Consider the following 113,254-nt stretch of genomic DNA (forward strand, 5'->3'; position numbering starts at 1 on the left):
CGGACGCAGCAATTCGGTGCCGGGCACGTCGGGTTCGGGGATGCCGTAGCGATTGGTCGACAGCGGCGCGCCTGGCTTCCAGGGCGCGAAACGCAGGGTGTCGTCGGCGTGCAGCACGGGCAGGCAGTACCGCACGGCGCGCGGCAGGCGCAGCTGCCAGGCGTGCAGCGCAATCTCGCCGTCCATCGCCCAGTAGCCGGCCACCGAGCCGGCCTGCGGCGCAAACGGCAGCGACAGCAGGCGCGCGGCAAGCGCGTCGGCTGCGGCAATGCGCGTCGTGGCGGGCAGGGTGCGTCGACGCGCGCGCATCTCGCGGCGCAGCGCGCCGCGGTCATCGTTCATGGGTGGGATCCGCGCAAGAGCATGCGCGCTATTGTGACCGCCGCTGCCGGGTCACTGGAAGCGGCGCCGCGACGGAGTCCGTGGCGGCGCGCGACCGGAATGAATACGTCCTCCGCCATGCCGATGCCTGCGAAACGACCTTGAACCCGGGGTTCAAGTGGGAGCGTTCGGTTTCCATCGGGCTTCCCGCTGCAAGGCGGACCTGCACTCCCGGATTCCTCGCGCCCCCGTGGTCGTAATTAAGGGACAAGGCGAATGTTGCGCATGCCGTCGATCACAGCAGAGGACGCAGACGCAGTATAGCCCGAGGGAAAAAGCTGCCAAGTCCGTTCGTCGGCAGGTGGGTCTCGCGGTTCATTTCGCGCATGCACAACGACGCAAGTGCATCCCGCGCTCAGCGCGCGTCGATCAGGTCGTCGAGCTTGCGCTGCAGGCCTTCGAGCAGCTCGGCCATCTCGCGGTCGCGCTGCGCGTTGTCCTCGTGGATCTGGTGCAGCTCATGCGCCAGGTTCAGCGCCGCGAGCACCGCGACGCGGTCGACCCCGGCCATGCGGTTGTTGCCGCGCACCTCGCGCATGCGCTCGTCCAGCACCTTTGCCGCGGCCACCAGGCTCTCGCGGCCGTCGGGCGGCACCCCCACCGTGTACTCGCGGTCGAGCAGGCGGACGTTGACCGCTTCGCTGGCGCCGCTCATGCGCGCGCGCTCACGTGTGCTGCTCCAGTGACTTGAGCCGGGCGATCATCGCCTCCACGCGCGAGCGTGCCTGCTCGTTCTTGGCCAGCAGCTGGGAGCGCTCGCCGGCGATCTGCTCGTGCTGCTGGCGCAGCGAACGGTTCTCCTCGGACAGCTTCTGCGCACGATCGACCAGCGCGTCGATGCGCGCGGTCAGGGCGCGAAGCTGGGCGATCACGTCCGGGCGGTCCATGGCCCGCACGATAGCAGGCCGCGCGGGACGGTCAAGGCGTGGCCAGCGAGGTCGTGGCGACCTGCGTCCGGACCGGGCGCCAGTTGCGGATGAAGGCCAGGCAGGCATGTGCTTCCAGCGGCGGCGACAGCCAGTAGCCCTGGATCTCGTTGCAGCGCTGGTCGCGCAGGAAGCGGACCTGGGCATCGGTTTCCACGCCCTCGGCCACCACGTTCAGGCCCAGCGAATGGGCCATGGTGATGACGGTGCTGGTGATCGCGGCGTCTTCCGGGTCGTGGGTGAGATCGCCGATGAAAGCCTTGTCGATCTTGATCGTGGTGATCGGCAGGCGCTTGAGGTAGGCCAGCGAAGAATAGCCGGTGCCGAAATCATCGATCGCCAGCGACACGCCGAGTTCGCGGAACGACTGCAGCTTGGCCGCGGCGTGTTCGGCGTTGGCCATCAGCACGCTCTCGGTCAGCTCCAGCTCCAGCGCGCTGGGTGGCAGGCCGATGTCGGCCAGCACCGCGCTCACCACCTCGGGAAAGTCGCCGCGCAGCAGCTGCAAGACCGAGACGTTGACCGAGACGGTCAGTTCGGTCAGGCCGTGCTGGCGCCAGCGCTGCAGGGTCAGGCAGGCCTCGCGCAGCACCCACTCGCCGATTTCCAGGATCAGGCCGCTTTCCTCGGCCATCGGGATGAAATCGCTGGGCGGAATGTCGCCGTGCTCGTCGCTGTGCCAGCGCAGCAGCGCCTCGACGCCGGTGATCCGATCCTCCGCCAGCGCCAGCTGCGGCTGGAACACCAGGCGCAGTTCGCTGCGGTCGAGCACCTTGCGCAAGGCACCGGAAATGGTTGCGCGCTGGCGCACCACCACGTCCATGGCGTCGTCGTAGCGCATGAAGGTGCGGCGGCCGGCGGCCTTGGCCTGGTACATGGCGGTGTCGGCCTGCTTGAGCAGCTCGGTCGGCACGTGCGCGTGGTCGGGGTAGAGGCTGATGCCGATCGAGGGCGAGATCGCGATTTCGCGGCGGTCCTCGAGCAGCAGCGGCGCCTCGAAGGCGGTGATGATCTCGCGCGCCACGTGGTCGGCCTCTTCAGGCGAAGCCAGGTTTTCCAGCACCACGGTGAACTCGTCGCCGCCCAGGCGCGCGACGGTGTGGTGCATGCCCACGGTCTGCTGCAGGCGCGCCGCGGCCGCGCGCAGGATGCGGTCGCCGGCGGCGTGGCCGAGCGAATCGTTGACATCCTTGAACCGGTCCAGGTCCAGGAACAGCACCGCGATGCGGTTGTCTTCGCGGTGCGCGCGCACGATCGCGCGCGACAGCCGCTCCGACAGCAGCGAGCGGTTGGGCAGGTTGGTAAGCGTGTCGAAATTGGCCAGGTAGCGCAGCTCCTGCTCGGCGCGCTTCTGCTGGGTGATGTCGTTGAGCACGATCACGTACAGGATCAGCTGGCCGTTCTTGTCGTAGACCGTGCTCGACTCGATATGGCACAGGAACTCCTCGCCGTCCTTGCGGCGCTGCCAGATCTCGCCGTTCCAGCGGCCCTTGCGGCGGATCTGTTCGCGGATGTGCTGATAGAACGCGCCGTCGTGCTGGAGGCTGTCGAGGATCCTGGAGTTGCGCCCGGTCACGTCCCCCTCGTCGTAGCCGGTCATGCGCAGGAAGGCCGGGTTGACCGAGACGAAGTCGAAGTTGCGGTCGACCACCACCACCGCCTCGTTCATGCTGCGCAGCACTTCGCTGGAAATGCGCAGCTCGCGCTCGGCGGCGCGGGTGCCGGTGATGTTCAGCGCGGTGCCGGCGATGCGCAGGATCCTGCCCTGGGCGTCACGCGCCACCACCCGCCCGCGCGCGCGCATCCACACCCAATCCCCTTCGCGCTGGACGCGCAGCTCGGCCAGGAAGCTCTCGTCCTCGCCGGCGAGGTAGGCGGCGATGCGCTGGCGCGCCATCGGCAGGTCGTCGGGATGGATGATGTCGCTGATGTCGACGATGTCCTCGCCGATCCGGCCGTCGGGGTCCTCGTGCGAGTCCAGGGCCAGGCGGTTGATCTTGCCGCTGGCCACGTCGTAGTCCCAGTAGCGCTCGCCGGTGGCCCACAGTGCGAGCTTGAGGCGCTCCTCGCGGTCGCGCAGGCGTGCAAGGTGGGATCGCTCGCTCTGGCGGCGGCGCAGGGTGATGACCACCAGCGCGACCAGCAGCACCGCCACGGCGACGGCCGCGACGATGAGCTGGAGGTCCCCCGGATTGGTCGTCACGCGGCGAACCCCTGCGCGATGCGTTCATGAATGTGCCCGAGTGTAGGCGCCAGCGCAGGCCGGCAACAAGCGCACGCGGGCGCGCCGCCGCTGCGCGCAGCGACATGCAGCAGCGCCGTCGACGTTCTAGACTTGTCCGCCCGCGTCCGGAAATCGCCCGTGCCTCCAGCATTGCCGTCCCTGCAGGAAGTTGAAACCGCAAGCCGCGAGCGCGAGTTGGGCGCCAGCGCGAGCGAGCTGCACGGCGGCCTGTGCGGCTGGCTGGCCGGCGGCGGCAGCGACGGCCCGGATTGGCTGGCGCGGGTGCTGGTCGATGCCGACATCGATCCGGTAGCGCCTGGCGAGGCCTTCGACCGCCTGCGCGAGGCCAGCGTGTCGCAGCTGGAGGACCGCGAATTCGGCTTCGAGCTGCTGCTGCCGGACGTGGAGGCGACGCTGTACGAGCGCAGCGGCGCGCTGTTCGACTGGTGCCGGGGCTTCGTCGGCGCCTTCGGGCTGGCCGCCGGTGCAGCGCCGCCGCTGTCCGACGAGGGCCAGGAGGCGCTGGCCGACCTCGTCCGCCTGGCGGGGGCGGCGCCGGAAGAAGGCGGTGACGAGGAGGATGAGGACGCCCTGGCTGAGATCGAGGAGTACGTCCGCGTCGCGGTGCTGCTGTTGCACGGCGATTGCGCGCTGGGTCCGCGCCACCGCGGGCGACTGAACTAGGGCGCTGCATGAAGATGATGCCTGTTGCCTGTCTTGTTCGTGGCCCGCGGATGTCTGCTGCGGCGATGCGGTGCCTGCCCCGGACACGGCGGGACACGATCGGGGCGGCGCCGTGATGCGCCCGGTCAGCGGAATCTCCGCCCAGGGCTATGCCCGGCGCCGCCGGCAGCTGATGCGGATGGCTGGCGATGACGCCATCCTGGTGCTGCCGGCCGCGCCCGAGCGCATCCGCAGCCGCGACACCCTGTATCCCTATCGGCAGGATTCCGACTTGTGGTACCTGGCCGGCTTCCCCGAACCCGAGGCGGTGCTGGTGATGGTGCCGGGGCGCCGCCACGGCGAGACGCTCCTGTTCTGCCGCGAGCGCGACCCGGAGCGTGAAGGCTGGGACGGCCCGCGCGCCGGGCCCGAGGGCGCGGTCGAGGCCTACGGCATGGATGATTCCTATCCGATCGACGACCTCGACGAGATCCTGCCCGGGCTGCTCGAGGGCCGCACCCGCGTCTACTACCACTTCGGCCGCGACACCGAGTTCGACCTCAAACTGATCGGCTGGCTCAACCGCGTGCGCGCGCAGGTGCGCCTGGGCGCGCAGCCGCCGCACGAGTTCCTCGAGCTGGGCCACCTGCTCGACGAGATGCGCCTGTTCAAGTCACGCGACGAGCTCAAGCTGATGCGCCGCGCGGCGAAGATCAGCGTGCGCGCACACGAAGCGGCGATGCGCGCCGCCGCGCCCGGCATCCACGAGTACGAACTGCAGGCCGAACTCGAGCGCGAGTTCCGTCGTGCCGGTGCGCAGCCTGCCTATGGCAGCATCGTCGGCGCGGGCCTGAACGCCTGCGTGCTGCATTACCACGCCAATTGCGCGCAGGCGCAGGATGGCGAACTGGTGCTGATCGACGCGGGTGCCGAGTACCGCGGCTATGCCGCCGACATCACCCGCACCTTCCCGGTCAATGGCCGCTTCAGCGCCGCGCAGCGGGCGCTGCACGACCTGGTCGACGCCGCCTACGCCGCGGCGCTGGCGCAGGCGCGGCCAGGCGTTCCCTACGAGGCCGGCCACAACGCCGCCGTGGAAACGCTGACCGAAGGGCTGCTGCGCCTCGGCCTGCTCAAGGGCAAGCTCGAGAAGAACGTCGCCGACGGCAACTACCGGCGCTACTACCGGCACAAGACCGGGCACTGGCTGGGCCTGGACGTGCATGACGTGGGCGATTACCGCATCGACGGGCAGTCGCGCCTGCTCGAACCGGGCATGGTGTTCACCATCGAACCGGGCCTCTACATCCCCGCCGACGACACCAGCGTGGCAGCGAAGTGGCGGGGCATCGGCATCCGCACGGAGGACGATGTGGCGATCACCAAGGATGGCCACGAGGTGCTGACCGGAGGCCTCGCACGCAGTGCGGACGAGATCGAGGCGTTCATGGCGGCGCGCTGAGCGCGCACATCAACCTGGCGACTGCGCCTCCCGCCTTGCTCCCTCCCCGCCTGCGGGGGAGGGCCGGGGTGGGGACCACCGCCGCGACGGCCTTCCCGAAGGCTTCCAGCCCGTGTCTCAGCCTTCCAGTAGCGCCCTCAGCGCCCCGTAATCCGCGGGCATCGCCTCCGCGTGCGCCGGCTTCGCCAGGCACTCGGCCAGCGCGGGCGGCGGTTCGACCACGTGTCCCACCAGCGGCTCGACGATGCTCTCGAACTTGGCCGGATGCGCGGTCGCCACGACCGCCCAGGGACGCGTGTCGCCCGACGCGCGCAGGTCCTGCAGCAGCCTGAGCGCGGTGGCGGTATGCGGACAGGCGACGATGCCGTGGCGCGCCGGCGCCTCGCGGACCACCGCGCGGATCGTCGCGTCATCCACCGGCTCCGCGACGAAGGCCGCGCGCAGCGCGTCGTCGCCTGCGTGCCAGTGGCGCAGCCGCTCGAAGTTGCTCGGCGCGCCGACGTCCATGGCGTTGGCGAGCGTGGCGCGGGTGGGCTGTGCGGCATAGGCGGCGCCGGCGAAATAGCGCGGCAGGGTGTCGTTGGCATTGCAGGCCAGGCGGATCTCGCCGACCGGCGCGCCCATCGATCGCGCGAGGAAGGCCGCGCTCGCATTGCCGAGGTTCCCGGTCGGGACGATGAAGTTCAGCGGCTGTCCGTGCCCGGCGTGGAAGTGCGACGCGGCGTGCGCGTAGTACGCCGCCTGCGGCAGCAGACGGCCGAGGCTGATGCTGTTGGCCGAGCCCAGCGCAACGCGCGCGCGCAGCGCCTCGTCCGACAGCGCCTGCTTGGCCAGCCGCTGGCAGTCGTCGAAGCTGCCGTCGACGCGGTAGGCGGCGACGTTGTCGCCCCAGCAGCCCAGCCCGTGCGCCTGCCGCGGCGACACCTTGCCGTCGGGATACAGGATCACGACCCGGAAACCGGGCCGCCGATGGAACGCCGCCGCCACCGCGGCGCCGGTGTCGCCCGAGGTCGCGACCAGGATCGTCGTGGGCGGTGCATCGGGGGCGCGCAGGCCCTCGAGCGCGCGCGCCAGGAAACGCGCGGCGTAGTCCTTGAAGGCGGCCGTGGGCCCGTGGAACAGCTCCAGCACGTGGTCGCCGGGACCGGCCAGCGGCCGCAGCGGCGCATCGAACGAGAACGCGTCGCTGCAGATCGCCTCGAGCCGCCCGCGCAGCGCCGAGTCGGCGAAGAACGGTGCCAGGGTGCGCAAGGCCGTTGCCGGCAGGGTCGGCAAGGGCGCGGAAAAATCCACCGACGGAATGGATTCAGGCACGTACAGGCCGCCGTCGGGCGCAAGGCCGGCGACCAGGGCGGCATCGATGGAGGTGGGCGCAACCTGCCCGCGGGTGCTGATGAACTGCATGGGACTCTCGGGGAAGCGGTGGCGGTGAAAGGGTGTGGCTTCGCCGGGATGACGATGTTTTGTCGGGATGGCGGTGTTTCGCGGGGATGACGGTGTTTTGCCGGGATGACGGTGTGTGCGGCTAGCTGGCGATGATCTCGGCACGCGGCGCATCGACCGGCGTGACGTAGGCGCGCGCATCGAATCCCGCGTCGACAAAGCCCTGGCGCATGGCCGGCGCCGCGTTGGCGGCGGCCGCCTGCGAATCGAACCAGGCGAACACGCTGGGACCGCCGCCGGAAATGCTGGCACCCAGTGCGCCGTGCCGGAGCGCGGCGGACTTGACCGCGTCGAACCCCGGGATCAGCGGCGCGCGCCTCGGCTCTACCAGCACATCGTGCAGGCCGTCGCGGATCAGCCCGGCGTCGCCGCGCTGCAGACCCAGCAGAAATTGGGCCAAGTGGGCGGTCTGCTCGACCAGCGCGTGCAGCGGATACGGTTCGGCCAGCGCCGCGCGCGAGCGGCGCGTCTCCAGCACCTGGTCGGGATGGACCACGACCGCATGCAGCCAGGCCGGCACCTCCAGCCGCAGCGCGCGGCTCGCGGTGGCCAGCGCCACGCCGCCCAGCAGCATCGGCGCGACGTTGTCGCCGTGGCGGCTGCCGCTGGAGATCGCCTCGCCTTCCAGCGCAAATCCGTACAGCGCCTCGCGCGGCAGTGGCGCGTCGAGCAGCGCGTTCGCGGCGACCAGGGCTGCCACGCACGATGCCGCCGAGCCGCCAAGCCCGGAGCCGAGCGGGATGCCCTTGTGCAGCGACAGGGCGAAGCCGAACGGCAGCGCCAGCGCTTCACGCAGCGCGATCAGTGCGCCACCGGCGGTATTGTGCGCGGCCTCCAGCGGCAGCTTCTCGATGCCCGCGATGTCGCCTTCGATGGCCTCGATGCGCACCACCGGCTCGTCGATGCGGCGCACCGTGGCCATGTCGCGCGGGCCGTCGATGGCATGGCCGAGCAGGTCAAAGCCGACGCCGATGTTGCCGACGCTGGCCGGTGCGAACGCACGAACGGATGCACTCATGCCTGCACGCCGACGCCGCTGTTGAGGGAGTGCGCGATCGCCAGCACGTCGCCGAACACGCCGGCCGCCGTCACCTGCGGTCCCGCGCCCGGCCCCTGCACGACCAGCGGGTTGCTGGCGTAGCGCTCGGTGGTGAACTGCACCAGGTTGTCGGTCAGCCGCGTGTGGCAGCAGGCGTGCGAGGCGGGCAGGGCGACCACGCCGACGCGCGCGCCGCCTTCGCTGGACAGATGGGCGATGTGGCGCAGCGACTCGCCCTGCGCCTGCGCCGCTTCGAGTCTCTGCTGCATCGGCGCATCGAGTTCCTCGAGCCTGGCGAGGAACTCGTCGCGCGGCACGCCACGCAGGGCCTCAGGCACCAGGCTTTCGATCTGCACGTCGTCCAGCGACAGCTCGCGACCCGACTCGCGCGCCAGGATCACCAGCTTGCGCGCCACGTCCAGGCCCGACAGGTCGTCGCGCGGATCGGGTTCGGTGTAGCCAAGCTCGCGCGCCTCGCGCACCAACGCCGAGAACGGGCGGCTGCCGTCGAAGCTGTTGAACAGCCACGCCAGCGTGCCCGAGAGCATGCCGTCGATGGCGAGCACGGTGTCGCCGGTGTCGAGCAGGTTGCGCAGGGTGCTGATCACGGGCAGGCCGGCGCCGACCGTCGCCTCGTACATGAAGCGGCTGCCGCCGCGCCGCGCCTCGCCAATCGCCACATAGCGCTCCCAGTTGCCGCTGCCGGCGTGCTTGCTGGGAGTGACGATGTGGATGCCGGCGGCGAGCCATTCGGGATAGTGCTGCGCGATCGCATCGCTGCCGCTGCAGTCCACGATCAGCGCATGCGGGATGTGCTCGGCGCGGATGTGCGCGGCGAAGGCGCAGGCATCGAAGGCCTGCGTGGTCATCCCGGTCAGGCGCGTGGTTGCCTCGTCGGGATGGATGGCGAAGTGGTCGAGCGCCATGTAGCCGCTGTTGGCGATGCCGCGCAGGCGCAGGTCGACCTGCGAGGTGGCGCGCAGCCGCGGCAGCACCGCCGACATCTGCGACAGCAGCGCGCGTCCGACCTGGCCGGGGCCGATCAGGCCCACCGACACCGTTTGCGGCGACAGCCAGAACGCCGAATGCGTGGCACGCAGCGCGCGCGTGGCATCGGCATCGGCGATCGCCACCGAGATGTTGCGCTCGCTGGCGCCCTGCGCGATCGCGCGGATGTTGACGCGAGCTTGCGCCAGCGCCGAGAACAGGCGCGCGGCCACGCCGGGGATGCCGACCATGCCGTCGCCGACCGCGGCCAGGATCGCGATGCTGCGGGTCAGGTGCACCGTCTGCGTCTGGGTGTCGGCGATGGCGTCGGCGAATGCCGCCTCGACCGCGGCGCGGGCGCGCTCGACCTGGCTGTCGCGGACCACGCAGCAGATCGAATGCTCGGACGATCCCTGCGAGATCATCACCACCGACACGCCGGCGCGATGCAGCGCGGCGAAGAGTTTTTCCGCGGTGCCGGGCACGCCGACCATGCCGTTGCCGGCCAGCTCCAGCACCGCCATGTCGCGGACGATGGTCAGGCCCTTGACCGGCGACAGCGCTGCGTCGCCTGCCGGATTCTCGGCAAGGATCCAGGTGCCCGGCGCGCCGGGGTTGAGCGTGTTGCGGATGCACAGCGGGATGCTGCGCGACTGCACCGGCGCCATGGTCTGCGGATGCAGCACCTTGGCGCCGAAGTAGGCCAGTTCGCAGGCTTCGGCGTAGGACATCGTCGGCAACACGATCGCGTCGGGGACCAGGCGCGGATCGGCCGACAGCACGCCGTCCACGTCGGTCCAGATCAGCAGTTCGCTGGCGTCGAACAGGTTGGCGAAGATCGCGGCGGAATAGTCGCTGCCGTTGCGGCCGAGGGTGGTGCACTGGCCGGCGGCGTTGCAGGCGATGAAGCCGGTGACGACCACGCGCTGCGGCAGGTTGCGCGCGCGCCAGTCGGCGAAGCGTTCGCGCGAGGCCTCCCAGTCCACGCCCACGCCCATGTCGCCCGGATGCACGACCAGCACGTCGCGCGCGTCGAGGCGCTGCCAGCCGCCGGATTCGCCGCCAAGCGCCGCCTGCACCAGTCGCGACGACACCAGTTCGCCAAGCCCGTGCACCTGGGCGATGACCGGCGCGGTGTCGCCGGTCGTCGAGGCGAGGGCAAGCAGGTCGTCGCGCAGGCCGTCGAAGTCGCGCGCAACCGCATCGCGCAGCCCGTGGCGACCGTCGGGATCGAGTTCGTCGGCGGTGGACAGGTGGCGTTCGCGCAGCGCCGACCAGTCGCCGCTCCAGTCCTGCCCGGAGGCGGCCTGCGTGGCCATCGCCACCAGCGCATTGGTGGTGCCCGCCATCGCCGAGACCACGACCACGCGGACATCCGCGCCGTCGTCGAGCAGCGGTGGCAGGGCCGTGATGCGCGCGGCATCGGCCACGCTGCTGCCGCCGAACTTGTGGACGCGCGTGGTGGACGCGGGCTGCAGCGCCGAAAGCACGGACGAGGCGGCGGAGGCGACGGCGTCACCGAGGGTTTGTGATGCGGACGACATGCTCTGGAAGCTCCGGTTGGGCTCCGCGTCCGGTCGAGGTGGAGGCCGTGCGGCCCGCACCCGGATCGGGTGCGGAGCGGCGTGGTCGATCAATCCTGCACGCGCGTCCGCACCCCGGCCCGAATGGTGCCGGTGGTGGTAATGACCGTCGCAATCGCAACCGCCTGCGCGCAGGGCGCAGCGTTGCGGGGCGTGACGATGGTGTGGACGTGCGACATGGCCGCCATGAATACCGGACGATGATGCAGCGCGTCAAGGCGCAGTTTGATTGCATCGGGAACCATCAAGCTGGGCGAGAAGACGGTGCCGCGTGTGGAGGGCAGATTCCGTTTCGGCAACCGCCATCGGCTGCTGTTCAATTATTTCCGCTACGCCGAGGATCGCGGCTACGCCCTGGGCGAGGACATCGACCTGGGCGATACCACCATCGCGGCCGGCACCACCGCGTCCCTCGATACCGAGTTCGACCTGGGCGGCGCGGTCTACGATTTCGCGGTGGTCGAAAGCCCGACCACCAGCATCGGCCTGCAGATCGGCGTGCAACGCGCACGCCTGGCCGCGGAACTGCGTGCCGACAGCGACGGCGAACGCTACACCGCGCGCGAGTCCGAGAGCGGCACCGCGCCCGTGGTCGGCGTGCGGCTGGGCTTCAATACCCAGGACCAGCGCTGGCGCTTCGTCGTCCAGGGCCAGTACCTGGACGCGGACTGGGGCGATTTCGACGACTACGAGGGCGACCTGAGCCGCGCCAATGCGCTGGTCGAATATGGCTTCACCGACAACTTCGGCCTGTACGCCGGCTACGACTGGTTCAAGCTCAACCTGCGCCAGCAAGGTGCCGACGGCTCCATCGGGATCGACCAGCGCTTCCGCGGACCGATGGCCGGCGCGACCCTGGCGTTCTGAGGTTCGGCGATCGCCACGGCTGGCGCCCGCGCGGCGCCCGCGGTCTAATGGCCACGAAGCGGGGGTATCCGCGGGCGCCTGGCGCCCGGTGGATTGAGACAGTCCCTTCGAACCTGATCCGGTTGATACCGGCGTAGGGAAGCTTCGCGGCGACGTCCCATGCGGGGCGTCCGCGTCTTCGCTTCGTTCCGTGCCGCGAATTCCTCGCGGCCGCCCAAGGACGACGCCGATGAACGCCATTCCCGAAACCGCTTCGCTGGTCCAGCAGGCCGGAGACCTCTCCGCATCCGTCACCCGGCCGATCCCGGGTTCGCGCAAGGTCTTCGTCCACGCTGCGAACCCGGACGTGCGCGTTCCCATGCGCGAGATCGCGCAGACGCGCACGCCGAGCCTGTTCGGTGGCGAGGACAATCCGCCGATCACGGTCTACGACACCTCCGGCCCGTACACCGATCCGGAGGCCCGCATCGACCTGTCCGCCGGGTTGTCACCGCTGCGCGCGCGCTGGATCGAGGCACGTGGGGATACGTCGCTGCTGCCGGCGCCGAGTTCGGACTTCGGACGTGCCCGCGGGGAAGGCGCGAAGCTGGACGCGGTGCGCTTTCCCAACCGCGTGCTGCCCAGGCGCGCCAGGCCCGGCGCCAACGTCACCCAGATGCACTACGCCCGCCGCGGCATCGTCACCGCGGAGATGGAGTTCGTGGCGATCCGCGAGAACCAGCGCCTCGAAGCGGTGCGCGACGCGGGCCTGCTTGCCCAGCACGCGGGGCAGTCGTTCGGCGCCAGCATCCCGGCCACCGTCACCCCGGAGTTCGTACGCGATGAGATCGCCCGTGGCCGCGCGATCCTGCCCTGCAACATCAACCATCCCGAAAGCGAGCCGATGATCATCGGCCGCAACTTCCTGACCAAGATCAACGCCAACATCGGCAACTCGGCCGTGTCCTCCGGCATTGCCGAAGAAGTGGAAAAGCTGGTCTGGGCGATCCGCTGGGGCGCGGACAACGTGATGGACCTGTCCACCGGCAAGCACATCCACGAGACCCGCGAGTGGATCATCCGCAATTCGCCCGTCCCCATCGGTACGGTGCCGATCTACCAGGCGCTGGAGAAGGTCGACGGCCGCGCCGAGGAGCTGACCTGGGAGATCTTCCGCGACACGCTCATCGAACAGGCCGAGCAGGGCGTGGACTACTTCACCATCCACGCCGGCGTGCTGCTGCGCTACGTGCCGCTGACCGCCAAGCGCGTGACCGGCATCGTCAGCCGCGGCGGCTCGATCATGGCCAAGTGGTGCCTGGCCCACCATCGCGAGAGCTTCCTCTACGAGCACTTCGAGGACATCTGCGAGATCATGAAGGCCTACGACGTGGCCTTCTCGCTGGGCGACGGCCTGCGTCCGGGCTGCATCGCCGATGCCAACGACGCGGCCCAGTTCGGCGAGCTGGAGACGCTGGGCGAGCTGACGAAGATCGCCTGGAAGCACGACGTGCAGACCATGATCGAAGGCCCCGGCCACGTGCCGATGCAGCTGATCAAGGAGAACATGGACAAGCAGCTGGCCGAGTGCGGCGAGGCGCCTTTCTACACACTGGGGCCGCTGACCACCGACATCGCGCCCGGCTACGACCACATCACCAGCGCGATCGGTGCAGCCATGATCGGCTGGTACGGCTGCGCGATGCTCTGCTACGTCACGCCCAAGGAGCACCTGGGGCTGCCCAATCGCCAGGACGTGCGCGACGGCATCATGGCCTACCGGATCGCGGCGCATGCCGCCGACCTGGCCAAGGGCCACCCCGGCGCGCAGCTGCGCGACAACGCGCTGTCGAAGGCACGCTTCGAGTTCCGCTGGGAGGACCAGTTCCACCTGGGGCTGGATCCGGAGAAGGCGAAGGAGTTCCACGACGAGACCCTGCCCAAGGACGCGCACAAGCTGGCCCACTTCTGCTCGATGTGCGGCCCGCACTTCTGCTCGATGAAGATCACCCAGGACGTACGCGACTACGCGGCCGCGGAAGGCCTGGCGGCCACGCAGGCGCTGGAGGTCGGCATGGCGGCCAAGTCGGCGGAGTTCCGCGAACAGGGCGCGGAGGTATACGGGCCCGGCTGACGGCGGTGCAGCGCACGACCCGGCCGCAGGACTGATCCAGCCGCTTGCACTACGGCCCGCCTCCCGAATGGGAGACGACCCGAAAAAAAGGCGCCGGGACCGGCGCCTCAAACAGCTATCGGAGAGAGAGTCGCCCCGGTCGAGTGGCCGGGCTGGTGATGCAAGCCTGGCGCATCGCGGGTCATGGCGATGTGCACGCCATCGGTTGGCCACGAAGGCCGGGGTATGCCCGCGCCGATTTGTTCACTCGGCGTAGCAGGAGGCATGCTAGCGTCAGCCGGACCAACAGGAGGCCTTGCCCATGAGTACCTTTCGCGTTGCTGCACGCGTGCTGGGGCTGGCCGCCCTGGTCCTGCTTGCCGCCTGCGCCACTGGCCCGCGCATCACGACCGAGGCCGATCCGGAAGCCGATTTCAGCCGCTACCGCACCTTCGGCTTCTATTCGCCGCTGGCGATCGAACCGCATGGCTACAGCTCCGCCGCAACCGAGCGCATGAAGGACGCGGCGCGCGCGCAGATGGAGTCGCTTGGCTACGTGTTCACGACCGAGCGGCCGGACCTGTGGCTGAACATCAACGCCCACACCCAGCAGCGCACCGACGTGACCTCGATGCCCACGGTCGATTACGCCTACTACTACAGCTATCGCGCCCGCGGCTATTACGTAGTGCCCTACTGGCGCGACCGCACCGACGTGCATCGCTACACCGAGGGCACGCTCAACGTGGACCTGATCGACGTCGAGCGCAACCGGCTGGTGTGGGAAGGCATCGCGGTCGGCCGCGTCGGCCGGACCAAGGATCCGGCCGCACGGGCCGCGCGCATCGACAGCACGATGGCGGAGATCTTCGCGCAGTATCCGTATCGCGCCGGCTTGGTGCCCGCGCCGAGGTGATCGACCCGAGGTTCCGCCCTTGCCCGTGATTCCACGGGCAGGGCGGGGTCAGCGGCTGCGGTTGAGCCGCGCCTGGCGCTCGTAGGCGGTTGCGTCGATGAGATCGACCGAGTGCACGTCGCAGCTACGGTTGGCCGCATGCACCGAGGAGCCTGTGGGGCACAGGAGGTTGGCCTGCCCGTTGGTCTGCACCTGCACCTTCGAGCTTCGCGCCATCGCCTGGCAGCTGCCGTTGAAAGCAACGCGGTAGTGCTCGTCGCCATCCTTGAGCAGCAGTTGCTTGGCTTCGGCGCCGCGCGTGCCTTGGTGGGCGCTGGACAGTGAAACGCAGTCCGGGAGCGTTCCGGCCTCTTTTGCCGCTGCGGGAAGCACGGAGCAGACGGCCAGGATGGTGCCGAACGTGATTGCGATGGTCTTCATGGCGTGGCCTCTTGGGGTGGGGAACACCTGCAGGCTAGGCCGCCGCTGGCCAGCGCGAATCTGCAGGAAGTGCCCGTGACCAGCGGCAGAGGTTGCGGCCGGAAGCTGCAAACGTTGCGTGCTAGCAGCGCAAATCCGCTGCATCGGGATCCGTACCCGCAGGAGAAGTGTTGCCCCTGAAACCTGCTTGCCGCGCAGGCGCAGGCCCCACCAATGACACATGCAGTGCGCCGTGTGCGGTGACAGTCTGCAATTCCTGTTCCCACGGGCCGCGCCGCGAACGCATGCGCCGTCAGGTCACCACTTTTACTCGTCCCGATGTGCCGGCGCCGACCGGCGCGGTCGGCGACGCATGATCCGCCCGTCCGCCTTGCGGTTGCGCGTGCTGGACTGCGAGGTCGACACGATCCGGCGCGTGGTGACACGCACCGATGGCGGCGAGGGGCGCAGGCTCACCCACAAGGCGCTGCAGGTGCTGGTGGTGCTGGTGGAACGGCAGGGCGGCGTCGTCACCCGCGATGCCATGTTCGAACAGGTCTGGCCAGACACGATGCCGACCGACGATGTGCTGACCCAGGCCATCACCCAGTTGCGCAAGGCGTTTGGCGACGACCGCGACGCGCCGCGCTACATCGAGACCATCTCCAAGACCGGCTACCGCCTGCTGGCGCCTGCGCAGTGGCTGGACTGTGAGGTCAGCGCGGATCCCGGCGATGCGGCAGGGCAGGCGCCGACCCTGCCAGCCCATGACGCGACCCTGGCGCCCGACCCGGGTCCGTCCGGACCATCGCCCTCCGACCGAGCGCTTCCCGCGCAAGCCTCGCCGCGGCGGCGGTACAGGCTGGCTGCATCCGCGCTCGTCGCCGGCTTCGTGCTGTTGCTGTCTGGCGTCGCCATGGCGCTGTGGGCGCTGTCCACGGGCGACCCTGCGGCCGCAGTGCCGGCGGAGGACGTGCATCCGGTGCTTGAGCTCGGCTACCGCGCGATCACCTCCACCCCGGGCCAGGAGCGCCTGCCCGCGCTGTCGCCGGACGGCACGACTGTCGCGTTCGCCCAGGCCGGCGCCCAGGGCGGCAGCGCACTCATGCTGCAGCCCGTGGCGCAGTCCCCGGCCCGCGCGCTCACCCTGCCAGCGTCTGGAGAGGCCGACACCATGCCGGTGTGGTCGCGCGACGGCACGCGCATCGCCTTCGTGCGCGTATCGCCCGGCGCGTGCCGGTTCATGCTGGTGGCCGCCAGCGGCGGCGCGCCGCGCGAAGCCGGGCCATGCCTGCATGGCAGCTGGTCGCAGTTCGACTGGACGCCGGACGGCCGCGGCCTGGTGATGGGTGGTCCGCGCGCGGCCGGCGAGGCCAGTGCGCCGCTGCAGCAGCTCGACTTCGCAAGCGGGCAATGGCGGGCACTGGCGTATGCGATCGGCGATGGCGATGTCGACCAGCTGCCGCGCTACTCGCCCGACGGGCGCTGGCTGGTGTTCCGTCGCAACGTGTCGCTGGCCGACCTGTGGATCATGCCGGCCGAGGGCGGCACGCCGCGCCCGCTGACGCAACTGCGCGGCGACATCCGCGGCTGGGACTGGCTGCCCGATGGCAGCGGCCTGGTGCTCAGCCACGTGGCCGGCGACGCCGCGCTGTGGCTGCTGCGCCTGTCCGACGCCGCCATGCTGCCGCTGTCGCGGTTGCCGATGGGCAATGCGGTGCATCCGGACATCGCCGCGGATGCCTGGTCGATGGTGTTCGAGATCGACCAGTCGCGCAGCGGCCTGTTCCGCGCGCGCATCGATGGCCATGGCGATCCGGCGCCCGAGCCGGTGTTCGCGTCCAGCGGGGTGGACATGCTGCCGGCGCTTTCGCCCGACGGCCAGACGCTGGCCTTCCTGTCGGATCGCTCGATGTCGGTGCAGCTGTGGCTGGGCGATGTCGACCAGCCCGCCACGCTGCGCGCGGTCGAGGGCCTGCAGCCGCTGCCGCGGCATCCGCCGGTGTGGTCGGACGATGGCCGCCGCCTGCTGGTGCTGGGCCGCACCGCCGACGGCGATCGCCTGTTCGAGGTGGAAGCGGCCACCGGTCGCGTGCAGCTGCTGCCGGTGCCGGCGGCGCGTCCGGTGTTTGCCGCGTATGTCGACCAGCCGGGCCGGCTGCTGGTGGGCGTGGACGGTGGCCAGGGCCGCGTACGCCTGGTGTTGTACGCGCGCCACGGCTGGCGCGAACTGGCCGGCGAGGACGACGTTGGTCTCGCCCGCTACGACGCCGGCACCGGCGCAGTACTGTTCACCCGCCCATCGACACCCGGCCTGTGGCGCGCGGATGCATCGCTGCGCGGCAGTGCCCGGATCGCCGACACCCTGCCCGAACCACAGCATTACCGGCACTGGGGCATGCACGGCGGTCGCGCATATTCGATCGGCCCCGACAGCGACTGCGCCACGCCCTGGCGGCCGCTGCTGCCGGGTGTCGGCGATGCCGGACGAGGCAGCTGCATCTCGCGCGACGGCATCGCGGTCGGTGGATCGCCCGCGGTGGATGCGCAAGGAGGCAGGGTGTACCTGGGCCTGCCGATGTCGCAGAACATCGACATCGGCTGGGCCGAGCTGCCGCAGGGCGTGGACGCAGCGGCGCTCGGGACGCCCGGACCCGCCGCAGCCGTGGCGGAAGTCATGGGGCGCAGGGCACGGAGCATGACTTTCGGATGCGCCGCGGCGCAATGTCGGCACGATTTCGTGCTGGTTTCCTGAGTTTCGGATCCGCTCGCGTCAAACAGGTGGCTGGATTCCGCACAGGAGACAGCCATGCAGATGCAGACGATCTGGAGCGATCGCGGCGGCGCACATGCCGCAGGCGGACAGTTGCCAGGCGATGATCTTCCCGTATTGATGATGGCCAGCCGCGGCGGCAGCCTCGCCATCGCGGACGCCGCGGCCAGCGCCTGGATGGTGCTGCGCGGCAGCGCCGGGATCGACTGCCGCGAAGGCCGCTTCGTGCTCTCGCGCGGCCAGTGGATCGTGCTCGAGCGCGACTCGCGGCCGCTGCTGCACACGGCGGTCGATGGGCTGGTTGTCGGCGTTGCGCTGTCGCCACGGATGCAGGCTATGGCTGCGGTGGAAGGCGGGCTGTTCCCGGGCCTGGGCACGATGGCCGCGGGCGCCCGCCACGCCGCGTTGCGCCTGTGGCGCCGCTGCGCGCAGTTCATGCGCAACAGGACCGGACAACACGAGGTCGAGCGCCTGCGGATCGAGCCGCTGCTGCGCCTGCTGGCCTCGCAGCAGACGGGCTTCCGCGAACTGGTCGACCGCTGCCCGGGCCGCTCGCTGCGGCGCCGGCGGCAGGTGTTCGCGCGCATGCAGCGCGCCTGGCTGTACATGGCCGGCAACCTCGACCGTCCGGTACGGATTCCCGAACTCGCCGGGCTGGGCAGCGTCTCGGTCTGGTACTTCACCAAGACCTTCCAGACGCTCTACGGCGAAGGGCCCCAGGCTGCATCGACCCGACTGCGCCTGGTGCACGCGGCGCGGCTGCTGCGCGGCACGCGGCTGTCCGTGGGCGAAGCGGGTGCGGCCTGCGGTTTCGAGAACAACTGCAGCTTCTCGCGTGCCTTCCGCGCGCGCTTCGGCATGCCGCCCTCGCGCTACCGGCTGCACGGAGCCGGGACGCCACACGCGGCAAACCGGGCCGGCATGTGGGGCCAAGCGACGCAGGCATGGGGTCCGTAACGTCGTCGATGCGTTTAACGCACACATAACGAGATCCGGAGAAACCACATGACATCCCCGTTCCGATCGCGCGGCCGCAGGCTCGCGGCGCTGCCGATCGCCATTGCCTGTGCGCTGCCCGCGCTTCCCGCCATCGCCCAGGACGCCGCCCCCGCCGAAGCGCAGACCCTGGACCGCATCCAGGTCACCGGCTCGCGCATCCGCCGTGCCGACATCGAGGGCGCGGTGCCGCTGACCGTGATCGATCGCGCCGCGATCGACGCCAGCGGCGACGTGTCCGTGGCCGACGTGCTGCGCGACACCACCTTCTCGTCGTTCGGCAACTTCCGCCCGCGCTCTGGCAGCACCGCTCAGGCCACCGCCGACATCGACCTGCGCGGCATCGGCTCCGATCGCACCCTGGTGCTGGTTGACGGGCGTCGCGTGCCGTATGCGCCGTCGACGGGCACCAACGCCGACCTCAACACCATCCCGCTGGCGGCGGTGGAGCGCATCGAGATCCTGTCCGACGGCGCGTCGGCGCTGTATGGCTCGGACGCCATCGGTGGGGTGGTCAACATCATCCTGCGCAAGGATTACGACGGCGCCGAGTTCCGCTACGGCGTCGGCACCCCGGCCGTGCGCGGCGGCGATACCGAAGAGGCCTCGCTGGTGTTCGGCACCTCGTCCGACCGCGGCAGCCTGCTGTTCGGCGCTTCGGCCAATTCACGCGACATGGTCTACACCCGCGACCAGATCGGTGGCGACGTGCGCGGCGGCTCGTTCTACGGCAACAACTTCTACTTCGAAAGCGCGACCGACCCGGGCGAGGAGGGCGAGTTCGGCGGTGCGCTGCCGGGCTATGCCTGCGACGACCCCAACTTCTGGCGCAACGGCGAGAACTGCGTGTTCGACTTCAACGCAGTGGCCGCCAACGAAGCCTCGGTGAAGAACAAGTCGCTGTTCGCGCGAGGCAGCTGGCAGATCAACGAGGACTGGTCGATCCACGCCTCGGGCAGCTACAGCGGGACCGACAGCTTTGGCCGCTATGCGCCCACGCCGGGCGCGCTGTACGTGCCGGAAGGCTCGCCCAACGATCCGCTGCTTGGCGACGGCCTGGGCGCATTCGTGTACCACCGCTACGCGGCGGCCGGCAACCGGGACACCTTCGTCGACAACAACGTCGTCGACATCAACGTGGGCTTCAACTGGCAGGCCACCGAGAAGCTCTACGTCGACCTCGGCATGCGTCGCAGCAAGGCCAGGTTCAAGGAGCTCGGACGCGGCTTCATCGTCACCCCGCTGGCCGAGGCCGCTGTCGCAAACGGTTCCTACAACCTGTTCGATCCGTTCGGCAACTCCGAGGAAGTGATCAAGGGCTTCACCGCCACCACCTCGCGCGACGGCGTCTTCGACATCGAGGAGCTGTACGCCAACGCCACGCTCGACCTGTTCGAGCTGGGCGGCGGCACCTCGGTGGTGGCGTTTGGCGCGGAATACCGGCAGGAAGATTACGCCGACATCTTCGACTCGCTGTCGGAGGCGGGGGTGATCGCCGGTTCTTCGGGCAATTCGGCGGCAGGCTCGCGCGAGATCTACGCGGCCTACGCCGAATGGCTGTTCCCGATCGTGGACAGCTTCGACGTCACCGTGGCCGCGCGCTACGACCGTTACAGCGACTACGGAAGCGACGTCTCGCCCAAGGTGTCGCTGCGCTGGCAGCCGCTGGACAACCTGACCCTGCGTGCCTCGGCCGGCCAGGGCTTCCGCGCGCCGCCGCTGCCCTACGTGCACGGCAAGCGCGCGTTCTCGGCCGAGCAGGTGGGCGACTTCCGCACCTGCGTGGTGCTCGGCTACAGCCCGGCCGACTGCGGCGGCGACGCCAACGGCGACAACATCGCCGACGGGCCGCAGAGCGACGACGTGAGCTACCAGGTCGACACCTGGTCCAGCGGCAACCTCGACCTGGAATCGGAGACCTCGCGCCAGTCCAGCGTCGGCCTGGCCTGGGACGCGGCCAGCTGGCTCAACCTGACCCTGGACTACTACCGGATCGAGGTCGAGGACCGCATCCGCCAGATCGAATTCCAGGAGCTGGTCAACTTCGACAACGCCGGCGTCGCGCTGCCCACCGGCACCTCGGTCGTGCGGCGCTCGAACGGCTCGATCAGCGAGGTCAACACCGCCTATGCCAACGAGGGCGACCTGGAAACGAGCGGCCTCGACCTCAACCTGCGCACCCGCTACACGCTGGGCGACGCCGGCCGGCTGGAGAACTGGCTGCAGGTGGCGAAGGTCATCGACTTCACCATCACCGACGGCGACACGGTCAAGGACCGCCTGGGCTGGATCTCCGCGCCCGACCTGCGCGCCACCCTGCGCAACAGCTGGACGCTGGGCGAGCTGACCGCGAACTGGAACATCAACTACATCGACTCGCAGGAAAACCCCGCCAGCACGCCCGCGTTCGGCTTCATCGGCGGGGGGCCGAACTCGCGCCTGGGCAGCTACACCACCCATGACCTGTCGGTGACCTACCGCGCACCGTGGGAGGGCAGCATCACCGTCGGTGTCAACAACGCCGGCGACCGCTATCCCGCGCTGATGGAGGTTCGCGGACGTCCCTGGAACTTCGAGCTCTACGACGCCTACGGCCGGACCCTGTACTTCCGTTACGCGCAGACGTTCTGAACCCTGGGCGCGGTCCGGTGGCGGGACGGGCTTTTGCCACGGATTTCGCGGGTGAACGCGGATCGGGCAGGGTGACTGGTACAAGCCTGAACGGTTGGGTCAGGGATGCCCCGCGGCAAATCGTTGATTTGCAACTCGCGTTCTGCCGCGACGGGGCGGTTCACCGCCCCGTCGCGGAGCCCGGGCGAAACTCGGGGTCCCGTTCCAGCAATGCAACGCTAGGGAACTTTCCGAGGCCTTAGCAGTCATATCTGCCGACTGCTAAACTGCCCCCCATGAACATGCCCATGTCCCAAGCGCTCGTTGCCAACAACCTGCCGGTTACCGCGTTCAACGGTCTGACTCCGCTCGGTTCGCTGGAAGCCTACATCGGCGCGGTCCACCAGATCGCCGTCCTGTCGACCGAGGATGAGCAGGCGCTCGCGCGCCGCTACCGGGACGACGAGGACCTGGATGCCGCCCGTGAGCTGGTGCACTCGCATCTGCGCTTCGTGGTGCACGTCGCGCGTGGCTACAGCGGCTACGGCCTGCAGCTGGCCGACCTGATCCAGGAAGGCAACATCGGCCTGATGAAGGCGGTGAAGCGCTTCGATCCGGACGTCGGCGTGCGCCTGGTGAGCTTCGCGGTGCACTGGATCCGCGCCGAGATGCACGAGTTCATCCTCAAGAACTGGCGCATCGTCAAGGTCGCCACGACCAAGGCGCAGCGCAAGCTGTTCTTCAACCTGCGCAAGAGCAAGACCCGCCTGGGCTGGCTCAATGCCGCCGAGGTCAGGGCGGTTGCCAAGGACCTGAACGTGTCCGAGCGCGAAGTGCTGGAGATGGAGTCGCGACTGTCGGGCCGCGACATCGGCTTCGATGCGCCGTCCGACGAGGACGACGAGCGCGCACCGCCGGCGCCTGCGGCCTACCTGGTCGCGCGCGAAGAGGATCCGGCCCAGGCCTACGAGCGCAGCAGCAGCCGGGACAACAAGCTCGGCCTGCTGCGCGAAGGCATGGCCCGCCTGGATGCGCGCTCGCGCGACATCATCATGCGTCGCTGGCTAGATGACGAGAGCAAGGTCACGCTGCAGGAACTGGCCGACGAATACGGCGTCTCCGCCGAGCGCATCCGCCAGGTCGAGGCCAACGCGTTGAAGAAGATGAAGACGCTGTTCGCGGCCTGAGCCGCGGCGGTGGCCCACAGGAAAGCCCGGCTCCGGCCGGGCTTTTTCGTGGCCGCTCAGTTGACCTGGCCGCCCTTGCCGAACGTGGCCGGACGCTCAGGCGTTGCTGCACCCGATCCGGCGGCTCACCACTTGAACAGCACCAGGCTGATCGCCAGCGCGCCCATGCCGGTCACCAGGCCGTACACCGTCTCGTGGCCCTTGGCGTAGCGCTTGGCCGCCGGCAGCAGCTCGTCCAGCGCCAGGAACACCATGACCCCGGCGATCACCCCGAACACCGCCCCGAACACCGCGTCCGACAGGTACTGGCGCAACAGCACGTAGCCGATGATCGCGCCGATCGGCTCGGCCAGCCCTGAGAGCAGGCAGGCGAAGAAGGCGTAGGCCTTGTTGTTGGTCGCGAAATACACCGGCACCGCGATGGCGATGCCCTCCGGGATGTTGTGGATCGCGATCGCAAAGGCCAGTGGCATGCCCACGCGGGGATCCTCGAGCGTGGCGAAGAACGTCGCCAACCCTTCGGGAAAATTGTGCGCGGTGATCGCGATGGCGGTCAGCAGGCCGACGCGCTTGATGTAATCGCGGTTGTGCTCGCGGAAATAGGGATCATCGACCTCGAGCCGCTCGTGCGGATTGGGTATCAGGCGATCGATCGTCACGATCAGCAGCACGCCGGCCAGGAATGACAGCGTGCCCCAGGTGAATCCGAGCTTCTCGCCGAACTGTGCGGTGAACGACACGATCGACTTGGCGAGGATCTCGCCGAGCGACACGTACACCATCGCACCGCCGGCAAAGGCCAGGCCGAACGCGAGCAGGCGTGCGTTGGGTGTTTTCGAGGCGAAGACCAGCAGGCCGCCGAAGCCGGTTGCAAGGCCCGCCACGGTCGTGACCGCGAGCGCGACCAGCACGTTCTGCATCGGGACGTCGATCATGCGTGGACTGCTCTGGGAGACGCGCCATCCTAGCCCAGCGGCGCGTGATGCGGCGGCCACGCGATGGGCCTGGTCGATCGTTACTCTGTATCGCTTCGATCATCGCCGCCGAGGATGATCCGCGCCGCACGCTGGTAGGTCCAGTACGCCACCGACCAGTTGAGCAGCACCACCGAGCGGTTGCGGAAACCGACCAGGAAGAACAGGTGCGCGAGCAGCCAGAACCACCAGGCCAGGATGCCGGAGAAGCGCACCGCGCCCAGGTCGACGACCGCGGCCATGCGGCCGATGGTCGCGAGGTTGCCGGCGTCGCGATAGCGGAACGGCACGGACTGCCCGTGCTGCAGCCGGGCACGGATCATCTTCGCCACGTGCCGGCCCATCTGCTTGGCGGCCGGCGCCACGCCCGGCACCGGCCTGCCGTCGGCGCGCTCGAGGCTGGCCAGGTCGCCGGCAGCGAAGATGTCGGGGTGACCGGGAATGGAGAGGTCGGGCTCGACATGGACCCTGCCGGCGCGATCCAGCGGCACGCCGAGGCATCGGGCAAGCGGCGAGGCCGCAACACCGGCGGCCCACACCACCGTCCTGGCCGGCACGAACCGGCCGCCGACGCGATAGCCCTCGGCCGTGATCTCCTCCACGGGATCGCCGGTGAGCACTTCCACGCCGAGCCGCTCGAGCTGTTCGCGTGCACGCTGCGAAAGATCTTCGGGGAAGGACGACAGCACGCGTGGCCCGGCTTCGACCAGGCGCACCCGCGCGCGCGCAGGGTCGATGTTGCGGAACTCGCCCTGCAGGGTGTGGCGTGCGATCTCGGCCAGGGTGCCGGCCAGCTCGACGCCGGTCGGGCCGCCGCCGACGATGGCGAAACTCAACCAGGCGTCGCGCTCCGCGGGATCGGTCGCCGATTCGGCGCGTTCGAAGGCCAGCAGCAGCTTGCGGCGCAGGTCGAGCGCGTCGTCGAGCGTCTTCAGCCCGGGCGCGTGCTCGGCCCAGTGGTCGTTGCCGAAATAGGCATGGGTGGCGCCGCTGGCGAGCAGCAGGTAGTCGAAACCGATGTCGCTGCCGTCGGCCAGGCCGACGCGCTTGCCATCGGCATCCACGCCCACCACGGTGGCCATGCGCACGACCACGTTCTTCTGCCGGCGCAGGATCTGGCGCAGCGGCGCGGCGATGTCCGGCGCCGACAGGCCGGCGGTGGCGACCTGGTAGAGCAGCGGCTGGAACAGGTGATGGTTGCCGCGATCGACCAGGGTGATGCAGACCGGCGCGGCCTTGAGTGCGCGCGCGGCCCACAGCCCGGCAAAACCGCCGCCGACGATGACCACATGGGGCAGCGTCGGGGTCATGCGTCGCGGCCGAGGAGCTGCGTCAGCCGATCTTCGCCGCCAGCTGCGCTTCGAGCTTGCGCTGGTCGGCGGCGAAGTTGCGGATGCCTTCGGCCAGCTTCATGGTCGCCATCGGGTCCTCGTTGTGCTGCCAGCGGAACGACCCCTCGTCGAGCGCTGCGGGCGGTTGGCCGCGGTCGCCCGCATCGACCAGGGCGCGCTCCACCGTGGCATCGGATTCCTCCAGCGCCGCCAGCAGGTCGGGTGAGATCGTCAGCCGGTCGCAGCCGGCCAGCGCCAGCACCTGCCCGGTGTTGCGGAAGCTCGCGCCCATCACCACCGTGTCGTAGCCGTGCTGCTTGTAGTACTGCCAGATGCCGGTGACCGACTGCACGCCCGGGTCGTCCTGCGGCGTGGCCGGCTTGTCCATGCCGTTGGCCACGTGCCAGTCGAGGATGCGGCCGACGAAGGGCGAGATCAGGAACACGCCGGCCTCGGCGCAGGCCACGGCCTGGGCGAACGAGAACAGCAGGGTCAGGTTGCAGTGGATGCCTTCGCGCTCGAGCCGCTCGGCGGCGCGGATGCCTTCCCAGGTCGAGGCCATCTTGATCAGCAGGCGATCGCGGCCGATGCCGGCCTGGTCGTACAGCTCCACCAGGCGATGCGCCTTGGCCACGGTGGCCTCGGTATCGAAGCTCAGGCGCGCGTCGACCTCGGTGGACACGCGCCCGGGGATCAGCTTGAGGATCTCGCCGCCGATCGCGACCGACAGCCGGTCGCCCGCGTCGGCCACCCTGGCCTCGCCGCTGCCGCTGGCGGCGGACACGGCCTGCTCCAGGTGCGATGCGTAGGCCGGCAGCGAGGCGGCCTTGAACAGCAGCGACGGATTGGTGGTCGCGTCCATCGGCTTGAAGCGGGCGATGGCTTCGATGTCGCCGGTGTCGGCGACGACGGTGGACAGGGAGCGGAGCTGTTCGAGCTGGGTCGGCATGTCGGATCGGCGCCTGGCGATGCGGGGAAGCGCATATTGTCGCGCATCCCCCGTGGCCTTGCCGTGTTGGTTGCAGCCCGTACGATCGCAGCGGGCCCGCGCTACCCTGAGGCCTGCAATCGCAGGAAGACACGCACATGGCCGAAAGTGAAAAACGCATCGCCCTGCTGATCGACGCAGACAACGCACCCGCATCGAAGATCGACGCGATCCTCAACGAGGTCGCGCGCCACGGCGTGGTCAACGTGCGCCGCGCCTACGGCAACTGGAAGAGCCAGAGTCTGGCGGGCTGGGAAAAGGTGCTGCACGAGTACGCGATCCGGCCGATCCAGCAGTTCGCCTACTCGCCCGGCAAGAACGCCTCGGACATGGCGATGGTGATCGACGCGATGGACCTGATGTTCGCGCGCACCCTGGACGGGTTCGCGGTGGTGTCCAGCGACGCCGACTTCACCCCGCTGGTGATGCGCCTGCGCAACGACGGCTACGCGGTCTACGGCTTCGGCCAGAAGCAGACGCCGCTGCCGTTCGTGAAGGCCTGCTCGACCTTCCTGTACCTGGAGAAGCTGGGCGACGACGGCGACGTGGCGGATGACCAAGTGCGGCCGCAGACTTCGGGCGAACTCAAGGGCGACGCAGGCCTGGCGCACCAGTTGCGCGGCGCGGTGGCAGCCGTCGCCGACGACGAAGGCTGGGCACACCTGGGCGGGGTAGGCAGCCATCTGAACAACCAGGGCTCGTTCGATCCGCGCAACTACGGCTACCGCAGCCTGAGCGCACTGATCGAGGCGGTGGACCTGTTCGAAGTGCGCAGGGAAGGCCAGAAGGTGCTGGTGCGCGAACGGCCACACGCCGACGCGCGACGTCGCCGCCGGCCTGGCAAGGCAGCGCCGGCCAAGGCTGCTCCGGGTGCGACCGGCGCTCAGTAGAGATCGATCGGGTCCACGTCCAGCGACCAGCGCACCTTGCGCGCCTCGGGAAGCGCATGGATCGCGGGAATGGCGCCGTGCAGCGCGGCATGCAGGCCGCGTCGCGACGACGCCACCAGCAGCAGCTGGGCGCGATGCATGCCCGCGCGCTTGGGCATGGGTGCCGGCATCGGCCCGCTGAGCGAGAGCGGCTCGGCCTGAATCCCGTGCGGCTCGGTGGAGCCGGCGCGCCTGCCCCGCGCGGGAGATGCGGGCTCCAGCAGCCGTCGCGCGGCCTGCAGGAACGCCAGCGGCGGCTCGGCGTGCTTGGACTCGGCGCGCAGCAGCGCCAGGTGCGCGTACGGCGGGAATCCGGCGTCCTCGCGCTGGGCCATCTCGTCGCCGGCAAAGGCCGGGTAGCCGCCGGCGATCAGCACCGCCAGCAGCGGATGGCCGGGATGGTGGGTCTGCAGCAGCACCTCGCCGGCACGGCGCGCGCGGCCGGCGCGCCCGGCCACCTGGATCAGCAGCTGGGCCAGCTTCTCGTGCGCGCGGAAGTCAGCCGAGAACAGGCCCTCGTCGACGCCGACCACGCACACCAGGCTCAGGTCCGGCAGGTCGTGGCCCTTGGCCAGCATCTGCGTGCCGATGAGGATGCCGGGGCGGTCGCCGAGTTCGCCCAGCAGTTGCTCCAGCGCGTCGCGACGCTGGGTGCTGCCGCGATCGATGCGCAGCACAGGCACGTCGGCGAACTTCGCCGCCAGCACTTCCTCGATGCGCTCGGTGCCCGCGCCCTGCGGCTGCAGCCCCAGGCTGGCGCAGTCCGGGCAGGCAGGTGGCGACGGCCTGCGGTGGCCGCAGTGGTGGCACTGCAGGCGCCGGCCATGCGCGTGCACGGTCATCGGCCGGCCCTGGTCGGCGGTGCCGCAGCGCGGGCACTGCGCGCTCCAGCCGCAGTCGTGGCACAGCAGCACCGGCGCGTAGCCGCGACGGTTGCGGAACACCAGCACCTGCCCGCCGCCGTCCAGCGCGGCACGGATCGCGTCGAGCATCTGCGTCGACAGGCCGGCCTCGAGCGCGCGCTTGCGCACGTCGACCACGCGTACCGCCGGCGGCTGTGCGTCGCCCGCACGCCGCGACAGGCGCAGGTAGCCGTAGCGGCCGGCGCCGGCGTTGTGCAGCGTCTCCAGCGAGGGGGTGGCGCTGCCCAGCAGCACCGGCACGCCCAGCGCCTTGCCGCGCACCAGGGCGAAGTCGCGGGCGTGGTATCGGATCCCGTCCTGCTGCTTGTAGCTGCCGTCGTGCTCCTCGTCGATCACGATCAGGCCGGCGTCGGGCAGCGGCGTGAATACGGCCGAGCGGGTGCCGACGATCACCCGCGCCTCGCCGCGCCAGGCGGCGGCCCAGGTGCGTGCGCGCTCGCCGTCGTTGAGGCCCGAGTGAGTGGCGTGCACGGGCACGCCCAGGCGGGCGCGGAAGCGCCCCAGCAGCTGCGGGGTCAGCCCGATCTCCGGCACCAGCACCAGCGCCTGGCGGCCCCGCGCAAGACAGTCGGCGATGGCGTGCAGGTAGACCTCGGTCTTGCCGCTGCCGGTGACGCCGTCGAGCAGCATCGGAGCGAAGCCGGACGCGTCGTGCAGCGCATCGATCGCCGTGCGCTGCTCGTCATTGGGGGTCGGACCCGGCTGTGGAGCGGGTGCGAGCTGGGAGGCGGGCACGGCGACGCGCTCGGCATGGCCGCGCCGGGCGAGCGCACGGGCCGCGCTGCGCCACTCGTCGATCGAATCGGCCAGCGCGTCTTCGCCGCGGGCGCTCTCGCGCAACAGTTCGGCCAGCCGCCTCGGCCGGCTGCCTGCGCGCAGGCCGGGCAGGGCGGTGAGGCCGGACTCGGTCAGGCGCCAGGCCCAGGCGTGGGTGTCGGGCAGCGGCTCGCCGCGGCGCAGCGACGCCGGCAGGGCGGTGGCCAGGATCTCGCCCAACGGGGCGTGGGTGTAGCGGCTGAGCCAGTGCAGCGATTCGAGCAGTTCGCCGTGCAGCAGCGGGGCCTCGTCGAGCAGGCCATGCACCGGGCGCAGGCGACCTTCCGGCGCCGGCGCGGCCACTCCGACGCCGGCGATCACGCCGACCAGTTCGCGCGGACCGAAAGGCACGCGCACGCGGCGGCCGATGTCGTGCGCGGCGGGGGCGTGGCCTGGGGGGGCGGCATAGTCGAACAGCCGCAGCGGCGGCAGCGGCAGGGCGACCTGGAACACGGGCGTGAGGGCGTCGGGCACCGCCGAAGTCTAGCGACTGCGTGCGCCTTCCCGCGGCGCGGGATACAAGCCCCGACTTGCGGGCCCAAGTTGTCCCCGGGTGGACGTACATCGTGCAAGTCGATGGCAGGGAAGGGATTTTCCCTTATCCACAATTTGTGTGGATAAGTCTGTGCACGAAGCCCTTTGCAGGCTCGTTTTGGCCGCGCCATCTACGTGAAGAGCTGCCTTGGCCAAAAAATCGCCAGTCCAATATTCACCATGAAAAACAATGGTTTGTCCGTGAAACAAAGCCTTCACATGGACCAAGGCGCTTCACGGCATGGCCGATGTGACATTTTGGCGACGCATGTGCACAACGTGTTGCGCCGCAACCTGAGCGGGATCAGCGAATGAGACTGCCGTCAAGTCCAGGGCCGGCGCGGCGCGGCGCCGTATGATGGCGCGCATCGGGCCGCCCCCGGGCCCGGAAACCGGTCTTCCGTCCTTGAATGATCCCGTCGCGGCGCGTGCCGCCCTGACCGCTTTCCTGCGCGGCGTCGAACGTCGCGGCGTGGTGTTCGCGCAATGGCAGGGCGGGGACGCCGCCGCCGGCGATGCCGCCCTTGCCGCCACCCTGCGTGCCTTTGCGGGGGGCGCGCAGGCGATGCCCTTCGCCGAGTGGCCGCGCCGGTTCTGGGCGATGCTGCTGGCTGCGCCGCAACTGCGTGGCACCACGCCCGCAGCCGGCGACGTGCCGGTCGTGGTGGCGAGCCTGGGAAGCGGCCCGCGCGCCGCCCTGCTGCTGCGGGTGGTGGCCGGCCTGGCCGAATCCGAGGCGGCGGCGGTGCTCGGCATCGCTGGCCCCACCTACCGGCTTGCGCTGCAGCGTGCGCTGCCCCGTGGCCAGGACGGCAGCGCCGATCCCGGTGCCTGGCGTGAGCTGTCGCAGGCAGCGCAACTGGCGGTGCGTGCGGTGCCGGCGGAGCGGCTGGAGACGATCGCGATGCTGCGCGACGGGGTGCGTCCCCGACCGGTGCGCGCGATCACGCCGCCCCAGCCCGGCCGGCCGGGCTGGCTCTGGCCGGCGACCGTGGCGGTCGTGGCGTTGACCGCCGGCGCGCTGGCAGCTACCTGGTGGGGTCCGTGGATTGCCGGTGCGGAGCCAGACGGCGATGCGCGCATCCGTATTGAAACCCTGCCGCCAGCGGCGGCGCCGGCCGCGCGCTTCGACCCGGCCAGTGCGCTGGCCAGCCATCGCGACCTCGACCTGCTTGTCGCGCAGGTGAGCGGCGCCTTCGCCGACGATGCCGATCCGGCATTCGACGCCTGGCTGGTGGACGCGTTGTCGCAGGAAGGTGCCACCCTGGCACCGCCCGAAACCACCGCGGTCGATGCCGATGCCGCATCGCAGGAGCAGGTGGATGCGCCGCAGTAGGCCACGCCGGTCGGCGGCCGCCGCGCTGGCGCTGCTGCTGGCCGCGGCCAGTGCGGGCGCGCAGCCCGCTGGAGATGCCGCGGCGCGGCTGGCCGCGCTCACGACCGAGCAGCGGCAGGCGCTGCAGCGGCGCGTCGAGGCCTGGGAGGCGCTTCCCGAGCCGATGCGTCGCGAGCGTCGCGAGGCGTGGCTGGCCTGGCGCGTCCTGCCCGACGGCGAACGCCAGCGCATGCGCGCCGCCCGCGAGGCCTGGCTGGCGCTGCCGGTCGCCGAGCAGCAGGCGTTGCGTGCGCGCTTCGACGCGCTGGATGCGGGCATCGCCCGCGGCTGGCTGCTGGGCCCGGTGCTTGGCGCGGACTGGTCGCGGCTGCACGCGCTGTTCGCGCAGGTGCCGCCGGAGGGCCGCGATGCGCTGCTGCAGGCACTGCATGCACTGCCGGCGCAGGCGCGCGACGACCTTGCGGTGCTGGCCCAGCGCACGCCGCCGCAGGAGAGGGAGGCATTGAGGGCGGAATTGCTGGCGCAGCCGCAGGCGCAGCGTGCGCAGTGGCTGCGACGTCGCGTCGACCCCTGACGGGGCGACGCACGGCAGGACGGCGTGTCCCCCGCGCTGCGCGGTGCGGCTTCAGCCGCTCAACGGCCGCAGGATCCTCCGCGACGCGCGCACGCGGTCGCCGAACAGTTCCGCGCTTTCGGCGCGCATCCTCGCGGCGTGGTCGCGAAGGTAGGCGTCCAGCGCGGCGCCATCGCGCAGGCGGTAGTGCATGCACAGCAGCAGATGACCGGCATCGGGCGGCTGTTCCACCACCTCGAATGCATCGGCTGCCTCGAACCCCGGCAGCGCCAGGATGCGCTGCAAGTGGCCGGGCAGCCAGGCCAGGAGCGCCTCGGCGCTCCCGCGTTCGACCCGCAGGCTCACTTCGTAGAGCAGCATCGCGTCCTCCTGCCTACATCCAGACCAGGCTGGTGATCGTGGTGAATACTGCGCCAAAACTCAGCAACACCGAATAGCACAGGCCGATCGCGCCAAACTTGAGCAGGGTCATCGGCCAGCCCTGCGCGTACACGCGTTTTTGCATCAACAGCAGGTACACCGGCATCCAGATCCAGATGGCGGCCTCGACCAGGTCGAACGCGATCTGCAGCCCGACGTTGCGTGGCGCCAACCAGTGCTCCAGGCCCATCGCCAGGAACATCAGCAGCAGCGCCAGGCACACGAAGGCATGGCTGTGCAGCGCCACAATCAGGTGCTCCATGTACAGGCGCCGCCTGAACACGTAGGCGATCTTGAGCATCAGCGCGAACAGCGGCAGCAGCACGAACAGGGTCGAGGGAATCGCGCCGAGCACGGCGTCCTTGAACAGGTCCGGATCCTCCTGCAGGCGCGGGATGTTCTTCTGCAGGCGCCCGATCTGCTGGTTGATCCAGTCGTTGGCGAAGCCGGGCAGGGAGGCGATGTGGACCGGGTTGGTCTCCGCATCCCAGGGCTCGCTGCCGCTGAACTGCAGCCGGTTCAGGCGCGGCACCGGCGGCGGACCATTGGTCTGCTCGGCATGGCGGAAGGCGGCGATGCGCTCCTCCGCCTGGGCGCGGATCGCCGCTTCGCTGGCGGTCATGGCGGCCGCGGCCGTGCGCTGGCCCACGCGAGCGCCGACGCCGTCGCCGGCTTCGGCTGCATCGGCCCCGGCTTCGAGTTCGGCGCGCGAGGTGGCGATCCTGGACAGCGCCCGGTCGCGCGCCTGTTCGACCTGGGCGATGTCGAGCGCGGTCTCGATGCCGTTGTCACCGCCCAGCTGCACCGGGTTCTCGTTGCCGAAGCTGAGGGTGAGCTTGCCGATGAAGAAGGTCAGCACCGCGAGGAAGAAGAACAGGCGGAACGGGCTGACGTAGCGGATGCGGCGCCCGGCGAAGTATTCCAGGGTGAGATGGCCCGGACGCGCGAGCAGCGGCCCCAGCGTGCGCGGTGTGCGCGAGTCCCAGTCGAACACGCTGTCGAGCACGTCCCCCACCAGGCTCGAGAAGTGGCGCACCAGGCCCTTCACCGGCTGCCCGCATGCATGGCAGTGTTCGCCCAGCAGCGCGGCGCCGCAGTTGGCGCAATCGGACTGGGCGGCGTCGGGTACGGCGATCGCCGCCGGCTGCTCGTGCGATGTACTCATCGGCGTCGTGGCTCCCGTGCTTCGGCGTGTCGAACGCGTCCTTCCGAAACCCGCGCGGCAGGTGGGAAATCCGTCGCGCCAGCTCGTGCCGGCGCCCCGGGACCCCGCGCCTGCCGCCCGGGACGGCGGGGCCGGCACCATGCGGTCGCCATGAATGGCGGCCACTGGCATCGGCGGGTAAGATACCGGCCGCCGCCGACCCGGCGCCAGCGCAGCGATAGTGGATCGCTGCCGGCCGCAGTCGCGCCCTCCCAGACCCCCATGCCTCCGCCCGCCCCGCCGGCGCGCTTCCGCGGTGAAGTGCGCACCACCGCCGTGCTTGCCGCGCCGCTGGTCGCGGGCCATCTGGCCACCGGCCTGATCGGCTTCGTCGACAACGTCATTGCCGGCCGCCACGGCACCAATACGCTGGCCGGCGTGGCGGTCGGGACGGCGCTGTTCTGGCTGCCGATGCTGGTGCCCATGGGCACGCTGATGGCGCTGCCGCCGTCGGTGTCGCAGCTCGATGGCGCCGGCCGCCAGGCGGAGGTCGGGCCGCTGTTCCGGCAGGCGCTGTGGCTGTCGCTGATGCTGGGGCTGCTGCTGTTCGCCTGCCTCAGCCTGTCGGTGCATGCGCTTGAGCCGATGGGCATCGCGGCCGAGGTTCGGCCCACGGCGACCGCCTTCCTGCACGGCATCCGCTGGGGCATTCCCGCGCTCACGCTCTACTTCTGCATGCGCTACCTGTGCGACGGCATGCACTGGACGTTGCCGACCATGGTCTTCGGCTTCGGCGGGCTGCTGGTGCTGCTGCCGCTGGGCTATGCGATGGCCTTCGGCGCGTTCGGCTTCGCGGAGATGGGCGCGGGCGGCCTGGGCCTGGCCTCGGCGACGATGATGTGGCTGCAGGTGGCCGGCTTCCTGGTCTACCTGGCGCGGGCGCGCAGGTTCGAGGCGCTGCGGCTGTTCGAGCGCTTCGACCCGCCGCGCTGGCGCGAGATCTCCGGTCTGCTGCGCACCGGCCTGCCGATCGGCGTGACCGTGGCGATGGAGGGCGGCCTGTTCGTCGCCACCGCGCTGCTGATCGGGCGCCTTGGTGAGCTCGAGGTTGCCGCGCACCAGATCGCGATCAACGTCGCCTCGCTGTGTTTCATGATTCCCTTCGGCCTGGCCGAAGCGACCACGGTGCGCGTGGGCCACGCGGTGGGCGCAGGCCGCGGGTCGGCGGGCGTGCGGCGCGCGGCCTACGCCGGCATCGTGCTGGTGCTGGCCACCCAGGCGGCGTCTGCAACGGTGCTGCTGGGCTGGCACGATGCGATCGCCGCGATCTACACGCGCGACCTGGCGGTGGCGTCGCTGGCCGGGACGCTGCTGCTGTACGCCGCCGCTTTCCAGTTTCCCGACGGCGTGCAGGTGCTGTCGGCCGGCGCCCTGCGCGGGCTCAAGGACACGCGCGTGCCGATGTTCATCGCCGCCATCGCGTACTGGGGCGTGGGCATGCCGCTGGGAGCCGGGCTGGGCCTCGGGCTGGGCTGGGGGCCGAAAGGCATGTGGCTGGGCCTGATCGCCGGCCTGCTGGTCGCCTCGGTGCTGATGGCATGGCGCTTCATGCGCAGCAGCAGGCCCGCCGCCCTGCCAACCGGCCTGGTGACCAAAGACGCATGAAAACCCGGCACTCGCCGGGTACCCTGAGCATCCGCAACAGCGAGCATCTGCCCAAATGAGTCAAGCCTCTTCGCGCGGCCCCGTCGCGCGCGCCATCGTCGGCGTCTGGGACGGGATGAACTTCGTCCGCCGGCTGATCCTCAACCTGCTGTTCTTCTTCCTGCTGCTGCTGGTGCTGGTGGCCATCGTCGGCAGTGGCAGGGGCGTGGCGCCGCTGGACAAGCGCACCACCCTGGTCTTCGCGCCCGAGGCGCAGCTGGTGGAGCAGTACACCACCGATGCGATGAGCCGCTCGCTGCAGGCCAGCTTCGGCCAGGGGCCGGGGGAAGTGCAGTTGCGCGACGTGCTCAAGGTGCTGGAGGCCGCGCGCACCGACGACAACATCGAGCGCGTGCTGCTGCGCGTGGACCGCATGGGCTTCTCGGGGTTTGCCGCGATCCGCGAGGTCGGCGCCGCGATCCAGGCCCTGCGCGACTCGGGCAAGCAGGTCATCGCCTTCGGCGAGCGCTTCAGCCAGGGGCAATACCTGCTGGCCGCGCATGCCGACGAGGTCTATCTCGATCCACAGGGCGAGGTGCTGCTGCTGGGCCTGAGCGGCTACCGCCAGTTCTATCGCGAAGGGCTGCAGGACAAGCTCGGCATCGACATGCACCTGTTCAAGGTGGGCGAGTACAAGTCGGCTGCCGAACCCTTCATCCGCGACGACGCCTCGCCCGAGGCCAAGGAAGCGGACCTGTTCTGGCGCGGCGACGTCTGGCAGCGCTACCTGGCCGATGTCGCGCGCCTGCGCGGCACCACCGCCGCGACGCTCGCGGCCAGCATCGACACCCTGCCCGAGGGCATCGCCGCGGCCAATGGCGACACCGCGCAGTACGCGCTGCAGCAGAAGCTGGTCGACGGGCTGAAGACGCAGGAGCAGGTCGAGAACCTGCTGGCCGAGCGCGGCGAGGTCGACGAGGATGCCGACGGCGGTTTCCGCCAGGCCGGTTTCCTCGACTACCTGCGCCACGCCGAGGGCCCGCCGCGTCCGGCCGATTCGCGGCCGCAGGTGGCGGTGGTGGTGGCCGAGGGCGAGATCGTCGACGGCCGCCAGCCGCCGGGCAGGATCGGCGGCGAGTCGACTGCGGAGCTGCTGCGCGAGGCGCGCGACGACGACGACGTCAAGGCGGTGGTGCTGCGGGTGAACTCGCCGGGCGGTTCGGCCTACGCCTCGGAAGTGATCCGCCGCGAGATCCTCGGCCTGAAGGCGGCGGACAAGCCGGTGGTGGTGTCGTTCGGTGATGTCGCCGCGTCCGGCGGCTACTGGATCAGCATGGACGCCGAGCGGATCTATGCCGACCCGTCGACGATCACCGGTTCGATCGGCATCTTCGGCCTGGTGCCCACCTTTCCGCGCGCGCTGGAGAAGATCGGCGTGCACACCGATGGCGTGGCGACCACGCGCATGGCGGGCGCTTTCGACCTGAGCCGGCCGCTGTCGCCCGAAGTGGGGCAGGTGATCCAGTCCTACATCGACAAGGGCTACCGCGATTTCATCACCCGCGCGGCGCAGGGTCGCAAGCGTACGCCCGAGCAGATCGACGAGGTCGCGCGTGGCCGTGTCTGGACCGGCGACCAGGCGCGCGAGCGTGGGCTGGTAGATGAGTTCGGCGGCATCCAGGCGGCGGTGGCCGACGCCGCCGCGCGCGCGAAGCTGGGTGAAACCGGGACATGGCGCGTGCGCTATGTCGAGCGCGCGGCGACGCCGTTCGAGAAGTGGTTCACCGGCTTTGTGCAGGGTCGCATCGGCCAGGCCTGGCTCAAGGATTCGGAGTTCGCGCAGACGCTGCTGTCGCGCGCCGTGCCGCAGGCCGAGCGCGACCTGCGCGTGCTGGAGCAGGTGCTGCAGACCCGCGACGGCGCGCCGGTCTCGGTGCTGGCGCACTGCTTCTGCGGGATCTGACGGCAACGGCGCATCGCGATTGCCTTTCCGCAGGGCTGGCGATTGCGCCAGGTGTCATGCCTCCATGAGTGGGCGGTCAAGCCTCTTGGAGATCCGTCGCTGCGCTCGAGATGACATCGGGATTGATGTCTGACGCGGCGGATTGTCATTTCGACCGCAGGGAGAAATCTCCGGGGCGCCCGAACGCAGATCCCCCGGTGCTCCCGGCATGACAGTGCGCAGCCGGCATGCCGGCGTTGCTGTCCGACCGCTGGGGATCTCTGCGGGCGCCGCATCGCGCCCGCCATTGCGGCATCCTCAGCGCTTCACGTCCAGGCGCTCGCCGCGCACCAGCGCCATCACGTCCTCCGCATCGACGAGGTTGAAATCGCCTGGTACCGCATGCTTCAGGCAGCCGGCGGCATGGCCGAAGCGCAGGCTGTCCAGGTCGTCCCAGCCCGACGCCAGGCCATGCAGCACGCCGGCGGCGAATGCGTCGCCACCGCCGATGCGGTCGACGATGCCGTGCAGCTCGCGCGGCTCGACCTGGTGCAGCGCGCCGTCGCGCGTGGCCATCAGCGCACCCAGCGCGTGCTGTTCGACGCTGGCCTGGGCACGGGTGGTGCACGCCAACCGCTGCAGGCGCGGGAACGCCTCGAAGGCACGGCTTGCGGCACGCGCGAAGCGCTGCGCGTGCGGGACCTCGCCGTCGCCGTCCTGCGCGCCCAGCACCACGTCGATGTCGCGATGATCGGCAAAGGCGATGTCCGCCGCCTCCAGCAGCGGGCGCAGGATGCGCGCCGGCTCGCCATCCCAGGCGGCCCACAGCTTGGGGCGGAAGTTGCCGTCGAACGACACGCGTACGCCCAGGTCCACCGCGGCGCGCACTGCTGCGGTGGCGGCGGTCGCAGTCGCGGCGCCCAGTGCCGGGGTCACGCCCGACACGTGCAGCCAGCCGGCGCCGCGCAGCAGCGCAGGCCAGTCGTAGTCGCCAGCCGGGGCCAGCGCAAACGCCGAGCCGGCGCGGTCGTACAGCACCTCGCTGGGCCGGTGCCCGGCGCCGGTCGCCAGGAAGTACAGCCCCATGCGCCCTTCCGCCAGGCGCACGGCGCGGGTGTCGACGCCGTGGCGGCGCAGGTCCCCCAGCGCCGCCTGCCCCAGCGCGTTGTCGGCGACAGTGCCCAGCATGGCGACTTCGTGGCCGAAGCGGGCCAGCGAGACCCCGACGTTGGCCTCCGCGCCGCCAATCCGCACCTCGAGCCGGGGCGACTGCAGCAGCAGCTCCCGCCCGGGCGCCGCCAGGCGCAGCAACAGTTCACCGAAACACGCGATACGACCGCCCATGGGGCCTCCTGTCAGGAATTCTGCATCTTGGGACACGCCGGCCCGGAGCGATTTTTTGCACCGCAGCATGCTTGCCGGGAAAGGTTTTGTTAGGGTTTTGGCCAGCGGTGTCATTTGGCCCGCCGGGGCATGGTCATCGCACCATACAACTGTCAGCCGTCGCAACGCGCACGTCTGACCTCACGGGAGGGGAATTATGCAAGCTGCTTCGAAGAGAAAAAAGACACCGGTTACCTTGCTAGCGGTTTCAATCGGTCTCGCACTCCAGGTGCAGGTGATGACGGCGGTGGCGCAGGAGGCGCAGGAGGCCGCGCCCGCGGCGCAGACTGATCCGCAGACCCTGGACACGATGGTGGTGACCGGATACCGCGCCAGCCTCGAGCGTGCGATCGACATCAAGCGCGGTGAGGCGGGCATGGTCGACTCGATCGTCGCAGAAGACATTGCCGACTTCCCCGACCTCAACCTCGCCGAATCGCTGCAGCGCATTCCCGGCGTATCGATCACCCGCGAGGGCGGCGAGGGCCGCAACATCTCCGTCCGCGGGCTGGGCCCACAGTTCACCCGGGTGCGCATCAACGGCATCGAAGGACTCGCCACCGGTGGCGGCACCGACACCTCCGGCGGCGTGAACCGCGCGCGCAATTTCGACTTCAACACCTTCGCGTCCGACCTGTTCACCCAGCTGGTGGTGCGCAAGACTTCGGCGGCGGAGATCGAGGAAGGCTCGCTTGGCGCGACGGTCGACCTGCGCACCGCGCGTCCGTTCGACTACGACGGCTTCACCATGGCCGTCGGCGGGCAGATGGGCTACAACACGCTGGCCGAAGAATACGATCCGCGCGGCACCTTCCTGGTCAGCAACACCTTCGCCGACGGCCACGCCGGTGCATTGCTGTCGATCGCCTACACCGACCGCACCGTGGTCGAGGAAGGCTCCGACTCCGTGCGCTGGTGGACAGCGCAGAACAGCACGACCAACTTCTTCGACCAGAGCTCGCCGTTCCAGGCGGCGCTGGATCCGAACGTCTACCACCCGCGCATTCCGCGCTACAACCTCTACCGCCACGAGCAGGAGCGCCTGGGCATCACCGGCGCGCTGCAGTTCAAGCTCGGCGATCGCACCGAGCTGGTGTTCGACGGCCTGTACGCGCGCTTCGACGCCAACCGCTGGCAGGACAACATCAACGCGGTGTCGTTCAGTCGCACCAACGCGTCGGGCAAGCAGGAAACCAGCGTCCGCGACGGCGCGGTCGACGGTCGCGGCAACCTGGTCTACGGCGTGTTCGACAACGTCGACATCCGCTCGGAAGGCCGCTACGACGAGCAGTCAACCGAGTTCACCCAGCTCACCGCGGCGCTCGAACACGGCTTCAGCGACAGCGTGCAGATGAACCTGCTGCTGGGCATGTCGCAGTCCGAGTACGACAACCCGATCCAGACCACCGTCATCGCCGACAAGTTCAACGTCCAGGGCTACAGCTGGGACTACCGTGGCAATGACCGCTTGCCGGCCTTCAGCTACGGCGACCTCGATCCGACCGACCCCACCGGCTGGACCCTGGCCGAGATCCGCCTGCGCCCGCAGTACGTTGAAAATACCTTCGACACCGCGACGATGGACCTGTCGTGGGCGGCGTCGCCCTACTTCACCCTCAAGGGTGGCGTGAACTGGAAGAGCTACGAGTACAAGAGCCGTGAATGGGGCCGCGGCACGCCGGGCAGCGGTCGTGTCGAGACCGTGGGCGGAATCAGCATCGACGATGCCGCGCTGGCCTCCATGATGCGCGAATTCAACATCCGCGCTGGCAACGCCGGCCGCGCGGTCGTGCCGGACGTGCACGCCTTCGCCGAAATGATGGGCATCCACAACAACACCGGACCCTACGCGGTCCACACGGACCTGACCAACACCATCGCCAACAACCGCGCGATCCAGGAGGAGAGCCTGGGCTTCTTCCTGCAGGGCGACTTCAACTTCGACATCGGCGCGATCCCGGTGCGCGGCAACGTCGGCGTGCGGCGGGTCGAAACCGAACTGACCAGCAACGGCTGGGTCGACATCAACACGCCCGGGCAGGTGGTGCACACGTACACCGACACCCTGCCGTCGTTCAACCTGGTCGCCGAGCTGGCCCCCGACCTGCTGCTGCGTGTGGCCGGTGCCGAGGTCATGACGCGTCCCAACCTCGGCTTCCTCGGCATCGGCACCAGCTTCAGCGTTGCCGGCGGCGCGCGTACGGTGACCACCGGCAACCCGCGTGTCGAGCCGTTCCGCGCCAAGACCTTCGACCTGGGGCTGGAGTGGTACTTCGGCGATGGCGCCCTGGTCTCGGTCGGCGCGTTCTACAAGGACATCGACAGCTACATCCAGACCTCGCGCGAGAGCCGTCCGTTCCACACCTCCGGACTGCCTGCGTCGCTGCTGCTGCCCGAATGGGGCGTGACGCCGGATGACGAGTTCGTCTTCCAGCAGCCACTCAACACCCCCGGCGGCGACCTGACCGGCGTCGAGATCGGCTACCAGCAGCCCTTCACCTTCCTGCCGGGGATCTGGAGCGACTTCGGCGTGCAGCTCAACTACACCTACGTCGAATCGGATATCCAGTACCTGTCCTCGTCCGGTGCGCCCAGTGCCACGGGGCCGATGGTCGGCCTGTCGAACAACGCCTGGAACGCGACGCTGTACTACGACAACACGAAGTTCTCGGCACGCGTGTCGGCGGCCCATCGCGACGAGTACATGAACCAGGTCCCGGGTCGCGAGGGCACGGACATGGAAGGCACGGCGGCGACGACCACCATCGATGCCTCGCTGTCGTACAACTTCAACGACAACTTCTCGATCTCGCTCGAGGGCCTGAACCTGACCGACGAGTGGTCGGACATGTGGCTCGACAGCGAGCGCAACATGCCGATCGCCTACACCCACACCGGCCGCCAGTACATGGTGGGGTTCCGCTACAAGTTCTGATGCACCTGCCGGTCCCGCTGCGGCGGGACCGGCGCAGGTGCGCTTCCACCGCGCTGGTGTCGCGATGGCAGAACCACGATTCGCCAAGCTCTTGCCCGACTGTAGGAGCGGCTTCAGCCGCGATCGCGGTCCCCCGCAGCCCTGCAGCCGGATGCATCCATCGCGGCTGAAGCCGCTCCTACAGTGGACGGGACGTGGCCGTGCATCGGCCGACGCACGAGAGTTCAACGCCGGCTGGACCCCCACCCGGCACGCGTGCCCTCAGAACGTCCCGCGCTGGATGAAGGGCGCGCGCTGGTAGAGCCGGCGTTCGCCGCCGCGCGGGTCGTCCTGCATGCGTGGCGACGCGCCAAACACCATCGTTTCGCGGCGATCGAGCGACCAGGGCGACCAGTCGCCGGTTGCGCCCGTCCGCGGATCGCCGCTGCGGGCGAAGGCGAGCAGGGAACCCGCCATGGCGTCCGCGACCCGTTGCGCCTGCGCCGAGGTGCCTGTCTTCGAGCCCGGCTGCGCGATGTTGTCGAACACCAGCGGGATGTCGAGCGTGTGGAAGGCGCGCAGGCGCTCGCCTTCCTCCCCGGGCGGGTGCCAGTCGAGCTGGTAGGCCCAGGTATTGCCGCGGCCGTTACGTGTGCGCGCTTCGAGCTCCTCGATCGCGCCACGCCATGAGCGGCCCGCGGTGGTCGCGGCGAAGAAGATCTCCGATGGTGTGTAGCGTGGATACAGGCGGCGGTACTCCGCGATGACGACGTCCGGGTCGATGTCCACGTACTGTTGGCTGCGCAGCTTGGCGGGCAGGGTGGCCCAGTCAAGGGCGAAGTTCGCCGGATCTTTGCCGAGGAAGGCGCGCGTCTCGTCGCGGGTGTTGCCGATGACCATCGGGATCGATGCCGATTGCGCGGGCGCGTCCGGCCAGAACGGATGGCGCGGCAGCGCCGCGCCGTCCATCACCGGGCCCAGGTACAGCGCGGTGTCCTCGACCCGCGAGGGATCGCGCGTGGCCTGCGCCTGCAGCAGCGCCTCCATGGGTACCGTGGCCAGCGAGCGGGCATCGCCGTGCGCGATGCCCAGCGCGTCGAGCAGGATGCGTGCACGCGCGTCGGCCGCGCGCGGCCCGGCGGCGGTAACCTGCTGGCCGCTCATCGTCCAAGCGCGATGGAACAGGCCGCGTGCCGCCGGCATCGCCATCAGCGTGGCGATCTTCGCGCCTCCGCCGGACTGGCCGAATACGGTGATGTTGTCCGCATCGCCGCCGAACTCCGCCGCATGCGCGCGCACCCACTGCAGTGCGTGCACCAGGTCGAGCTGGCCGGCATTGCCGGACGCGGCGTAGTCCGGTCCCAGCAGGTCCTTCAGGTGCAGGTAGCCGAAGGCGTTGAGCCGATGATTGAGCGTGACCACCACCACGTCGCCGCGCCGGCACAGCCGCGTGCCGTCGTACAGCGGATCGCTGCCCGATCCGGTGCTGAAGCCGCCCCCGTGGATGTAAACCAGCACTGGACGCCGCGCGCCGTCACGCAGCGCCGGGCTCCACAGGTTGAGGAACAGGCAGTCCTCGCTGCCCGGGCCGTCGCCGCCGCGCTGCGGGGCCGAGGCGCCGAACATGGACGCGTCGCGCACGCCGCGCCACGCCGCCTCGCGCGCTGGCGGCAGGAAGCGGCGCGGGCCGGTGTCGGCGCCATAGCGCAGCCCGCGGAACACGTGCAGGCCGCCTTCGTGCGTGCCCGCCACGCGGCCACCGCGTACGCGCGCGTGGCTGGCCGCAGGCGAGGGCGCGGCGAACAGCGCTGGCGGCGCGAGCGCAGCCGCGGCGGCCCCGGTCGCCTGCTGCAGGAACCGCCGCCGTGCATGCTGCATGGCGTCCCCTCAGCGCAGCGGTTCGCCGCGCGCGTAGCCGGCGAGCGGCTCCATGGTGTCGAGGTTCCACTTGGATTCGACGAAGGGACGCCGCGTTTCCGCGTATTGCGGATAGCCGCCCACCTGATCCTGGCTGTCGATGATCGCGCCGCGACCCTCGACCACGTCGGCAACGATGCGCCGGTCGATCGGGTCGCGGTTCCAGGGCGTGGCGCCCGCCTTCTCGATCACCGAATCCTGCACCTGTGCAGAGGGCAGCAGGCGCACGCCGAACGGCAGCGCCGGCGCGCTGCGCAGCCGGTTCACCTTGACCGGCGCGGTGGTGTAGCGGCCGACCTCGGGAATGGTCGCCTCGCCGATCACGTCCACGGCGAGGTTGTCCTCGAGGAACAGGTCGACGTCGCCCGAACCGCCGATCATGAACAGCGCCAGCTTGCGCGTGTCCGGACCGGCGCGCAGCACGTTTCCGCGCAGGACCATGGTGCCGGTCGCGTAGTCGTGGCCGAGCCACTCTTCGGCGATCAGGTTGTAGTGCGCGGCGCGCGCGCCGGGGTTGTAGATCAGGTTGTTGAGCACCTGCCCGGACACGCCGCCCTTGAACAGCGGGTTGCGCTCGTAGTTGTGCGCGTACAGGTTGCCGGTGATCAGGATGTCCTGCACGTGGTCGTGGACCAGGCTGCCCTTGGAATGCTCGCCCTTGCCGTGGCTGGAGTAGGCCAGGCCCTCGGCGATGAGGTTGTTGCTGAAGGTGATGCGGCGCGAGGTGCCCTTGCGGAAATCCTCGAGCGTGCGGCCGCCCTCGATGAAGCGCGTGCCGGAGGACGACAGGCCCTCGTCGGTGCCCCAGGTCAGCGAGCAGTGGTCGACGATCACGTTCTCGGCGCCGACGGTGGAGATCGCGTCGAAGTCCACGCCGCTGCGCAGCGGCTTTCCGGCATCGCCCGGCCGCACGCGGATGTGGCGAACGATCACGTCATGGGTGGCGATGTCGATGCCGCCGCGGATCAGGGTGATGCCCGGTGCCGGCGCGGTCTGGCCGGCGATGGTGAGATAGGGCTCGGTGATGCGCAGCGTCTGCACGTCCAGGTCGATCACGCCGCCGACTTCGAACACGACGATGCGGGGGCCACTGGCCTCCACCGCAGCGCGCAGCGAGCCCGGCCCGTCGGTGGCAAGCGTGGTCACCCGCAGGATCTGGCCGCCGCGGCCGCCCGGGGTATGCGCGGCCCAGCCCTGCGCACTGGGGAAGGCCAGCGGCCCCTGTTCGGGGGTCGCGGCAACCGCGGACAGGGTGGCGGGCAGCAAGCAGGCGAGGACGGTCAACCAGGCGGAAAATCGGCGGATCAGAGGCATTCTGGTGGCTCCATGACGTTCGGATTCGGGCGGCCGGGGCAGAAATGTCCACCGGTTTGCCGCACTGCACATTGAAGATGACACCGGTTTACCTTACAAGGACGACCGGCCTGCGGCGATCTGCACCGCAACATCATTCGGAGGGGGCTTGAGCAGCGATATCGAGACAACCAATCAATTGGTGGCCATCGCCGAGGCATTCGTCGATGCACGCCTGCGTGGCGCCAGTGTTCCCGGCTTCCCCGGCGCCATCCCCGAGGATCTTGTGGCGGCCTACCGCGTCCAGGACCTGGCGATCGCGCGCTGGCCGGACCGGGTGGTCGGCTGGAAAGTCGGCTACATCGCGCCCGAGCGGCGCGACGGATCCGGCGACGAGCGACTGCTCGGGCCGATCTACGCGCGCCAGCTCTCGGCCCGGGCCGAGGATGCGGCGGTGCCGGTGTTCGTTGGCGGCTTCGGCGCGATCGAGGCCGAGTACGTGCTGCGCCTGGAAGCCGACGCGCCACCGGACGTCGTCGACTGGACGCCCGCCGCCACCGCCGCCGTTGCCGCCACGCTGCATGTCGGCCTGGAAATCGCGAGCAGCCCGCTGGCCACGGTCAACCAGCTCGGGCCGCGGGTGGTGGTGTCGGATTTCGGCAACAACAACGGCCTGGTGATGGGTGCGGAGATCGCCGGCTGGCGTTCGATTCCGGAGTCCGAGCTCACCGCGACAAGCTGGATCGACGGCGAATGCGTCGGTCGCGGCGGCGCCACGACCCTGCCCGGCGGGCTGCTGGCCGCGTATGCGTTCGCGCTGTCGCGCTCGGCCCGGCGCGGCCGGCCGCTCAGGGCGGGCGACCTGATCGCGACCGGCAACGCCACCGGCATCCACGACGTGCGCGTGGGCCAGCAGGTGCGCGTGGACTTCGGCGCGTACGGACAGATCAGCGGGCAGGTGGTGGCCGCCGCGCCGCGGGCAGACGCGCCGTGAGGCGCCGGCAACTGCTCGCCGCGGGCGCCGGCGTCGCCGCGCTGGCCGGACTCGGCCTGCCGGCATGGGCCAGCCCGCCGCGCGGCGGGCTGCTCACCGCCACCGACGTGCACGTGAGCGACTACCCGACCGTGCTGGCCATGCGCTGGATCGGGGAGACGCTTGAACGCGAGACCGGCGGCCGGCTGCGCATCCGCCTCTATCACTCCGGCCAGCTCGGCCGCGAGGCCGAGGCCATCGGCATGGCCCGCTTCGGCGCGATCGATTTCGCCCGCGTCTACAGCGGCGCGCTCAACAACGCCTTCCCGCTGACGCGCGCGCTGTGCCTGCCCTATGTGTTCGATTCGGTCGCGCACATGCGCCGGGCGATGGATGGCGACGTCGGCCAGACCGTGCTCGACGGATTCGGCGAGCGCGGGCTGGTAGGGCTCGCCATCTATGACTCGGGCGCGCGCTGCTTCTACAACGCGCGCCAGCCGATCCACCGGCCCGAGGACCTGGCCGGCATGAAGATCCGCGTGCCGGTGTCGGACATCTTCATCCGCATGCTGCGCCTGTTCGGGGCCAACGCCACGCCGCTGTCGCTGGGCGAGGTGTACTCGGGCATGGAGACGCACATGATCGACGGCGCGGAAAACAACATCCGCAGCTTCCATTCCAGCCGCCACTTCGAGGCCGCGCGCTACTGGTCGCAGAGCGAGCATTCCTACGCGCCGGACGTGCTGCTGCTCTCGCGCCATACCTGGGACGCGCTCAGCCCGACCGACCGCGAACTGCTGCGCGAGACCGCGCGCCAGTCGGTCACGGTGATGCGCGAGGCCTGGGATGCGTCCGAGGCCAGCGCCCGCGAACAGATACTCGCCGCCGGCGTCGAGGCCAACGACGTCGACGTGGAGGCTTTCCGCCGCGCCGCCGCACCGCTGCTCGCCGAATACCGCAAGGATCCGCGGATCGACGCGCTGCACGCGCGCATCCGCGCCACCGCATGAGGACACCGATGACTGCAGCTCCCGACAACGACCTGCCCGAGACCGACGACAGCGGGCTTCCCGAACAGGATTCGCCGCGCGGTCCGCTCGACCGCCTCAGCGACCTGTCCATCGGCATCGCCGCCGTCTCGCTGGCCGGCCTGGTGCTGGTGCAGGGCTGGCAGGTGATCGCCCGCTACGTGCTCAACAACTCGCCGAGCTGGACCGAGCCGGTGACGCTGCTGCTGCTCAGCACCGCGATGAGCCTGGGCGCGGCTGCGGGCGTGCACACGCAGCGGCACTTCAGCTTCAGCCTGCTGGCCGAGGCGATGCGGCCCGGCGTGCGCCGGGTGGTGGACGCCTGCAACATCCTGGTGGTGGTCGGCATCGGCGCGGTGCTGGCCGGCTGGGGCGGAGTGCTGCTGTTTGATGGCCTCGACGTGCGCCTGGCCGGCGCACCGATGCCGCAGAGCATCAACTTCCTGCCGCTTTCGCTGGGCGGCGCGCTGATGTGCGTGTTCGCACTGGCGCGGCTGCCCAAGCTGCTGCGCAGCGGCGGGGAGGGCTGAGCCATGGGCATCGCAATCCTGTTCTTCGTCTTCATCGCGCTGCTGGTGATGGGCGTGCCGGTGGCGTTCGCGCTGGCCGCGGGCTCGTTGGCGGCGCTGCTTTACCTCGACCTGCCGGCGGTGGTGCTGGTGCAGCAGGTGGGTGCCGGCATCGGCACCGCTTCGTTGATCGCGATCCCGCTCTTCATCTTCGCCGGCGAGATCATGATGCGCGGCGGGATTTCGGAGCGCCTGATTGCGCTCGCCGCCGGCCTGGTCGGCCGCGTGCGCGGCGGCCTGGGGCAGGTGTCGGTGCTGTCGTCGCTGTTCTTCGGCGGCGTGTCGGGCTCGGCAATCGCCGACGTCTCGGCAGTCGGCGGCACGATGATCCCGCAGATGATCAAGCGCGGCTACGACCGCGACTTCGCCGTCAACGTCAGCATCACCGCTGCGCTGGTGGCGCTGCTGGTGCCGCCCTCGCACAACCTGATCCTGTATTCGGCCGCGGCCGGCGGCGGCATCTCGATCGCCGACCTGTTCGCCGGCGGCATCGTGCCGGCGCTGCTGATGACCGCGGTGCTGATGCTCACCGGCTACATCGTTGCGCGCCGCCGCGGTTACGGCACCGAACCCTTCCCGGGCAAGCGCGCGGTGCTGCTGCGATTTGTGTCGGCACTGCCCGGGCTGGGCCTGGTCGCGCTGATCTTCATCGGCATCCGTGCCGGCGTGTTCACCGCGGTCGAGAGCGCGGCGGTGGCGGTGGTGTACGCGCTGCTGGTGACGGTGGTGCTGTACCGGCAGCTGCCGTGGCGCGTGTTCGTCCAGACCATCGTGCATGCCTCGCGCACCACCGGCGTGATCCTGTTCGTGATCGCATGCGCAGCCGCGTTCGGCTGGCTGCTGGCCTACCTGCAGGTGCCGGTGACGGCGGTCGAGGCGCTGCAGTCCATCGCCGACAGCAAGTACACGGCGCTGCTGCTGATCGTGCTGATCCTGCTGCTGCTGGGCACCTTCATGGACCTGGCGCCGATGATCCTCATCTGCACGCCGATCTTCCTGCCGGTGGCCAAGGCCTACGGCGTCCACCCGGTGCACTTCGGCATGGTCCTGGTGCTGACCGGCGGCCTGGGCCTGGTGACGCCGCCGGTGGGCTCGGTGCTGTTCGTCGGCACCGCGATCGGCAAGATCACCATTGCCGAGAGCCTGCGCTCGATCTGGCCGTTCTGGCTGGCCGGGCTGGGGGTGCTGCTGGCGGTGGTGCTGTTCCCGCAGATGTCGCTGTGGCTGCCGGCGCTGCTGCGTTCCTGACTGGACAGCGGCAGGGCGCCGGCTGAGCGGCGCGCCCGTGCCCCGGGGGCGCTCCGCAATTCCGGCCGCCCCGCGCTAGACTGCTTGGACACCGGTATCAGGCCGGGCAGGACCCGTATGTCGCGCAATCCCAAGGAAGACAAAGCCTGGCTGGCACCGGGCAAGGCCGCCACCATCAACGACATCGCCCGGCTGGCCGGGGTGTCGAAGAAGACCGTGTCGCGCATCATCAACCGCTCGCCGCTGGTGCGCGCCGATACGCGCGAGAAGGTCGAGGCGCTGATGCGCGAGGTCAGCTACGTGCCCGACCCGATGGCGCGGGGGCTGGCGTTCCGGCGCTCGTTCCTGATCGGGATGATCTACGACAACCCGACCGCGCAGTACATCGTCGACATCCAGTACGGCGCGCTCGATGCGCTGCGCGACTCGGGTTTCGAGCTGGTGGTGCATCCCTGCGACAGCCGCAGCCCGGATTACGTGACCGGGGTGCGACGCTTCGTGCAGCTGCAGAAACTGCACGGCGTGATGCTGGTGCCGCGCGTGTCGGAAGACCAGGCGCTGTGCGACATGCTCAACGAAATCGGCTGCCGCTACGCGCGCATCGCCGCGGTGTCGCTGGACGGCCCGGAGAAGATGGTGGTCACCCACGACCGCGACGGCGCGGCCGAGGTGGCGGACTACCTGCAGAGCCTGGGCCATCGCGACATGGCGATGATCACCGGTCCGGTCGCCTACCGCTCGGCGATCGAGCGCACCGAAGGGTTCGTCGGCGCGCTGCAGCGCCGCGGCATCGAGCTGCCCAAGGCGCGGCTGGTGGAAGCCGGCTACACCTTCGAGTCCGGCCTGGCCGCTGCCGAAAAGCTGCTTGGCGCGAAGAAGCGCCCGACCGCGATCTTCTGCGGCAATGACGAGATGGCCGCGGGCGTCTACCGGGTCGCGCTGCGCACCGGCATCCAGATCCCGCAGCAGCTGTCGGTGGTGGGCTACGACGACAGCCCGCTGGCCTCGCGGCTGTGGCCGCCGCTGACTTCGGTGCGCCGCGACACGCGCGATACCGGCCGCATGGCCGCGGCGATGCTGCTGCAGAGCGAACCCGGCGCGCGTCCGCTCTCGAGCGTGCGCCCGCACCTGGTGATCCGCGACTCCTGCCAGCCGCCGGCGTAGCGGCCAGCGCCCGCCCTCTGCGGCCTATCGGCAGGTAGCCGCTTGCCCGGGCCAAGGCTGTAGCGACTGTCATTTCGACCGGGACTGTCATTTCGACCGAAGGGAGAAGAGCATTTCAACGGCGAAGCCGGTCAATCCCGCGCCAGCCGCGCATGCCTGCGCGGCGCCGGCCAAGCCCGTGGGCGCGCGCATGCATGCAGGCAAACCCCAGGCAGCGAACTGGCGGTCAAGGCACGCGCGATGCGGGCCGGATGCCAACGGAAACGCCAGAACAGACCGTGCCGCAGTGCGGTATGACACCGGTTACCAGAATGGGTAGACTCATCCCCGTTCGATTCACCTGGCCGGCCACGCCGGCCTCCGCACCACGGAGCCCTGCCATGTTCAGCAAGACCTATCACGCCACCCATCCCGACATGATGGATGGCGCCAGCAACGACCAACTGCGCGACCGCTACCTGGTCGGCGACCTGTTCGTCGCGGACACGGTGCAGCTCAATTATTCGCACAACGAGCGCTTCGTGATCGGCGGTGCCGCGCCGGTATCGAAGGCGGTCGAGCTGCCGCGCCAGACCGAGCCCGAGTCCGCCAAGGGCCACCCCTTCCTCGAGCGCCGCGAGCTGGGCGTGATCAACGTCGGCGCCGGTGCGGGCAAGGTCACCGTCGACGGCACCGAGTACGCGCTCGGCCCGAAGGACGGGCTGTACGTGGCGATGGGCAGCACCGATGTGTCGTTCGCTTCCGACGATGCAGCAAACCCCGCCAAGTTCTACCTCACCTCGACGCCCGCGCATGCGCGCTTCGAGACCAAGGCGCTGTCGATCAAGGACGCCGTCGCACTCGACCGCGGCGCGCTGGAAACCAGCAACGAACGCACCATCTACCAGTACATCGTGCCCGCCACCTGCCAATCCTCGCAGCTGCTGCTGGGCCTGACCGTGCTCAAGTCCGGCAGCGTCTGGAACACCATGCCGCCGCACCTGCACGACCGCCGCAGCGAGATCTATTTCTACTTCGACCTCGGCGAGAACGACCGCGTCTACCACTTCATGGGTGAGCCCGATGCGCAGCGCCACATCGTGATGGGCAACGACGAGGCGGTGATCTCGCCGCCGTGGTCGATCCACATGGGTTCGGGCACGTCCAACTACGCCTTCATCTGGGCAATGGGCGGCGAAAACCTCGACTACACCGACATGCACGTGCTGGACATCTGCCAGCTCAAGTAAGACGACCCAGGAGGCTACAACGTGGCAGGCAATCCCTTCAGTCTGGAAGGCAAGGTCGCGCTGGTCACCGGCGCCAACACCGGTCTCGGCCAGGGCATCGCCCTGGCGCTGGCCGAAGCGGGCGCCGACATCGCCGGCGCCGGCATCGTGGAAGCGACCGAAACCGGTGAAAAGGTGCGCGCACTCGGGCGTCGCTTCCTCAACCTCGACGCCAACCTGATCTCGATCGAGCCGGTGGAGCGGCTGGTGCAGGAAACCATCGCCCAGCTCGGCGGGCTCGACATCCTGGTCAACAACGCGGGCCTGATCCGCCGCGCCGACGCGGTGGACTTCAGCGAGAAGGACTGGGACGACGTGATGAACGTCAACATCAAGTCGGCGTTCTTCATGTCGCAGGCGGCGGGGCGCCACTTCATCGCCCAGGGCAGCGGCAAGATCATCAACATCGCCTCGATGCTGTCGTTCCAGGGCGGAATCCGCGTGCCCTCGTACACCGCGTCCAAGAGCGGCATCGCCGGCATCACCCGGCTGCTGGCCAACGAGTGGGGCGCGAAGGGCGTGAACATCAACGCGATCGCGCCGGGCTACATGGCCACCGACAACACCGCGCAGCTGCGCGCGGATGCCGATCGAAACAGGGCCATCCTCGACCGCATCCCCGCCGCGCGCTGGGGCGAGCCGTCCGACCTCGGCGGCACGGCGGTGTTCCTGGCCAGCCGCGCCTCGGACTATGTCAACGGCGCGGTGATCCCCGTGGACGGCGGCTGGCTGGCGCGCTGAGTGTTGTCCGGAACGGGCGGAGGGATCGACGTCCTCCCCGATGTGGCCATCCGCCCGTTCCACTTTTTCTTTCCTGCCGCGTGTACGGCACGCCGCCGTTCGTTCCGACGTCCGCTGATGCATTGAACGTCGGCGCAGCCTTCAAGGGGCCGTGATGCTGCCTGACCTGAAAGCCCTGGCTGCGTGCGGCGTCCTGTGCTTCGCAGGTCTCGCCAGCGCCCACGCCGCGCCGCCGCGGGTGTTCATCGCCGGCGACTCCACCGCCAGCGCCTACCCGCCCGAACGCGCGCCGCGCGAAGGCTGGGGCATGCAGTTGCACCACTACCTGGCCGATGGCGTGGAGGTGCGCAACCACGCGCAGAGCGGGCGCAGTGCGCGCAGCTTCATCGAGCAGGGCTGGCTCGACGCGATCGCCGCCGAGCTCGGCGAAGGCGACGTGCTGCTGATCCAGTTCGGACACAACGACGCCAAACTCGAGGACCCGACACGCTACAGCGAGCCGCTGGTCGAGTACCCGCGCTGGCTGATGCGCCATGTCGAGCTGGCCCGCGACCGTGGCGCCACGCCGGTGCTGGTCACGCCGGTGGCGCGCCGCAAGTTCGACGGCAACCAGTTGCTCGACACGCACGGACCGTATCCGCAGGCGGTGCGCGAGCTGGCCCGGCGCGAACACGTCGCGCTGGTCGACCTCAATGCCCTGAGCATGGACTGGCTGCGAGACGCCGGTGACGCGGGATCGAAGCCCTACTTCATGCACGTGCCGGCGCAGAAGCAGGCCGACGACACCCATTTCAGCGCCGCCGGCGCGCGGCTCGTGGCCTGCCTGGTCGCCGCCGGATGGCGCGCGGCTGATGCCCGTGCGCCCGTGCGCGAGGTGACGCCGGCGGACTGCCGCCGCGTTGAAGCGCCCGCATCTGCGCAGGTGTCACCCTCGGTCGTGGTCAACGAGCGCGACATCGCCTCGCAGCAGCCCGGACCCCACGAAGGCGAGGGGACGACCACCGCGTATCCCTTCTTCGCCAATGCGACCGGCTTCGACCTGGTGTTCCGCAAGCGCGCCCTGCATGCCGGCGCGACCATCGGCGCACACGTCAACGACAAGGACGAGATCTACTACGTACTCTCGGGCCGCGGCGAACTGACGCTCAACGGCGCGACGCGCGAAGTCGCGACGGGCGATGCCATCCTCACCCGCAACGGCGACAGCCACGCGCTGCGCCAGCTGGGCGACGATGACCTGGTGATCTTCATCGTCTTCGACGAGGCCTCGCGCAGCCCCTGAGCGCCCTCGCCGCACCACAGGTCAGGGCGCGGCGCGGCGAGCCACTGCCGCAACCACGGTCCCACCGCCCGAGCATGCGCGTACCGGCAGGTCGCTGCGTGCCTGCCTGGCGCGAAACCTCAGCCCTTGCCTGCATCCCGCGACGCAGCCGCCTGTGGTGCTGGCGGCGTCTCATCAGTCGGGTCGGGCGGTGGCGCGCAGGCTGCGCACCCGAGCAGCGCGGCAAGCATGGCCAGTCGGCGGATGGCGAGCATGGCGGCCTCCTGTGTGTATCCCGGCGCTATGCTACGCCGGTCACATCAAGGGGAATGCACATGGATCCGCATCGCTGGCGCCTGGATGGGCAGCTTGCGCTGGTGACCGGCGGCAGCGCCGGCATCGGTCGCGCGATCGCGCGCGAACTGCTGGGCTTCGGCGCGACCGTGCTGATCGTCGCGCGCAACGGCGATGCGCTGGAGGCCGCGCGCGACGAACTGGCCGAGGAGCGTCCCGACGGCGACATCCGCGCCTTCATCGGCGACGTCGTCGACGAGGAACAGCGGCGCGAGGTGCTGGACTGGGTCGAGGACCAGGGCGATGGCCTCAACATCCTGGTCAACAACGCCGGTGGCAACCTCACCCGCGCCGCCAACGACTACACCGAGGACCAGTGGCGCGAGATCTTCGAGGTCAACGTGTTCAGCGCCTTCGAACTCTCGCGCTACGCGCATCCGCTGCTCACCCGGCACGCGGTCTCGTCCATCGTCAACGTGGGCAGTGTGTCGGGGCTGACCCATGTGCGCAGCGGCGCGCCCTACGGCATGAGCAAGGCGGCGATGCACCAGATGACGCGCAACCTCGCGGTCGAATGGGCCGAGGACGGTGTGCGCGTGAACGCGGTGGCGCCGTGGTACATCCGCACGCGCCGCACCTCCGACAAGCTGTCCGATCCCGACTACCTGGACGAGGTGCTGCTGCGCACGCCGATGGGACGCATAGGCGAGCCCGAGGAGGTGGCCGCCGCGGTCGCGTTCCTGTGCCTGCCAGCGGCCGCCTACATCACCGGTGAATGCATCGCCGTGGACGGGGGCTTCCTGCGGCATGGGTTCTGACATCGCGCCTGCGGGCGCAACGCGCAGCGATGCACCCTGGCTGGTGCGCTCGACCTCGCCGCTGCACTGCGTGCTGGCCTTTGCCGCCGGTGCGGTGCTGCAGACCACGATGGGCCTGCCGGTGCCGCAGGGCGCGCTGCGCGATGGGCTGGAAGTGGCGGGCACGTTGCTGGCCAATGGCGGGCTGCTGCTGGTGCTGTGGAGCTTCGCGCTGTTCGCACGCCGACGCACCACGATCATGCCGGGCGGCGCGCCCAGCGGCCTGGTGCGGGCCGGTCCGTTCCGGCGCACGCGCAACCCGGTCTACATCGGCCTGCTGGCCAGCTATGTCGGCCTGGCGCTGATGTACGACCTGCACTGGGCGCTGGCGACGTTGCCGCTGCCGCTGTGGGTCCTGAGACGCGCGATCATTCCATGGGAAGAGGCGGCGCTGCATTCGCGGTTCGGCCGCGACTACCTCGACTACCGTGAGGCGGTGCCGCGCTGGCTGTAGCGCGCGTCGTGGCGTGGAAGGGCCGAGCCCCGCAGATCAGGGCGGCAGGGCGCAGCTGGAATCGGTGAGGATGCGGGTGACCCGCGCGAAGTCTTCCTGCAGGCGCGGCTTGTCCTGCCCGCGGGCGTGACGCCAGGAGGACTCGATCTCGCGCTGGCGGCGCTTCCACGCGCCGCACTCGGCCTTCTGGCCGACGCGGGCGCACACGTCGTAGCGGTTCTCGCAGGCCTCGCCCACGCCGCCGGTGTCCAGGCGCACGCAGCGCGGGCCGGGCGAGTGATCCTCGCTGACGTAGCTGTCGTTGTCCCAGCTCTCGCACTGGTAGATCGGTGGAGGAGGCAGGCGGGCGTCCTCGGCAATCCGCGCGGGGCGCGGCAGGTCGGGGCGCGGTGGCCCGGTGATCGGCTCGTCCTGCGGCCCGGCAACCTGCTCGAAGTCCGACAGCGGCGGGGGCGCCCAGGCCGGCGGCTCCTCGGCGACCACGAGGGCGGCGGGCGGCGGCGCGGGACGGGTCGGCAGGGCTTCGACCTTGCGGATCTCCTGCGTGCTCCCGGCCGGGCAGGGCGTGCCGTTCTGGATCGTGACTTCACCGGCGGCGGCGGTGCAGCGGTAGATGGTGCTGGCGTCCTGAGCGGGCGCGATCGACGCGCACAGCAGCAGGACCGCGACCAGGCAGGCGGACCGGCGCATCAGTGGTACGCGCAGTCGGCGGCGAGCCGTGCGTTGATGCCGCGTTCCTCGACGCGCAGCGTGTCGCGCTCGCGCTCCTGGGCGTTGAAGAAGCGCTGCCGGATCTGCCCGCGACGATCGACCAGGCGCGAGCACACCTCGCCCTGGGGCAGGGCATGGCAGGTGTCGCGCACCCAGGTACCCGCCCCGCCGAAGCCGCCGTAGCCGCCGTCGCCGGGACGGTGCGGGTGCCCGGGCCGGCCCGGACGTGGGTTGCCGGGAGGAGGTGGATCGGGCCTGGGCGTCGGCGCGCCCACCCGACCGCCAAGCGGCCGATTGGCGTAGTAGTCGCCCAATGCACTGCTGCCGGCGCGGGGCGTCGGGTCGCCCGGACGCCAGTCGCTGCGGTATCCCAGCGTCCACAGCGGCACCCAGCGCGGATTGCCTTCGCCGGTTTCGCTGGTATAGCGCTCACCGTCGGGGGTCACGCATTCGTACATCGGCTGCGGCGTGCGGGCGGTCACTGCCAGCGCTGGCGGAGGTGGCGGTGGCGCAGTCCTCGGCGACGCCCGGTTCAGCGGCTCGCCATCGGTGGGCCGCTGCATCTCCAGCGTCTGCCCGGTGCTGCCGTCGGCGCAGGGCACGTCGCCCAGGGTCACGTGGCCGCGAGTGTCGACGCAGCGGTGGACCATGACCGGATCGGCCCCGCGGGCGGGTCCCGCAACTGCGAACAGCACGCACAGCAGACAGCAGGACAGGAGCGGGCGCATGCGGCCATCTTGCAGCTGCGTGGCGGCCCGTGCAAACGCGGCGCCGGTGCGTGCGTCAGCGGCGATTCAATCCGCCGCTCAGGCCGCGTCGAGCGCGGCGGCGGGCTGTGCCTGGCTGCGCAGCAGGCCTGCGATGGCCGCCGCAGCGTCGCGGCCTTCCTTCACCGCGGTCACCACCAGGTCGGCGCCGCGCACGCAGTCGCCGCCCGCGAACAGGCGCGGATGCGAGGTCTGGTAGGGCAGGCGGTCGTCGCCGCCGACGATGAGGCGGCCGTTCTCGCGCGCCTTCACCCCCAGCGACGCCAGCCATTCCGGCGGCCGCGGCGAGAAACCGAAGGCGATGATCACCACGTCCGCGTCCAGCAGCGACTCGCTGCCGGCAATGGCGACCGCATTGCGGCGGCCATTGGCATCGGGCTCGCCCAGCCGGGTCTCGACCACGCGCACGCCGTCGAGGCGCTGGCCGTCCGCGCTCTCGACCGCCAGCGGCTGGCGATTGAACAGGAAGCGCACGCCTTCCTCGCGCGCGTTGGCCACCTCGCGCGCCGAGCCGGGCATGTTGGCCTCGTCGCGGCGGTAGGCGCAGGTGACGCTGGCCGCGCCCAGGCGGATCGCCGAACGCACGCAATCCATGCCGGTGTCGCCGCCGCCAAGCACGACCACGCGCTTGCCGGACAGATCGGGCAGCGCCAGGCTGTCCTCCCAGCCGGCGATCGGCCGGCCCTGCGGCTCGCGGCCGGTGACGATGCGCCCGTGCTGCACCAGGAACGGCAGCGCCGGCAGCACGCCGGGCAGGTCCTGTCCGGGCAGGCCGCCGTCGGTATAGCGGTAGGCGCCCAGGCCGAGGAACACCGCGTCGTACTCCGACAGCAGCGTGCCGATGGCCACGTCGCGGCCCACCTCCACGCCCAGCCTGAAGCGCACGCCCATCTCCTCCAGCACGTCGCGGCGCGTGGCGATCACCGACTTGTCGAGCTTGAAGCTGGGGATGCCGAACTGCATCAGCCCGCCGATCTGCTCATAGCGGTCGAACACGGTCGCGGCGATGCCGGCGCGCGCGAGCCGGTCGGCGCAGGCCAGGCCGGCGGGACCCGCGCCGATCACCGCCACGCGATTGCCGGTGGCGACCACCTTGGACAGGTCCGGTCGCCAGCCCTGCTCGAAGGCGGTGTCGACGATGTACTTCTCGACCGCGCCGATCGTCACCGCGCCGAAGCCGGCGTTGAGGGTGCACGCGCCTTCGCACAGCCGGTCCTGCGGGCACACGCGTCCGCACATCTCGGGCAGCGGATTGGTCTCGTGGCACAGCGCGGCCGCCTCCAGGATGCGGCCTTCCTCCACCAGCGCCAGCCAGTTGGGGATGTAGTTGTGCACCGGGCACTTGACCTCGCAGTACGGGTTGCCGCAGTCCAGGCAGCGGCCGGCCTGGTGCACCGCCTCGGCCTGGCCGAAGCGGCCGTAGAGTTCGTTCCAGTCGCCGTCGGTGCGCAGTTGCAGCGGCACCTTGCGCGGCATGTCGCGCGGAACATCAAGGAACTGGAAAACCTGCTTCTTGCTCATGGTGGGGCCGTGATTCGTGGATTCGTGACGGGTGGTCGGAAACAGCGCGTGCGAAACCGCCGCACGCGGGAGGCGTGCCGGCGACGTGCCGGGTCGCCATGCCCTTGCTGGTTCCAAACACCCACAACGAATCACGAATCACGATTTCCATCACGCCGCCCTGCGCAACTCGTGCGCCAGCGCCTCGAGGCTTGCTGCCTTGGGCTTGACCAGCCAGAACTTGCCGACGAAGTCGCGGAACTCGTCGAGGATGCGCGCGCTCCAGGCGCTGCCGGTGAGGCTTGCATGCTCCTGCACCAGCTCGGTCAGGTGCTGGCGGTAGTTGTCGAAGCTCTCGGGCGAGATGCGCACGATGTCGATCAGCTCATGGTTGTAGCGGTCGACGAAATCGCGGTCCAGGTCGAGCACATAGGCCAGGCCGCCGGTGAGGCCGGCGCCGAAGTTCAGGCCGGTGCGGCCCAGCACGACCACCGTGCCGCCGGTCATGTACTCGCAGCAGTGGTCGCCCGCGCCCTCGACCACCGCCACCGCGCCGGAGTTGCGCACCGCGAAGCGTTCGCCGGCGCGTCCGGCCGCGTACAGCTCGCCGCCGGTGGCACCGTACAGGCAGGTGTTGCCCAGGATCGGCGTATGCCGAGACTCGAATGCGCTGCCACGCGGCGGCGAGAGCACGATGCGGCCGCCGGCCATGCCCTTGCCGACGTAGTCGTTGGCTTCGCCCTCCAGCTGCAGGCGCAGGCCGCCGGCGTTGAACGCGCCGAAGCTCTGTCCGGCACTGCCGGTCAGGCGCAGCGTGAGCGGACGCGCCGCCATGCCGGCGTTGCCATGGTGGCGTGCGATCAGCCCCGACAGGCGCGTGCCGATGCTGCGGTCGGTGTTGCGGATGGTGTCGACGTGTTCGCCGCCCTCGGCGCGCTCGATCACGCCCGACAGCGCCGCGTCCAGGCGCGCGGCCAGTCCGTCCGGCGGCGCCTGCAGTGCGGGCGCGCCGCAGTACGCGGCCGGCTGCGCGGCATCGCGCGCCAGCATCCGCGACAGGTCGATGTCGACGTCCTCGCGCGTATGCCGCAGGTGCTGCTCGAGCAGGTCGGTGCGACCGACGATCTCGTCCAGCGAACGCGCGCCCAGCGCCGCCAGCAGTTCGCGCACGTCCTGGGCGACGTTGCGGAAGAAGTTCTCGACGCGCTCCGGCAGGCCCGTGAAGTGGGCCGAGCGCAGGCGCTCGTCCTGGGTGGCGATGCCGGTGGCACAGTTGTTGAGGTGGCAGATGCGCAGGTACTTGCAGCCCAGCGCGATCATCGGCGCGGTGCCGAAGCCGAAGCTGTCGGCGCCCAGCATCGCCGCCTTGACCACGTCCAGCCCGGTCTTGAGTCCGCCGTCGGTCTGCAGCAGCACGCGCTCACGCAGCTCGTTGGCCTGCAGCGCCTGGCGCGCCTCCGACAGGCCCAGCTCCCAGGGCGCGCCGGCATAGCGGATCGAACCGAGCGGGCTGGCACCGGTGCCGCCGTCGTGGCCGGAGATGGTGATCAGGTCGGCGCCGGCCTTGACCACGCCCGCCGCGATGGTGCCCACGCCGGCGTGCGAGACCAGCTTCACCGAGATCAGCGCGGTCGGATTGACCTGGCGCAGGTCGAAGATCAGCTGCGCCAGATCCTCGATCGAATAGATGTCGTGGTGCGGCGGCGGCGAGATCAGGCCGATGCCGGGCCGCGCATAGCGCAGCCGCGCGATCAGCGGATTGACCTTGCTGCCCGGCAGCTGTCCGCCTTCGCCGGGCTTGGCGCCCTGCGCGACCTTGATCTGCAGCACCTCGGCGTTGATCAGGTATTCGGGCGTGACGCCGAAGCGACCGGAGGCGATCTGCTTGATCTTGCTGCGCTTGTCCGTGCCGTGGCGGGCGGGATCCTCGCCGCCCTCGCCGGAGTTGCTGCGCCCGCCGAGCCGGTTCATGGCGATCGCCAGCGCCTCGTGCGCCTCGGGCGACAGCGCGCCCAGGCTCATCGCCGCGGAGTCGAAGCGCTTCAGGATCGAGGCGATGGATTCAACCTCGTCCAGCGGCACCGGCGTGCCCAGCGCGCGCGGGCGCAGCAGGTCGCGCAGCGCCGCGGGCGGGCGCTTGTCGACGTGGTCGGCGTAGGCCTTCCAGTCCTCGCGGGTGCCGGTGAGCACCGCGCGCTGCAGGGTCTGGACTACGTCGGGGTTGTACTGGTGGTACTCGCCGCCATGCACGTAGCGCATCAGGCCGCCCGGCTCGGGCAGCGCGTTGTCGTCCCAGCCGTGCTGCGCGAGCGCCCATGCGTCGGCTTCCAGCCGGGCGAAGCCGGCGCCGCTGATGCGCGAGGGCGTGCCTTCGAAACACAGCGCCACGACCGCCTCATCCAGACCGACGATCTCGAACAGCTGCGCGCCGCGGTAGCTGGCGATGCTGCCGATGCCCATCTTCGACAGGATCTTGAGCAGGCCCTTCTTGATGCCGCGGCGGTAGCTGCGGCCGAACTGGGTCGGCTCGTTGCTGGTCTTGCCGCCAAGCAGGCCGCGGCGCGCGAGGGCGGCCAGGGTCTGGTAGGCGAGATAGGGATAGACCGCGGTCGCGCCGAACCCGATCAGGCAGGCGAAGTGGTGCGGGTCGCGCGCGGTGCCGGTTTCGACGATCAGGTTGGTGTCGCAGCGCAGTCCCTGCCGCACCAGGTGCAGGTGCACTGCGCCGGTGGCCAGCAGCGCGTGCACCGCCGCATGGCCATGGCGCGGACGGCGATCGCTGAGGATCAGCAGTTCCACGCCCGCGCGCACCGCGGCCTCGGCCTCGGCGCAGATCCGCGCGAGCGCCGCGCGCAGGCCGCTGCGCCGGTCGAAGTACAGATCGACATAGCGATGCCGCGACTCGAACCGCGGCAGCGCCAGCAGCTGGTGCAGCTTGCGCTGCGACAGCACCGGCGAGTTGAGCATGACGTGGTCGACGTTCCCGGCCTGGTCGAGGAACAGGTTGCCCTCGCGCCCGATCTGGGTGGCGAGCGTCATCACGCAGGCCTCGCGCAGCGGATCGATCGGTGGATTGGTGACCTGGGCGAAAGCCTGGCGGAAGCAGTCGTACAGCGGCCGCACGCGCTGGCTGATCGCCGCCATCGGCACGTCGTCGCCCATCGAGCCGATGCCCTCCTGCTCGGTCTCGGCCAGCGGCCGCAGCACCGCCTCCTGCTCCTCGCGCGAAAGCTGGAACAACTTCTGGAACGCCAGCAGCATCTCCGGCGTGAACGGTGCATCGGTCAGCGCCGGATCGATCAGCTCGGTGTGCAGCCAGCTCATCCCGCGCTTGAGCCACTGCTTGTAGGGCGCGCGCGTGCGGTTGAGGTCGTCGATCGCATCGCTGTCGAGCAGGCGGCCGGCTTCGAGGTCGACCGCGATCATCTCGCCGGGACCGAGCTTGCCCTTGGCCTGCACCTGCTCGGGCGGCAGGTCCCACACGCCAGCTTCGGAGGCGATCAGGAACACACCATCGCGCGAGAGCGTCCAGCGCGCAGGTCGCAGGCCGTTGCGGTCGAGCGTGCAGGCGGCGAAGCGGCCGTCGCACATCACCACGCCGGCGGGGCCGTCCCAGGGTTCGGAATTGATCGAGTAGTACTCGTAGAACGCGGACAGGTCGGCGTCCTTGTACTCCAGCGACTGCGTCGCCGGCGGAATCAGGATGCGCATCGCCTGCGGCAGGTCCATGCCGCCGAGCAGCAGCCATTCGAGCATGTTGTCGAGCGACTGCGAGTCCGAGCCGTGCAGGGTCACGGTCGATTCGAATTCCGACACGTCCAGCAGCGGCGAGCGCCATACGTGCTTGCGCGCCTGCGCCCAGCGCCGGTTGCCCTCGATGCTGTTGATCTCGCCGTTGTGGGCGAGCCTGCGGAAGGGATGCGCCAGCGGCCAACGCGGCAGGGTGTTGGTGGAAAAGCGCTGGTGGAACACGACTGCGCGCGCGGCCAGTTGCGGGTGCGACAGGTCCGGGAACAACTGGCGCAGGTGGCTGGGCAGGACCATGCCCTTGTAGCCGAGCAGCCGCGGCGACAGCCCGACCACGTAGAAATCGGGCTGCGCCGCCAGCGCTTCCTCGCTGCGCCGGCGCGCGAGGTACAGCGCGCGTTCGAGTTTGGCGGTGTCGGGTTCGTCGGTCTCGACGAAGACCTGCTCGATGCGCGGCACGGTGGCGCGCGCCAGCTTGCCGCAGGCGGCCAGGTCGATCGGCACCTCGCGCCAGCCGGCCACGCGCACGCCTTCGCGCTGCAGCTGCGCGGCCAGCGTGTCGCGGCATTGCGCGGCGTCGCCATCGTCGTGCGGCAGGAACACCATGCCGGCGGCAACGGCCCCCTCGTGCAGCGGAAAACCGGATTCGCGCGCCAGCGTGCGGACGAAGGATTCCGCGCCGTGGATCAGCACGCCGCAGCCATCGCCCGACAGGCCGTCGGCGGCCACGCCGCCGCGGTGCGCCATGCGCGACAGCGCTTCGAGCGCGATGTCGACGATGGCGCGCTCGGGCTCGCCCTGGATCTTCGCGATCAGGCCGAAACCACAGCTGTCGTGTTCGCTTGCGGGGTCGTGGAGGCCCCGATCCGGGTGTGCCCGCATCGTCATGTCGTCGTGGTGGTGGTCGGGTGGCGTGGGCATCGGAGCCGGGGACCCAGGGCGCGATTACCCGACGGCGCTTCCACGAGACCCGAATAAAACACAATTTGTGCGACGCGGCAATTGCCCCGGTTCGAACTGGTTTCCGATGCAACGGGGCGCTGAAAAAAACCCTTGTTTTTCAGCGGATCACGCGACCGCTGCGGGCGTCCCGGATCGGGGTGGCCTGCGCCAGCCCTGAGGTTTCTCCGGCAACAATCACCTCCACTCCGGCGCGGACATCCGCCGCGAGTTCTTCGTGCGTGCGCGGTGCGGGCAGGCCGCCGATGTTGGCGCTGGTCGACACCAGCGCGCCGCCGTATCCGCTGCACAGCGCGGCGACGACCGGATGCGCGCTCACGCGCACGGCGACGCCCTGGTGGGCGCCGGTGATCCAGCGCGGCACGCGCGCGGTGACCGGCACGATCCAGGTATGCGGGCCAGGCCAGGAGGCAATGACCTCGTCGCGCGTGGCAGGCTCCAGGCGGTCCCAGTCGACAAGGTCATCGAACTGCGCGGTCGATGCGGCGACCAGGATCAGGCCCTTGTCCACCGACCGCTGCTTGAGCGCCAGCAGGCGCAGCACCGCCGCCTCGTCGAAGGGATCGCAGCCCAGGCCCCACACGCCCTCGGTGGGATAGGCGATCAGGCCGCTGCCACGCAGGGCGGCGACGGCTTCGGCGATCCGGGGCGAGGCAGGCATGGCGCCAGCTTAGGGACTGGCGCGGTGGATGTCAGTGGGCGGCGCGACGGCCCCGCAGGCGGGGGGCGTGATGCAACGGTCGCGGCTGAAGCCGCTCCTGCAGAAAAGCGCGACGCACGGCACTCCCGTAGGAGCGGCTTCAGCCGCGATTGCCGTCCCCCAACGCGCCTAGAACGGCGCGTCCTCGCTCTTCTTGATCACGCGCTTGCGGCCCGGCTCGAACTTCGCCGCCGTGATCAGCGGCCGCGCTGGCTCGAATTCGCTCGACAGCGGGTGCAAGGCCTTCGCCGCCTTCTTTGTCGTCGCCTTCTTCGCGGTCTTCTTCGCAGCGCTCTTGGCGGGCGCCTTCCTGGCCGGCACCTTCTTCGCGGCCGCCTTCTTGGCGACCGCCTTCTTGGCCCCGAAGCCGCGCCGCGCAGGCTTGCCGGTTTCCTCGAGCAACCGGACCACTTCCTCCAGCGTGAGCGAGGCCGGCTCACGATCCTTCGGGATCTTGCCGTTGAGGCGGCCGTCGCTGATGTAGGGGCCGAAGCGGCCGTTGAGCACCTGGATGTCGCTGCCGTCGAACTGCTTGATCACGCGGTTGCGCGCGATCTCTTCCTTCTCGTCGATCAGGAACACCGCGCGCGCCAGGTCGATCTTGTAGGGGTCGTCTTCCTTGGTCAGCGAGGCGTAGACGCTGCCGCGCTTGGCGAAGGGGCCGAAGCGGCCGATACCCACGCTCACGTCCTCGTCCTTGTTCTGGCCCAGCACGCGCGGCAGCTGGAACAGCTCCAGCGCTTCCTCAAGGCTGATCGAATAGATGCTCTGACCCGGCCGCAACGAGGCGAAACGCGGTTTGTCCTCGTCCTCGACCTTGCCGATCTGCACCAGCGGGCCGAACTTGCCGATGCGCGCGCTCAGCTGGCGCCCGCTCGCCGGGTCTTCGCCCAGCACGCGGATGCTGCCCGAATCGGCCTTGTCCAGCGTGGCCTTCTTGTCGTCCACCTGCTCCTTGAACGGGCCCCAGAAGCGCTCCATCAGCGGCACCCACGCCTCCTCGCCGCGGCTGACCGCATCGAGCTCGTCCTCGAGGTTGGCGGTGAAGTCGTAGTCGACGTACTTGGCGAAGTGGTTGCTCAGGAACTTGCTGACCGCGCGGCCCACGTCGGTGGGCTTGAACGCGCGCCCTTCCAGCAGCGCGTACTGCTTGCCGGTGAGGGTCTGGATGATCGAGGCGTAGGTGGAGGGACGGCCGATGCCGTACTCCTCCAGCGTCTTGACCAGCGAGGCCTCGGTGAAGCGCGGCGGCGGCTGGGTGAAGTGCTGGTCGGTGTGGACGCGGTCGAGCGGGATGCGGTCGCCGAGCTTCATCGCCGGCAGCTTGCGGCCCTCGTCCTCGTCTTCCTTGCCCTTGCTGTCCTTGCCTTCCTCGTACACGGCCAGGAAGCCGGACACGACCACGGTGGTGCCTGACGCGCGGAAGCCATGCTCGGCGCCGGCGGCGAGGTCGATGGTCACGGTATTGAGCGTGGCCGGGATCATCTGCGAGGCGACCGCGCGCTTCCACACCAGTTCGTAGAGGCGACGCTCGTCGTCGCTGAGGAAGTGCCCTACCTGCGAAGGCGTGCGCAGCGCCGAGGTCGGACGCACCGCCTCATGCGCTTCCTGCGCGTTCTTGGACTTGGTCTGGTAGACGTTGGGCTTGTCCGGCACCGAGGCCGTGCCGAAGTCGCGCGCGATCACGTCGCGGATCTCGCCCAGCGCATCCTGCGACAGGTTCACCGAGTCGGTACGCATGTAGCTGATCAGGCCAACCGTGCCTTCCTCGCCGATCGCCACGCCCTCGTACAGCTTCTGCGCCACCTGCATGGTCCGGCGCGTGGTGAAGCCGAGCTTGCGCGCCGCCTCCTGCTGCAGGGTCGAGGTGGTGAACGGCGGCGACGGCCGGCGCTTGCGCTCCTTGCTGGCCACGTCGGTGACGTGCAGCGCCCCATGCGCGGCAGTGGCGATGCGGCTGCGCGCGTCCTCGGCGGTCTCGCCGTCGGTGATGGTGAACTGTTCGAACTTCTGGCCGTCGAGCTTGATCAGCCTGGCGCTGAAGGCCTGGGAGGGATGCGCGCACTCGGCCTCGATGGTCCAGTACTCGCGCGCCTTGAACGCCTCGATTTCCTCCTCGCGCTCGACGATCATGCGCAGCGCCGGCGACTGCACGCGCCCAGCCGACAAGCCGGCCTTGATCTTGCGCCACAGCACCGGCGAGAGGTTGAAGCCGACCAGGTAGTCGAGCGCGCGCCGCGCCTGCTGGGCGTCGACCAGCTCGGCGGCGATGGGGCGCGGCTGGCTCATCGCTTCCTTGATCGCGCGCGGCGTGATCTCGGTGAACACCACGCGCTGCAGGGCCTTGCCCTCGAGCAGGCCGCGTTCGCGCAGGATCTCGGCGATGTGCCAGCTGATCGCCTCGCCCTCGCGGTCCGGGTCGGTCGCCAGCCAGATGCCCTCGACGCCGCGCGCCGCCTTGGCGATCGCCTCGACGTGCTTCTCGTTGCGCTCGATCAGCTCGTAGCGCATGCGGAAGCCGTCGTCGGGGTCGACCGCGCCCTCCTTGGGCACCAGGTCGCGGACGTGGCCGTACGAGGCAAGGACCTGGAAGTCCTTGCCGAGGTACTTGTTGATCGTCTTGGCCTTGGCCGGCGATTCGACGATGAGCAGGTGCTTGGGCATTTTGGGGGAGGTTCCGGGCGGGCCTGTCGGCCGCGCCAAAATCGGGGATTCGAAGAACACGACGCCCGGGAGGTCCCGGGCGCAAGAAACTGCGCCATCCTGAGGACGGCGCTATTTATAGTGGAATCACGGCGCGCATGGTGGTGTCAAGCCACCCATCCGGCCGCGACCCCTGCCGCTCAGCCGGTCATGGCCGGAATTGCGATCGCGGCCACGATCCCGAGCAGGCCCAAGCCGAGCAGGCCAGCGCCGATCGCGATGACCACCCAGGTCACCACGCCCAGCTCCCGGCGCTGCAGGTCGGGGCGGTCGGTGAAGGCCCATTTGTCCACCACCAGGGTGTCGCAGACCATGTCGTGCAGCGCCTGGCGGCGCTGGCTCAGGCCGGTGGTCAAGGCGGAGACCAGGCCACCGATGCCCAAGCTGAACACGACGGTGCCCAGGTACGCCGCGTAACGGGCAAACGCGCGCAGGAAGCTGATCCGCTCGCCGTTGCCGCGACAGACCTTGATCCCGACCGCCATCTTGCCCAGCGAGGCCTGGCCGGTCGACGAATGCATCCAGGCGAAATAGAACAGCGGGATCAGAAGGCCGACGCCGTAGGAGAGCAGCAGCAGCCCCAGCGAGCTGCCGGCCCCGAACAGTTCCCCGCCCGCCAGGCCGGCCGCGCCGGCCGCCAACAGCAACGGGATCTGGATCGCCCACGACGCTACGGCGGTGACGAAGCCGTCGATCACCATCGCCGCGAAGCGCTTCAGGAAGCCGGCATGGACCACTTCGCCGCCAGCCACCACGCTCGTGCCGGCGGTGACCGTGGCGACTGGCGGGGCGTAAGGCGAAACCGGTTCTGCCGGCGCCGCCGGATGGGCCGGTGCGCTCGGGACCACGCTTGCGCCTGCGCTGACCGGGCCCGCGCCCAGCGGGAGCGGCGGCGCGCCGCCCTCGGCCCGGGCGAGCTCGGCGGCGAAGTCGCGCATCGGCCGCCAGTCGCTCATTCCCTCGCGCCAGACCAGCGTTTCCCAGCCCAGCTGGCCCTGCAGGCGCAGGCGCACCAGGCTGGTGTCGTCGACCGGGCCCTGGCTGGCATGCTCGGCGTCGGCGTAATACCACTTGGACATCGTGTTTTCCCCTGTTTATGTGTGGATCGGCGCCGCTCCCCGGCGGCGCCCGCCTCAGCCGCGGCAATCGGCGGGCAGGTATTTGTCTTCAGCGTCGGAGCTGCAGCGCCAGGCGCCGCTGGCGTCCAGTTCGAGCCACAGGTGCTTGCCGTGGATAGCGCCGCCCTTGTCGTCGCGCAGCCGGATCTCCAGCGCGCAGCCGACGCCGGTGCGACCGAAGCCGACGCCGTCGTGGGCGCTGCCGGCTGCGCCTGCGGCGCGGAATCCGAGGTCGGCATCGATCGGGCAGCGGCCATTGCGCGCCGCGAACTCGGCCACCTGCGCCTTGAGCGGAGCGGTTTCGGCCAGCGCCGCAGCGGCCACCGAGCGCGCAAGGTAGTCGTTGTAGGCCGGCAGCGCGATCGCGGCCATGATCGCGACCAGCGGGATCGCAAGCCCGCCCGCGACGAGCAGCGCGATCAGGCAGCCGCTCATGCCCTTGCGTGGCGGCGGGGGTGGGGCGTGCGGACGGCTGGGCGGCAGCGGCGGTGGGCCGGCACCCGGGGTGGTTTGGTTCATCAAGGGCTTCGGTGGTGCGTCAGTGCACCGGCTCGGGCTCGTCGGCGAACATCTGGGTTTCCATCCAGGCGTACGCCGCTTCCATGCCGGGCTGGTTGAACAGCACCATCAGCACCACCCACTTGAGGTCGTCCAGGTCCAGCTCGTCCTGGTCGAGCGCCATCGCGCGGTCCAGCACCAGTTCGCGCTGGCCGGCGTCGAGCACGCCGTGCTGCTCCAGGAACAGCAGGAAGCCGCGGCAGTCGACGTCGAGCTTGTCCAGCTCCGGGCCGAAATAGACCCGGACCGGGCCGTCCGCGCGCAGCACGCCGGCGTCGGGCCGCTGCTGGGCGAGCGCGTCGAGCCAGTCGAAGGCCTTGCTGATCTCCGCCGGACTGAAGCCGGCCTCGAGCAGGCCGGCCTGGAGGGAGTCGCGGTCGCGGATGAGATCCGCGTCCTCGCTGAAATAGTGTTCGAACAGATAGAGCAGGACGTCCAGGATGCTTTCTTTCATTTCCCCCCGGCCTGCGCCTGTAGGCGCGATATGTCAGGACTTTCGGGAATACCGGCCGTGCGCCTGCACAACACGGCCATCCAGCTCCATGAGCAGGAGCATGGACGACACTTCCGCGGTCGTCAATCCAGTGCGCTCCAGCAGTTCGTCCATAGGGCTTGGGTCATGGCACAGAGCCGACCACAAGCGCTGGTAGTCCGGATCCTCCGGCGCGGCACTCCCCGCGGACCCGTGCACGGCGTCCGCGGACACAGTGATGGGGGCCTGCAGGCGCTTGCGCAAGGCGTCGGCCAGCGATGCGGCCACCGCTACGAGTGCAGCGTTCACTTCGGCCGGGGTTTCGACCAGGACCGCGCCGTCACGCAGCAGCCGGTGGCAGCCGCGGGCCATCGGGTTGCGGATCGACCCGGGCAGGGCAAAGACCTCGCGCCCGGCCTCGGCGGCCAGGCGCGCGGTGATCAAGGCACCGGAGCGATGCGCGGCCTCGACCACCAGGGTGCCCAGGGACAGCCCGGCGATGATCCGGTTGCGGGCCGGGAAGTGCTCGCTGCGCGCCCCGGTGCCGGGCGGATGCTCGCTGACCACCGCGCCGCACGTCGCGATGGCCCGGTGCAGGCCGGCATTGGATCGCGGGTAGGGCACGTCGATGCCGCTGCCGAGCACCGCCACGGTGATGCCGTCGGCCTCCAGCGCAGCCTCGTGGGCGGCGGTGTCGATGCCGGCGGCGAGGCCGCTGCAGACCGCAAGGCCCGCGCGGACGAAGGCGCGGGAGAATTCGCGGGCGTGGTCGCGGCCACCGGCGGTCGGGGCGCGGGTGCCGACCACGGCAATCGCCGGGTGCCAGAGCAGGTCGGCGTCGCCAGCCACGAACAGGGCCAACGGCGGGCTGGAGATGCGGCGGAGCAGGGCGGGATAGTCGGGGTCGTGCCAGCCGATCAGGTGGTGGCGTGGGCCGGCCAGCCACTCGCACTGCCGGGGCGGGGGCGTGTGCCCGCTGTCCAGCGCGCGCACCTGCGCCTCGTCGAGTCCGGCCTCGCGCCAGGCGCGTGGGCCCGCGGCCAGCGCGGCGGCGGGCGTTGTGAATCGTTCCAGCAGCAGGCGGCGTGGCGCGCTGGCGCCGCCACACTCGATCAGGCGCAGCAGGGCAAGGTCGTCGGGCGTCATGGCGGCAGCGTGCCGCACAGACGACGACGGCGCCCGAAGGCGCCGTCGCTGGACTCTGTCAGAAAACCCCGCGCCGTGTCAGTAGGGCGCGTCGGGATGCTTGAGGTGGTAGCCGATGCGGGTGGGCTTGATGCTGTCCATCACCAGCGCGTAGCTGACCTTGTCATAGGTGCGGAACACCATCGCATGGCCGGCGAACTCGTCGGGCAGCCGCACCTTGTTCTCGAAGAACACGGTGTCTGCGTCGCGATCGGGCCCCTTTTCGACCCGGTCCACGGTATTGGTGCCTTCGCGCCAGAGCGAGAACACCGTGCCGTTGTCCACGCCCTCGCGGGCGCCAATCGACAGCACCACCACATCGCGCGGACCGCCGTGGGTCAGCGTGTCGGCCACCGCCAGCACGCGGGCGCGGCCGTACTCGAGCTGCTGCGCCGGTGCGTGCGGGAAGAACTGCAGGTCGTAGGGCTGGGCGTCGATCGCGATCAGGCGGTCGCCAACGCGCACTTCGCGCCCGGTTTCGTCCAGCAGCAGGGTGCTCGCCTGGATGCCACCGACCTCGCCACGCGTGATCGTGCCCACGTTGACCCGCTGCAGCTCGTAGCCAAGCAGTTCCTGGCCCTTGTCGGGCGTGACCACGTTGGTCCAGTACTGCTGGAAGTCGGCGATGCGCTTGCCGCGGAAGTCCAGGTCGTCCTTGTGGAACAGGTCGCAGCACAGGCCACTGCGGTCCAGGTGCGTATAGCGCACGGTCGGACGCACCACCGCGTAACGCTGGCCGGCGCTGGCGCCGGGCAGGCCGCGGATGTAGGCGACCTCGCCCTGGGTGACGCGCATGCGGTCTTCTTCGAGGCCCACCACGTAGGGCAGGTGCTCGAACTCGTCGACCACGCGCAGGTCCTTCAGGAAGGCCTCCACGTCCGACAGCGGGATCGCGTTGATCGGCTGCGCCGTCGCTTCGCGCGGCCCCTCGCTGGCGGTCACGCGGTTGAGGTAGGCCAGGCTGACCACGTCACCCGGATAGATCAGGTGCGGGTTGTGGATCTGCGGGTTGGCCTGCCAGATTTCCGGCCACAGCCAAGGCTTCTGCAGGAACTTGCCCGCGATGTCCCACAGCGTATCCCCACGCTGCACGACATAGGTATCGGGATGATCGCCACGCATGGTCTGCGCAGCCGCGTAGGTGGCCACCGTCATCAATGCGACCACGCACGTCGTGCGGAGCCCCTGAGAAAGGCGCTTAAGCATACGGGCCATCTAGTTGCTCCCCTTGAAGATTTCCCCGTGCAGCAGCCGCACTATAACGTACAAGTGGCGGCCGGTTGCAAGCCGCCGGGCGCTACAATGGCCAGCCGTTCCACGCGGTTGTGACCGCCGCCACCTTTCCGCCATGGCCCTGCTCCCGATCCTCGAATATCCCCACCCCCGCCTGCGGACCGTGGCCAGGCCGGTTGATGCCGGCCATCTGCAAGATCCTGTCTTCCAGCGCCTGCTCGACGACATGTTCCAGACCATGTACGAGGCGCCGGGCATCGGCCTGGCCGCGACCCAGGTCGACACGCACCAGCGCTTCATGGTGATCGATGTCACCGAAGGGCATGAGCAGCCGCTGGTCTTCATCAATCCGACCATCCGCGAACGCTCCGACGAGTTGCGCGCGCACCAGGAAGGCTGCCTGTCGATCCCGGGCATCTACGCCGACGTGACCCGCGCCGACGGCATCGTGGTCGACGCGCTGGACCGCCACGGCAAGCCGTTCGAACTGCGCGTGGACGGGCTGCTCGCGACCTGCGTGCAGCACGAGATCGACCATCTCGACGGCAAGCTGTTCATCGACTACCTCTCGCCGCTCAAGCGCGACCGCGCGATCAAGAAGCTCGACAAGCTGCGCAAGGGTCGCGACTAGGGCCACGCCGCCATGCGCATCGTCTTCGCCGGTACTCCCGACTTCGCCGTTGCCTCGCTGCGCGTGGCCGCCGCGCGCGGCGAGGTGGTGGCCGTCTATACCCAGCCCGACCGGCCCGCCGGGCGCGGGCGCGGGCTGGCGGCCTCGCCGGTCAAGCAGGAGGCGCAGCGCCTCGGACTGCCGGTGCTGCAGCCGCAGACGCTGCGCACGGTGGAGGCGCGCAAGGCGCTGCGCGCGCTGAAGCCGGACCTGATGGTCGTGGTCGCCTACGGCCTGCTGCTGCCGCCGAAGGTGCTGGCCATCCCGACCTTCGGCTGCTGGAACGTGCACGCTTCGCTGCTGCCGCGCTGGCGCGGCGCCGCGCCGATCCAGCGCGCGATCGAGGCCGGCGATGCCGAGACCGGCGTGTGCCTGATGCAGATGGAGCAGGGCCTGGACACCGGTCCGGTGCTGCTGTCGCAGACCACGCCGATCGCAGAATACGAGACCGGGGGGCAGCTGCATGGGCGCCTGGCCGATCTCGGCGCCCAGGTGCTGCGGGACGGCCTGGCGCTGCTGCGCGCAGGCGTGCGTCCGGCGCCGCGGCCGCAGCCGGAGGAAGGTGCCACCTACGCGCACAAGCTGGAGAAGGCCGAGGCGCGGCTGGACTGGCGACTGCCGGCCGAGGCGCTGGCGCGCAAGGTGCGCGCCTACGTGCCGTGGCCGGTGGCCGAGGGCGACGTTGCCGGCGAGGTGCTCCGCATCCACGGCGCGGTCGCGCTGCCGCTGGCACATCGGGCCGCGCCAGGAACGGTGCTGGTGGCCGCCCGCGACGGCATCGATATCGCCTGCGGCGAAGGCGCCCTGCGGATCCGCTCCCTGCAGCGGGCCGGCGGCAAGGTCGTGACCGCCGCCGACTACCTCAACGCACGGCGTGACCTGCTGCGTGTGGGATGAGTCGACGCCAGCTCCAGTCGTGCGGCACACAATGGGCACGTAACGGCAGCGCAGGACGATGACCATGAATTCCAGAACCGGCGCCGCAGCGCGCGTGGCGGCAGCCAGCGTGCTCGATGCGGTGCTGCAGGGCCGCTCGCTGAAGACCGAACTGGCGGCCGCGTTGCCGAAGATCGCCGATCCGCGCGATCGTGCGTTGATCGAGGCGATCTGCTTTGCCGCGCTGCGCAACCGCCCGCGCTACGAGGCCGCGCTGCAGGCATGGATGCCAAGGCCGCTGGGGCAGCGGGACGCGCCACTGCGCGCGCTGCTGTACGTCGGCTTCGCCCAGCTCGATCCGCTGCAGCTGCCCGCCCACGCCGCGCTGGCCGCGACGGTCGACGCGGTCCGCGTGGCGGGGCGCAGCCACCAGGCCGGCCTGGTCAATGCGCTGCTGCGCCGGGCGCAGCGCGATGGGCTGCCTGCCGGCGACATGGAAGTGGCTTGGCCCGGGTGGCTGCGCGAGCGCATCCGCAGCGACTGGCCGCAGGATGCCGAGGCCATCTTCAGCGCCAGCGCCGTGCCGGCGCCGACCTGGCTGCGCGTCAATCGCGGCCGCGGCAGCGTCGAGGACTATGCCGCGCGCCTCGCCCAGGCCGGCATCGCGCATGCGCTGGTCGACGGACTTGCGGATGCGATCCGCATCGACGCGCCGGTATCGCCGACCACGCTTCCGGGGTTTGCCGGGGGCGACGTGTCGGTGCAGGACGCCGCCGCGCAGCGCGTGGCCGATGCGCTGTCGCCGGCGCCTGGTGCGCGCGTGCTGGATGCCTGCGCCGCACCCGGAGGCAAGTCCGCGCACCTGCTCGAGCGCGACCCCAGCCTGCAGCTGACCGCCATCGACATCGACGAGCGTCGCCTGCGCCGGGTGCGCGAGACCCTGGATCGCCTGGGCCTCGGCACCAGCGCGCGCCTGGTCGCGGCCGACGCCATCGACACCGCCGCCTGGTGGGACGGCGTGCCCTTCGAGGCGATCCTGCTCGATGCCCCGTGCTCGGGCACCGGCATCGTGCGCCGCCAGCCCGACGTGCTGCTGCACCGCCGCGCATCCGACCTGGCCGCGCTTACCGGCCTGCAGGCACGCCTGCTCGATGCGCTGTGGCCGCTGCTCGCGCCCGGCGGCCGCCTGCTCTACACCACCTGCTCGATCCTCAAGTCCGAGAACGACGACCAGGTTGCCGCCATGCTCGAGCGCACGCCGGACGCGCGCGCCGAGGTGCTGGACGCATCCCTGGGACGTGACCAGGGGCCGGGCCGTCAGCGTTTGACCGGCGAGCAGGGCATGGACGGCTTCTACTACGCCAGCCTGCTGCGCGACGGCCCATGACCGCCGCGCGGTGCAGCACCTGTCGGATCGCCGGCACGCGCCACTAGAATGGCCCGACTGACCAGAGGCCGCAGCATGACCGGATGCCGCAAGTGCGTGCGGGAGGTCCGCAAGGACGTTCCGGGACAGGTGTGCCCCGCGTGTGACCGCCACGGGCGTTTGGCCGGGACTGTGTTGCAACCGCACTGGAGTTCCGCGGGCGGATGCTCCGCCTGGCCGGTGCCTGGAGGTGGCCGGTGACGGCCGCCACAGCGAAGCCGCGTGTCCTCCATTTCGTCACCGGGGGCTTTTCGAGTGGTTCGATCCAGGTGGCGATCCAGCTGGTCAACGCCGAGCGCGATGGCGGGCGGGTCGAGCCGCTGCTGGTCCTGCGGCGCAAGTCCCGGACAGATCCGGCGCGCGTGGCCGAGCTGGAGGCGGCAGGCACGCCGGTGCGGGTGGTGGCCGGCTGGTCACATGTCGCCACGGTGCTCGCGCTGGTACGGCTGTGCCGGGAGTTCAGGCCCGACGTGCTGGTCGCGCACGGGTTCAGCGAGCACCTGTGGGGGCGCTATGCCGGGCTGATCGCGAAGGTGCCGCATTTGGTCCATGTCGAACACAACACGCGCGAGCGCTATACCCGCTGGCGCCGTGCGCAGATGCGCTGGCTGGCGGCGCGCACCGCGCGCATCGTCGGCTGTTCGGAAGGGGTGCGTGAGGTGCTGCTCGGGATGGGTATGCCGCCGGAGCGCACGATCGCCATTCCCAACGGGATCCGCCTCGAGCCGTTCCAGGTGTCCACGCCCGTGCCTCCGTCGCAGCGCGTTGCGGGCATCGTCATGGCGTCGCGGCTGTCGCGGCAGAAGGACCACGCCACCCTGCTGCGCGCGGTCGCGGTGCTGAAGGAGCGGGGCCTGACGCCGCCGGTGCTGATCGCGGGGCACGGCAAGCCGCGCTACCGGCGACCGCTGGAAAAGCTGTGCAGCTCGCTCGGCCTGGATGGGCAGGTGCGGTTCCTCGGCCTGTGCCGGAACGTGCCCGAGCTGCTGCTGGGCCACCGCATCTCGGTGCTCGCCACCCACTACGAGGGCATGCCGCTGGCGCTGATCGAAGGCATGGCGGCGGGCTGCGTCGCGATCGGGAGCGCGGTGCCCGGCGTGCGTGAACTGCTGCACCACGACGTCGACGGCCTGCTGGTGCCGGAATCAGATCCGGTCGCGCTCGCCGACGCGCTCGCGAACGCGCTGCAGGACGACGCCCTGGCCGACCGGCTCGGCGCGGCCGGGCGCGAGGCGGCCATGTCGAGGCACTCGCGCGAACTGATGAACGAGCGCTACGAGGACCTGTTCTTCGAGCTGGTGGCAACAGCGCCCGGCGCCTGACGCGCGTCCGCAATCAGCGCAGCGCCTGCGCGACCTCTTCCACGCTGGCCCATCGCCCTGCGTAGGGAAACAGCGTCACCTGCGGACCCACCGGCGCCCAGGCCGCCGTCGACGGTGGCCCGTGGATGCTCACCAGGCGCGCGCCGACGCCGGCGGCGATATGCCCGGGACCGGTGTCGTTGGAAACCGCCGCATGCGACAGCGCCAGCAGCGCGGAATAGATGCCCAGGTCGACGCCGGGGAACAGGATTGCGCCGGGGGTACGCGCGCGCGCTGCATCTTCCTCACCCGGCCCGGGACAGACCACCACCGTGCGGCCCCGTTCCAGCAAATGGCGGGTGATGTCGGCGAAGCCGGGCCAGACCTTGCGGTCGGCGCGATCGTCGCTGCCGCTGAACGGGCACAGCACCACGTAGGAACCGGTCGCAATGCCCGCCTGGGCCAGCAGTGCGCTGGCGGCTGCGGTCTGGCCGGCGCTCGGAACCAGGTCGAGGTTGGACGGAAACGGCAGGTCTTCGCGCAGGAATGCGTTGACGATCCGCCAGTACTCCTCGCCCATATGCAGCCCCCGGGGCCGCGGGTAGGCCTCGTGCAGGAACAGCTGCCTGCCGTCGTAGGCATAGCCCACTGGCCGGAAGCCGGCGAGCCGGGTCTCGACCGCCGAGGAAATGGAGCGCGTGAACAGCAGCGCGCCCGGCCTGCTTCCAGGCTCGTGCGCGCGCATTGCGCGGGACACCTGCCGCAGCTGCCCGATCGCAAGCCGGTGCCGTTCGTCGCGAACCGTCACCGGCAACGCCAGGCCCTCCAGCAGCGCGGGCGCCCAGCGCTTGCCGTACAGATGCACCGAATATCCAGCCAGGCTGAGGCGACGGATCGCCGGCACCGACAGCACCACTTCACCCACCCAGTTGCACAGGCGGACGAGCAGCGGGCCTCGGGTACCTGGAGCCGGTGGGGCTGGAGTGTCGGACATCAGTGGTTCCAGGTTGCGGAGAGGGTCACGGTGCAAGGAAGCCTGCGGCGTGCGGCCGGCACGGGCCGCGATGGTGCATCACCGTCGCGCGGCCTGTCACCAGCGCAGCGGCCGCAGCGCCACTTCGCGCGCAAGCCGGTCATGCAGCGCGCGCGCATCGTCCAGCGGCAGCCAGCGCATCCGCAGCGGTGGCGCCATTGGGCTGGCGCCGGCGGTATCGAGCCACAGCGAGGCCATGCCGAAGCGGCGGTCGAGCGGCGACTGGCGCAGCTGCAGCGCCTGCAGCTTGTCGATCTCGGCAAAGCGCCAGTGGCGCGACCACCAGCCCTCGCGGACGGCCACCAGGCGCGCGTCGACGTGATAGCCGGCGAAGCGCGCGTGGCGCGTGGCCAGCAGCCAGCCCCACGGCAGCCACAGCAGGCCGAGCAGGCCCCAGGCGCCCAGGTACCAGCACAGGCCGGCGCTGAGCAGAAGGCCGAATACCGCATCACCCAGCAGCAGCCGCAGCCACGCGTGCCGATGCAGCGGGCGCCAGCCTTGCGGTGGCCAGGCGAGACCGTCGAGCAGATGGCGCAGCAGCGCGTCGCAGGCCTCCGGCGTGGCAATGGGGGCAAGCTCCGGCGCATCGCGCGCCTGGCCCTCACCGCTGCCGGTCTGCGCACCGGCGGTATCGATCGACAGCGAGCGCCGCGCGAACAGGCGGTGCAGGATTCCTTCGCGCAGCGTCCAGGCCTGGATGCGGCGTCGCGACACGCTGCTGCGCACGCGCGACAGCAGCCCGCGCTCGACGGTCAGGCGACGTCCGTGCTCGCGCAGTTCGAAGCCGTGGTAGCGCACGATCGCCAGCAGCACCGAGAACAGCCGCACCAGCGCCAGCGCCAGCAGCAGCACGCCCGTCGCCGCCAGCGCGGTCGAGGTCCAGCCGCCATTGATGTGCTCGGCGTAACCGGACAGCTCGCTGCGGGCAAGGTTGAAACCCTGCTTGAAGGCGTTCTCGGGCAGCGCCTGCCAGGCCAGGGCGAACGCGGCGCCCACCACCACCATGCCGCGATTGGAGATCAGCCCCAGCCGCACGATTTCCGACAGCGGCAGCGCCAGCAGGGTGTGTCCGCGCTCCGGCATCGCCGCCGTGTCCACAAGCCCCGGCGTGTCTTCGGCGTCCCGTGCGCGGTGCCGGAGCAGTCGCTCCAGCGCCAGCGCGTCGTCCAGCTGCAGCACCCGCATCTGCGCCTCGGGTTTGGTGCCGCCGGCCGATTCGAGCTTCACCTCGGCCACGTCGAACAGCCGGTGCAGCAGCGTCTGGCGCAGTTCGACGTTGTGGATGCGCGAGAACGGCACCTGGCGCAGGCTGCGCTCGAGCAGGCCGCTGCGGATCACCAGGCTGTCGCCCTCGATGCGGTAGCGATAGGTGAAATAGCGCCAGACCGACAGCAGCGCCAGCACCACCACGGCGACGCCCGCGGCGATCAGCTGGTAGCCCTCGTCGCGGCGACCGCCGAACACGACCAGCACCAGCAGCGGCACCAGGAACTGGCGCAGCGAGCCAAGCAGAACGAACAGCCAGGACCAGGGATGCAGGCGCCGGTCCACGGACGGGGCCTGTGGTGCCGGCTCAGGCGTCGTCGTCGTCATGCTCGATCCAGCGCGCCAGGTGGTCGCGTAGCCGCTCGGCGTCCTGCGCATCCAGCCCGGCGGTCGCCACCGAGTTGTTGCGGCTGCCGGCGGTGTGGATCACCAGGGTCGACAGCTTGAAGTGCCGCTCGATCGGCCCGTGCTGGATGTCCAGGTGCTGCACGCGCGACCTCGGCACGAAGGTCTCCTGGCGCCACAGCCGCCCGCGGCGCAGGGCATAACCGTCGCCATCCAGCCGCCAGCGCGTGCAGGCGTGGCGGCGCAGGCCCATCCAGGCGCCCAGCGCCGGCAGCACGACCAGTAGCGCGAGCGCGAGCGGCAGCCCGATGGACGATTCGAGCAACAGGCCGATGGGGACGAGGAGGGCCAGGGCGACTACGCCGTTGCCGAACACGTTGCCGGCCACGAACAGCCAGCGCGCGCGCGGCGGCAGCGGCTGCCAGTCGTCCGTGGCGGCGATCGGCTCCGGATCCGGCGGTGGAGAGGGCTCGCTCATCCGCGCTCCAGGTCGGCGTACGGATTGGACACGTGGCTGCCGGGCGGCTGCGCCTTGAAGCGTTTGTAGGTCCACTGGTACTGGGCCGGGTCGCGCCGCGCGATGCGCTCGACGTCGGCATTGAGCGCGGCGGTCGCGACCTGGGCGTCATTCGAATCGATGCCCGGCGAGGCCGCCATGATCCGCAGTGCGTGTCCAGGCCCCGGTCCGATGCGTTCGCACCAGGCGAACAGCACCGTCGCGCCGCTGCGCGCGGCGAGCCGGCCGAGCAGGGTCATGGTCGAGGCCTGCACGCCGAAGAACGGTGCGAACGCGCCATCGCCGCCCTTGGGCTGCTGGTCGGGCAGGATGCCGACCACGCCGCCGGCCTGCAGCCGCTTGTAGAGCTGGCGCACGCCGGCGCCTTCGGCCCGTACCTGGGTGATGCGCCCGGCGTCGGCATCGGCGCGCACCCGGCGCAGGAAGGCCTCGCCGATCGCGGACTCCGGCGGCTTGTAGAGGATCGCCAGCGGCGTCTTCGCCGCCAGCCACTGGTTGAGCAGCTCCCAGTTGCCGAAATGGGGCGCGGCCACGATCAGGCCGCGGCCGGCGGCCAAGGCCTCGTCGAACAGCGCCTCGCCATGGACCTCGTGGATCAGGCCCAGGCTCTCGGCGTGCGGGCGGGTCCACAGCCGCAGCGTCTGCAGGGTCTGCAGGCCGGTCGAGCGCAGGATGCGGCCGCGCCAGTCGGCACGCTCGAGCGGCAGCATCTCCGGATAGGCCAGTTCCAGGTTGCGCAGCGCGACCACGCTCTCGCGCGCGCCGGTACGCAGCCACACCCAGGCCAGCGCGTCGCCCATGCGCCGCAGCGCCGGCCACGGCAGCCGTCCGATCGCCGCGGCAAGCGCATACAGGAGGCGGGCAAGGAGGTCGGTCACGCGGCCAGTGTAGCGAGGGCGGGCAGTGGACCGCCGCCCGGTCCCAGGTTTGTCATCCCGAGCGCAGCGAGGGATCTGCTTCCGGCCTTGGACGAACCGCGGAGCCCTCAGCTGCGCCCGCAATGACAAACCATTAGGCTTTGGCGGACTTGGCACCCGTTCCACGCCCCGCGGCTCTTGGCCCCGTCGTCCAATCAGCCGTTCCCGGGCGCTCCGCGGTCTCTGACGCCACTCTCCGCTTCCAATTCCCGCCTCCCCAGACCATGCTCTCCCTCATCCAGCGCGTCAGCCAGGCCAGTGTCAGCGTCGACGGTGAGACGCTCGGCCGGATCGGGCCCGGCCTGGTCGCGCTGGTGGGCGTGGAGCCGGGCGACGGCGCGGGCCAGGTCGCCAGGATGGTCGACCGGCTGCTGGGCTACCGCGTATTTGCCGACGCCGAGGGGCGGATGAACCGTTCCCTGTCCGACACCGGCGGCGGGCTGCTGCTGGTCAGCCAGTTCACCCTGGCGGCCGACACGCGCTCGGGGATGCGCCCCGGATTCAGCACCGCGGCAGCGCCGGCCGAGGCCCGGCAGGTGTTTGACCAACTGCTGGCTGAATGCCGCGCCCGCCACCCCGGCGCCGTGGAAACCGGTCGATTCGGAGCGCACATGGTGGTGGACCTGGCCAATGACGGGCCGGTGACCTTTCTGCTGAAAGCCTGATCCGGGCCCGCCCGCCGAGGGCGCGGCTTGCCCGGTTGAGGAGGCCGCTGCCCAGCGCGCTGCATGCGCAGGCGCTCCTCCGGGTCCCGCGATGCCGTTTCCAGACCCTGGCGCTGGAAACCTGCCGATCCGCCCCCATCTGTTGTCGGGTCCGGCCGGTGGAGGCCGGGTCCAGGCCGTCCGCGCAGGATCCGAGCGGGCTGCAATGGTATAATTACGGGTTCACTTTTCCCCCCGGGTGCGCGCCTCATGGCGAATGAACGTCCAGCCGAACAGTCCGCCATCAAGCTCCTGATTTCCAAGGGGCTCGAGCAGGGCTATCTGACCTACGCCGAAGTCAACGATCACCTGCCCGACGATCTCGTCGATCCGGAGAAGATCGAGGACATCATCGGCATGATCAACGGCATGGGCATCGAGGTGCACGAAGTTGCGCCCGACGTCGAATCGCTGCTGCTCACCGGCGACTCCACCGGCAACCGCGAAGTCGATGACACCGCGGCCGAGGAAGCGGCGGCCACGCTGACCGCGCTCGATGCCGAGGGCGGCCGCACCACCGACCCGGTGCGCATGTACATGCGCGAGATGGGCACGGTCGAGCTGCTGACCCGCGAAGGCGAGATCGCCATCGCCAAGCGCATCGAGGAAGGCCTGAACCAGATGCTGGCCTCGCTGGCCAGCTTCCCGTGGTCGGTGCAGCTGCTGCTCGAGGACTTCGAGCTGCACAAGGCCGGCAAGAAGCGGCTGGCCGAACTCGTGGTCGGCTTCAACGATCAGGAAGAGCCCGTGGCGGAGCCGCCCGCTCCCGCTCCGGCGCCCGCCCCTGCTGCCGCCGCCGCTGCCGCCGGCACCGCCGCAGATGGCGCAGAGGCGGAGGAGGAAGAGGAGGCCGCCGAGGAGGCCGAGGAGGCCGGCCCGACCGGTCCGGATCCGGCCGAGGTCGCGCGCCGCATGGAGGCGCTCGCCGCGCTGTATACCAAGTTCCAGAAGACCTACGCCAAGAGCGGCGCCGAGGCCAAGCCCGCGCTGAAGCTTCGCGAGGAAATGGCCGAGATCTTCACCAGCCTCAAGCTGCCGCTGCCGCTGACCGACACCCTGGTCCGCAAGCTGCGCGAGGTGGTCGGCCAGATCAAGGACCACGAGCGCCGCATCCTCGACCTGTCCACGCGCGTGGCCAGGATGCCGCGCAGGGATTTCATCCGCGCATGGGATGGCAACCAGACCAACCTGGGCTGGGTCGATGACGTGCTCAAGCGCAAGCAGAAGTGGTCGAGCGGCATGCGCGAGGTCAAGGACCAGATCATCGCCGAACAGGAAGCCACCCTCGCGGTCGAGAAGGCGATGATGGTCACGCTGGCCGACCTGCGCGAGATCAACCGTGCGATGGCCTATGGCGAAGCCAAGGCGCGCAAGGCCAAGAAGGAAATGGTCGAGGCCAACCTGCGCCTGGTGATCTCCATCGCCAAGAAGTACACCAACCGCGGCCTGCAGTTCCTCGACCTCATCCAGGAAGGCAACATCGGCCTGATGAAGGCGGTGGACAAGTTCGAGTACCGCCGTGGCTACAAGTTCTCGACCTACGCCACCTGGTGGATCCGCCAGGCGATCACCCGCTCGATCGCCGACCAGGCGCGCACCATCCGCATCCCGGTGCACATGATCGAGACGATCAACAAGCTCAACCGCATTTCCCGCCAGATGCTCCAGCAGTACGGCCGCGAGGCCACGCCAGAGGAGCTGGCCAAGGAAATGGAGATGCCCGAGGACAAGATCCGCAAGGTGATGAAGATCGCCAAGGAGCCGATCTCCATGGAGACCCCGATCGGCGACGACGAGGACTCGCACCTGGGCGACTTCATCGAGGACACGAACGTCGAGTCCCCGGTGGAGGCCACGACCAACATCAACCTGTCCGAGACCGTGCGCGACGTGCTCGCCGGGCTGACCCCGCGTGAGGCCAAGGTGCTGCGCATGCGCTTTGGCATCGACATGAACACCGATCACACGCTGGAAGAAGTCGGCAAGCAGTTCGACGTCACCCGCGAGCGCATCCGCCAGATCGAGGCCAAGGCGCTGCGCAAGCTGCGCCATCCCAGCCGCTCCGAGCAACTGCGCTCGTTCCTCGATATCGACTGAGGCGCGGCACCGGCCTGCAGGTCCGCCGCTGGCGGTCCTGGGCCCCATCGATCGCCCCGGCGTGCCTTGCGCGCCGGGGCGATTGTCGTCTGGGTCGGCGAAACCTGAACGGCGCTGCGGCGGCGCGCCGGGCTTCGCGCGATGCCGACATGGCCATCGGCAAAGTGCCTCCCGACGGCGCACCTAGCGCCGGAAACAGGAGACCTTTCGATGAATACCGCCAAGACCCTTCTTGCGCTTGCTCTTGCCGCCGGCCTGGGCGCCTGTTCCAACGCCGACCAGGCCCAGAACTCCGCCCAGGAAGCCGCCAACTCGGCGACCGAAGCGCAGCAGGCCGCCCAGAACGCAGCCAGCACCGGCGACACGGCTGCGGCGCAGTCTGCCCAGGCCGCCGCTGATGCGGCCGACGCCGCAGCGGACGCGACCTCCCAGATCGCCGGCCAGGTTGGCGGCGCGGGTGACGACATGACCCGTCGCGACGACCTCGCCGATGCCGCCGAGAAGGCCGCTGACGCTGCCGAGCAGGCGCAGGACGCCGCTGAGGAAGCCAACGCCGCGGCCGACGGCCGCAACAACACCGACGGCCAGTAAGCCGTCACCCCGACGACCGGGCGGCTTGCGCCGCCCGGCTCGTGTCGCGCAGCCGTGGCCGGACTCGTCGACTGGCCCCGGTTGCGCGATTTTTGTTTGCAGGTTGGCGACCGGCACTGGCGCGATGGCTGGCATCCCATCCGGCACCAGGTGATCCACTCCCCCACCGGACCCCGATCCCCGACCCGACTCCGCCAACTGCCGGCTCCGGACGGTGTCCGCATCCCTGATGTCGGCTTCAACCCGCGCCGGCGCAGCCCGCCGGCCCTCAGCAGCAACTGCAGGCCCCGCGGTGCGGTGATAATGGGCGTCGCGCGGGCCTATAGCTCAACGGTCAGAGCAGGGGACTCATAATCCCTTGGTTCCAGGTTCGAGTCCTGGTGGGCCCACCAAATACTCATCCAGCTAAGTCCGCTCCCGTCCGGGACGCCCGATTAGTAGGCCAATTAAAGCCGGATTCTCGTCCAGAGGCGTCCGTCTGAATCCGCTTGCATCCGGTGAAAAAGTGAGTCAGGCTGTGTGTCAGGCAGCGGTGTGGACTGCTTCTGACTCGCAACCGGGCGACTCACATGCTCACGGATACGAAGATTCGAGCGCTTAAGCCTCAGGCCGCCGGCTACCGCGTCGCGGATTCGAATGGGCTGTGCATCGAAGTCCGGCCGACCGGTGCGAAGGTCTGGCGCTATCGGTATCGCTTCGAGGGCCGCCCCAGCATCATCACCCTTGGGGACTACCCTGCCATGACGCTCATGCAGGCGAGGGCCGAACGGGAGAAGCAACGCCAGTACCTAAAGGGCGGGGCCAACCCGGCCCACGTTGCCCAGAGCGAGAAGGCGGTCCGCTCTGAGCGCGTCGCCAACACCTTTGGTGCGATTGGCCTGGAGCATCTGGCCAAACGTTCCCGGGAGGGTTTGGGAGCGGCCTCCGTGGCTCGTGAGCGGCGCCACATCGAGAAGGACCTCGCCCCGCTGGCCAACCTTCCCATTTCCGAGGTCTCGGCCCCCGTTCTTCTGGCCGCCCTCCGCAAGCTGGAGGCCCGAGGCATCGCCGAGACGGCTCACCGCGCCCGTTCGCTGGCTGGGCGGATCTTCCGTTACGCGATCGCTACCGGTCGCGCTGACCGGAACCCCGCTGCCGACCTGGCGGGGGCGCTGGAACGTCCGCAAACCAAGCATTTCGCCAGCGTGACAGATCCCAAGGACATTGCCCGGGTCCTGCGCGCGCTGTGGGCCTACCAGGGAGCTCCGGCCACGCAGGCGGCTCTCAAGCTCGCTCCGTTGACCTTCGCGCGTCCTGGGGAGCTGCGGGCCGCTAAGTGGGCCGACATCGACCTTGAGGCGCAGGAGTGGCGCTACATCGCGACCAAGACTGGGACGCCCCACATCGTGCCGCTGGCGGACCAAGTGTCGGAGGTCCTGCGAGACCTGCACCCGATTACCTGCCGCAGCCCCTACGTCTTCCCCAGCGTGCGCAGCGCTTCGCGCCCGATGAGCGAGAACACCGTGAATGCCGCCCTGCGGAACCTGGGGTTCGACAACACGACCCTCGTGGGCCACGGCTTCCGCGCAATGGCCCGGACGGTTCTGGACGAGGTGCTCGGCTTCCGTCCGGACTACATCGAACACCAGCTCGCTCACGCCGTCCGCGACCCGAACGGTCGAGCCTACAACCGCACCGCGCACTTGGTAGAGCGTCGCAAGATGATGCAAGCCTGGGCCGACTATCTGGATGGGCTCAGGACTGACTCGAACGTCGTTGGCCTCCGTGCCCGCGATGCCGCCTGAGGAGGGCGTTGCGTCTACGGAATCGAAAAGAATCGGGCTCAGCCCGTAAAGCGGCCGAACCGGGAGTTGGCGCTCCCGGCCGGCCTACCACAACCGTCTGTAAGGAGACGATCATGGATACGAATACTCTAGCGATCTGGCAGGGCAGCGGCTCGTACATTGCCGACCCCTCGACCACCCCGCGCAACATGCTGGACGATGCCGGCTGCTTCATGGAGACCGCAGAAGCGCTCATCTCCACAATCATTGACGGATTAGAGGACGAAGGGGGGACACTGGCCGCGAACCCTCGGCAGGTCGCCACGGCGCTCCACGGCATCCGCTACCTCCTCCAGATCGGCCACAACATGAGCGGCGCCGCACATTCTCAGATGAATCGGGACCGCAAGGCAGCGCTTGGACGCGCGATCGGCCCGGTCCTCGCGGAGGCATGCGGGCTGGAGCCAGCAGACAGGTACGTCGTCGAGCGCTTTCTGCAGGCTGGTCGCACGGCTGGTCTGGTGCTCGACGCCGACAGCGTAAAGACAACTGACGACGAGACCCTGCGGGGCATGTGGGGTGCGGCATGACTGGCCTGGGCGAGCGATCCCGCGTCGTGTGAACGATCTAGTGGCACGATCGAGTCTTCACACAGTCCGGCGGGGCGGGCACTACCGCCTTGCCCCTGCCACAAGTGACATTTGAAAGGGTCCTGAGATGACGAGTCTCGACATCAAAGAAGTACTAGGAAGCTTTGACGTGCGTGCGTACAACGCAACGAAGACGTGGGGCATGTGCGAGTGGGAATTCGCACTAAGCCGGCGTCGTGTGCTCTTTCGGGACCCGGACTGGTACCGCGCGAAGTTTGACGTCGGAGCGCTGGTGAAAGGATTGCTCGATTCAGCGCTGCTACCCTCCGCACTTCGCGAGGATGGTCCCTACGATCCGGCCGTCATTGACTTGGGAATCTACGCAGCTTGGGGGTTCAAGGAGATCATAGAATCAAAGCCGAACCTTGCTGCCGCGTGCAAAGCGGAAGGTGAGGGCGAGCCGTCCTTTCATAGCGAGCACAAAGAAGGAAGCGACGATTGGTTTCGCGATCTTGTCGAGCAGACTAAAGAGCCCCGGCAGAACAGCATGTTGTTCGAGAGCTTCAACAGGCTCCTGGTCGAGGGGCCGTTCGAGTCGGACACCGCGTACGTGCAAGTGATGCTGAGTGCGCCAGATGAGCTGATTGTCGAAGACTTTCGCAAATGGCTATCTTCGATTCGAGAAGACCGGTCGTTCGAGCACTCGCCGGTCAAAAGGTTCACTGAGACCGAAGTCAGACGGTGGTCTACCAACCAAGTCTTGCCATTTCTTGACCTGCGGCTAGCAGCCTGGGCGACTGGCACCGACATGCCCTATCACACCTTGGGGGAAATCCTGTTCCCGGGAATGGACGTGGACGTTGCGGAAAGGACGCGGAAGGTTACTGCGCCGTTGGCAGAAGAACTTATGACGTGGGAGTTGGGGGAGGCGCTTGCGGCTGCCGCGAACGCAGAGCGTCGAGCCGGAAAGAAGTAGGGCCGGCTTGGTGCGGATCTGCTGATGGTGCTGGAGGTTGAGCGTGACAAAAGTGGCTCCCATTGACGTTGCAGGCCTTGCGAAAGCTGCGCTGCGGGAATTCTCTATCAGCCGGTACTCGCAAGTCGCGTCACTCACGTTTCGCGATTGGTGGCCGCTTGTGGAGTTGCGTCGAGAGATTCTGGAGTGCTTATCGCAAGGCCTGTGGCTGAGTCCTGTAGAGTGCGCCGCCATCATTCGGCGCGTTTCCGAGGGCCCTTTGGTGACAATGGGTGAAGGACTCCGTGCGGGATCTCCGGCCGTCGCCGAGGCGACACTCGAAGATCTGCGCAGATCGAGCGTACTCGCCGAAGCATATCTGAACGAACAATCTCTTGCCCTCACTGTCACCGCCGAACTCTCCACTCGCAAGAGCTACTTGGAGATGAAGTTTGTAGATGCGGGAGCGCTCTCTGGCGCGGACGAGGAGGAATACTTCACGGTTTGCAGTGAAGTCAGGCGTCTAGAAGATTTGTCAGCAACGCCTTTCAGCGCGGCCTTGGCAGATGCTATCGCAGCCCACGGAGACAAAGAAGGTGTCTCGCCGCGCTGGCTCCTGAGCTTAGACACATCGGCTCCGGACCAAATCCTAGTCAACGACTTTCGCGCCTGGCTCAAGGCGCATCGTCAAGCTGTCGGAAGGCAAGAGGGGCTGTCGGCCGCCGATCTGCGGAAGTGGGCCCAGCATCGAGTGCTGCCCTACATTGATCTCCGCCTTCTAACCCAGCTCGCAGGCGATGCGGACATCGCCACGAATGCATGGATGGGAAACCGTCTCTTTTCTGACCTAGCCGATGTGGACGTTGCAGAGAAGGTCCGGAAGACAACGGCGCCAATAGCCGAATGGCTCTTGGGTGATGGTCAACCTGTCCTCCTTGCTAGGGCCCGCGCGGAAGTCCTTGAGCTGACCGGAAACAAATGATCGGCGTTTCTTTCCGGTACGTTTTCGGGCATTGAGATGTCCCTCGTTCGCTGATATCGGTTCTTAGAACCTGCACCCACCGCCGCTCAGCGGCCTCACGGTGCAGTCGATGGATACGAGTGGACACAGGGAGTTCAGGCCCTTCATTCCGGAATGCAGCAAGGTCGGCATCGGTCGATCCAAGGCCTACGAGCTGGCCAACGCTGGGCTGCTTGAGACGGTCAACATCGGCCGTCGGCGCTTCATCTACCTAGACAGCCTTTACACCCTGCCACAGCGGCTTGCGAAGTCGCACCAGGGGGGCGCCCATGTCTAGGCCCTGTACAAACCTCGCACCAGCATGGCCGATTCCCGCGAACCTTCCCCGCGTCCGGGACGTGATTCTCCACTGGCAAAGCCGCCTCTTGGTCTGGCCGGCAAAGGGCGTGGTCTACGGCCGCCTAGGTCGCCCTGTCGGGGCGGTCTGCGCGGACGGCTATGTTCGGCTGGGAGGCCGTCCGGATGGCCTCCTGTACGCGCATCGGCTCATCTGGGAGGTGGTCCACGGTCCTATTCCCGCCCGCCTCGTCATCGACCATCTCAACGGGCAGAGGGCGGACAACCGAATCCGCAACCTGGACGCGGTGACACCTTCCGAAAACATGCGACGTGCCATCGCTAGCGGTGCCGTGCCCGTCGGCGCAGAGCGCACTGACGCGAAGCTCAACGACGACCTTGTGTGCGAGATCCGCGCAAGTGATCTGCCATCGCGGGTATGGGCGCAGCGCTTGGGCATGGCGCCCCGGACGATCCGCCAAGCACGAGGGGGCACGACTTGGCGGCATGTTGTCTGTCGGGGTGGGCGGTCATTGCCGTCGCGTCGGCGTGGGGGCAGTGCATGACATTTGCGACCGACTACCTTCGGGGCCTACGTGGCCCTACCGCGCAGCAGCAGGCTGCGGCCTTGGCCGACATGGGTGCGGGTCTGCAGGCGCAGCTTGAGACGCTTGCCCGCGATCCCGCACCGTGGGCATGCGAGCAAATGGCCGTGAACCTGGAGGGCGCCAGTCGGGCCGTCCTACGTTTGCGCGAGAGCCTGTTGAACGAGCAGCCGCCAGAAGCAGCCTGACGCCGGGGGGCGATCTAGTGGAACTCAACCTCGCGATGGCCGGGCAGTTTCTTGCTGCGCTGTCGCCAGATGCCGCGTACACGTTCCAGACCTTTGCCGAGGGTAAGGGCCGGTCCGGGCTGTCCCGCATCCTTCATGGAACGCTTGCCTCAAGGGGGCGGCAGCTGGCTGCCCTGAACGACAAGGGCGCTGGCGTCTTCGTCATGGTCAACCGCGGCGACGGCAATGGGCGGCGTGCCGATAATGTGGTCGGCTGCCGCGCACTGTTCCTCGACCTAGACGGCGCGCCGCTTGAACCGGTGATGGAGGCGCCCGTCCCGCCTCGGATCGTCGTGGAGTCCTCTCCAGGTAAGTGGCACGCCTACTGGCCCGTGGCGGATCTTCCGCCCGAGCAGTTCACGGCGGCTCAAAAGGCGCTGGCGCTGCGCTTCGAAGGCGATCCAAAGGTGCACGACCGCCCGCGTGTCATGCGGCTGCCAGGCTTCGTGCATCGAAAGGGCGCCCCGTTCCTGACTCGCCTACACACGTGCCAGCTGGCTCCGGTCACGTGGCAGGAAATGGCGGATGCCTTTGCATTTTCCGATCGGCTGAGGTTGCCAGCCACCATTGCGGCGGGCGAGCGCAACGCCACGCTGTTCAAGCTGGCCCGCTCCGGCGCGGCCAAGGGCGTTCCCGAGGCGGAGCAGCTAGCCAAGCTACGGACGGTCAACGCTGAGCGGTGCGCCGACCCCCTGGACGATGCAGAGCTGCGGCAGATCGTCGCCAGCGGCTACAGGACGGCATCCCAGGGCGCGATGAGCATTCCCCTCGCCGTGATCGACAGCGAAGCCTACAAGGCTCTGGACGACGCTTCGCGGACCCTTCTGCTGCTGTCCTACCGGCGAGCCGACAAGTTCAACGCGTTCACGCTGCCGCATAAGGAGATGCGCGAGTGGTTCCCGCGCAAAGACACGTTCAACGCTGTCCGCAAGCGTCTGGTGAAGTCGGGCCTTTTGAACCTGACACAGGCGCCAGAGAAGAGGATGCCGCGCCAAGGCCGTGGCCCGAAGGCTGGCTTCTACCGCCTGTCAATAGGCCCGTTTTGTGTGGCCTATTCGGATGCGCAATTAGGCCCGCTTAGTGTTGCCCCTGAAGCTTTTCAGGTAAGCACCGTAGAAGCCCCTGAAAGGGAGAGGCTCCGAACGACGCGGAATCTGGAGCCCGAACGAGCGGCGCGAGCGTCTAATCACAATGGGGCCGCGTCTTGAGCCGCCGCGAGCCGGACGGGTCAGCCTGCCGGACGGGTATCGGAGCCCGAAACCGTTTGGGAACCGTTAGCAAACCCACAAATACCCAGCCGGTTTCGTCGGCAGCGGATGCGGTCGCAATGCAGACGCCTTGCGGACCGATGCTCGCGGCATGCTCCGAGCATCAGCTAGCACTTGATAGCACTGCGCTAGCGCCCACCGCAGTCGCTGCGGGGGTGGTGCATCCGCTGCGGGGGTACATTCATGGCTGCCGGTAACGCTCGCGCCGTTACTGGCGGGGCATCGGGCGTGGACTTCGATCCTCGCGTAGATCGAGTCGTGCAGCTGCTGGCTGGCGCCTTCGGCTACGGAGCCGTGCTGGTCACGGGCGGGTACACCATGGGCAAGGAGCGGCCCTGGAACCCTACGCACCCGGAGACGGGCGACGGTGACGACTCGAACCCTGCCGCCAACCCCGGTCTGCTGATTTGCCGGCCAAGTGAGGTGCTGGAGACGGCAGGTAAAGCGATCAGTCCAAAGTCACCCGAATACGCCCGCTGGCTGGCCAAGCTCAAGCCCGCCGACCGCGAAGCCGTGGTGACTTGGAACGCCCAGACCGATATCCGGATCCGGGGTCGGGGCCAGCCGTACCGCTTCGGGGAGTTCCAGCACTGGAAGCGGACACAGGGCGTCATGGTCTTCCCGCGGACCAAGCCGCGGCATTGCGTGCTACTTGCCATGACTGTCGCGTCGCTGGACGGTCCGCTGAGTCCGTGGCTGCACATGGTCGCTGCTGGCCAACACGAGCAATGGGCCAAGGTACGCCCCTACGCGGTCGCCTGCGGTCATCCGGGCTGGGCGGCTGACGAGGCCGCCTACCGTCTCTGCGTGCGCCGTGAGCCTATCCGGGAGCGGGCCAAGGCGCGGGGCGTCCGCGCGGCCACCTACGCGCCAGCAGTGGACCGGGCGGAAACGCGTCTTCGGGAGTGGCTGGAGCGTGCTTGCCTGCGTGTGCTGGCCGTCTACGAGTCCGGCAGCGAGTCTTTCAACTTCGGCGACCCCAGCGCGCTGCGGGCTGAGACGTGGTGGCACCCCGAACGGAACCCCGCCCAGAGCGCCGGGAATCCGAAACGACGACGGGAGGGCGTAAGGAGTAGGCAATCGCCCCCCGGCTTTCGTGCCTCGCGTGCCGCCCCGCGTCGTAGGGCGGCGTCTATTCACTTGGATCATTCGCCAACCGGTTGAGTCACACCGCCGGAGTTATTCGACGCCTCAGCGCGCGCGCGTATGAGTTTGGTCTGCCAGACAGGGAGGAGGAGCGGATGCAGGGGTACATGTCACAGGACCGGGAACGCCTCTCCAAGCTGCAGCGGGACCGGCGCAGCTCAATGCGGCGCATCGACTACATGCCCGGATCTAGCGCTCAAGCTATCTTCGAGGCCGCCCAAGAGCGGATGCGACCGGGCACGCAGGCGGCGACCAATAGCGCGGTTCTGGACGCGATCCTTGAAGGGTGGGCCGAGCTGACCGGAATAAAGTACAGCGAAGTACAGCGCCCTATGACTTTGGTACGGGCGGCGCGGTTACCCCGCCTCATGAGTCTGGGGACAGCGCGACTCCAGCGCGTGCGTTGTGGGGCCAAACGGCACCGGGACGGAAAGCCTTGTCGCGCCATGTCAGAACCGGGCAAGAAGCGCTGCCGGTTCCATGGTGGCAAGAGCACAGGGCCGAGGACGCCTGAGGGCAAGGCCAAGTGCGCCGCAAACCTGCCGAGCAGACGAGCAGGCTGAGTTTCGCGACCAGTACGCGCGTGCGCGCGAGGCGCTTGATAGGAAATCAAGCTCAATCAAGTGGGCCGAGGGCCTAGAAGCAGGGATGCGAAGACATGACGGACGAGGACATTCCGGCCGGCAACCCAGATGCTGGAGGGGGGCTTGGCGAAGAGCCACCGGCCGACAGGCTTATCGACTGGATGGACCTTCGAGCCAGACAGGAAGCTGCCTTCGCCGTCCTGGACGGGGTGCTACTGAGATGGTGGGTTTCGCACGAGGACGGGTGTCCTGCCAGCGAGGGCGGGTCGTGCTGTTGTGATTTGGTGGTGTGGTTTTCGATGGCCGATAGGGTTCTAGGCGTCGATTCATCTCTGGCCGTTTACGAATTCCTCGTCCACTGACGACGAGGGAATGGAGAAGGAAATGGAGTTCTACAGGAACACCGCCAAGGACGGCGGCTATCGCAAAGATGGGATGTCCGCGGCGGCGGCACAGGCTAGCGCCCCCAGCACGGCACCGCAGAACGAGCCACGCTACGAGCTTGCCGACCTGGAGCGTGCATTGCGCGCTGCCCATGCTGCGGGCAACGTGGATCATGCCCGGCAACTGGCGCAGGCATACGTACGTGAGCGTGATGTGCGCGCGGGCCAGGGGCCGCAAGCTTGGCAGGGCGACACAATCGTAGGGGGCGGTCCGACGTCCGAGCCGTCGCGCGCCAACCCGGTGATGGCGCCTGCAGCGCCCAAGTACACCGAGCAGCAGCTCATCGGCGCGCTGCGCAAAGCTGACGCTGCAGGTGACACTCCTGCTGCAAGGGCAATCGCGCGGCGTATCCAATCGATGCGGCTGGGACATGCCGGGAGCCTCCAGCAGTCTCCCGCTGAGCCCAATACTGGTGGTGACTGGCAGCACCACCAGACAGCGACCTCGGCTAGCGCCGCAGGCGTCGGGTTTGAAGGGGGCACACCGCCGCTGGAGCCAGTCGAGTCCGACGGCCTAGGCCTCGAGCTGGACATCGTGGGTGGCACTCCGGGCGCTGCGGTGTCTCAGCAGGAGCTGCAGACCCTCCGGGCCCGAGGAGCACAGCGAAGCCCGCCCATCGCGGCCGAGACTCAAGTCCGCCCTTCGCTCTTCCGCATGGACTCCGACTTCCGCGAGCGTGCTGGCGTCGGCGTGCCGTCGATGTTGGTCGCAGCGGCGAAAGACATGTTCGGCTCGCGGCAAGGGGCGGCGGAGTACTTGGCCGGCAAGATCAACGAGGATGGAGGACTGTCGTCGCTCATCACGGGTGGCGCCGAAGTGGTGCAGGACGAACGTGGCGACCCAATGCTGCGTTTGCCGGACGGCACTGCGTACCGACTCAATGACCCTGGTCTCGACACGACCGATGTCGGCAACGTCGCCGGCAATGTGGCTGCCCTGTGGACCCCTGCGGCTTGGGCAGCTCGGCTCGGTAAGGCGCGCAACTTGGGCCTCGGCACACGTGCCGCTCTGCAGGGCTCCGTAGCAGGCACGTCGGACGCAGCGCTTCAGGCTGGGGCAAATGGCGGGGACGTGGACGTCGGGCGGACCGCGTTGTCCGCCGTGGGCGGCGCGGGCGGTGAAGCCCTCGGAACAGCCATCGGGGCTGGCACGAGCCGGCTTGCGGCGCTGGCAAGGCAATCCTCGGGGTCGAACACCCGAGAGGCGCAGGGCATGCTGGCGCGATTGGGGATCCAGCAGACTGCGCCTGGCAGGCTCGCGAGCTTGGCTGGTGGCGTCGAGGAGGTGCGAGCGGGCGCAGATCCCAATGCCATCTTGGGCAAGGAGCTGTTTGGCTTCCAGTACACGCAGGGGCAGCGAATGGCTGACCCGGTCCGACGCTTTGACCAACTGAGCCGGGAGGAAGTGCTGCGGCAATCGCCGGGCGCCGGGGGCGTCTTCAGCCGCGTCAGTGATGCCAATCGAGCGCGCTTGGGTGAGGCGGTGGAGACGATGGGCCAAGGCATGGGCGGGCAGCCTGGCGCCAATCCTGGGGCACTGGCGCAGTCTGCGGCTGGTCGGCTGCAGTCTCAGGCCGGCGAGCTGGGGGAGCGGGTCAGCGCGGCTTACGGCAAGGCAGGTGAGGGCGGTCGGGCTGCTGTGGCGCTCGATTCGGTGGCGACCGTGCCGGACAGGATGCAGAGAGCGGTGGCGGACTTTGCGCCGACGCCCGAACTCACTCCGGCCACGGCGCGGACCCTCGCGCAGATCCGGCAGGCAGTGGCGGGGGCGCAAACGGAAGGGGTGAAGGGCGTCACCGTAAAGGCCATCGAGACGCAGCGGCGCATCCTCAACAACAACGTCGGGGCCGCCGCCAATCCGACAGATCGCGCGGCCATGATGACGCTCAAGCGAGAGTTCGATTCCTGGCTGGATGAGGCAGTCGAGGGCGCGCTGGTTTCCGGGGACTCAGGAGCCCTCCAGGCGCTGAAGGACGCCCGCAGGCTGCGCTTCGAATACGGCCGACGGTTCGAGGGCAAGACGGATGCGGACCGCTTCATCGGTGGACTGCTGGACGGCAGCAAAACGCCAGAGGAGCTGTTGAACGTGGCCTTGGGAGCTGGGCAGGTCAGCAAGGCTGGTGGCGCGCGCTTCATCGAGAGGCTTGCGCAGGCGGCGGACAATGATCCCCAGGTGATCGGGGCACTGCGAGCCGCCCACTTCCAGCGTCTGACCGGGGGGCCGAACGGAGAGCCTCTCGGCATGGGCAAGATTGTTCGGAACGTCCAGGCGACCGAGTACAGCAACGCTAGCATCCTAAAGGCGCTGTACTCGCAGGCCGAGTGGGCCGAGGTAAGGCGCCTGGCGGCGGCCATGGAACCGCTCGTCGCCAAGGGCGATTTCGCCCGCAGCTCGGGCACCGCAGAGCGCATGGGCCGGGCAATGTTCCAACGGTTGGCCGGCGGCCTGCCCATCATCAGGGACATCGTGTCGGCGGTCGCCGACACCCGGGCGCTGTATCAGGCCAATCAGGTGCTCAACCGCCCGCTACGCCTGCCCCCTCACGCCCCCCCGGGGATGCAGGCGGCGGGGACGGCCATCTTCCAGGAGGCGGGCCGCTAGAGGCGGGGGATGTCGTCTCCGTCCTTGAGGAAGGCGCGGGCGGTCCAGAAGCCGAGGTAGAAGCCAAGGGCGAGGCCGGCGAGTACGCCGGCCCACCACCAGCCGAACAGGAGCAGGGGAGCAAGGAGGACAAGGAAGATGGCCCAGCTCAGGACGTGGCGCTCGCACAGCCAGATGAGGGCCCTACGCCAGCGGGAAAGGTGGATCAAGGACTCGTATTCAGCCATGGCTCCATCGTACACGCGCAGTGGGCGCGGCCCCGCTGGGCTGGGCGGGCAACCCGAGCCGGAGACACGCGTCGTGTGGAGGTCCACTTGCACTAGTGATTGCGCCATTCTTTAGGCGCATGAAGGACTCCTAACCCCGCTCCGGCGGGGTTCTTGTTAGGGGGCGGTGCTATCTCCGAACTCCGCGAATGGATCTTCTGCGAGCCGCTCCAAACGCTTAACCCGCAAGGAAAGATCGCGCATATCGTCCCTACTGAACTCCGCTTTTGCATCCATTGAGTCGGCCAATTCAACGATTGCCTGCCTGATTCCATTGATCGAACGATCACATTGACGTGCCATTTCCTGAGCCTTGGACCCCGTATACCAGGCGTAGTACGCGAAAGCAGCTACGAGTCCAACTTGCAGAGGCAACGACAGCTTGAAATCGGGGAACAAGGCGTTTGTCGCAATCCATATGCCGCCAAAGACGGCGACCACTACGACTAGGCAACCAAGCTCATACATTACGGAGAGCGCGAACAGCGCTCCGATGCCGACGAACCCGAATACCACCCAGTTTGGCTGCTGCCATTCGAGTGCTAGCACAACCCAAGCAGTGCCCGCGATCATCGCCAGCCCTGCTGGATATCTCCAGTACCACGGCCACTCCCACAAGATCGACAGCGTACCGTCAACGTCCCTCGTTACACCCCACGCGCCCCTAATCCCCATGCTCCCTCCTAGCTCGCCGGCAGACAGTCCGCCCGGCTACTTCCTGTTTCGGCTGCGCGATCGGCGTGGTTCCACGCCAACCAGATGTTCCTGATCAGCCTCTTCTCCATGTACCTCGCAGCGCGGTTGTGAGCGTGCGCTGCTGTCGCGACCCGCGTCAGTTCGTAGGCCTTGCGCGCGTCGTAGCCAAGCCGATAAGACCCCGCCTGACGCAGCACCGCACCCGTGTGCCGGTCTCGGCGCTCAGACTGCGCACGGAAGAGCGAGCTGCCAACCTGCCAAACTATTGCCCGGCGCGATGGACTGAATCCGTGTGCTATCGCAGCCGCCCCTTGCACACGCCGCTGGCGTTCGCCATTGATGACTGCGAGACCGAGTCGCTTCCACAGCTTGCTGTGCGAACTGTAGTTGCTGAGGTCGCCAGTCTCCCCAATGATGGACGCCAACCCCTGAGCCCCTAGGCCTCTGGTAGCGGCGACTCTCGGCCATATGGGCAACATGCGAACGTCCAAGTCCATCTCGCGTTCGAGGCGCTTGCGTGCCGTAGTCAAAGCCTCGCGTGCGAGAAGGAGTGGCGCGGCCGACGCATGGAATTTCCAAGCGAGCGGATGCATGCCATCCCTCCCGATTGAGGCATAAAGCGAGCGAGCCTGATCCTTGTCGCCGTTGGTGAATCGTCGGCAGATGGATTTCACTTGCAGTGTCAGGCGTACTTCCGCGTTTTGTAGATCCTGTCTTTGCCGGTGGCGCTCTTGGATGCGCATGCATATGGCGCGCCGCTGGCCCACCAGCTTTTCATCAATGGGCACGGAATGTGGTGGCGAGGTTGGCACGAGGCTGGTGGCCTTTGTAGGGCAGGGGACGAGTGGCCAACCTCACCATAGGAGGGGTGCGAGTCCGAAAGGGAGTGATTGGCCGAATTGGCACCCTCGCGCTGGCCGGGCCCGCGCGGCCGAATCTAGCAGAGAACCTGAGCCCTTAGTCAGCCGTCGCTCGATCCAAGAGCGCTCTTAGATCGCGGTCGTCCAGAATGTGCCCGACAACCTTGGCACGCGGCACCAAGGGGGCAATCGCCTCGAGCCATTTCCCTCTTCGCTGCAGCGCGCGCGCCCTGCTTAGATACCAGTTCGCGGCAGCCTCCACGTCGTGCCGGAAGGCGTCCCTAAGTAACGTCCCACTGGGCAAACGGAAATCGAGCAGGGAGTCCGCCAGCGCATGCAGGCGCGCCGATGTATCAGGGATGGTTTGGACCGCCGGCTCATCTGTCAGGCCGCGCGCCAGCTCTAGGCGCTTCTTCACTGCCTTCCAGCACGCGTCGGCCAGATACGGCTGGACGAGCGCAGCCAGCATGCTCGTATGGCCCCTGATCCGATCTTCCAGCAGCAGGGCAGCCGCCACAGGGTCGCCGCTCGCGTCTCGGACGCAGGAGGAGACAAGTCCTTCCAAGGTAAGGCGGGGGCTGGGTGCTCGGTCGGCTACGCTTTCTGGCCTGACGGGCGGAAACTGCGGCGTCGCGAGGATGGCGCGCATGAATCAGCCCCGTGCCGAAGGAGCTTCAATCTACCCCGATCTAGGCCCGACGAGGAAAGGACACGCTCTATCGGGGGCAGTGCACCCCCGGTGATCCTAGGAATGAAGCGGGCTCCAGCAGGTCGGTTGACCAAAAGCTGACCGTTCAGAAACAAAGTGGCCAGTTGCCCCTCGTCCCTGCGGAGGCTTGGACCGCTGTAGAGGGGCGACGGGCGTTCATCCGGCCGCTGTAAAGGAGTTGACATTCGCCAGTGTCTCTTATAGGATACACCCATGCCAAGGGTCGTTTCGACAACGGAGTTCGACACTTGGGTGGAAGGATTGCCCGTGGCAGGGAAAGCCAGAGTTTTGGCACGCATCACTAACATGCGGCGTGGAAACTTCGGAGACTGTGAACCGGTAGGTTCTGGTGTTTCGGAGTCAAGAATCCACCATGGGCCTGGCTACCGACTCTACTTTGTGGTTAAGGGCGAAGAGCTCACTGTTCTGCTTGGAGGCGGTGACAAGTCGACGCAACAGAGCGATATCGCTCTGGCCAAGGAACGGGCCCAAACTGTCTGTGAATGAGGTGATTTATGACAACTGCAGAATTTGACATTGTGCGCCACCTCGACAGTCCGGAGATGATTGCCGCTTACCTTGATGCATGTATGGAAGAGGGTGGCCAAGAGCTGTTTTTGGAGGCACTTGGGTTTGCGATGAAGGCGGTTGGAATGGGCAAGGTTGCCGCGGATGCAGGTGTGGGAAGGACGAGCGCCTATAAGGCCTTCTCTAGTGAAGGGAATCCCGAGCTGAGGACCGTCGATCGCGTTCTCCATACAATGGGAATGAGGTTGGCAGTTGTGCCCGAAGCTGCCGAGGCTGCGTGACTGTCGAGGCACTGCCCATAAGCCCCGCCTTGCGCGGGGCTTTTCATATTGTTCCAAATTGGAGCATCGCTAGGTTGGATAGCGCCAAGCGGTAGGGCCTGCATTTGACCAGTAGCGGCACCTAGGTCTAATTTCGCTGCACCACCAAGCCGGGGAAGGGCGTGGGCAGGAGATCTGGCACCACCCGGGGCGGATCCGTCGGCGCCGTCATAATGCTGGTCGCCTTCGCGTGGCTCGTTGGTCATTGCACGGGGGAGCCCAGCGATTCAAAGCGCTACGAACCTCCATCGGCAAACTATGCACAGTCGGCAGAGTTGTCGCATGCCGGATCGGCACTGTCTCAACCGGACATGGCGTACGTAGACGCGGACGCGCTGAATTTCCGCGAGTCTCCAAACGGGCCGGTTTTGGGGCGGTTGACGCGAGGCACGCAGGTCACGATTGAAGACAGACAATCCGGCTGGATGAAGGTCTCCGCGGGTCCGTCGCGCTCAGGTTGGGTCTCTGAACGCTATACGTGCTCTTCTGCAAACTGTTGGCATCGAGCTGTCTCAACCCCCGTCCGTACGGCGCGCACTGTGCCCTTGGGCGATAGGGGTAGTTGTCCTTGCTCGGGTTCGTCAAACTGCTTCGGTCCACGAGGCGGCCGTTACTGCATCACCAGCGGCGGCAACAAGAGGTACCGTTAAGGTCAGGAGGGAAGCATGGCTGCGTTTGTCATCGGAGTCGTCTTTCTGCTCGCCATCGTTGCAGCGAGCCTCTCCAACAGTGGCGACCTCGACCGGTTTCAACAGTTGAAGAACAAGCGCCGGTTCAGTGGCAGACGCCTTTCGAGCGACGAGCAGGCAGAGTTCGACAAGCTCGCGCGCAAGTATTGGTGGTGGTGAATCCAACAGGAGGGGCCAGCCGCGCCCATTCCTGGGCGCACGCACGGGCTTGGGGAGGAGCTCCGCTGGTGTGGTCGCGTCGCGTCCGTGCGCTGCTGGCGATAGCACTCTGCACTCCTGCCGCCCGCCCTTCCGTGACGGAGTGCGGAGAACGGTTCTTGCCGGACGGCCGGGCCCTCAGCGACGCCAACCCCCAACGGAAGTGAGTCAGATTGTGAGTCGCCCGGCCGAACAAGCGGCCTTCAAACTCGAAACATCAATGACTTAGGGCATCACTGCGGTTGCTGGTGGGCCATCTACTGATCCGGCCGAGTCCGCGCCGGGCATCAGCTGGCGACTGTCAGCGGTATCCGGTGTTCATCACGTAATCGCGGAGCAGCGACTCCTCGTTCTCGACCTCCAGCAGCAGCGCCTGCAGCACGTCGCGTGCGTTGAGCACGCCCAACGGTCGCCGGGCTTCATCAAGAACCGGCAGGTTCTTCAAGCCGCGAGCTTTCATCCTGGACCACACTTCATCCAGCGGATCGCCCAGATGGCACACCACCACGTCGCGCGTCATCACCAGCGCAGCCGCCGTGGTGCATCCGCAGCCCTGGCAACGTCCCATCTGCTCGACCACGTTCGAGCTGGTGACCACGCCTGCCAACAAGCCATCGGGCCCGCAGACCACGACCAGGTCCGTGTCCGGCTCGCCCAGCAATTTCGCGGCTTCGAGGAGTGCAGCGCTGTCGGCCAGCGTGACCAGGCGCGTGCGCGCGGCGACAAGTACGCCGTTAACGAACATGGCGACTTCCAGGACGGTGTGGCCGTCGTGGGACGAGTGGCATGACTAGTGCTGCCGAATCAAGCTGGAATGTCATGTGGCTTCCTCCGGTTTCATGATTGGTGGTGGGGTCCGGCCTATCCGTTGAACGCGATGCCAAGCGTGGCCAGGATCCCCGCCAGCGCCAGAGCGATGCAGCCCAGGCGCAGCAGCAAGAGGGCAGCGAACCTGGCGGTGGAGTGCATGTAGTCTTCGATCACTACCTGCACGCCAAGCGCCGTGTGGTGGAACGCCGCAACCAGGAGCAACACCATTGCGATCGTGTTGAGGGGCAATCGCAGCCAGGCTACGAACTCGGAATGACTGCTTCCGGTGTGCAGGATGAGCGCGGCGGCAAACCACAATGTCAGCGGAACCAGCGCAATGGCGGACACGCGCAACGCCCACCAATGGGCAACGCCTGACCGGGTCGAACCGAGGCCAATGGCGTGTGCCAGCGGCGAACGCGTATTGCGGGGCGGATGGCGCGTCATGGCGCTATGACCCGAGCCATGCACTGCCACCCCATGCCAGGGCCGTGAGCACCAGGCTCGCCGCCACGACCCACCACCCGGATGCATAGATCGCGTGCAGCTCGAAGCCGTGCACAGTGTCCCAGACCAGATGGCGGATGCCGCCGCACAGGTGCAAAAAGAACGCGAAGGTGCATACAAGCAGCATCACTTGGCCGACCCATGAGTCGATGGCGTCCTGGATCACGGCATAGGCTTGCGGCCCGCTTGCAGCCGCAACCAGCCAGACCACCAGCACCACCGCGCCGGCGCTGAGGATGACCCCGGTAATCCTGTTGACCACGGACAGCACCGACGTCAGCTGCGGCCGATAGATCTGCATGTTGGGCGACCTCGGCCGAGGCCGGTGTTGCCCGGGCCTGGTCGCGGCGCCCTGGCTTTTGTCGTCCATCAGCCGTGCCGCTCCATCATCACTTTCTTGATCTCGGCAATTGCCTTGCCGGGGTTCAGCTGTTTCGGGCAGGTCCGGGTGCAGTTGAGGATGGTGTGGCAGCGATACAGTCGGAACGGATCCTCGAGTTCGTCAAGACGCTCGTCGCGGGCGTCGTCGCGGCTGTCGGCAAGCCAGCGCCACGCCTGAAGCAACACGGCCGGGCCCAGGAAACGGTCGCCATTCCACCAGTGGCTCGGACAGCCCGAGGTGCAGCAGAAGCACAGGATGCATTCGTAGTAGCCGTCGAGTTCGGCGCGCTGCTCCTGCGACTGCAGGCGTTCGCGCACTGGCGGCGCGGTCCGCGTCTTGAGCCAGGGCTGGACGACCGCGTACTGCGCGAAAGCGTGCGTGGTATCCGATACCAGGTCCTTGATGACCGGAAAGCTGGCCAGTGGGTAGATCGTGGGTGAAGCGGCCAGGTCGGAGATGAAGCGCGTGCAGGCAAGCCAGTTGGTGCCGTCCATCGTCATTGCACATGAGCCGCAGACGCCCTCGCGGCAGGAACGGCGCAGGGTCAACGTCGAGTCGACCTTGTTCTTGATCCAGAGCAGCGCATCCAGCGCCATCGGGCCGCAGTCGTCGAGGTCGACCTCGAAGGTGTCCAGCCGTGGGGTCGAGGCGAGCCCGTCGCCGGCGTCCGGATCGTATCGATACACCTGGAATGACTTGATCCGCACCGCACCTGGTGGCGCCGGCCATGTCTTGCCGGGACCGATGCGCGACGCCGCGGGGACGCCGAGGTCCCGGGGTACGGGGAAGCGCTTGAGCAGCGTCGTACGCGGCAACTCTTCCGACGATCTGATGATCATCGGTCCACTCTAGAACCAGCCAGGTTCGGTGCGCGTGAACCGGGTTTGCGCGGTCCCCGCGCAACGGCCGGCATTGCCAGACGGCTGCCGGGCGCGAACAGAATGCTGCCGGCAGCACCGGACCGGTTCCCCTCAGTAGCGGACCTGGCAGTGGTTGCACCAGAAGGTCCGCCGCTGGCGAGTACCGAGGTGCGCGAGCTCGAGGCGACTGCCGCATTCGGAGCAGTCGCGCTTGCGGTGGACCAGCCAGTGCTTGCGCAGCACGTACTGCTTTTTCCATTCGAGGAAATCGAAGCTGTATTCGCGCGCCTGCGCGATCATCTGGCCGAGCTTGCGCGGCGGCAGGTCGCCGACGCGTGTCTCGGGATGTACGCGGATGCGAAACAGCACTTCGTTCTTGATGATGTTGCCGACGCCGGCGAACACGTCCTGGTCGAGCAGCGCGTCGCAGACCAGCACTTCGGGCTGCGCCTTGAGCTTCCTGCGCGCCAGCGGCGGGCTCCATTCGGGGGACATCACGTCGCCGCGCCAGTCGTAGGTGTCGTCCAGCGGCCCCTCGATGTACTTGAGCGAGGACGAATAGAAGTACAGCGTGCCGTTGTCGAACTGCAGCGACAGGCGCACGGGCCTGGGCTTGGGGTCGTCGATGCGGTAGGTGCCAAACATCAGCATGTGCACGCGCAGGCTGAAGCTGCTGAACTCCAGCAGGAAATGCTTGCCCCAGCTGCGCACGGACACCACGCGCCGCCCCTGCATGCGCTGGAGGTCGAGTTTGCTGTTGCCCTCTACGTGGCGCACGGTCTTGCGGCGGAAATGGGCGGCCTCTTCCCTGAGAATGACGATGGACGGGCCTTCAGGCATGTGTGCTCCCGCGGGCGCACCGCGTGGCACCGGCAATGGTCTGGAAGCGCAGGGCGTCGGTGGCGGCGTGGCCGTGCGCGGTGTTGTCGAAGATCACCCAGGTGGGTACCCGTTTGCAGGACGCGACCTGTGCCGCCAACGCAGCCAGCGCCGCGTCGTCGTAGCGGCTGTAGTACATGCGCGGCGCGCCATGCCAGCGCCAGTAGGTCCAGCCTGCGGCTGCCCCGCCGGGAAGTGCGGCTTCCGGCAGGCGCGCCGGGTCGGCTGCCACGCGCGAGATCGCGTGCTGCTGCAGCAGCGCATCGGCGCGCGCGTCGAACCAGCTGGCGTGCCGCGGCTCACAGGCCACCGGCAGATCGGTTCGCCGGCGCAGCATGCGGAAGAACGACGAGGCGCTGCGCGCATCGAAGACGAGGCTGGGCGGTAGCTGCAGCAGCAGGCCGCCGAGCTTCCTGCCCAGGCCATCGACTTCGGAGAGAAACTGGTCCAGCGCCGGCCCCGCGCCGCGCAGCACGAGCTCGTGCGAGATGGTGCGCGGCATCTTGGCCGAGAAGCGGAAGCTTGCCGGCACGCTGTCCGCCCAGCGTTGCCAGGTATCGCGCCGGTGCGGCCGGTAGAAAGACGAGTTGACCTCGGCGATGTCGAAGCGCGTGGCATAGCGCGCGAGCATGCTCGCGCCATCGCCGAACAGGCCGCGCTGGGGCGTGCCGATCGACCAGCCGGCGCAGCCGGTGCGGATGCGTGGAGTGGCCATCGCGTCAGCGGCCTCGGCGTGGGAACGGGGCGGCGGTGGGGACGATTTCTCCCTGCGGTCGAAATGACAGCGGTGGGCGGGCGCAGCGGGATGCTGCGCTGTGGGCGATGCCGCCACTGCGTGCCAGGCCACGTGGCGGCGCCTGGAGATCCGACGGGGTACGTTCTGCCAGGGGCACCGGTTCCGCCTCGCGCGTCAATGAAGCCGGGAGGCTGACGTAGCCTCGATCAATGCCTCGTGAGGCGGGAGAGAGGACGTGAGGTGCTGCCCGGCCCACCTCTACAAAAGCACGGCTGAGCGGGCACGGTGTGTTCCACGGCGGGTTTCGGCCGCCGTGGCATCCTGTCCGCCCCCTCCAACCCGTGCACGCCATGTCCTCCAATCCGCTGCTCGATTTCTCTGGTCTGCCGCGTTTTGCGGACATCCGCCCAAGACATGTCGCCGAGGCGATCGGACAGCTGCTGTCGGAAGCCGAAGCCGCGGTCCGCCTGGCCGAAGCCGTCTCGCCGGTGACCTGGGAGGCCTTCGCCGTTGCGCTGGACGATGCCACCGAACGCCTGGGGCGCGCCTGGAACCAGGTCACCCACCTGGAGGCGGTGGTCAACACGCCCGAACTGCGCGCGGCCTACAACGAGACGCTGCCGGCGGTCACCCGCTTCTGGAGTGCGCTGGGGCAGAACGAGGCGCTGTTCGCGCAGTACCGGCAGCTGGGCCAAGCGCCCGGCTTCGCGGACTGGAGCCAGCCGCGGCGCAAGGTAGTGGAAAACGCGCTGCGCGATTTCCGTCTCGGCGGCGCGGAGCTGCCGCAGGCGCAGAAGGCGCGCTTTGGCGAAATCCGCGAGGAGCTCGCCGCACTGCAGGCGCGTTTCTCGCAGAACGTGCTCGACGCCACCGATGCCTTCGCCCTGTACGTCGAGGACGAGGCGCGGCTTGCCGGCCTGCCCGCCGACGTGCTCGCCGCCTGCCGCGATGCGGCGGAGAACGACGGCAGGCCCGGCTGGAAGCTCGGCCTGCAGATGCCCGTGTACCTGCCGGTGCAGGCCTACGCCGAGGATCGCGAACTGCGCGCCGCGCTGTATCGCGCCAACGCGGTGCGTGCCTCCGAGCTGGGCGACGATCCGACGCTCGACAACGGCGCGCTGATCGATCGCATCCTCGCCCTGCGCGCGGAGCTGGCCGCGCTGGTCGGCTTCGACAGCTACGCCACCTACTCGCTCACGACCAAGATGGCCGACACGCCGGACGAAGTGCTGGGCTTCCTGCGCGACCTCGCCGCGCGCGCGAAGCCGCATGCGCAGCAGGACCGGACCGAGCTTGAAACCTTCGCGCGCGAACAGCTGGGCATCGACGCCCTCGAGGCCTGGGACCTGGCCTTCGCCAGCGACAGGCTCCGGCAGGCGCGCTACAGCTACTCGGCCCAGGAAGTGAAGCAGTACTTCACCGAGCCGAAGGTGCTGGCCGGCCTGTTCGGCCTGATCCACGACCTCTACGGGTTGCGCGTCGAGTCCGACACGGCGCCGGTCTGGCACCAGGACGTGGGCTTCCATCGCCTGGTCGACGACGAGGGCGCCCTGGTCGGCCAGTTCTACCTCGACCTGTATGCGCGCGAGGGCAAGCGCGGCGGCGCGTGGATGGACGACTGCCGCAACCGTCGCGAGCGTGCCGACGCCACGCAGACGCCGATCGTGTACCTGGTCTGCAACTTCGGACGCGGTATCGACGGCAAGCCTGCGACCTTCAGCCATTCCGACGTCACCACCCTGTTCCACGAGATGGGCCACTGCCTGCATCAGCTGCTCACGCGGGTGGGCGAGCTGGGCGTGGCCGGCATCAACGGAGTGGAGTGGGACGCGGTGGAGCTGCCCAGCCAGTTCATGGAGAACTTCTGCTGGGAATGGCCGCGGGTCGAAGCGATGACCGCACACGTGGACAGCGGCGAGCCGCTGCCGCGCGCGCTGTTTGACAGGATGCTGGCCGCGAAGAACTTCCAGAGCGGCATGGCCACCGTGCGCCAGCTGGAGTTCGCACTGTTCGACATGCTGCTGCACGACCGCTTCGATCCGGCCCGCGAGCCGGTGCAGGCGCTGCTCGATCGCGTGCGGGGCGAGGTCGCGGTCAACAGTCCGCCTGTCTGGAACCGGTTCCAGCACCAGTTCAGCCACATCTTCGCCGGTGGCTATGCGGCCGGCTACTACAGCTACAAGTGGGCCGAGGTGCTGAGCGCCGATGCCTATGCCGCCTTCGAGGAGGCGCCCGCCGCGGTGGCCGCGACCGGCGCACGTTTCCGCCACGAGGTGCTGGCCCGCGGCGGCAGCCGCAGCGCGGCAGACAACTTCCGCGCCTTCCGTGGCCGTGCGCCACGCATCGAGGCCCTGCTCAGGCATTCGGGCATGACCGGCTGACCTGGCGCCCGCGCGTCGTTGACGTTGCGTTAAGCCGGCGCCCGTTTAATGAAGCGGTTCCGCCATCCTCGCCCAAGGGCTGCCCTTGCATCGCCGTCAACTGATTGCGGCCGCCACGTCGCTGCCGCTGCTGCTGTGCCTGCCCCTGCGCCAGGCGCTGGCAGCGACGCCTGCTGCCTCGGCGCCCTTCGATCGTGACACCGTAGCGACACTGGCGCGCGAGTTGGCCTCGCGCGCCTTCGTGCCGCCCGTGCGTGCGCTTCCGGCCCAGCTCGACGCCATCGCCTACGACCAGTACCGCGACTACCGCTTCCGTCCCGAACGCGCGCTGTGGCGCGACGAGGGGCTGCCCTTCCAGGTGCAGCTGTTCCACCGCGGCTTCCTGTTCAAGGACCGCGTCGAAATGCATCTGGTCGCGGACGGGCGCGCGACGCCCCTGCCGTACCGGCGCGAGCTGTACGACTTCGGTCCGCAGGTGCCGCCGCCGGAGGATGCGGCGCTGGGCCACGCCGGCTTCCGCCTGCATGCGCCGCTCAACCGCCCCGACCATTTCGACGAACTGTGCGTGTTCCTGGGCGCCAGCTACTTCCGCGCCGTGGCGCAGGGGCTGGTGTACGGGCTGTCGGCGCGCGGGCTGGCGCTGGGCAGCGGCGACCCCGGGCCCGAGGAGTTCCCGCTGTTCCGCGAGTTCTGGCTGGAACGTCCCGCGACCGATGCCGACGCCGTGGTCGTGCATGCGCTGCTCGACAGCCCCAGCGTGGCCGGCGCCTACCGCTTCACCATCCGGCCCGAGGGCACGCAGACCACGATGGAGGTCGACGCGCGCCTGTATCCGCGCGTCGAGCTGCGCAATGCCGGGATCGCACCGCTGACCGCCATGTTCGAGTTCGACGCCGGTGATCGCGTGGGCGTCGACGACTTCCGGCCCGCGGTGCACGATTCCGACGGCCTGGCGATCCTCAACGGCGCGGGCGAGCAGATCTGGCGGCCGCTGCGCAATCCCCCGCAGGTCGCGCACAGCGGGTTTGCCGATGACAATCCGCGCGGGTTCGGGCTGATGCAGCGCAAGCGCAGTTTCGATGCCTACCAGGACGCCGAGGCCAGCTACGAGAAGCGGCCCAGCGCCTGGGTCGAGCCGCTGGGCGAGTGGGGGCCGGGCGAGGTGCACCTGGTCGAGTTGCCCACGGGCAACGAGTTCGCCGACAACATCGTCGCCTTCTGGCGCCCGCGCGCGCCGCTCGCCGCCGGCCGCGAGCATCGCTTCGCCTATCGGCTGCACTGGTGCGCAGACCACGCCTGGCTGCCGCAGCTGGCGCGCGTGGTCGAGACGCGCAGCGGGCAGGGCGATGCCGATGCTGGCGTGCCGCCGCGAATGTTCGTGATCGACCTCGACGGCGGGCGCCTGTCCAGCCTGCCGGCCGATGCCGCGCCCAGGGTCGAGGCGCATGCGTCGGCCGGCGAGCTGCGCAATCCGGTTGCCTATCGCCTCGCGGCCAACGGCCGCTGGCGCATGAGTTTCGAACTGCTGCCGGGGACGGCTGAGGTAATCGAACTGCGCGCGCGGCTGCTTGATGCCGACGGCACGCCGCTGTCCGAGACCTGGCTGTCGCGGTGGCCGGCATGAGCTCGTCCGCAGCCCTGCCGGTCGACGCGCCGGTCGGTGCCACGCCTTGGCTGCCGCCCGAGGCGCCGCTGGAGATGCCGGTGCAGGACCTGCGCCGTGGCCGCCTGGCGGGCTCGAAGCCGCCCAGCTCGCCGCCGCGCATGGCGCTGCGGCGCACGGCGGTATTTGGCGGTACCGCACTGCTGAGCCTGGTGGCGGCCTACCAGATGTGGTGGCTGCTGCGCGGCAACGGGATCTCGGTGCTCGAGGGCGTGCTGCTGGCGCTGTTCGTGCCGCTGTTCGCCTGGATCGCGCTGTCCTTCGCCAGCGCGGTGCCCGGCTTCGTGCGCGTGCTGCGCGACCAGCCACTGCGGCTGGGATTGTCGAGCGATGGGCCGCTGCCGTGGCTGTCGACGCGCACTGCGCTGCTGGTGCCGGTCTACAACGAGGATCCGCACCGCACCTTTGCCGGCGTGCAGGCGATCCTGGAGTCGGTGGTCGCCACGGGGCAGGGCGCCTGCTTCGATGTATTCATCCTCAGCGATACGCGCCGGCCCGAGGTCGCCGCTGACGAGGAGCGGGCCTTCCTGCGCCTGCGCGAACGCTTCGCCAACGAGGTCGGGATCTATTACCGCCGCCGCGACGACAACGCCGAGCGCAAGGCCGGCAACATCGCAGGCTGGGTGCGCCGTTTCGGCGGCGCCTTCGCGAGCATGCTGATCCTCGACGCCGACAGCCTGATGGAAGGCGCCACCATCGTGCGCCTGGCCGCGGCGATGGAGCGCAATCCGGACGTGGCCCTGGTCCAGACCCTGCCGCTGGTGGTCAACGGCAGCACCATCTTCGCGCGCATGCAGCAGTTTTCCGGACGCGTGTACGGGCCGGTGATCGCGCATGGCGTGGCCTGGTGGCACGGCGCGGAGAGCAACTACTGGGGCCACAACGCGATGATCCGCACGCGCGCCTTCGCCGCCTGCGCCGGCCTGCCCGCGCTGGAGGGACGCGAGCCGTTCGGTGGCAACGTGCTCAGCCACGACTTCGTCGAGGCCGCGCTGATGCGCCGCGGCGGCTGGGCGCTGCACATGGAGCCGGGCCTGGGCGGCAGCTACGAGGAAGGCCCGCCGTCGCTGACCGACATGCTGGTGCGCGACCGCCGCTGGTGCCAGGGCAACCTGCAGCACTCGCTGGTGCTGCCCGCGCGCGGCCTGCATCCGGTCAGCCGGCTGCACCTGATGATGGGCATCGGCCACTACTTCACCGCGCCGATGTGGGCGATGCTGATGCTGGTCGGCCTGTCGATCCCGCTGCAGGCGGGCATCGAGGGAGGCTATGCGCCGCTGGCCTATTGGCAGGGCGCCGATCCCGAGCGCTTCCTGTGGGTGTTCGGCCTGACCATGGCCCTGTTGTTCGGGCCCAAGCTGCTGGCCCTGGTCGCGGCGCTGCTGGATGGCACCTCGCGCCGCGCCTTTGGCGGCGGCCTGCGGCTGGCGGCGGGCGCGCTGCTGGAGACGGTGCTTGCCGCGCTGATGGCGCCGGTGACGATGTACCTGCAGTCGCGCGGCGTGGCCGAGGTGTTGGCCGGCAAGGACTCGGGCTGGGACGCGCAGCGCCGGGACGATGGCAGCCTGCCGCTGTCGGGGCTGCTCGCACGCTACGGCGGGCTGACCGTGTTCGGCGCCGGCGCGGCCGTGGTCGCGTGGCTGGTATCGCCCGGGCTGGCGGCGTGGATGGTGCCGGTCATCGCCGGCATGCTGCTTTCGATCCCGGTGGTGGCGCTGACCTCGTCCAGAAGCCTTGGCGACCGGCTGCGGCGCCTGCGCATCTTCGCGACTCCCGAGGAAGCTGCGCCGCCGGCGATCCTGCAGCGCGCCGAGGCGCTGCGGCGCGAGCGCTGAGCCCAGCGCGGCCCGGCGCATCGCCTCAGCCGCCAAATGCCCTGCGCAGCAGCAGCAACAGCCCCTGGCTGTCGTGCAGGCGCTGCACCAGGATCTCGATGTAGACCCCCAGCAGCAGCAGGATGATGCCGGTCGCCGCCCATGCCTTGAGCGGCAGGGTCAGCGCGAACACGTTGAGCTGCGGCGCGTAGCGGTTCACCAGGCCGAACGACAGGTCGACGATCAGCAGGATCACCATCACCGGCGCGGCCAGCACCAGCATGGTGGTCATGAAGTAGCCGAAGTGGCCGACGAACAGGTTCATGCCCGAGGCCGCGAGGTCGGGGTAGAACGAGGTCGGCGGCCAGATCGCGTAGCTGCCCAGCAGCAGGTCCAGGAAGATCAGGAACGCGCCGCTGGCCATGAACACCCAGGCCGAGAACTGCGACAGGAAGTCGGCGTGCAGCGAAGTCTGGTGCCCCTGGATCGGATCGAACACCATCGCCATGCTCATCCCGACCTGGGTGTCGATGACGTTGCCGGCCGCCGAGATCGCCCAGAACACGATGCCGAAGCAGAAGCCGATGGCGATGCCGATGAACAGCTCCTTGACCACCAGCGCCGGCCACGACAGCGTGCTCATCGTGCCGGTCGGCGCGGTCGCCACCACGATCGGCAGGGCCACGATCGCCAGGCTGACCAGGAAGCTGTTGCGCACCATCGCCGGCATGTTCTGCGGGCTGATCAGCGGCAGCATGATGAACGCGCCGATGATGCGCGGCAGGGTCAGCCCCAGCGCCAGCACCGCGGTTTCGGCCGAGGCGAAGACTTCCATCAGCGCCGGGTCAGGTGCGGGAACTCGGTGAAGATCCGGTTCGAGTAGGTGTACAGCGTGCCGCCGATCATCGCGCCGGTGACAAACAGCGCCAGCACGATGGCCACGAACTTCAGCGCATAGGCGAAGGTCTGCTCCTGGATCTGCGTCGCCGCCTGCAGGAAGGCGACCACCAGGCCCACGATGGCGGCCGCCGCGATCGGCGGGCCCGACAGCATCAGCACCAGCCACAACGCTTGCCTGGTCAGCTCGAGTGTTTCACTCATCGTCCTGTCGCCTCCGTCCGCGTGACCCGTTCAGGGCGTGTAGGTCAGCACCAGGCCGTGCACCAGCTTGGCCCAGCCGTCGATCAGCACGAACAGCAGCAGCTTGAACGGCAGCGACACGGTGGTCGGCGACATCATCATCATGCCCAGCGCCAGCAGGATGTTGGCCACCACCAGGTCGATGATCAGGAACGGCAGGAAGATCAGGAAGCCGATCTGGAAGGCGGTGGTCAGCTCGCTCACGGTGAAGGCCGGCACCACCACGATGAAATCGTTGGCGCTCAGCGAACCGCGACGCTCTTCGGGCAGCAGGCTTTGCGCGCTCCTGAGGAAGAAGGCGCGCTCGGCCGGGTTGGAATGCGCGATCAGGAATCCGCGCAGCGGCTCCTTGCCGGCCTCGAACATCGCCAGCAGGCGCGCGCCCTCGCTGCCCGGCGGCGCGAGCGGTGCCGCCGGCGGCTGCGTCGCGGGTGCGGGCGCTGACTGCGCGGTCGCGGCATCGGCGCTGGAGCCGGTGACGACGTTGCGAAACAGCGGCCCCGGCCCTTCTTCGCCTGCCGCGGTGCCGGCCGCCTCCGCCTCCGCCTCGGCGCGAAGCGCGTCGGCCGCTGCCGGGCTCGCGGGCGCGGGATCGTCCGTGGCAAGCGCGGGTGGCGCGGTAGCGGCGCCCGACGGCTGCGCGGTGCGCGCCGCGGTGCGGCGGGCCTGCGCCTGTTCGCGCGCGGCCTGCTCGCGCTGGCGCTCGTCGACCATCTTCTGTACCGCGGCCGGCACCGGTCGCCCCTGCTGGTGCGCGGTCACCGCGTCGTAGGTCTCCAGGATCACCGGGTACATCACGTAGATCGACAGCACGATCGCAAGGCCGTTGATGACCACGTTCGGCGGCACCTGCTGCAGGCCCAGCGCATTGCGCAGCAGGCTCAGCACCACCACGATCTTGGTGAACGAGGTCACCATGACCGCGACGAACGGCGCCAGCGCCAGCGCGACGATGACGACGAGGACGAGGGCGGGGGAGTAACTGCTCAGATCCATGGACGCTCCTGCTGGACGCGGACGGGCGGGGGCGGGCGGCGGGCGCCGCTCAGCTCCAGCCCAGCAGGCGCACGCCGAGGGTGTCGCCGACCGCCACCACCTCGCCCTGGCCCACGGCCTGGCCGTTGGCGCGGATGGTGACGTTGGCGCCTTCCAGTGCGCCCGCCAGCGGGAACACATAGCCCGGCTGCAGCGCCGACAGGTCGCCCACGCGCAGTTCGGTGCGGCCCAGCTCGAAGGCCAGGTCGACCGGCAGGCGCCGCGCCAGTGCGTCGGCGTCGCCGTCTTCGCTGGCCTGGGGGGTGTCGTTCATGGGGGAAATCTCCTGTACATGGGTCTGAAGATGCCGGGGTGGTCCGCTGATCCGCCAACCGTCGGCAGCCGGCGCGATCGGCCAGGCGATTGCGCGTGCGCAGGCCTCCGCCTGTGGCGGCTGGCTGCGCCTGCCGGCAACGAGCACGTCGCCCGGCTGCAGCGCGTTCCAGTCGGCCCACGGCAGCGGCGCGATGCGCCACTGCAGTTGGATCGGCACACCAAGCTCGCGCCAGCCATCCAGCGGCGCAGCTTCACCGCTGGGCGGATCGGCGCGCTCGAGCAGGCGTTCGAGCCACGACGCCGGTACGCGCAGCGCGCCCTGCAGCGCCGGCATGCGCGAGGTCGAACCTTCCGGCGCGTCCTCGTCGACGATGAAGTCCAGCCACAGCAGCGAGGCCTCGTCCTGTGCCGCGTCGCCGGCATCGACCAGGGGTGTCAACACCACGCCGAATGCTTCGCTGAGCCGCATCAGCTGCGCCTCGTTGGCCAGGCTCCAGGCGAGCACGCGCGAGCGGCCCTGGTAGTCGCTCCAGTGCGCGCCATCGCCGTGCGTGGGCCCCTGCAGCGCAAGCCCGAGGCGCGTGCCCTCGGCATCGAGCTCGAACGTTTGCGCGGCCGGCGCGGGACGGCCGGGGATGAACTGCAGCAGGCCGTGGTTGGACAGGCTCCAGGTCTGCGGCGTGGCGAAGAAACTGCGCAGCGCGGCCGCCTGCGCGGTCGAGAGCGTGGGCAACAGGCCGCGCAGCGGCCGCAGCGGGCGCGGAGCTTCGCCAGCGGGCGTTGCCGGCTGCCGGCGCTTGGGTCCGGCGGCCTTGCGCCTGGTTGCAGTGGGGTCAGCCATGGCCAAGTGCCACCTTCATCAGTTCGGGCAGCGAACGCACGCCGAGCTTGGCCATCATGTTCGCGCGGTGCAGTTCGACGGTCTTGATGCTGATGCCCAGGATGTCGGCGATGATCTTGTTGGGCTTGCTGGCGACCACCAGGTCGAGCACCTGGCGCTCGCGCGGGCTCAGTTTTTCCAGCGCCGGGCTGTAGGCCGGCGCCTGCTCGCGGCGGCTGGCGAACGCGGCGTGGATGGCATGGGTCAGCGCCTCCTCGCTGAAGGGCTTTTCGAGGAAGTTGGCCGCGCCCTTGCGCATCGCCTCCACCGCCAGCGGCACGTCGCCGTGCGCGGTCACGAACACCAGCGGCAGGCGGATGCCGCGGCGGATGAGTTCTTCCTGCAGCTGCAGCCCGCTCATCTGCGGCATGCGGATGTCCGAGACCAGGCACTCCTCGTGCGCGCCATGGCGCTCGCCCTCGTATGCGGCCAGGAACGCGGCGGCGGATGCATACGGACGCGGCTCGAAGCCGGCAGTCTCCAGCAGCCATGCGGTCGAATCGCGGAAGCCATCGTTGTCGTCGACCAGGTACACCCGCGCGGATGCCATTCCCTACAGTCTCCCTTCCGCGCGTGGCAGTGTGAATGCAAACACGCTGCCGCCGCCGGGGCGTGCCTCGAAGAACAAACGACCTTCATGGTATTCGATGATCGAACGACAGATGGCAAGGCCGATGCCCAGGCCGTCGGACTTGGTGGTGAAGAAGGGCGAGAACAGCTGCTCGGTTTCCGCCGGACTCAGGCCGCCGCCGCGGTCGAGCACGCGCACCTCCACTTCGTCGTCGAGGTTGACCCGACCCTCGATGCGCAACTCGCGCTGGCCGGACGGCATCGCGCGCATGGCCTCGATCGCGTTCTTGACCAGGTTGAGCAGCACCTGCTCGACCATCACCCGGTCGGCGTAGACCGCAGGCAGGCCGGGCGCCAGCGCCAGGTCGATGCACAGCTGCTGGCGCTCGGCCTCCAGCCGCAGCAGCTCCAGCACGGTGCTGGCGATGACGCCGACCTCGTGCGCGTCGCGCCTGGGTTCGCGCGCACGCACGAACTCGCGCACGCGCGAGATCACGGCGGCGGCATGCTCGGCCTGGGTACGCGCGGCCAGCAGCGCGCGCTCGACCTGCGCGGGGCCGCCCGCCTGCCCGACGAGGCGCAGGCTGCCGTTGAGGTAATTGACGATCGCCGCCAGCGGCTGGTTGAGCTCGTGAGCAAGCGTGGCAGCCATCTCGCCCACCGACATCAGGCGCGAGGTGAACAGCAGCTTCTCCTGCTGGTGCTTGTGCGTGTCCAGCGCCTGCAGGCGCTCGCTGATGTCGACCGCGGTGAGCAGGTCGACATCGCCCTTCTCCAGCGCCAGCCGACGCCAGTGCAGTGCATACCAGTGGCCGCTGTGTGGCGCGCGCACTTCGGCGCCATCGTCCGCGCGCGCTGCGCCCAGCGCCGCCAGCAGCCCGGCGCGGTCGCGGTGGCCGGACAGCGCGGAAAACGCCTCGGCAAACTCTGTGTTTCCCGCCACCAGTGCGCCGTTGGCGCGCGAGAATGCCGCGCAGGCGAACGGGACCGCATCGAGGATCGTGCCCAGCGTGGTCGAGGCCGCGTCTGCGGCGCCGCGGCGACGCACGGCAGGCGCCGCGCTCATGCAGCCGATCCGGGCATGCAGGCGTGCACGCCCGCACGCGCAGCAGACCGCCTGCTAGGGTATGCGGCCTGCGCGGACGCACCGCCCGCCCGTCCTTCCAACGGAAGACTTCCGATGATGCCGAGCCGACGCCACGCCCTGCCATTGCTGCCCTGCCTGCTGGCCGCGTCCTGGCCCGGCGCCGCCGTGGCTGCGGCCGCGGTGGCTCCAGCATCCACCGGCGCTTCATACGTCTGGGAACTGCTGGCGATCCTGTTGCCCTTGGCCTTCATCATCATCTGCCTGCTTGTCCTGCTGCGGATCCTGCGAAGGCGGTTTGGCCTCGCAGGACCGGATGCGCCGCTGTCCGTGGTCCAGGTGCTGCCGGTCGGGCCGCGCGAACGCGTCGTGGTGCTGCGTTCGCGCGCCGGCCGCGCATTCGCGGTTGGCGTGAGCGCCGGTGCGGTGAGCCTGATCACCCATCTTGACAGTGACGACCTCGGCCCCGCCACAACCGACGGTGCGTTGTCGGAGCAGGCGGCGCCGATGACGCTATTACAACGGTACAGGGTTAAACGGCCGTGACGCGTCAGCGTGTTCGCGGTCACACTCCTGCAGCGCCGATCAACTGAAACCTGCTGTTGACTCGCGTATAACTTCGCAACGATATATGTAGCCCCCCGGACGACGCGATGCGCGGATGCGCAATCGCCTCGGGTCGGTCGCGACCCGCGCCACGCCGCAGCCCCCGATGCGACGTGGTGTCCGCGGCACGACACGCGCATCGTCGCCGTTCGCAATCGTCCCTTTCCCCCGAGGGCCACGGATGACAACAAGCGTGCGCAGCTGGCTGAGTTCCCTGTTCGCCGCCCCCGACGGCGCGGCGCCTCGTACGGGCCTGGGCTACAGCGACGTGATCCTCGCCTTCGGCGCGGTGCTGATCATCAGCGTGATGATCCTGCCGCTGCCGCTGTTCGTGATCGACGCGCTGGTCGCGGTGAACATCTCGATCGGCTTCGGCCTGCTGCTGCTGAGCATCTACATCCCCAACCCGGTCGCGTTCTCCAGCTTCCCCAGCGTGCTGCTGCTGACCACGCTGTTCCGGCTGGCGATCTCGATCGCGATCACCAAGTCGATCCTGCTGCACGCCGACGGCGGCCACATCGTCGAGACCTTCGGCACACTGGTGGCGGGCAACAACCTCGTCGTGGGCCTGGTGGTGTTCCTGATCATCACGGTGGTGCAGTTCATCGTGATCGCCAAGGGCTCCGAGCGCGTGGCCGAGGTCGCCGCGCGCTTCACCCTCGATGCGATGCCGGGCAAGCAGCTGTCGATCGACTCGGACCTGCGCTCGGGCCTGATCGACAAGGACGAGGCGCGGAGCAAGCGGCGCCTGCTGGAGACCGAGAGCCAGCTGCACGGCTCGCTCGATGGCGCGATGAAGTTCGTCAAGGGCGACGCCATCTGCGGCATCGTCATCATCCTGGTCAACCTGCTGGGCGGCCTGGCGATCGGCGTGCTGCAGAGGGACATGTCGCTGGCCCAGGCCACGCACACCTACAGCATCCTGACCATCGGCGACGGCCTGGTCTCGCAGATCCCCGCCATCCTTGCCACCATGGCCGCGGGCCTGGTGGTCACGCGCACCACCGGCGAGATCGAGGAC

The 113,254-nt window shown here is 69.1% G+C and carries 99 protein-coding genes, 1 tRNA gene, 1 other RNA gene and 1 riboswitch (2 of these 102 cut by a window edge); of the genes, 52 read left to right on the forward strand and 49 right to left on the reverse strand.

Going from position 1 to position 113,254, the window contains the following annotated elements; genetic code table 11:
• From ACW5EG_RS01710 to ACW5EG_RS01730, 5 genes are all read right to left on the reverse strand, one after another.
• Positions 1-342, reverse strand: the 5' portion of a protein-coding gene (locus ACW5EG_RS01710) for a 5-formyltetrahydrofolate cyclo-ligase (protein WP_457016960.1). 240 nt of this gene lie to the left of the window's left edge; only the first 342 of its 582 coding nucleotides appear in the window; the start codon lies at positions 340-342; its stop codon lies off the left edge, out of view.
• A gap of 105 nt (positions 343-447) precedes the next feature.
• Positions 448-631, reverse strand: a non-coding RNA gene (gene ssrS / locus ACW5EG_RS01715) — 6S RNA.
• A 105-nt stretch (positions 632-736) separates the two neighbouring features.
• Complete coding sequence (locus ACW5EG_RS01720) at positions 737-1,036, reverse strand: cell division protein ZapA (protein WP_457016961.1); 300 nt, start codon at positions 1,034-1,036, stop codon at positions 737-739.
• A gap of 10 nt (positions 1,037-1,046) precedes the next feature.
• Entirely contained in the window at positions 1,047-1,268 is a 222-nt protein-coding gene (locus ACW5EG_RS01725) for a TIGR02449 family protein (protein ID WP_457016963.1), read from the reverse strand.
• A gap of 31 nt (positions 1,269-1,299) precedes the next feature.
• Positions 1,300-3,510, reverse strand: coding sequence for a putative bifunctional diguanylate cyclase/phosphodiesterase (locus tag ACW5EG_RS01730; RefSeq protein WP_457020681.1), 2,211 nt, complete (start codon positions 3,508-3,510; stop codon positions 1,300-1,302).
• A 159-nt stretch (positions 3,511-3,669) separates the two neighbouring features.
• Between ACW5EG_RS01730 and ACW5EG_RS01735 the strand changes: the two genes are divergently transcribed.
• Both ACW5EG_RS01735 and ACW5EG_RS01740 read left to right on the forward strand, forming a co-directional pair.
• Entirely contained in the window at positions 3,670-4,215 is a 546-nt protein-coding gene (locus ACW5EG_RS01735) for a UPF0149 family protein (protein WP_457016966.1), read from the forward strand.
• A gap of 115 nt (positions 4,216-4,330) precedes the next feature.
• The gene (locus tag ACW5EG_RS01740) at positions 4,331-5,656 is read left to right on the forward strand and encodes an aminopeptidase P N-terminal domain-containing protein (RefSeq protein WP_457016967.1); all 1,326 of its coding nucleotides are present in this window, start codon (positions 4,331-4,333) and stop codon (positions 5,654-5,656) included.
• 117 nt (positions 5,657-5,773) lie between these two features.
• Here ACW5EG_RS01740 and thrC read toward each other — a convergent pair whose 3' ends face one another.
• The 4 genes from thrC to ACW5EG_RS01760 all read right to left on the reverse strand — a co-directional run bounded on the left by thrC (position 5,774) and on the right by ACW5EG_RS01760 (position 10,953).
• The gene (thrC, locus tag ACW5EG_RS01745) at positions 5,774-7,060 is read right to left on the reverse strand and encodes a threonine synthase (RefSeq protein WP_457020682.1); all 1,287 of its coding nucleotides are present in this window, start codon (positions 7,058-7,060) and stop codon (positions 5,774-5,776) included.
• Positions 7,061-7,181: 121 nt separating this feature from the next.
• On the reverse strand, positions 7,182-8,117 hold the full coding sequence (locus ACW5EG_RS01750; RefSeq protein ID WP_457016969.1) for a homoserine kinase: 936 nt from the start codon (positions 8,115-8,117) through the stop codon (positions 7,182-7,184).
• The gene (thrA, locus tag ACW5EG_RS01755; protein WP_457020683.1) at positions 8,114-10,669 is read right to left on the reverse strand and encodes a bifunctional aspartate kinase/homoserine dehydrogenase I; all 2,556 of its coding nucleotides are present in this window, start codon (positions 10,667-10,669) and stop codon (positions 8,114-8,116) included. The genes ACW5EG_RS01750 and thrA overlap by 4 nt, the downstream gene beginning before the upstream one ends.
• 89 nt (positions 10,670-10,758) lie before the next feature.
• Positions 10,759-10,953: a hypothetical protein gene (locus tag ACW5EG_RS01760; protein WP_457020684.1), complete on the reverse strand. Its 195-nt coding sequence runs from the start codon at positions 10,951-10,953 to the stop codon at positions 10,759-10,761.
• 28 nt (positions 10,954-10,981) lie between these two features.
• Between ACW5EG_RS01760 and ACW5EG_RS01765 the strand changes: the two genes are divergently transcribed.
• The 3 genes from ACW5EG_RS01765 to ACW5EG_RS01775 all read left to right on the forward strand — a co-directional run bounded on the left by ACW5EG_RS01765 (position 10,982) and on the right by ACW5EG_RS01775 (position 14,583).
• Positions 10,982-11,575: a hypothetical protein gene (locus ACW5EG_RS01765; protein WP_457020685.1), complete on the forward strand. Its 594-nt coding sequence runs from the start codon at positions 10,982-10,984 to the stop codon at positions 11,573-11,575.
• Positions 11,576-11,625: 50 nt separating this feature from the next.
• Positions 11,626-11,733: riboswitch (TPP riboswitch) on the forward strand.
• A 71-nt stretch (positions 11,734-11,804) separates the two neighbouring features.
• Positions 11,805-13,688 carry a phosphomethylpyrimidine synthase ThiC gene (thiC, locus tag ACW5EG_RS01770; RefSeq protein ID WP_457020686.1) on the forward strand — a complete coding sequence of 628 codons (1,884 nt, stop codon included), beginning with the start codon at positions 11,805-11,807 and terminating at the stop codon, positions 13,686-13,688.
• Positions 13,689-13,989: 301 nt separating this feature from the next.
• On the forward strand, positions 13,990-14,583 hold the full coding sequence (locus ACW5EG_RS01775) for a DUF4136 domain-containing protein (protein ID WP_457016978.1): 594 nt from the start codon (positions 13,990-13,992) through the stop codon (positions 14,581-14,583).
• 48 nt (positions 14,584-14,631) lie between these two features.
• On the opposite strand, the gene ACW5EG_RS01780 is transcribed toward ACW5EG_RS01775, so the two are convergent.
• Positions 14,632-15,003, reverse strand: coding sequence for a hypothetical protein (locus tag ACW5EG_RS01780; RefSeq protein WP_457016980.1), 372 nt, complete (start codon positions 15,001-15,003; stop codon positions 14,632-14,634).
• A gap of 352 nt (positions 15,004-15,355) precedes the next feature.
• On the opposite strand from ACW5EG_RS01780, the gene ACW5EG_RS01785 reads away from it, so the two are divergent.
• The 4 genes from ACW5EG_RS01785 (at position 15,356) to rpoH (ending at position 22,548) form a co-directional block, all read left to right on the forward strand.
• Complete coding sequence (locus ACW5EG_RS01785) at positions 15,356-17,737, forward strand: winged helix-turn-helix domain-containing protein (RefSeq protein WP_457020687.1); 2,382 nt, start codon at positions 15,356-15,358, stop codon at positions 17,735-17,737.
• A 54-nt stretch (positions 17,738-17,791) separates the two neighbouring features.
• On the forward strand, positions 17,792-18,712 hold the full coding sequence (locus tag ACW5EG_RS01790; RefSeq protein ID WP_457016984.1) for a helix-turn-helix transcriptional regulator: 921 nt from the start codon (positions 17,792-17,794) through the stop codon (positions 18,710-18,712).
• A gap of 48 nt (positions 18,713-18,760) precedes the next feature.
• Positions 18,761-21,382 carry a TonB-dependent receptor plug domain-containing protein gene (locus ACW5EG_RS01795; protein WP_457020688.1) on the forward strand — a complete coding sequence of 874 codons (2,622 nt, stop codon included), beginning with the start codon at positions 18,761-18,763 and terminating at the stop codon, positions 21,380-21,382.
• A 275-nt stretch (positions 21,383-21,657) separates the two neighbouring features.
• A complete protein-coding gene (gene rpoH / locus ACW5EG_RS01800) occupies positions 21,658-22,548 on the forward strand; it encodes an RNA polymerase sigma factor RpoH (protein WP_457016987.1) in 891 nt (296 codons plus the stop codon).
• Positions 22,549-22,673: 125 nt separating this feature from the next.
• Here rpoH and zupT read toward each other — a convergent pair whose 3' ends face one another.
• The 3 genes from zupT to tal all read right to left on the reverse strand — a co-directional run bounded on the left by zupT (position 22,674) and on the right by tal (position 25,802).
• Entirely contained in the window at positions 22,674-23,483 is an 810-nt protein-coding gene (gene zupT / locus ACW5EG_RS01805; RefSeq protein ID WP_457020689.1) for a zinc transporter ZupT, read from the reverse strand.
• A gap of 80 nt (positions 23,484-23,563) precedes the next feature.
• Positions 23,564-24,832: an NAD(P)/FAD-dependent oxidoreductase gene (locus tag ACW5EG_RS01810; protein WP_457020690.1), complete on the reverse strand. Its 1,269-nt coding sequence runs from the start codon at positions 24,830-24,832 to the stop codon at positions 23,564-23,566.
• Between the two features lie 22 nt (positions 24,833-24,854).
• Positions 24,855-25,802, reverse strand: coding sequence for a transaldolase (tal, locus tag ACW5EG_RS01815; protein ID WP_457016991.1), 948 nt, complete (start codon positions 25,800-25,802; stop codon positions 24,855-24,857).
• A gap of 137 nt (positions 25,803-25,939) precedes the next feature.
• On the opposite strand from tal, the gene ACW5EG_RS01820 reads away from it, so the two are divergent.
• Complete coding sequence (locus ACW5EG_RS01820) at positions 25,940-26,731, forward strand: NYN domain-containing protein (RefSeq protein ID WP_457016993.1); 792 nt, start codon at positions 25,940-25,942, stop codon at positions 26,729-26,731.
• On the opposite strand, the gene ACW5EG_RS01825 is transcribed toward ACW5EG_RS01820, so the two are convergent.
• A complete protein-coding gene (locus tag ACW5EG_RS01825; protein ID WP_457016995.1) occupies positions 26,725-28,983 on the reverse strand; it encodes a primosomal protein N' in 2,259 nt (752 codons plus the stop codon). The two genes, ACW5EG_RS01820 and ACW5EG_RS01825, sit on opposite strands and share 7 nt — an antisense overlap.
• A gap of 466 nt (positions 28,984-29,449) precedes the next feature.
• Here ACW5EG_RS01825 and ACW5EG_RS01830 point away from each other — a divergent pair, with 466 nt between their 5' ends.
• Entirely contained in the window at positions 29,450-30,379 is a 930-nt protein-coding gene (locus tag ACW5EG_RS01830) for a hypothetical protein (protein WP_457016997.1), read from the forward strand.
• The gene (locus ACW5EG_RS01835) at positions 30,366-30,953 is read left to right on the forward strand and encodes a DUF3106 domain-containing protein (RefSeq protein WP_457016998.1); all 588 of its coding nucleotides are present in this window, start codon (positions 30,366-30,368) and stop codon (positions 30,951-30,953) included. Before ACW5EG_RS01830 ends, ACW5EG_RS01835 begins: the two co-directional genes overlap by 14 nt.
• A gap of 51 nt (positions 30,954-31,004) precedes the next feature.
• Here the strand turns inward: ACW5EG_RS01835 and ACW5EG_RS01840 are convergent, their stop codons facing one another.
• Positions 31,005-31,313: a DUF4286 family protein gene (locus ACW5EG_RS01840; RefSeq protein WP_457020691.1), complete on the reverse strand. Its 309-nt coding sequence runs from the start codon at positions 31,311-31,313 to the stop codon at positions 31,005-31,007.
• Positions 31,314-31,326: 13 nt separating this feature from the next.
• A complete protein-coding gene (locus tag ACW5EG_RS01845; protein ID WP_457020692.1) occupies positions 31,327-32,538 on the reverse strand; it encodes a DUF3667 domain-containing protein in 1,212 nt (403 codons plus the stop codon).
• Positions 32,539-32,799: 261 nt separating this feature from the next.
• On the opposite strand from ACW5EG_RS01845, the gene ACW5EG_RS01850 reads away from it, so the two are divergent.
• The gene (locus tag ACW5EG_RS01850; RefSeq protein ID WP_457020694.1) at positions 32,800-34,182 is read left to right on the forward strand and encodes an MATE family efflux transporter; all 1,383 of its coding nucleotides are present in this window, start codon (positions 32,800-32,802) and stop codon (positions 34,180-34,182) included.
• 55 nt (positions 34,183-34,237) lie between these two features.
• Positions 34,238-36,124 (forward strand): signal peptide peptidase SppA, encoded by a 1,887-nt coding sequence (sppA, locus tag ACW5EG_RS01855; RefSeq protein WP_457017004.1) that lies wholly within the window; start codon positions 34,238-34,240, stop codon positions 36,122-36,124.
• 297 nt (positions 36,125-36,421) lie between these two features.
• On the opposite strand, the gene ACW5EG_RS01860 is transcribed toward sppA, so the two are convergent.
• On the reverse strand, positions 36,422-37,447 hold the full coding sequence (locus tag ACW5EG_RS01860; RefSeq protein WP_457020695.1) for a sugar kinase: 1,026 nt from the start codon (positions 37,445-37,447) through the stop codon (positions 36,422-36,424).
• Between the two features lie 196 nt (positions 37,448-37,643).
• On the opposite strand from ACW5EG_RS01860, the gene ACW5EG_RS01865 reads away from it, so the two are divergent.
• Positions 37,644-40,421, forward strand: coding sequence for a TonB-dependent receptor (locus tag ACW5EG_RS01865; RefSeq protein WP_457017007.1), 2,778 nt, complete (start codon positions 37,644-37,646; stop codon positions 40,419-40,421).
• A gap of 261 nt (positions 40,422-40,682) precedes the next feature.
• Here ACW5EG_RS01865 and ACW5EG_RS01870 read toward each other — a convergent pair whose 3' ends face one another.
• Together ACW5EG_RS01870 and ACW5EG_RS01875 are read right to left on the reverse strand one after the other, a co-directional pair.
• Positions 40,683-42,278: a carboxylesterase/lipase family protein gene (locus ACW5EG_RS01870; protein ID WP_457020696.1), complete on the reverse strand. Its 1,596-nt coding sequence runs from the start codon at positions 42,276-42,278 to the stop codon at positions 40,683-40,685.
• 9 nt (positions 42,279-42,287) lie between these two features.
• Positions 42,288-43,631, reverse strand: a complete 1,344-nt coding sequence (locus ACW5EG_RS01875; RefSeq protein WP_457017010.1) for a pectate lyase family protein — start codon at positions 43,629-43,631, stop codon at positions 42,288-42,290.
• A gap of 148 nt (positions 43,632-43,779) precedes the next feature.
• On the opposite strand from ACW5EG_RS01875, the gene ACW5EG_RS01880 reads away from it, so the two are divergent.
• The 10 genes from ACW5EG_RS01880 (at position 43,780) to ACW5EG_RS01925 (ending at position 53,467) form a co-directional block, all read left to right on the forward strand.
• The gene (locus tag ACW5EG_RS01880; protein ID WP_457020697.1) at positions 43,780-44,604 is read left to right on the forward strand and encodes a 2-keto-4-pentenoate hydratase; all 825 of its coding nucleotides are present in this window, start codon (positions 43,780-43,782) and stop codon (positions 44,602-44,604) included.
• Positions 44,601-45,593 carry a TRAP transporter substrate-binding protein gene (locus ACW5EG_RS01885; protein WP_457017013.1) on the forward strand — a complete coding sequence of 331 codons (993 nt, stop codon included), beginning with the start codon at positions 44,601-44,603 and terminating at the stop codon, positions 45,591-45,593. Before ACW5EG_RS01880 ends, ACW5EG_RS01885 begins: the two co-directional genes overlap by 4 nt.
• Before the next feature lie 32 nt (positions 45,594-45,625).
• Positions 45,626-46,141: a TRAP transporter small permease gene (locus ACW5EG_RS01890; protein WP_457021385.1), complete on the forward strand. Its 516-nt coding sequence runs from the start codon at positions 45,626-45,628 to the stop codon at positions 46,139-46,141.
• A 3-nt stretch (positions 46,142-46,144) separates the two neighbouring features.
• A complete protein-coding gene (locus ACW5EG_RS01895; RefSeq protein WP_457017015.1) occupies positions 46,145-47,428 on the forward strand; it encodes a TRAP transporter large permease in 1,284 nt (427 codons plus the stop codon).
• Between the two features lie 117 nt (positions 47,429-47,545).
• Positions 47,546-48,592 carry a LacI family DNA-binding transcriptional regulator gene (locus ACW5EG_RS01900; protein WP_457020698.1) on the forward strand — a complete coding sequence of 349 codons (1,047 nt, stop codon included), beginning with the start codon at positions 47,546-47,548 and terminating at the stop codon, positions 48,590-48,592.
• 380 nt (positions 48,593-48,972) lie between these two features.
• The gene (kduI, locus tag ACW5EG_RS01905; protein ID WP_457020699.1) at positions 48,973-49,821 is read left to right on the forward strand and encodes a 5-dehydro-4-deoxy-D-glucuronate isomerase; all 849 of its coding nucleotides are present in this window, start codon (positions 48,973-48,975) and stop codon (positions 49,819-49,821) included.
• 21 nt (positions 49,822-49,842) lie between these two features.
• Positions 49,843-50,601, forward strand: a complete 759-nt coding sequence (gene kduD / locus ACW5EG_RS01910; RefSeq protein WP_457017020.1) for a 2-dehydro-3-deoxy-D-gluconate 5-dehydrogenase KduD — start codon at positions 49,843-49,845, stop codon at positions 50,599-50,601.
• 154 nt (positions 50,602-50,755) lie between these two features.
• Positions 50,756-51,883 (forward strand): GDSL-type esterase/lipase family protein, encoded by a 1,128-nt coding sequence (locus tag ACW5EG_RS01915; protein WP_457020700.1) that lies wholly within the window; start codon positions 50,756-50,758, stop codon positions 51,881-51,883.
• A 314-nt stretch (positions 51,884-52,197) separates the two neighbouring features.
• Positions 52,198-52,974, forward strand: coding sequence for an SDR family oxidoreductase (locus ACW5EG_RS01920; RefSeq protein WP_457017024.1), 777 nt, complete (start codon positions 52,198-52,200; stop codon positions 52,972-52,974).
• Complete coding sequence (locus ACW5EG_RS01925) at positions 52,964-53,467, forward strand: methyltransferase family protein (RefSeq protein WP_457017025.1); 504 nt, start codon at positions 52,964-52,966, stop codon at positions 53,465-53,467. The genes ACW5EG_RS01920 and ACW5EG_RS01925 overlap by 11 nt, the downstream gene beginning before the upstream one ends.
• 36 nt (positions 53,468-53,503) lie before the next feature.
• Here ACW5EG_RS01925 and ACW5EG_RS01930 read toward each other — a convergent pair whose 3' ends face one another.
• The 11 genes from ACW5EG_RS01930 to ACW5EG_RS01980 form a co-directional block, all read right to left on the reverse strand.
• A complete protein-coding gene (locus tag ACW5EG_RS01930) occupies positions 53,504-54,157 on the reverse strand; it encodes a DUF4124 domain-containing protein (protein ID WP_457020701.1) in 654 nt (217 codons plus the stop codon).
• Positions 54,157-54,828 carry a DUF4124 domain-containing protein gene (locus ACW5EG_RS01935; RefSeq protein ID WP_457020702.1) on the reverse strand — a complete coding sequence of 224 codons (672 nt, stop codon included), beginning with the start codon at positions 54,826-54,828 and terminating at the stop codon, positions 54,157-54,159. The genes ACW5EG_RS01930 and ACW5EG_RS01935 overlap by 1 nt, the downstream gene beginning before the upstream one ends.
• 156 nt (positions 54,829-54,984) lie before the next feature.
• Complete coding sequence (locus ACW5EG_RS01940) at positions 54,985-56,466, reverse strand: FAD-dependent oxidoreductase (protein WP_457020703.1); 1,482 nt, start codon at positions 56,464-56,466, stop codon at positions 54,985-54,987.
• A 150-nt stretch (positions 56,467-56,616) separates the two neighbouring features.
• Positions 56,617-61,080: a glutamate synthase large subunit gene (gene gltB, locus ACW5EG_RS01945; RefSeq protein ID WP_457021386.1), complete on the reverse strand. Its 4,464-nt coding sequence runs from the start codon at positions 61,078-61,080 to the stop codon at positions 56,617-56,619.
• Between the two features lie 172 nt (positions 61,081-61,252).
• On the reverse strand, positions 61,253-61,813 hold the full coding sequence (locus ACW5EG_RS01950; RefSeq protein ID WP_457020704.1) for a Sua5/YciO/YrdC/YwlC family protein: 561 nt from the start codon (positions 61,811-61,813) through the stop codon (positions 61,253-61,255).
• Between the two features lie 168 nt (positions 61,814-61,981).
• Positions 61,982-64,516 carry a DNA topoisomerase I gene (locus ACW5EG_RS01955; RefSeq protein ID WP_457020705.1) on the reverse strand — a complete coding sequence of 845 codons (2,535 nt, stop codon included), beginning with the start codon at positions 64,514-64,516 and terminating at the stop codon, positions 61,982-61,984.
• Between the two features lie 179 nt (positions 64,517-64,695).
• Positions 64,696-65,634 carry an RDD family protein gene (locus ACW5EG_RS01960; RefSeq protein ID WP_457020706.1) on the reverse strand — a complete coding sequence of 313 codons (939 nt, stop codon included), beginning with the start codon at positions 65,632-65,634 and terminating at the stop codon, positions 64,696-64,698.
• A gap of 54 nt (positions 65,635-65,688) precedes the next feature.
• Complete coding sequence (locus ACW5EG_RS01965; RefSeq protein ID WP_457020707.1) at positions 65,689-66,192, reverse strand: pilin; 504 nt, start codon at positions 66,190-66,192, stop codon at positions 65,689-65,691.
• Between the two features lie 19 nt (positions 66,193-66,211).
• Positions 66,212-66,685 carry a DUF494 family protein gene (locus ACW5EG_RS01970; RefSeq protein WP_457017038.1) on the reverse strand — a complete coding sequence of 158 codons (474 nt, stop codon included), beginning with the start codon at positions 66,683-66,685 and terminating at the stop codon, positions 66,212-66,214.
• 33 nt (positions 66,686-66,718) lie between these two features.
• Positions 66,719-67,849, reverse strand: coding sequence for a DNA-processing protein DprA (gene dprA / locus ACW5EG_RS01975; RefSeq protein ID WP_457020708.1), 1,131 nt, complete (start codon positions 67,847-67,849; stop codon positions 66,719-66,721).
• A 78-nt stretch (positions 67,850-67,927) separates the two neighbouring features.
• Entirely contained in the window at positions 67,928-69,094 is a 1,167-nt protein-coding gene (locus tag ACW5EG_RS01980) for a LysM peptidoglycan-binding domain-containing protein (protein WP_457021387.1), read from the reverse strand.
• A 142-nt stretch (positions 69,095-69,236) separates the two neighbouring features.
• On the opposite strand from ACW5EG_RS01980, the gene def reads away from it, so the two are divergent.
• The 4 genes from def to ACW5EG_RS02000 all read left to right on the forward strand — a co-directional run bounded on the left by def (position 69,237) and on the right by ACW5EG_RS02000 (position 73,415).
• Positions 69,237-69,752 (forward strand): peptide deformylase, encoded by a 516-nt coding sequence (gene def / locus ACW5EG_RS01985; RefSeq protein WP_457017041.1) that lies wholly within the window; start codon positions 69,237-69,239, stop codon positions 69,750-69,752.
• 12 nt (positions 69,753-69,764) lie between these two features.
• Positions 69,765-70,688: a methionyl-tRNA formyltransferase gene (gene fmt, locus ACW5EG_RS01990; protein WP_457020709.1), complete on the forward strand. Its 924-nt coding sequence runs from the start codon at positions 69,765-69,767 to the stop codon at positions 70,686-70,688.
• Between the two features lie 58 nt (positions 70,689-70,746).
• Positions 70,747-72,054 (forward strand): 16S rRNA (cytosine(967)-C(5))-methyltransferase RsmB, encoded by a 1,308-nt coding sequence (gene rsmB / locus ACW5EG_RS01995; RefSeq protein WP_457020710.1) that lies wholly within the window; start codon positions 70,747-70,749, stop codon positions 72,052-72,054.
• 236 nt (positions 72,055-72,290) lie between these two features.
• Positions 72,291-73,415 (forward strand): glycosyltransferase, encoded by a 1,125-nt coding sequence (locus ACW5EG_RS02000; protein WP_457020711.1) that lies wholly within the window; start codon positions 72,291-72,293, stop codon positions 73,413-73,415.
• 13 nt (positions 73,416-73,428) lie between these two features.
• Here ACW5EG_RS02000 and ACW5EG_RS02005 read toward each other — a convergent pair whose 3' ends face one another.
• The 4 genes from ACW5EG_RS02005 to ACW5EG_RS02020 form a co-directional block, all read right to left on the reverse strand.
• Positions 73,429-74,388 carry a glycosyltransferase family 9 protein gene (locus tag ACW5EG_RS02005; RefSeq protein WP_457020712.1) on the reverse strand — a complete coding sequence of 320 codons (960 nt, stop codon included), beginning with the start codon at positions 74,386-74,388 and terminating at the stop codon, positions 73,429-73,431.
• Between the two features lie 96 nt (positions 74,389-74,484).
• Entirely contained in the window at positions 74,485-76,020 is a 1,536-nt protein-coding gene (locus tag ACW5EG_RS02010; RefSeq protein ID WP_457020713.1) for a PH domain-containing protein, read from the reverse strand.
• Positions 76,001-76,516 carry a PH domain-containing protein gene (locus ACW5EG_RS02015; RefSeq protein ID WP_457020714.1) on the reverse strand — a complete coding sequence of 172 codons (516 nt, stop codon included), beginning with the start codon at positions 76,514-76,516 and terminating at the stop codon, positions 76,001-76,003. The genes ACW5EG_RS02010 and ACW5EG_RS02015 overlap by 20 nt, the downstream gene beginning before the upstream one ends.
• Positions 76,513-77,544: a lauroyl acyltransferase gene (locus ACW5EG_RS02020; protein WP_457018377.1), complete on the reverse strand. Its 1,032-nt coding sequence runs from the start codon at positions 77,542-77,544 to the stop codon at positions 76,513-76,515. The genes ACW5EG_RS02015 and ACW5EG_RS02020 overlap by 4 nt, the downstream gene beginning before the upstream one ends.
• Before the next feature lie 152 nt (positions 77,545-77,696).
• On the opposite strand from ACW5EG_RS02020, the gene dtd reads away from it, so the two are divergent.
• The 14 genes from dtd to ACW5EG_RS02090 all read left to right on the forward strand — a co-directional run bounded on the left by dtd (position 77,697) and on the right by ACW5EG_RS02090 (position 92,344).
• A complete protein-coding gene (dtd, locus tag ACW5EG_RS02025; protein WP_457017050.1) occupies positions 77,697-78,137 on the forward strand; it encodes a D-aminoacyl-tRNA deacylase in 441 nt (146 codons plus the stop codon).
• Positions 78,138-78,386: 249 nt separating this feature from the next.
• Complete coding sequence (gene rpoD, locus ACW5EG_RS02030; protein ID WP_457017052.1) at positions 78,387-80,273, forward strand: RNA polymerase sigma factor RpoD; 1,887 nt, start codon at positions 78,387-78,389, stop codon at positions 80,271-80,273.
• A 210-nt stretch (positions 80,274-80,483) separates the two neighbouring features.
• Positions 80,484-80,864 (forward strand): hypothetical protein, encoded by a 381-nt coding sequence (locus tag ACW5EG_RS02035; RefSeq protein ID WP_457017053.1) that lies wholly within the window; start codon positions 80,484-80,486, stop codon positions 80,862-80,864.
• Between the two features lie 316 nt (positions 80,865-81,180).
• Positions 81,181-81,256, forward strand: a tRNA-Ile gene (locus tag ACW5EG_RS02040).
• Positions 81,257-81,433: 177 nt separating this feature from the next.
• A complete protein-coding gene (locus tag ACW5EG_RS02045; protein WP_457020715.1) occupies positions 81,434-82,648 on the forward strand; it encodes a tyrosine-type recombinase/integrase in 1,215 nt (404 codons plus the stop codon).
• 113 nt (positions 82,649-82,761) lie between these two features.
• Positions 82,762-83,217 carry a hypothetical protein gene (locus tag ACW5EG_RS02050; protein ID WP_457020716.1) on the forward strand — a complete coding sequence of 152 codons (456 nt, stop codon included), beginning with the start codon at positions 82,762-82,764 and terminating at the stop codon, positions 83,215-83,217.
• A 127-nt stretch (positions 83,218-83,344) separates the two neighbouring features.
• Positions 83,345-84,193, forward strand: a complete 849-nt coding sequence (locus ACW5EG_RS02055) for a DUF6387 family protein (protein ID WP_457020717.1) — start codon at positions 83,345-83,347, stop codon at positions 84,191-84,193.
• Positions 84,194-84,236: 43 nt separating this feature from the next.
• Positions 84,237-85,154 carry a DUF6387 family protein gene (locus ACW5EG_RS02060; protein ID WP_457020718.1) on the forward strand — a complete coding sequence of 306 codons (918 nt, stop codon included), beginning with the start codon at positions 84,237-84,239 and terminating at the stop codon, positions 85,152-85,154.
• A 308-nt stretch (positions 85,155-85,462) separates the two neighbouring features.
• On the forward strand, positions 85,463-86,035 hold the full coding sequence (locus ACW5EG_RS02065; protein WP_457020719.1) for an HNH endonuclease signature motif containing protein: 573 nt from the start codon (positions 85,463-85,465) through the stop codon (positions 86,033-86,035).
• 244 nt (positions 86,036-86,279) lie between these two features.
• The gene (locus ACW5EG_RS02070; protein WP_457020720.1) at positions 86,280-87,509 is read left to right on the forward strand and encodes a DNA-primase RepB domain-containing protein; all 1,230 of its coding nucleotides are present in this window, start codon (positions 86,280-86,282) and stop codon (positions 87,507-87,509) included.
• A 288-nt stretch (positions 87,510-87,797) separates the two neighbouring features.
• Positions 87,798-88,733: a hypothetical protein gene (locus tag ACW5EG_RS02075; protein ID WP_457020722.1), complete on the forward strand. Its 936-nt coding sequence runs from the start codon at positions 87,798-87,800 to the stop codon at positions 88,731-88,733.
• 350 nt (positions 88,734-89,083) lie between these two features.
• Positions 89,084-89,278, forward strand: a complete 195-nt coding sequence (locus ACW5EG_RS02080; RefSeq protein ID WP_457021388.1) for an HGGxSTG domain-containing protein — start codon at positions 89,084-89,086, stop codon at positions 89,276-89,278.
• 95 nt (positions 89,279-89,373) lie between these two features.
• The gene (locus tag ACW5EG_RS02085) at positions 89,374-89,661 is read left to right on the forward strand and encodes a hypothetical protein (RefSeq protein WP_457020724.1); all 288 of its coding nucleotides are present in this window, start codon (positions 89,374-89,376) and stop codon (positions 89,659-89,661) included.
• 10 nt (positions 89,662-89,671) lie between these two features.
• Complete coding sequence (locus tag ACW5EG_RS02090; protein WP_457020725.1) at positions 89,672-92,344, forward strand: hypothetical protein; 2,673 nt, start codon at positions 89,672-89,674, stop codon at positions 92,342-92,344.
• Here the strand turns inward: ACW5EG_RS02090 and ACW5EG_RS02095 are convergent.
• The 3 genes from ACW5EG_RS02095 to ACW5EG_RS02105 form a co-directional block, all read right to left on the reverse strand.
• Positions 92,341-92,571: a hypothetical protein gene (locus tag ACW5EG_RS02095; protein WP_457020726.1), complete on the reverse strand. Its 231-nt coding sequence runs from the start codon at positions 92,569-92,571 to the stop codon at positions 92,341-92,343. The two genes, ACW5EG_RS02090 and ACW5EG_RS02095, sit on opposite strands and share 4 nt — an antisense overlap.
• A 156-nt stretch (positions 92,572-92,727) precedes the next feature.
• Positions 92,728-93,183 (reverse strand): hypothetical protein, encoded by a 456-nt coding sequence (locus ACW5EG_RS02100; RefSeq protein ID WP_457020727.1) that lies wholly within the window; start codon positions 93,181-93,183, stop codon positions 92,728-92,730.
• A 1,080-nt stretch (positions 93,184-94,263) separates the two neighbouring features.
• A complete protein-coding gene (locus ACW5EG_RS02105; RefSeq protein WP_457020728.1) occupies positions 94,264-94,815 on the reverse strand; it encodes a hypothetical protein in 552 nt (183 codons plus the stop codon).
• 273 nt (positions 94,816-95,088) lie between these two features.
• On the opposite strand from ACW5EG_RS02105, the gene ACW5EG_RS02110 reads away from it, so the two are divergent.
• The 4 genes from ACW5EG_RS02110 to ACW5EG_RS02125 all read left to right on the forward strand — a co-directional run bounded on the left by ACW5EG_RS02110 (position 95,089) and on the right by ACW5EG_RS02125 (position 96,571).
• Positions 95,089-95,382, forward strand: coding sequence for a type II toxin-antitoxin system RelE/ParE family toxin (locus ACW5EG_RS02110; RefSeq protein WP_457020729.1), 294 nt, complete (start codon positions 95,089-95,091; stop codon positions 95,380-95,382).
• An 8-nt stretch (positions 95,383-95,390) separates the two neighbouring features.
• Positions 95,391-95,684 carry an addiction module antidote protein gene (locus tag ACW5EG_RS02115; protein ID WP_457020730.1) on the forward strand — a complete coding sequence of 98 codons (294 nt, stop codon included), beginning with the start codon at positions 95,391-95,393 and terminating at the stop codon, positions 95,682-95,684.
• Between the two features lie 350 nt (positions 95,685-96,034).
• Positions 96,035-96,373 (forward strand): SH3 domain-containing protein, encoded by a 339-nt coding sequence (locus ACW5EG_RS02120; protein ID WP_457020731.1) that lies wholly within the window; start codon positions 96,035-96,037, stop codon positions 96,371-96,373.
• A gap of 15 nt (positions 96,374-96,388) precedes the next feature.
• Positions 96,389-96,571: a hypothetical protein gene (locus ACW5EG_RS02125; RefSeq protein ID WP_457020732.1), complete on the forward strand. Its 183-nt coding sequence runs from the start codon at positions 96,389-96,391 to the stop codon at positions 96,569-96,571.
• Positions 96,572-96,911: 340 nt separating this feature from the next.
• Here the strand turns inward: ACW5EG_RS02125 and ACW5EG_RS02130 are convergent, their stop codons facing one another.
• The 6 genes from ACW5EG_RS02130 to ACW5EG_RS02155 all read right to left on the reverse strand — a co-directional run bounded on the left by ACW5EG_RS02130 (position 96,912) and on the right by ACW5EG_RS02155 (position 100,763).
• The gene (locus ACW5EG_RS02130) at positions 96,912-97,355 is read right to left on the reverse strand and encodes a CBS domain-containing protein (protein ID WP_457017054.1); all 444 of its coding nucleotides are present in this window, start codon (positions 97,353-97,355) and stop codon (positions 96,912-96,914) included.
• Between the two features lie 116 nt (positions 97,356-97,471).
• Positions 97,472-97,867 carry a succinate dehydrogenase, hydrophobic membrane anchor protein gene (gene sdhD / locus ACW5EG_RS02135; RefSeq protein ID WP_457017056.1) on the reverse strand — a complete coding sequence of 132 codons (396 nt, stop codon included), beginning with the start codon at positions 97,865-97,867 and terminating at the stop codon, positions 97,472-97,474.
• Between the two features lie 4 nt (positions 97,868-97,871).
• Positions 97,872-98,297, reverse strand: a complete 426-nt coding sequence (gene sdhC / locus ACW5EG_RS02140) for a succinate dehydrogenase, cytochrome b556 subunit (RefSeq protein WP_457020733.1) — start codon at positions 98,295-98,297, stop codon at positions 97,872-97,874.
• Entirely contained in the window at positions 98,297-99,148 is an 852-nt protein-coding gene (locus ACW5EG_RS02145; RefSeq protein ID WP_457020734.1) for a succinate dehydrogenase iron-sulfur subunit, read from the reverse strand. Before ACW5EG_RS02145 ends, sdhC begins: the two co-directional genes overlap by 1 nt.
• 132 nt (positions 99,149-99,280) lie before the next feature.
• Positions 99,281-100,009 (reverse strand): DNA-formamidopyrimidine glycosylase family protein, encoded by a 729-nt coding sequence (locus ACW5EG_RS02150; protein WP_457017060.1) that lies wholly within the window; start codon positions 100,007-100,009, stop codon positions 99,281-99,283.
• Positions 100,002-100,763 (reverse strand): DUF72 domain-containing protein, encoded by a 762-nt coding sequence (locus tag ACW5EG_RS02155; protein WP_457020735.1) that lies wholly within the window; start codon positions 100,761-100,763, stop codon positions 100,002-100,004. Before ACW5EG_RS02155 ends, ACW5EG_RS02150 begins: the two co-directional genes overlap by 8 nt.
• A gap of 371 nt (positions 100,764-101,134) precedes the next feature.
• Between ACW5EG_RS02155 and ACW5EG_RS02160 the strand changes: the two genes are divergently transcribed.
• From ACW5EG_RS02160 to mdoH, 3 genes are all read left to right on the forward strand, one after another.
• A complete protein-coding gene (locus tag ACW5EG_RS02160; RefSeq protein ID WP_457020736.1) occupies positions 101,135-103,165 on the forward strand; it encodes a M3 family metallopeptidase in 2,031 nt (676 codons plus the stop codon).
• 85 nt (positions 103,166-103,250) lie between these two features.
• The gene (locus ACW5EG_RS02165; protein ID WP_457020737.1) at positions 103,251-104,789 is read left to right on the forward strand and encodes a glucan biosynthesis protein; all 1,539 of its coding nucleotides are present in this window, start codon (positions 103,251-103,253) and stop codon (positions 104,787-104,789) included.
• Positions 104,786-106,663 (forward strand): glucans biosynthesis glucosyltransferase MdoH, encoded by a 1,878-nt coding sequence (mdoH, locus tag ACW5EG_RS02170; RefSeq protein WP_457020738.1) that lies wholly within the window; start codon positions 104,786-104,788, stop codon positions 106,661-106,663. Before ACW5EG_RS02165 ends, mdoH begins: the two co-directional genes overlap by 4 nt.
• A gap of 25 nt (positions 106,664-106,688) precedes the next feature.
• Here mdoH and sctT read toward each other — a convergent pair whose 3' ends face one another.
• The 6 genes from sctT to ACW5EG_RS02200 are packed head-to-tail and all read right to left on the reverse strand — an operon-like array spanning position 106,689 to position 111,609.
• A complete protein-coding gene (sctT, locus tag ACW5EG_RS02175; protein WP_457017068.1) occupies positions 106,689-107,477 on the reverse strand; it encodes a type III secretion system export apparatus subunit SctT in 789 nt (262 codons plus the stop codon).
• A complete protein-coding gene (gene sctS / locus ACW5EG_RS02180; protein ID WP_457017070.1) occupies positions 107,477-107,743 on the reverse strand; it encodes a type III secretion system export apparatus subunit SctS in 267 nt (88 codons plus the stop codon). The genes sctT and sctS overlap by 1 nt, the downstream gene beginning before the upstream one ends.
• 30 nt (positions 107,744-107,773) lie before the next feature.
• Positions 107,774-108,778: a hypothetical protein gene (locus ACW5EG_RS02185; protein ID WP_457020739.1), complete on the reverse strand. Its 1,005-nt coding sequence runs from the start codon at positions 108,776-108,778 to the stop codon at positions 107,774-107,776.
• Between the two features lie 49 nt (positions 108,779-108,827).
• Positions 108,828-109,934 carry a type III secretion system cytoplasmic ring protein SctQ gene (gene sctQ, locus ACW5EG_RS02190; protein ID WP_457020740.1) on the reverse strand — a complete coding sequence of 369 codons (1,107 nt, stop codon included), beginning with the start codon at positions 109,932-109,934 and terminating at the stop codon, positions 108,828-108,830.
• Positions 109,927-110,523, reverse strand: a complete 597-nt coding sequence (locus ACW5EG_RS02195; RefSeq protein WP_457020741.1) for a response regulator transcription factor — start codon at positions 110,521-110,523, stop codon at positions 109,927-109,929. Before ACW5EG_RS02195 ends, sctQ begins: the two co-directional genes overlap by 8 nt.
• A gap of 3 nt (positions 110,524-110,526) precedes the next feature.
• Positions 110,527-111,609 (reverse strand): sensor histidine kinase, encoded by a 1,083-nt coding sequence (locus tag ACW5EG_RS02200; RefSeq protein ID WP_457017078.1) that lies wholly within the window; start codon positions 111,607-111,609, stop codon positions 110,527-110,529.
• A 117-nt stretch (positions 111,610-111,726) separates the two neighbouring features.
• On the opposite strand from ACW5EG_RS02200, the gene ACW5EG_RS02205 reads away from it, so the two are divergent.
• The gene (locus ACW5EG_RS02205) at positions 111,727-112,173 is read left to right on the forward strand and encodes a flagellar biosynthetic protein FliO (RefSeq protein ID WP_457017079.1); all 447 of its coding nucleotides are present in this window, start codon (positions 111,727-111,729) and stop codon (positions 112,171-112,173) included.
• Between the two features lie 253 nt (positions 112,174-112,426).
• On the forward strand, positions 112,427-113,254 hold the start of the coding sequence (locus tag ACW5EG_RS02210) for an FHIPEP family type III secretion protein (RefSeq protein WP_457020742.1). It continues 1,218 nt past the right edge of the window; the window shows 828 of its 2,046 coding nt (coding positions 1-828); its start codon is at positions 112,427-112,429; its stop codon lies beyond the right edge, outside the window.

This window comes from Luteimonas sp. A611 (genome assembly GCF_054072715.1).

Excerpts from the sequence above, each read along its gene's own strand:
- ACW5EG_RS01920 (WP_457017024.1), top strand. The coding sequence starts at position 52,198 with ATGGATCCGCATCGCTGGCGCCTGGATGGGCAGCTTGCGCTGGTGACC.
- dtd (WP_457017050.1), top strand. The coding sequence starts at position 77,697 with ATGCTCTCCCTCATCCAGCGCGTCAGCCAGGCCAGTGTCAGCGTCGAC.
- ACW5EG_RS01955 (WP_457020705.1), bottom strand. The coding sequence starts at position 64,516 with ATGCCCAAGCACCTGCTCATCGTCGAATCGCCGGCCAAGGCCAAGACG.
- thrC (WP_457020682.1), bottom strand. The coding sequence starts at position 7,060 with ATGCAGTTCATCAGCACCCGCGGGCAGGTTGCGCCCACCTCCATCGAT.
- kduI (WP_457020699.1), top strand. The coding sequence starts at position 48,973 with ATGTTCAGCAAGACCTATCACGCCACCCATCCCGACATGATGGATGGC.
- ACW5EG_RS02205 (WP_457017079.1), top strand. The coding sequence starts at position 111,727 with ATGCCGAGCCGACGCCACGCCCTGCCATTGCTGCCCTGCCTGCTGGCC.
- ACW5EG_RS02125 (WP_457020732.1), top strand. The coding sequence starts at position 96,389 with ATGGCTGCGTTTGTCATCGGAGTCGTCTTTCTGCTCGCCATCGTTGCA.
- ACW5EG_RS02010 (WP_457020713.1), bottom strand. The coding sequence starts at position 76,020 with ATGACGACGACGACGCCTGAGCCGGCACCACAGGCCCCGTCCGTGGAC.
- rsmB (WP_457020710.1), top strand. The coding sequence starts at position 70,747 with ATGACCATGAATTCCAGAACCGGCGCCGCAGCGCGCGTGGCGGCAGCC.
- dprA (WP_457020708.1), bottom strand. The coding sequence starts at position 67,849 with ATGACGCCCGACGACCTTGCCCTGCTGCGCCTGATCGAGTGTGGCGGC.
- ACW5EG_RS02200 (WP_457017078.1), bottom strand. The coding sequence starts at position 111,609 with ATGAGCGCGGCGCCTGCCGTGCGTCGCCGCGGCGCCGCAGACGCGGCC.
- ACW5EG_RS02090 (WP_457020725.1), top strand. The coding sequence starts at position 89,672 with ATGGAGAAGGAAATGGAGTTCTACAGGAACACCGCCAAGGACGGCGGC.
- ACW5EG_RS02195 (WP_457020741.1), bottom strand. The coding sequence starts at position 110,523 with ATGGCATCCGCGCGGGTGTACCTGGTCGACGACAACGATGGCTTCCGC.
- ACW5EG_RS02150 (WP_457017060.1), bottom strand. The coding sequence starts at position 100,009 with ATGCCTGAAGGCCCGTCCATCGTCATTCTCAGGGAAGAGGCCGCCCAT.
- ACW5EG_RS01895 (WP_457017015.1), top strand. The coding sequence starts at position 46,145 with ATGGGCATCGCAATCCTGTTCTTCGTCTTCATCGCGCTGCTGGTGATG.
- gltB (WP_457021386.1), bottom strand. The coding sequence starts at position 61,080 with ATGACGATGCGGGCACACCCGGATCGGGGCCTCCACGACCCCGCAAGC.
- ACW5EG_RS02085 (WP_457020724.1), top strand. The coding sequence starts at position 89,374 with ATGACGGACGAGGACATTCCGGCCGGCAACCCAGATGCTGGAGGGGGG.
- sctT (WP_457017068.1), bottom strand. The coding sequence starts at position 107,477 with ATGGAAGTCTTCGCCTCGGCCGAAACCGCGGTGCTGGCGCTGGGGCTG.
- ACW5EG_RS01820 (WP_457016993.1), top strand. The coding sequence starts at position 25,940 with ATGGCCGAAAGTGAAAAACGCATCGCCCTGCTGATCGACGCAGACAAC.
- ACW5EG_RS01935 (WP_457020702.1), bottom strand. The coding sequence starts at position 54,828 with ATGGTCCACCGCTGCGTCGACACTCGCGGCCACGTGACCCTGGGCGAC.
- ACW5EG_RS02145 (WP_457020734.1), bottom strand. The coding sequence starts at position 99,148 with ATGATCATCAGATCGTCGGAAGAGTTGCCGCGTACGACGCTGCTCAAG.
- ACW5EG_RS01785 (WP_457020687.1), top strand. The coding sequence starts at position 15,356 with ATGATCCGCCCGTCCGCCTTGCGGTTGCGCGTGCTGGACTGCGAGGTC.
- sdhD (WP_457017056.1), bottom strand. The coding sequence starts at position 97,867 with ATGACGCGCCATCCGCCCCGCAATACGCGTTCGCCGCTGGCACACGCC.
- sctQ (WP_457020740.1), bottom strand. The coding sequence starts at position 109,934 with ATGGCTGACCCCACTGCAACCAGGCGCAAGGCCGCCGGACCCAAGCGC.
- ACW5EG_RS02055 (WP_457020717.1), top strand. The coding sequence starts at position 83,345 with ATGACGAGTCTCGACATCAAAGAAGTACTAGGAAGCTTTGACGTGCGT.
- ACW5EG_RS01750 (WP_457016969.1), bottom strand. The coding sequence starts at position 8,117 with ATGAGTGCATCCGTTCGTGCGTTCGCACCGGCCAGCGTCGGCAACATC.
- ACW5EG_RS01850 (WP_457020694.1), top strand. The coding sequence starts at position 32,800 with ATGCCTCCGCCCGCCCCGCCGGCGCGCTTCCGCGGTGAAGTGCGCACC.
- zupT (WP_457020689.1), bottom strand. The coding sequence starts at position 23,483 with ATGATCGACGTCCCGATGCAGAACGTGCTGGTCGCGCTCGCGGTCACG.
- ACW5EG_RS02115 (WP_457020730.1), top strand. The coding sequence starts at position 95,391 with ATGACAACTGCAGAATTTGACATTGTGCGCCACCTCGACAGTCCGGAG.
- rpoH (WP_457016987.1), top strand. The coding sequence starts at position 21,658 with ATGAACATGCCCATGTCCCAAGCGCTCGTTGCCAACAACCTGCCGGTT.
- ACW5EG_RS01860 (WP_457020695.1), bottom strand. The coding sequence starts at position 37,447 with ATGGGCGGTCGTATCGCGTGTTTCGGTGAACTGTTGCTGCGCCTGGCG.
- ACW5EG_RS02110 (WP_457020729.1), top strand. The coding sequence starts at position 95,089 with ATGCCAAGGGTCGTTTCGACAACGGAGTTCGACACTTGGGTGGAAGGA.
- ACW5EG_RS02155 (WP_457020735.1), bottom strand. The coding sequence starts at position 100,763 with ATGGCCACTCCACGCATCCGCACCGGCTGCGCCGGCTGGTCGATCGGC.
- thrA (WP_457020683.1), bottom strand. The coding sequence starts at position 10,669 with ATGTCGTCCGCATCACAAACCCTCGGTGACGCCGTCGCCTCCGCCGCC.
- ACW5EG_RS02160 (WP_457020736.1), top strand. The coding sequence starts at position 101,135 with ATGTCCTCCAATCCGCTGCTCGATTTCTCTGGTCTGCCGCGTTTTGCG.
- ACW5EG_RS01810 (WP_457020690.1), bottom strand. The coding sequence starts at position 24,832 with ATGACCCCGACGCTGCCCCATGTGGTCATCGTCGGCGGCGGTTTTGCC.
- ACW5EG_RS01875 (WP_457017010.1), bottom strand. The coding sequence starts at position 43,631 with ATGCCTCTGATCCGCCGATTTTCCGCCTGGTTGACCGTCCTCGCCTGC.
- ACW5EG_RS02105 (WP_457020728.1), bottom strand. The coding sequence starts at position 94,815 with ATGCGCGCCATCCTCGCGACGCCGCAGTTTCCGCCCGTCAGGCCAGAA.
- ACW5EG_RS01980 (WP_457021387.1), bottom strand. The coding sequence starts at position 69,094 with ATGCTTAAGCGCCTTTCTCAGGGGCTCCGCACGACGTGCGTGGTCGCA.
- ACW5EG_RS01845 (WP_457020692.1), bottom strand. The coding sequence starts at position 32,538 with ATGAGTACATCGCACGAGCAGCCGGCGGCGATCGCCGTACCCGACGCC.
- sdhC (WP_457020733.1), bottom strand. The coding sequence starts at position 98,297 with ATGGACGACAAAAGCCAGGGCGCCGCGACCAGGCCCGGGCAACACCGG.
- ACW5EG_RS01870 (WP_457020696.1), bottom strand. The coding sequence starts at position 42,278 with ATGCAGCATGCACGGCGGCGGTTCCTGCAGCAGGCGACCGGGGCCGCC.
- ACW5EG_RS01900 (WP_457020698.1), top strand. The coding sequence starts at position 47,546 with ATGTCGCGCAATCCCAAGGAAGACAAAGCCTGGCTGGCACCGGGCAAG.
- ACW5EG_RS01915 (WP_457020700.1), top strand. The coding sequence starts at position 50,756 with ATGCTGCCTGACCTGAAAGCCCTGGCTGCGTGCGGCGTCCTGTGCTTC.
- def (WP_457017041.1), top strand. The coding sequence starts at position 69,237 with ATGGCCCTGCTCCCGATCCTCGAATATCCCCACCCCCGCCTGCGGACC.
- ACW5EG_RS01720 (WP_457016961.1), bottom strand. The coding sequence starts at position 1,036 with ATGAGCGGCGCCAGCGAAGCGGTCAACGTCCGCCTGCTCGACCGCGAG.
- ACW5EG_RS01965 (WP_457020707.1), bottom strand. The coding sequence starts at position 66,192 with ATGAACCAAACCACCCCGGGTGCCGGCCCACCGCCGCTGCCGCCCAGC.
- ACW5EG_RS01725 (WP_457016963.1), bottom strand. The coding sequence starts at position 1,268 with ATGGACCGCCCGGACGTGATCGCCCAGCTTCGCGCCCTGACCGCGCGC.
- ACW5EG_RS02120 (WP_457020731.1), top strand. The coding sequence starts at position 96,035 with ATGGCGTACGTAGACGCGGACGCGCTGAATTTCCGCGAGTCTCCAAAC.
- ACW5EG_RS02130 (WP_457017054.1), bottom strand. The coding sequence starts at position 97,355 with ATGTTCGTTAACGGCGTACTTGTCGCCGCGCGCACGCGCCTGGTCACG.
- ACW5EG_RS01970 (WP_457017038.1), bottom strand. The coding sequence starts at position 66,685 with ATGAAAGAAAGCATCCTGGACGTCCTGCTCTATCTGTTCGAACACTAT.
- ACW5EG_RS01950 (WP_457020704.1), bottom strand. The coding sequence starts at position 61,813 with ATGCCTGCCTCGCCCCGGATCGCCGAAGCCGTCGCCGCCCTGCGTGGC.
- ACW5EG_RS02015 (WP_457020714.1), bottom strand. The coding sequence starts at position 76,516 with ATGAGCGAGCCCTCTCCACCGCCGGATCCGGAGCCGATCGCCGCCACG.
- sctS (WP_457017070.1), bottom strand. The coding sequence starts at position 107,743 with ATGAGTGAAACACTCGAGCTGACCAGGCAAGCGTTGTGGCTGGTGCTG.
- ACW5EG_RS01835 (WP_457016998.1), top strand. The coding sequence starts at position 30,366 with ATGCGCCGCAGTAGGCCACGCCGGTCGGCGGCCGCCGCGCTGGCGCTG.
- ACW5EG_RS01760 (WP_457020684.1), bottom strand. The coding sequence starts at position 10,953 with ATGGTTCCCGATGCAATCAAACTGCGCCTTGACGCGCTGCATCATCGT.
- ACW5EG_RS02080 (WP_457021388.1), top strand. The coding sequence starts at position 89,084 with ATGAGTCTGGGGACAGCGCGACTCCAGCGCGTGCGTTGTGGGGCCAAA.
- ACW5EG_RS01960 (WP_457020706.1), bottom strand. The coding sequence starts at position 65,634 with ATGTCCAAGTGGTATTACGCCGACGCCGAGCATGCCAGCCAGGGCCCG.
- ACW5EG_RS01740 (WP_457016967.1), top strand. The coding sequence starts at position 4,331 with ATGCGCCCGGTCAGCGGAATCTCCGCCCAGGGCTATGCCCGGCGCCGC.
- ACW5EG_RS02005 (WP_457020712.1), bottom strand. The coding sequence starts at position 74,388 with ATGTCCGACACTCCAGCCCCACCGGCTCCAGGTACCCGAGGCCCGCTG.
- ACW5EG_RS01940 (WP_457020703.1), bottom strand. The coding sequence starts at position 56,466 with ATGAGCAAGAAGCAGGTTTTCCAGTTCCTTGATGTTCCGCGCGACATG.
- ACW5EG_RS02035 (WP_457017053.1), top strand. The coding sequence starts at position 80,484 with ATGAATACCGCCAAGACCCTTCTTGCGCTTGCTCTTGCCGCCGGCCTG.
- ACW5EG_RS02095 (WP_457020726.1), bottom strand. The coding sequence starts at position 92,571 with ATGGCTGAATACGAGTCCTTGATCCACCTTTCCCGCTGGCGTAGGGCC.
- fmt (WP_457020709.1), top strand. The coding sequence starts at position 69,765 with ATGCGCATCGTCTTCGCCGGTACTCCCGACTTCGCCGTTGCCTCGCTG.
- ACW5EG_RS01865 (WP_457017007.1), top strand. The coding sequence starts at position 37,644 with ATGCAAGCTGCTTCGAAGAGAAAAAAGACACCGGTTACCTTGCTAGCG.
- ACW5EG_RS01840 (WP_457020691.1), bottom strand. The coding sequence starts at position 31,313 with ATGCTGCTCTACGAAGTGAGCCTGCGGGTCGAACGCGGGAGCGCCGAG.
- tal (WP_457016991.1), bottom strand. The coding sequence starts at position 25,802 with ATGCCGACCCAGCTCGAACAGCTCCGCTCCCTGTCCACCGTCGTCGCC.
- ACW5EG_RS02185 (WP_457020739.1), bottom strand. The coding sequence starts at position 108,778 with ATGGATCTGAGCAGTTACTCCCCCGCCCTCGTCCTCGTCGTCATCGTC.
- ACW5EG_RS02100 (WP_457020727.1), bottom strand. The coding sequence starts at position 93,183 with ATGATCGCGGGCACTGCTTGGGTTGTGCTAGCACTCGAATGGCAGCAG.
- rpoD (WP_457017052.1), top strand. The coding sequence starts at position 78,387 with ATGGCGAATGAACGTCCAGCCGAACAGTCCGCCATCAAGCTCCTGATT.
- mdoH (WP_457020738.1), top strand. The coding sequence starts at position 104,786 with ATGAGCTCGTCCGCAGCCCTGCCGGTCGACGCGCCGGTCGGTGCCACG.
- ACW5EG_RS01790 (WP_457016984.1), top strand. The coding sequence starts at position 17,792 with ATGCAGATGCAGACGATCTGGAGCGATCGCGGCGGCGCACATGCCGCA.
- ACW5EG_RS01780 (WP_457016980.1), bottom strand. The coding sequence starts at position 15,003 with ATGAAGACCATCGCAATCACGTTCGGCACCATCCTGGCCGTCTGCTCC.
- ACW5EG_RS02065 (WP_457020719.1), top strand. The coding sequence starts at position 85,463 with ATGTCTAGGCCCTGTACAAACCTCGCACCAGCATGGCCGATTCCCGCG.
- ACW5EG_RS01925 (WP_457017025.1), top strand. The coding sequence starts at position 52,964 with ATGGGTTCTGACATCGCGCCTGCGGGCGCAACGCGCAGCGATGCACCC.
- ACW5EG_RS02050 (WP_457020716.1), top strand. The coding sequence starts at position 82,762 with ATGGATACGAATACTCTAGCGATCTGGCAGGGCAGCGGCTCGTACATT.
- ACW5EG_RS01795 (WP_457020688.1), top strand. The coding sequence starts at position 18,761 with ATGACATCCCCGTTCCGATCGCGCGGCCGCAGGCTCGCGGCGCTGCCG.
- sppA (WP_457017004.1), top strand. The coding sequence starts at position 34,238 with ATGAGTCAAGCCTCTTCGCGCGGCCCCGTCGCGCGCGCCATCGTCGGC.
- ACW5EG_RS02045 (WP_457020715.1), top strand. The coding sequence starts at position 81,434 with ATGCTCACGGATACGAAGATTCGAGCGCTTAAGCCTCAGGCCGCCGGC.
- ACW5EG_RS01775 (WP_457016978.1), top strand. The coding sequence starts at position 13,990 with ATGAGTACCTTTCGCGTTGCTGCACGCGTGCTGGGGCTGGCCGCCCTG.
- thiC (WP_457020686.1), top strand. The coding sequence starts at position 11,805 with ATGAACGCCATTCCCGAAACCGCTTCGCTGGTCCAGCAGGCCGGAGAC.
- ACW5EG_RS01930 (WP_457020701.1), bottom strand. The coding sequence starts at position 54,157 with ATGCGCCGGTCCGCCTGCCTGGTCGCGGTCCTGCTGCTGTGCGCGTCG.